Source organism: Mesorhizobium onobrychidis (assembly GCF_024707545.1).
In the GTDB taxonomy this organism is placed as follows: domain Bacteria; phylum Pseudomonadota; class Alphaproteobacteria; order Rhizobiales; family Rhizobiaceae; genus Mesorhizobium; species Mesorhizobium onobrychidis.
Window position 1 is genome coordinate 3545124 of record NZ_CP062229.1, and the last position, 113339, is coordinate 3658462.

General features: G+C 62.3%; 101 protein-coding genes, 1 tRNA gene, 1 pseudogene and 1 riboswitch (1 of these 104 only partly in view). Of the genes and pseudogenes, 62 read left to right on the forward strand and 41 right to left on the reverse strand.

The window, feature by feature from the left end; all coding sequences use genetic code 11:
* Window positions 1-196 precede the first annotated feature (196 nt).
* The 24 genes from IHQ72_RS17625 to IHQ72_RS17740 all read left to right on the forward strand — a co-directional run bounded on the left by IHQ72_RS17625 (window position 197) and on the right by IHQ72_RS17740 (window position 25757).
* A complete protein-coding gene (locus tag IHQ72_RS17625) occupies window positions 197-562 on the forward strand; it encodes an NADH-quinone oxidoreductase subunit A (protein WP_023798850.1) in 366 nt (121 codons plus the stop codon).
* The gene (locus IHQ72_RS17630; RefSeq protein WP_258123603.1) at window positions 553-1134 is read left to right on the forward strand and encodes a NuoB/complex I 20 kDa subunit family protein; all 582 of its coding nucleotides are present in this window, start codon (window positions 553-555) and stop codon (window positions 1132-1134) included. The genes IHQ72_RS17625 and IHQ72_RS17630 overlap by 10 nt, the downstream gene beginning before the upstream one ends.
* Before the next feature lie 5 nt (window positions 1135-1139).
* A complete protein-coding gene (locus IHQ72_RS17635) occupies window positions 1140-1742 on the forward strand; it encodes an NADH-quinone oxidoreductase subunit C (RefSeq protein ID WP_374120372.1) in 603 nt (200 codons plus the stop codon).
* A gap of 9 nt (window positions 1743-1751) precedes the next feature.
* A complete protein-coding gene (locus IHQ72_RS17640) occupies window positions 1752-2942 on the forward strand; it encodes an NADH-quinone oxidoreductase subunit D (RefSeq protein ID WP_258123604.1) in 1191 nt (396 codons plus the stop codon).
* A gap of 439 nt (window positions 2943-3381) precedes the next feature.
* Entirely contained in the window at window positions 3382-4707 is a 1326-nt protein-coding gene (locus tag IHQ72_RS17645) for an NADH-quinone oxidoreductase subunit E (protein WP_258123605.1), read from the forward strand.
* A 10-nt stretch (window positions 4708-4717) separates the two neighbouring features.
* The gene (nuoF, locus tag IHQ72_RS17650) at window positions 4718-6022 is read left to right on the forward strand and encodes an NADH-quinone oxidoreductase subunit NuoF (protein ID WP_258123606.1); all 1305 of its coding nucleotides are present in this window, start codon (window positions 4718-4720) and stop codon (window positions 6020-6022) included.
* Window positions 6023-6150: 128 nt separating this feature from the next.
* The gene (locus IHQ72_RS17655) at window positions 6151-6840 is read left to right on the forward strand and encodes a helix-hairpin-helix domain-containing protein (protein WP_258123607.1); all 690 of its coding nucleotides are present in this window, start codon (window positions 6151-6153) and stop codon (window positions 6838-6840) included.
* 74 nt (window positions 6841-6914) lie between these two features.
* A complete protein-coding gene (gene nuoG, locus IHQ72_RS17660; protein ID WP_258123608.1) occupies window positions 6915-8996 on the forward strand; it encodes an NADH-quinone oxidoreductase subunit NuoG in 2082 nt (693 codons plus the stop codon).
* Window positions 8997-8998: 2 nt separating this feature from the next.
* Window positions 8999-10042, forward strand: a complete 1044-nt coding sequence (gene nuoH / locus IHQ72_RS17665; RefSeq protein WP_258123609.1) for an NADH-quinone oxidoreductase subunit NuoH — start codon at window positions 8999-9001, stop codon at window positions 10040-10042.
* A complete protein-coding gene (gene nuoI / locus IHQ72_RS17670; RefSeq protein WP_023798861.1) occupies window positions 10042-10533 on the forward strand; it encodes an NADH-quinone oxidoreductase subunit NuoI in 492 nt (163 codons plus the stop codon). Before nuoH ends, nuoI begins: the two co-directional genes overlap by 1 nt.
* Window positions 10534-10657: 124 nt before the next feature.
* Window positions 10658-11278, forward strand: coding sequence for an NADH-quinone oxidoreductase subunit J (locus tag IHQ72_RS17675; RefSeq protein WP_077383427.1), 621 nt, complete (start codon window positions 10658-10660; stop codon window positions 11276-11278).
* A 1-nt stretch (window position 11279) separates the two neighbouring features.
* Window positions 11280-11588 carry an NADH-quinone oxidoreductase subunit NuoK gene (gene nuoK, locus IHQ72_RS17680; protein ID WP_077383429.1) on the forward strand — a complete coding sequence of 103 codons (309 nt, stop codon included), beginning with the start codon at window positions 11280-11282 and terminating at the stop codon, window positions 11586-11588.
* 11 nt (window positions 11589-11599) lie between these two features.
* Complete coding sequence (gene nuoL / locus IHQ72_RS17685; RefSeq protein ID WP_258123610.1) at window positions 11600-13573, forward strand: NADH-quinone oxidoreductase subunit L; 1974 nt, start codon at window positions 11600-11602, stop codon at window positions 13571-13573.
* A complete protein-coding gene (locus IHQ72_RS17690) occupies window positions 13573-15078 on the forward strand; it encodes an NADH-quinone oxidoreductase subunit M (protein WP_258123611.1) in 1506 nt (501 codons plus the stop codon). Before nuoL ends, IHQ72_RS17690 begins: the two co-directional genes overlap by 1 nt.
* Window positions 15079-15096: 18 nt before the next feature.
* On the forward strand, window positions 15097-16533 hold the full coding sequence (gene nuoN / locus IHQ72_RS17695) for an NADH-quinone oxidoreductase subunit NuoN (RefSeq protein ID WP_258123612.1): 1437 nt from the start codon (window positions 15097-15099) through the stop codon (window positions 16531-16533).
* 4 nt (window positions 16534-16537) lie between these two features.
* On the forward strand, window positions 16538-17374 hold the full coding sequence (locus tag IHQ72_RS17700; RefSeq protein ID WP_258123613.1) for a biotin--[acetyl-CoA-carboxylase] ligase: 837 nt from the start codon (window positions 16538-16540) through the stop codon (window positions 17372-17374).
* A 50-nt stretch (window positions 17375-17424) separates the two neighbouring features.
* Window positions 17425-19095, forward strand: coding sequence for a ribonuclease J (locus IHQ72_RS17705; RefSeq protein WP_258123614.1), 1671 nt, complete (start codon window positions 17425-17427; stop codon window positions 19093-19095).
* Between the two features lie 97 nt (window positions 19096-19192).
* On the forward strand, window positions 19193-19597 hold the full coding sequence (gene mce, locus IHQ72_RS17710; RefSeq protein WP_095494636.1) for a methylmalonyl-CoA epimerase: 405 nt from the start codon (window positions 19193-19195) through the stop codon (window positions 19595-19597).
* Window positions 19594-19878 (forward strand): DUF1467 family protein, encoded by a 285-nt coding sequence (locus IHQ72_RS17715; protein ID WP_258123615.1) that lies wholly within the window; start codon window positions 19594-19596, stop codon window positions 19876-19878. The genes mce and IHQ72_RS17715 overlap by 4 nt, the downstream gene beginning before the upstream one ends.
* A 525-nt stretch (window positions 19879-20403) precedes the next feature.
* Entirely contained in the window at window positions 20404-21732 is a 1329-nt protein-coding gene (proS, locus tag IHQ72_RS17720) for a proline--tRNA ligase (RefSeq protein WP_258123616.1), read from the forward strand.
* Window positions 21729-23015, forward strand: a complete 1287-nt coding sequence (locus tag IHQ72_RS17725; protein ID WP_258123617.1) for a lipoprotein-releasing ABC transporter permease subunit — start codon at window positions 21729-21731, stop codon at window positions 23013-23015. The genes proS and IHQ72_RS17725 overlap by 4 nt, the downstream gene beginning before the upstream one ends.
* Window positions 23012-23695: an ABC transporter ATP-binding protein gene (locus IHQ72_RS17730; protein ID WP_174654574.1), complete on the forward strand. Its 684-nt coding sequence runs from the start codon at window positions 23012-23014 to the stop codon at window positions 23693-23695. The genes IHQ72_RS17725 and IHQ72_RS17730 overlap by 4 nt, the downstream gene beginning before the upstream one ends.
* A gap of 238 nt (window positions 23696-23933) precedes the next feature.
* Window positions 23934-24680 carry an SDR family oxidoreductase gene (locus tag IHQ72_RS17735; protein ID WP_258123619.1) on the forward strand — a complete coding sequence of 249 codons (747 nt, stop codon included), beginning with the start codon at window positions 23934-23936 and terminating at the stop codon, window positions 24678-24680.
* Window positions 24681-24722: 42 nt separating this feature from the next.
* Window positions 24723-25757 (forward strand): RNA polymerase subunit sigma-70, encoded by a 1035-nt coding sequence (locus tag IHQ72_RS17740; RefSeq protein WP_258123620.1) that lies wholly within the window; start codon window positions 24723-24725, stop codon window positions 25755-25757.
* A gap of 368 nt (window positions 25758-26125) precedes the next feature.
* Here IHQ72_RS17740 and lipB read toward each other — a convergent pair whose 3' ends face one another.
* Window positions 26126-26869, reverse strand: a complete 744-nt coding sequence (gene lipB / locus IHQ72_RS17745; protein WP_258123621.1) for a lipoyl(octanoyl) transferase LipB — start codon at window positions 26867-26869, stop codon at window positions 26126-26128.
* Window positions 26870-27151: 282 nt separating this feature from the next.
* On the opposite strand from lipB, the gene IHQ72_RS17750 reads away from it, so the two are divergent.
* Window positions 27152-27236, forward strand: a tRNA-Leu gene (locus IHQ72_RS17750).
* A 277-nt stretch (window positions 27237-27513) separates the two neighbouring features.
* Here the strand turns inward: IHQ72_RS17750 and IHQ72_RS17755 are convergent.
* The gene (locus IHQ72_RS17755; protein ID WP_258123623.1) at window positions 27514-28443 is read right to left on the reverse strand and encodes a dihydrodipicolinate synthase family protein; all 930 of its coding nucleotides are present in this window, start codon (window positions 28441-28443) and stop codon (window positions 27514-27516) included.
* Window positions 28444-28653: 210 nt separating this feature from the next.
* Here IHQ72_RS17755 and IHQ72_RS17760 point away from each other — a divergent pair, with 210 nt between their 5' ends.
* A complete protein-coding gene (locus IHQ72_RS17760; protein ID WP_258123624.1) occupies window positions 28654-29622 on the forward strand; it encodes a phosphatase PAP2 family protein in 969 nt (322 codons plus the stop codon).
* Between the two features lie 332 nt (window positions 29623-29954).
* Entirely contained in the window at window positions 29955-31667 is a 1713-nt protein-coding gene (locus tag IHQ72_RS17765) for a GH32 C-terminal domain-containing protein (protein WP_258123625.1), read from the forward strand.
* 22 nt (window positions 31668-31689) lie between these two features.
* On the opposite strand, the gene IHQ72_RS17770 is transcribed toward IHQ72_RS17765, so the two are convergent.
* Both IHQ72_RS17770 and IHQ72_RS17775 read right to left on the reverse strand, forming a co-directional pair.
* Window positions 31690-32460 carry an HAD-IIB family hydrolase gene (locus IHQ72_RS17770; protein WP_309508921.1) on the reverse strand — a complete coding sequence of 257 codons (771 nt, stop codon included), beginning with the start codon at window positions 32458-32460 and terminating at the stop codon, window positions 31690-31692.
* Window positions 32442-33779 carry a glycosyltransferase gene (locus tag IHQ72_RS17775; RefSeq protein WP_258123627.1) on the reverse strand — a complete coding sequence of 446 codons (1338 nt, stop codon included), beginning with the start codon at window positions 33777-33779 and terminating at the stop codon, window positions 32442-32444. The genes IHQ72_RS17770 and IHQ72_RS17775 overlap by 19 nt, the downstream gene beginning before the upstream one ends.
* A gap of 554 nt (window positions 33780-34333) precedes the next feature.
* Between IHQ72_RS17775 and mgtE the strand changes: the two genes are divergently transcribed.
* Window positions 34334-35752, forward strand: a complete 1419-nt coding sequence (gene mgtE, locus IHQ72_RS17780) for a magnesium transporter (protein ID WP_258123628.1) — start codon at window positions 34334-34336, stop codon at window positions 35750-35752.
* 139 nt (window positions 35753-35891) lie between these two features.
* Window positions 35892-36278 (forward strand): MerR family transcriptional regulator, encoded by a 387-nt coding sequence (locus IHQ72_RS17785; RefSeq protein WP_023685221.1) that lies wholly within the window; start codon window positions 35892-35894, stop codon window positions 36276-36278.
* Between the two features lie 87 nt (window positions 36279-36365).
* On the opposite strand, the gene IHQ72_RS17790 is transcribed toward IHQ72_RS17785, so the two are convergent.
* Together IHQ72_RS17790 and IHQ72_RS17795 are read right to left on the reverse strand one after the other, a co-directional pair.
* Window positions 36366-36872, reverse strand: coding sequence for a methyltransferase family protein (locus tag IHQ72_RS17790; protein WP_258123630.1), 507 nt, complete (start codon window positions 36870-36872; stop codon window positions 36366-36368).
* The gene (locus IHQ72_RS17795; RefSeq protein WP_258123631.1) at window positions 36869-37861 is read right to left on the reverse strand and encodes an acetyltransferase domain-containing protein; all 993 of its coding nucleotides are present in this window, start codon (window positions 37859-37861) and stop codon (window positions 36869-36871) included. The genes IHQ72_RS17790 and IHQ72_RS17795 overlap by 4 nt, the downstream gene beginning before the upstream one ends.
* Window positions 37862-38151: 290 nt before the next feature.
* A riboswitch (cobalamin riboswitch) is annotated at window positions 38152-38348 on the forward strand.
* Window positions 38349-38385: 37 nt separating this feature from the next.
* Here IHQ72_RS17795 and IHQ72_RS17800 point away from each other — a divergent pair.
* Genes IHQ72_RS17800 through cobO form a run of 4 tightly spaced genes read left to right on the forward strand, consistent with a single transcriptional unit; the run spans window position 38386 to window position 40493 of the window.
* Complete coding sequence (locus tag IHQ72_RS17800; RefSeq protein ID WP_095494621.1) at window positions 38386-38565, forward strand: CbtB domain-containing protein; 180 nt, start codon at window positions 38386-38388, stop codon at window positions 38563-38565.
* A gap of 15 nt (window positions 38566-38580) precedes the next feature.
* Complete coding sequence (locus IHQ72_RS17805; RefSeq protein ID WP_258123632.1) at window positions 38581-39357, forward strand: CbtA family protein; 777 nt, start codon at window positions 38581-38583, stop codon at window positions 39355-39357.
* Window positions 39358-39379: 22 nt separating this feature from the next.
* The gene (gene cobU, locus IHQ72_RS17810; RefSeq protein WP_258123869.1) at window positions 39380-39877 is read left to right on the forward strand and encodes a bifunctional adenosylcobinamide kinase/adenosylcobinamide-phosphate guanylyltransferase; all 498 of its coding nucleotides are present in this window, start codon (window positions 39380-39382) and stop codon (window positions 39875-39877) included.
* Window position 39878: 1 nt separating this feature from the next.
* Window positions 39879-40493 carry a cob(I)yrinic acid a,c-diamide adenosyltransferase gene (gene cobO, locus IHQ72_RS17815; protein WP_258123633.1) on the forward strand — a complete coding sequence of 205 codons (615 nt, stop codon included), beginning with the start codon at window positions 39879-39881 and terminating at the stop codon, window positions 40491-40493.
* A 364-nt stretch (window positions 40494-40857) separates the two neighbouring features.
* On the opposite strand, the gene cbiB is transcribed toward cobO, so the two are convergent.
* A complete protein-coding gene (gene cbiB, locus IHQ72_RS17820; protein WP_258123634.1) occupies window positions 40858-41826 on the reverse strand; it encodes an adenosylcobinamide-phosphate synthase CbiB in 969 nt (322 codons plus the stop codon).
* On the opposite strand from cbiB, the gene cobD reads away from it, so the two are divergent.
* The 3 genes from cobD to IHQ72_RS17835 all read left to right on the forward strand — a co-directional run bounded on the left by cobD (window position 41825) and on the right by IHQ72_RS17835 (window position 44656).
* Window positions 41825-42880: a threonine-phosphate decarboxylase CobD gene (gene cobD, locus IHQ72_RS17825; RefSeq protein WP_258123635.1), complete on the forward strand. Its 1056-nt coding sequence runs from the start codon at window positions 41825-41827 to the stop codon at window positions 42878-42880. The genes cbiB and cobD overlap by 2 nt on opposite strands.
* Entirely contained in the window at window positions 42877-43380 is a 504-nt protein-coding gene (locus IHQ72_RS17830) for a tyrosine phosphatase family protein (protein WP_123151839.1), read from the forward strand. Before cobD ends, IHQ72_RS17830 begins: the two co-directional genes overlap by 4 nt.
* Window positions 43381-43582: 202 nt before the next feature.
* Complete coding sequence (locus tag IHQ72_RS17835) at window positions 43583-44656, forward strand: serine hydrolase domain-containing protein (RefSeq protein WP_258123636.1); 1074 nt, start codon at window positions 43583-43585, stop codon at window positions 44654-44656.
* 165 nt (window positions 44657-44821) lie between these two features.
* Here IHQ72_RS17835 and IHQ72_RS17840 read toward each other — a convergent pair whose 3' ends face one another.
* Window positions 44822-45625 (reverse strand): creatininase family protein, encoded by an 804-nt coding sequence (locus IHQ72_RS17840; protein ID WP_258123637.1) that lies wholly within the window; start codon window positions 45623-45625, stop codon window positions 44822-44824.
* 201 nt (window positions 45626-45826) lie between these two features.
* Entirely contained in the window at window positions 45827-46231 is a 405-nt protein-coding gene (locus IHQ72_RS17845) for a RidA family protein (RefSeq protein ID WP_258123638.1), read from the reverse strand.
* A gap of 253 nt (window positions 46232-46484) precedes the next feature.
* On the opposite strand from IHQ72_RS17845, the gene IHQ72_RS17850 reads away from it, so the two are divergent.
* Genes IHQ72_RS17850 through IHQ72_RS17880 form a run of 7 tightly spaced genes read left to right on the forward strand, consistent with a single transcriptional unit; the run spans window position 46485 to window position 52969 of the window.
* Complete coding sequence (locus tag IHQ72_RS17850; protein ID WP_258123639.1) at window positions 46485-47489, forward strand: ABC transporter substrate-binding protein; 1005 nt, start codon at window positions 46485-46487, stop codon at window positions 47487-47489.
* 9 nt (window positions 47490-47498) lie between these two features.
* The gene (locus tag IHQ72_RS17855; RefSeq protein WP_258123640.1) at window positions 47499-48329 is read left to right on the forward strand and encodes an ABC transporter ATP-binding protein; all 831 of its coding nucleotides are present in this window, start codon (window positions 47499-47501) and stop codon (window positions 48327-48329) included.
* The gene (locus IHQ72_RS17860) at window positions 48316-49167 is read left to right on the forward strand and encodes an ABC transporter permease (protein ID WP_258123641.1); all 852 of its coding nucleotides are present in this window, start codon (window positions 48316-48318) and stop codon (window positions 49165-49167) included. The genes IHQ72_RS17855 and IHQ72_RS17860 overlap by 14 nt, the downstream gene beginning before the upstream one ends.
* A 1-nt stretch (window position 49168) precedes the next feature.
* The gene (locus IHQ72_RS17865; protein ID WP_258123642.1) at window positions 49169-50476 is read left to right on the forward strand and encodes a cytosine deaminase; all 1308 of its coding nucleotides are present in this window, start codon (window positions 49169-49171) and stop codon (window positions 50474-50476) included.
* Window positions 50473-51873, forward strand: coding sequence for an FAD-binding oxidoreductase (locus IHQ72_RS17870; protein WP_374120373.1), 1401 nt, complete (start codon window positions 50473-50475; stop codon window positions 51871-51873). The genes IHQ72_RS17865 and IHQ72_RS17870 overlap by 4 nt, the downstream gene beginning before the upstream one ends.
* Entirely contained in the window at window positions 51873-52454 is a 582-nt protein-coding gene (locus IHQ72_RS17875) for an NAD(P)H-dependent oxidoreductase (RefSeq protein ID WP_258123643.1), read from the forward strand. The genes IHQ72_RS17870 and IHQ72_RS17875 overlap by 1 nt, the downstream gene beginning before the upstream one ends.
* Window positions 52454-52969: an NAD(P)H-dependent oxidoreductase gene (locus IHQ72_RS17880; RefSeq protein WP_258123645.1), complete on the forward strand. Its 516-nt coding sequence runs from the start codon at window positions 52454-52456 to the stop codon at window positions 52967-52969. The genes IHQ72_RS17875 and IHQ72_RS17880 overlap by 1 nt, the downstream gene beginning before the upstream one ends.
* 298 nt (window positions 52970-53267) lie before the next feature.
* On the opposite strand, the gene IHQ72_RS17885 is transcribed toward IHQ72_RS17880, so the two are convergent.
* The 6 genes from IHQ72_RS17885 to IHQ72_RS17910 form a co-directional block, all read right to left on the reverse strand.
* Window positions 53268-54572, reverse strand: coding sequence for an IS4 family transposase (locus IHQ72_RS17885; RefSeq protein WP_258117880.1), 1305 nt, complete (start codon window positions 54570-54572; stop codon window positions 53268-53270).
* Between the two features lie 204 nt (window positions 54573-54776).
* Complete coding sequence (locus tag IHQ72_RS17890) at window positions 54777-57236, reverse strand: GcvT family protein (RefSeq protein ID WP_258123646.1); 2460 nt, start codon at window positions 57234-57236, stop codon at window positions 54777-54779.
* Entirely contained in the window at window positions 57233-58414 is a 1182-nt protein-coding gene (locus IHQ72_RS17895; protein ID WP_258123647.1) for a pyridoxal phosphate-dependent aminotransferase, read from the reverse strand. The genes IHQ72_RS17890 and IHQ72_RS17895 overlap by 4 nt, the downstream gene beginning before the upstream one ends.
* Window positions 58414-59313, reverse strand: a complete 900-nt coding sequence (locus IHQ72_RS17900; RefSeq protein ID WP_258123648.1) for a homocysteine S-methyltransferase family protein — start codon at window positions 59311-59313, stop codon at window positions 58414-58416. The genes IHQ72_RS17895 and IHQ72_RS17900 overlap by 1 nt, the downstream gene beginning before the upstream one ends.
* Window positions 59310-61763 carry a GcvT family protein gene (locus IHQ72_RS17905; RefSeq protein WP_258123649.1) on the reverse strand — a complete coding sequence of 818 codons (2454 nt, stop codon included), beginning with the start codon at window positions 61761-61763 and terminating at the stop codon, window positions 59310-59312. The genes IHQ72_RS17900 and IHQ72_RS17905 overlap by 4 nt, the downstream gene beginning before the upstream one ends.
* Before the next feature lie 16 nt (window positions 61764-61779).
* Window positions 61780-62373 (reverse strand): helix-turn-helix domain-containing protein, encoded by a 594-nt coding sequence (locus tag IHQ72_RS17910; RefSeq protein ID WP_258123650.1) that lies wholly within the window; start codon window positions 62371-62373, stop codon window positions 61780-61782.
* Window positions 62374-62682: 309 nt separating this feature from the next.
* Here IHQ72_RS17910 and IHQ72_RS17915 point away from each other — a divergent pair, with 309 nt between their 5' ends.
* Window positions 62683-63384, forward strand: a complete 702-nt coding sequence (locus IHQ72_RS17915; RefSeq protein ID WP_258123871.1) for a nitroreductase — start codon at window positions 62683-62685, stop codon at window positions 63382-63384.
* Between the two features lie 37 nt (window positions 63385-63421).
* Here the strand turns inward: IHQ72_RS17915 and IHQ72_RS17920 are convergent, their stop codons facing one another.
* Genes IHQ72_RS17920 through IHQ72_RS17935 form a run of 4 tightly spaced genes read right to left on the reverse strand, consistent with a single transcriptional unit; the run spans window position 63422 to window position 68565 of the window.
* Window positions 63422-64009, reverse strand: a complete 588-nt coding sequence (locus IHQ72_RS17920; RefSeq protein ID WP_258123651.1) for a sarcosine oxidase subunit gamma — start codon at window positions 64007-64009, stop codon at window positions 63422-63424.
* Entirely contained in the window at window positions 64002-67004 is a 3003-nt protein-coding gene (locus tag IHQ72_RS17925; RefSeq protein WP_258123652.1) for a sarcosine oxidase subunit alpha, read from the reverse strand. Before IHQ72_RS17925 ends, IHQ72_RS17920 begins: the two co-directional genes overlap by 8 nt.
* A complete protein-coding gene (locus tag IHQ72_RS17930; protein WP_123151824.1) occupies window positions 67001-67297 on the reverse strand; it encodes a sarcosine oxidase subunit delta in 297 nt (98 codons plus the stop codon). Before IHQ72_RS17930 ends, IHQ72_RS17925 begins: the two co-directional genes overlap by 4 nt.
* Window positions 67298-67305: 8 nt before the next feature.
* The gene (locus IHQ72_RS17935) at window positions 67306-68565 is read right to left on the reverse strand and encodes a sarcosine oxidase subunit beta (RefSeq protein ID WP_095494599.1); all 1260 of its coding nucleotides are present in this window, start codon (window positions 68563-68565) and stop codon (window positions 67306-67308) included.
* 218 nt (window positions 68566-68783) lie between these two features.
* On the opposite strand from IHQ72_RS17935, the gene IHQ72_RS17940 reads away from it, so the two are divergent.
* The 5 genes from IHQ72_RS17940 (at window position 68784) to IHQ72_RS17960 (ending at window position 75923) form a co-directional block, all read left to right on the forward strand.
* Window positions 68784-71273, forward strand: a complete 2490-nt coding sequence (locus IHQ72_RS17940; protein WP_258123653.1) for a mechanosensitive ion channel family protein — start codon at window positions 68784-68786, stop codon at window positions 71271-71273.
* A gap of 293 nt (window positions 71274-71566) precedes the next feature.
* Window positions 71567-71830, forward strand: coding sequence for a hypothetical protein (locus IHQ72_RS17945; protein ID WP_023798910.1), 264 nt, complete (start codon window positions 71567-71569; stop codon window positions 71828-71830).
* A gap of 130 nt (window positions 71831-71960) precedes the next feature.
* Complete coding sequence (locus IHQ72_RS17950) at window positions 71961-72104, forward strand: hypothetical protein (RefSeq protein WP_309508948.1); 144 nt, start codon at window positions 71961-71963, stop codon at window positions 72102-72104.
* Between the two features lie 280 nt (window positions 72105-72384).
* Window positions 72385-74946: a GcvT family protein gene (locus tag IHQ72_RS17955; protein ID WP_258123654.1), complete on the forward strand. Its 2562-nt coding sequence runs from the start codon at window positions 72385-72387 to the stop codon at window positions 74944-74946.
* 128 nt (window positions 74947-75074) lie between these two features.
* Complete coding sequence (locus tag IHQ72_RS17960; protein ID WP_258123655.1) at window positions 75075-75923, forward strand: DUF1194 domain-containing protein; 849 nt, start codon at window positions 75075-75077, stop codon at window positions 75921-75923.
* Between the two features lie 50 nt (window positions 75924-75973).
* Here IHQ72_RS17960 and IHQ72_RS17965 read toward each other — a convergent pair whose 3' ends face one another.
* The gene (locus tag IHQ72_RS17965; protein WP_258123656.1) at window positions 75974-76975 is read right to left on the reverse strand and encodes a GlxA family transcriptional regulator; all 1002 of its coding nucleotides are present in this window, start codon (window positions 76973-76975) and stop codon (window positions 75974-75976) included.
* Window positions 76976-77200: 225 nt separating this feature from the next.
* Here IHQ72_RS17965 and IHQ72_RS17970 point away from each other — a divergent pair, with 225 nt between their 5' ends.
* Window positions 77201-77563, forward strand: a complete 363-nt coding sequence (locus tag IHQ72_RS17970) for a hypothetical protein (protein WP_258124100.1) — start codon at window positions 77201-77203, stop codon at window positions 77561-77563.
* Between the two features lie 159 nt (window positions 77564-77722).
* Here IHQ72_RS17970 and IHQ72_RS17975 read toward each other — a convergent pair whose 3' ends face one another.
* Window positions 77723-77911 carry a hypothetical protein gene (locus tag IHQ72_RS17975; RefSeq protein WP_029351950.1) on the reverse strand — a complete coding sequence of 63 codons (189 nt, stop codon included), beginning with the start codon at window positions 77909-77911 and terminating at the stop codon, window positions 77723-77725.
* 222 nt (window positions 77912-78133) lie between these two features.
* Between IHQ72_RS17975 and IHQ72_RS17980 the strand changes: the two genes are divergently transcribed.
* Complete coding sequence (locus IHQ72_RS17980) at window positions 78134-79033, forward strand: LysR substrate-binding domain-containing protein (protein ID WP_029351948.1); 900 nt, start codon at window positions 78134-78136, stop codon at window positions 79031-79033.
* Between the two features lie 267 nt (window positions 79034-79300).
* Here IHQ72_RS17980 and IHQ72_RS17985 read toward each other — a convergent pair whose 3' ends face one another.
* The 10 genes from IHQ72_RS17985 to IHQ72_RS18030 all read right to left on the reverse strand — a co-directional run bounded on the left by IHQ72_RS17985 (window position 79301) and on the right by IHQ72_RS18030 (window position 88044).
* Window positions 79301-80281 carry an alpha/beta hydrolase gene (locus tag IHQ72_RS17985; protein ID WP_258123657.1) on the reverse strand — a complete coding sequence of 327 codons (981 nt, stop codon included), beginning with the start codon at window positions 80279-80281 and terminating at the stop codon, window positions 79301-79303.
* Window positions 80282-80543: 262 nt separating this feature from the next.
* Complete coding sequence (locus tag IHQ72_RS17990) at window positions 80544-80729, reverse strand: hypothetical protein (protein WP_258123658.1); 186 nt, start codon at window positions 80727-80729, stop codon at window positions 80544-80546.
* Between the two features lie 191 nt (window positions 80730-80920).
* Window positions 80921-83050, reverse strand: a complete 2130-nt coding sequence (locus tag IHQ72_RS17995) for an ASKHA domain-containing protein (RefSeq protein WP_258123872.1) — start codon at window positions 83048-83050, stop codon at window positions 80921-80923.
* Window positions 83001-83975 carry a methyltetrahydrofolate cobalamin methyltransferase gene (locus IHQ72_RS18000; RefSeq protein WP_077383680.1) on the reverse strand — a complete coding sequence of 325 codons (975 nt, stop codon included), beginning with the start codon at window positions 83973-83975 and terminating at the stop codon, window positions 83001-83003. The genes IHQ72_RS17995 and IHQ72_RS18000 overlap by 50 nt, the downstream gene beginning before the upstream one ends.
* A 79-nt stretch (window positions 83976-84054) precedes the next feature.
* Window positions 84055-85146, reverse strand: coding sequence for a methylenetetrahydrofolate reductase (locus IHQ72_RS18005; protein WP_258123659.1), 1092 nt, complete (start codon window positions 85144-85146; stop codon window positions 84055-84057).
* Entirely contained in the window at window positions 85143-85742 is a 600-nt protein-coding gene (locus IHQ72_RS18010) for a methylenetetrahydrofolate reductase C-terminal domain-containing protein (RefSeq protein ID WP_258123660.1), read from the reverse strand. Before IHQ72_RS18010 ends, IHQ72_RS18005 begins: the two co-directional genes overlap by 4 nt.
* Complete coding sequence (locus IHQ72_RS18015) at window positions 85735-86037, reverse strand: virulence factor (RefSeq protein WP_258123661.1); 303 nt, start codon at window positions 86035-86037, stop codon at window positions 85735-85737. The genes IHQ72_RS18010 and IHQ72_RS18015 overlap by 8 nt, the downstream gene beginning before the upstream one ends.
* A gap of 241 nt (window positions 86038-86278) precedes the next feature.
* Window positions 86279-86977: a fatty acid desaturase gene (locus tag IHQ72_RS18020; protein WP_258123662.1), complete on the reverse strand. Its 699-nt coding sequence runs from the start codon at window positions 86975-86977 to the stop codon at window positions 86279-86281.
* 20 nt (window positions 86978-86997) lie between these two features.
* A complete protein-coding gene (locus tag IHQ72_RS18025; protein ID WP_258123663.1) occupies window positions 86998-87189 on the reverse strand; it encodes a hypothetical protein in 192 nt (63 codons plus the stop codon).
* 282 nt (window positions 87190-87471) lie between these two features.
* A complete protein-coding gene (locus tag IHQ72_RS18030) occupies window positions 87472-88044 on the reverse strand; it encodes a DUF4893 domain-containing protein (RefSeq protein WP_258123664.1) in 573 nt (190 codons plus the stop codon).
* A gap of 123 nt (window positions 88045-88167) precedes the next feature.
* Here IHQ72_RS18030 and IHQ72_RS18035 point away from each other — a divergent pair, with 123 nt between their 5' ends.
* Entirely contained in the window at window positions 88168-89091 is a 924-nt protein-coding gene (locus IHQ72_RS18035) for an NAD-dependent epimerase/dehydratase family protein (RefSeq protein ID WP_258123665.1), read from the forward strand.
* An 8-nt stretch (window positions 89092-89099) separates the two neighbouring features.
* Here IHQ72_RS18035 and IHQ72_RS18040 read toward each other — a convergent pair whose 3' ends face one another.
* Window positions 89100-89729 (reverse strand): DUF1638 domain-containing protein, encoded by a 630-nt coding sequence (locus IHQ72_RS18040; protein WP_258123666.1) that lies wholly within the window; start codon window positions 89727-89729, stop codon window positions 89100-89102.
* 64 nt (window positions 89730-89793) lie between these two features.
* Here IHQ72_RS18040 and IHQ72_RS18045 point away from each other — a divergent pair, with 64 nt between their 5' ends.
* Together IHQ72_RS18045 and IHQ72_RS18050 are read left to right on the forward strand one after the other, a co-directional pair.
* Window positions 89794-89934 (forward strand): EncA/B family entericidin, encoded by a 141-nt coding sequence (locus tag IHQ72_RS18045; protein ID WP_258123667.1) that lies wholly within the window; start codon window positions 89794-89796, stop codon window positions 89932-89934.
* A gap of 273 nt (window positions 89935-90207) precedes the next feature.
* Complete coding sequence (locus tag IHQ72_RS18050; protein WP_258123668.1) at window positions 90208-90423, forward strand: hypothetical protein; 216 nt, start codon at window positions 90208-90210, stop codon at window positions 90421-90423.
* A 313-nt stretch (window positions 90424-90736) separates the two neighbouring features.
* Here IHQ72_RS18050 and IHQ72_RS18055 read toward each other — a convergent pair whose 3' ends face one another.
* The 4 genes from IHQ72_RS18055 to IHQ72_RS18075 form a co-directional block, all read right to left on the reverse strand.
* Window positions 90737-91816 carry an IS630 family transposase gene (locus IHQ72_RS18055; RefSeq protein WP_258116586.1) on the reverse strand — a complete coding sequence of 360 codons (1080 nt, stop codon included), beginning with the start codon at window positions 91814-91816 and terminating at the stop codon, window positions 90737-90739.
* A gap of 683 nt (window positions 91817-92499) precedes the next feature.
* Entirely contained in the window at window positions 92500-92694 is a 195-nt protein-coding gene (locus IHQ72_RS18060) for a hypothetical protein (RefSeq protein WP_258123669.1), read from the reverse strand.
* A 1796-nt stretch (window positions 92695-94490) separates the two neighbouring features.
* A complete protein-coding gene (locus IHQ72_RS18070; protein WP_258123670.1) occupies window positions 94491-94829 on the reverse strand; it encodes a hypothetical protein in 339 nt (112 codons plus the stop codon).
* 518 nt (window positions 94830-95347) lie between these two features.
* Window positions 95348-96046: a cobalamin B12-binding domain-containing protein gene (locus IHQ72_RS18075; protein WP_095494578.1), complete on the reverse strand. Its 699-nt coding sequence runs from the start codon at window positions 96044-96046 to the stop codon at window positions 95348-95350.
* A gap of 270 nt (window positions 96047-96316) precedes the next feature.
* Here IHQ72_RS18075 and IHQ72_RS18080 point away from each other — a divergent pair, with 270 nt between their 5' ends.
* The 6 genes and pseudogenes from IHQ72_RS18080 to IHQ72_RS18105 all read left to right on the forward strand — a co-directional run bounded on the left by IHQ72_RS18080 (window position 96317) and on the right by IHQ72_RS18105 (window position 103478).
* Complete coding sequence (locus tag IHQ72_RS18080; RefSeq protein WP_095494577.1) at window positions 96317-97891, forward strand: trimethylamine methyltransferase family protein; 1575 nt, start codon at window positions 96317-96319, stop codon at window positions 97889-97891.
* A gap of 107 nt (window positions 97892-97998) precedes the next feature.
* On the forward strand, window positions 97999-98670 hold the full coding sequence (locus tag IHQ72_RS18085; RefSeq protein WP_258123671.1) for a hypothetical protein: 672 nt from the start codon (window positions 97999-98001) through the stop codon (window positions 98668-98670).
* 103 nt (window positions 98671-98773) lie between these two features.
* Window positions 98774-99505: pseudogene (locus IHQ72_RS18090) on the forward strand (dienelactone hydrolase family protein).
* A gap of 118 nt (window positions 99506-99623) precedes the next feature.
* Window positions 99624-100673: a hypothetical protein gene (locus IHQ72_RS18095; protein WP_258123672.1), complete on the forward strand. Its 1050-nt coding sequence runs from the start codon at window positions 99624-99626 to the stop codon at window positions 100671-100673.
* Between the two features lie 94 nt (window positions 100674-100767).
* Window positions 100768-101328 carry an RNA polymerase sigma factor gene (locus IHQ72_RS18100; RefSeq protein ID WP_258123873.1) on the forward strand — a complete coding sequence of 187 codons (561 nt, stop codon included), beginning with the start codon at window positions 100768-100770 and terminating at the stop codon, window positions 101326-101328.
* Window positions 101329-101330: 2 nt separating this feature from the next.
* Window positions 101331-103478: a VWA domain-containing protein gene (locus IHQ72_RS18105; protein WP_258123673.1), complete on the forward strand. Its 2148-nt coding sequence runs from the start codon at window positions 101331-101333 to the stop codon at window positions 103476-103478.
* Window positions 103479-103590: 112 nt separating this feature from the next.
* Here the strand turns inward: IHQ72_RS18105 and bmt are convergent, their stop codons facing one another.
* Window positions 103591-104607 carry a betaine--homocysteine S-methyltransferase gene (gene bmt, locus IHQ72_RS18110; protein WP_258123674.1) on the reverse strand — a complete coding sequence of 339 codons (1017 nt, stop codon included), beginning with the start codon at window positions 104605-104607 and terminating at the stop codon, window positions 103591-103593.
* Window positions 104608-104696: 89 nt separating this feature from the next.
* Complete coding sequence (locus IHQ72_RS18115) at window positions 104697-105539, reverse strand: helix-turn-helix domain-containing protein (protein WP_192355830.1); 843 nt, start codon at window positions 105537-105539, stop codon at window positions 104697-104699.
* A 237-nt stretch (window positions 105540-105776) separates the two neighbouring features.
* Here IHQ72_RS18115 and IHQ72_RS18120 point away from each other — a divergent pair, with 237 nt between their 5' ends.
* Entirely contained in the window at window positions 105777-106778 is a 1002-nt protein-coding gene (locus IHQ72_RS18120; RefSeq protein WP_374120376.1) for a fatty acid desaturase, read from the forward strand.
* A gap of 83 nt (window positions 106779-106861) precedes the next feature.
* Window positions 106862-107662 carry a phosphate/phosphite/phosphonate ABC transporter substrate-binding protein gene (locus tag IHQ72_RS18125; protein WP_258123676.1) on the forward strand — a complete coding sequence of 267 codons (801 nt, stop codon included), beginning with the start codon at window positions 106862-106864 and terminating at the stop codon, window positions 107660-107662.
* A 6-nt stretch (window positions 107663-107668) separates the two neighbouring features.
* Here the strand turns inward: IHQ72_RS18125 and IHQ72_RS18130 are convergent, their stop codons facing one another.
* The 3 genes from IHQ72_RS18130 to IHQ72_RS18140 form a co-directional block, all read right to left on the reverse strand.
* Window positions 107669-108988, reverse strand: a complete 1320-nt coding sequence (locus tag IHQ72_RS18130) for a M24 family metallopeptidase (RefSeq protein WP_258123874.1) — start codon at window positions 108986-108988, stop codon at window positions 107669-107671.
* 25 nt (window positions 108989-109013) lie between these two features.
* Window positions 109014-110735, reverse strand: a complete 1722-nt coding sequence (locus IHQ72_RS18135) for an ArnT family glycosyltransferase (protein ID WP_258123677.1) — start codon at window positions 110733-110735, stop codon at window positions 109014-109016.
* A 66-nt stretch (window positions 110736-110801) separates the two neighbouring features.
* A protein-coding gene (locus tag IHQ72_RS18140; protein ID WP_258123678.1) for a GcvT family protein crosses the window boundary here: on the reverse strand, window positions 110802-113339 show its 3' portion. The gene runs 36 nt beyond the window's last position; only the last 2538 of its 2574 coding nucleotides appear in the window; its start codon lies off the right edge, out of view — the gene reads right to left on this strand; its stop codon occupies window positions 110802-110804.

Genomic DNA, 113339 nt, shown 5'->3' on the forward strand with positions numbered 1-113339 from the left:
CAGTTTATCCCGATATGCCGCCCAGCACCGTGTTTTGAGCAAGGTTTGACTTGCTTCGCCGAAAGCGCTGCGCTAACCCTCGCCGCGTTGCAGCATAGAGCCCCCTAAAACGGTTCAGTGGTTAAACTGTCACGCTTCCGCAAGTGGGTTCGGTGCTGTAATCAGAGTGGATTGGCCGCCAACGGAAAGCCGCAGCATGAACGCATTGTTGAGTTCGTACCTGCCCATCGTCCTGTTCATCGGCGTGGCGCTGGTCGTCGGCCTGGCGCTACTTGCCGCACCCTTCCTGGTGGCCTACCGCAACCCAGATCCGGAAAAGCTTTCCGCCTATGAGTGCGGCTTCAACTCGTTCGACGACGCCCGCATGAAGTTCGATATCCGCTTCTACCTGGTGTCGATCCTGTTCATCATCTTCGATCTGGAGGTGGCCTTCCTGTTTCCGTGGGCAGTGTCTTTCAGCCAGATCGGCATGCTCGGCTTCTGGTCGATGATGGTGTTTTTGGCGGTGCTGACCATCGGATTTGCCTATGAATGGAAGAAAGGAGCGCTGGAATGGGATTGAGCGACAATTCCGGCACGCTCGTCGCGCCGAAGCCAAAAGCCATTCTCGACCCCAGCACCGGAAAGCCGGTGGGGGCGAATGATCCTTTCTTCCTCGAGATCAACAACGAGCTTGCCGACAAGGGTTTTCTCGTCACCTCAACCGAGGCGCTGATCACCTGGGCCCGCAGCGGCTCGCTGATGTTCATGACTTTCGGTCTCGCCTGCTGCGCGGTCGAAATGATCCACACCTCGATGCCGCGCTATGACTCGGAGAGGTTCGGTGTTGCTCCTCGCGCGTCTCCGCGCCAGTCCGACATCATGATCGTCGCCGGTACGCTGACCAACAAGATGGCGCCGGCGCTGCGCAAGGTCTACGACCAGATGCCGGAGCCGCGCTACGTCATCTCGATGGGCTCCTGCGCCAATGGCGGCGGCTACTATCACTATTCCTATTCGGTGGTGCGCGGCTGCGATCGCGTCGTGCCCGTCGACATCTATGTGCCCGGCTGTCCGCCGAGTGCGGAAGCGCTGCTCTACGGCATCCTTCTGTTGCAAAAGAAGATCCGCCGCACCGGCACGATCGAGCGGTGAGCGGGATGATGAGCCTGAATGAACTCTCGACCTATCTCGGCGAGAAGCTGAGCGGCCGGATCGGCGAGGCGGTGTTTGCCTATAGCGAACTCACCATCTCGGTCGAGCCGCACGATCTGATCGAGGTGGTGACCTTCCTGCGCGACGATAAAAATTGCCAGTTCATCTCGATCATCGACGTGTGCGGCGCCGATTACCCGTCGCGGGCCAAGCGCTTCGATGTCGTCTATCATCTGCTGTCGCCGAAGCAGAATATTCGCATCCGCATCAAGGTCCAGGCCGACGAGGAAACGGTGGTGCCGTCGATCACCGGCGTTTATCTCGGCGCCGACTGGTTCGAACGCGAAACCTACGATCTCTATGGAGTGCTGTTTTCGGGCCATCCCGACCTGCGGCGGATTCTGACTGATTATGGCTTCGAGGGTCATCCGCTGCGCAAGGATTTCCCGCTGACCGGTTTCGTCGAGGTGCGCTACGACGACGAGGCCAAGCGGGTCATCTACGAGCCGGTGGAGCTCAAGCAGGAATTCCGCAATTTCGATTTTCTCAGCCCTTGGGAGGGGACGGATTACGTCCTTCCAGGCGACGAAAAAGCCAAGACGAATTGAGACGCCAAAATGGCTGAAACTTCCGTCCGCAACTTCAATATCAACTTTGGGCCTCAGCACCCTGCTGCCCATGGTGTTTTGCGGTTGGTTCTAGAACTCGATGGCGAAGTCGTCGATCGCGTCGATCCGCATATCGGGCTGTTGCATCGCGGCACCGAAAAGCTGATCGAAGCCAAAACCTATCTGCAAGCCGTGCCCTATCTCGACCGGCTCGACTATTGCGCGCCGATGAACCAGGAGCATGCCTTTGCGCTGGCCGCAGAGCGGCTGCTCGGCATCGAGGTGCCGAAGCGGGGCCAGCTGATCCGCGTGCTCTATTGCGAGATCGGCCGCATCATGTCGCACATCCTCAATGTGACGACGCAGGCGATGGATGTCGGAGCGCTGACGCCGCCTCTCTGGGGTTTTGTCGAGCGCGAAAAACTGATGGTGTTCTACGAGCGGGCCAGCGGATCGCGCATGCATGCGGCCTATTTCCGGCCCGGCGGCGTCCATCAGGACCTGCCGCAGCAGCTGGTCGAGGATATCGGCAACTGGATCGACCCGTTCCTGAAATCGCTCGACGACCTCGACGCACTGCTGACCGGCAACCGCATCTTCAAGCAGCGCAATGTTGACATCGGTACCGTCTCCCTGGCCGACGCCTGGGCCTGGGGCTTTTCGGGCGTCATGGTGCGCGGCTCCGGCGTCGCCTGGGACCTCCGCAAATCGCAGCCTTATGAATGCTATGCCGAGATGGATTTCGACATTCCGATCGGCAAGAACGGCGACTGCTTCGACCGTTACCTCGTGCGCATGGAAGAGATGCGCCAGTCGGCGAAAATCATGCGCCAGTGCGTCGACCTGCTGCTTGGCAAGGAAGGCAGCGGGCCGGTGTCAAACCTCGACGGCAAGGTGGTGCCGCCGAAGCGCGCGGCGATGAAGCGCTCGATGGAAGCGCTGATCCATCACTTCAAGCTCTACACCGAAGGCTACCGCGTGCCGGCGGGCGAGGTCTATGCGGCGGTCGAAGCGCCGAAGGGCGAGTTCGGCGTCTATCTCGTCTCGGACGGGACCAACAAGCCCTACCGCTGCAAGCTGCGCGCGCCGGGCTTCGCGCATCTACAAGCCATGGACTTTTTGTGCCGTGGCCACATGCTGGCCGACGTCACCGCCGTTCTCGGCTCCCTCGATATTGTGTTTGGTGAGGTCGATCGGTGATTCGCCTTCTGAGCCCAACGTTAATCTTCATTGCTGTCGCAATGCACCCTGCATATGCATTCGAGTGCGGGGCGTCTATCGTTGCTTCCGACCTTGTGAAGCAGCACTTCAAGCTGAGCTACGTCACGCTTGGCATGCAAGAAAGTGCGACAGCTGAATCTGCCGATGTCGATGCTTTCTATTTTAAGAGAGATACGTGCGAGTGTAGCGTCGCAGCGCCGGATGGCGCGAGTTTCTCTAAGGCGGAAGTATCAGCAGCCGCTTCCGGCAAAGCAGGGCTCGTGCGGCTAGTCGCTCGATTGACTGGCAAGTCCGGCGTTTGCCCGCCTGTCATGACAAATTCGCCGACTTTCCACTGTTTCGACGGTACGGCGAAACTTTGTAAGGAGGCTGCAGCAAGATGACGAACCTATACGTGTTTGGTGAGGTCGATCGCTAGATGTCAGTCCGCCGTCTCGCAGAAGCCAGCCTCCAGCCAGCCGCCTTCGCCTTCAACCGGGCGAATGCGGCAGCGGCGAAGCAATGGATCAAGAAGTATCCCAAGGGCCGCGAGCAGTCGGCGATCATCCCCTTGCTGATGCTGGCGCAGGAGCAGGAAGGCTGGGTGACCAAGGCGGCGATCGAGACGATCTCCGACATGCTCGGCATGCCCTACATCAGGGGGCTCGAAGTCGCGACCTTCTACACCCAGTACCAGCTCAATCCGGTCGGCACCCGCGCGCATATCCAGGTCTGCGGCACCACGCCCTGCATGCTGCGCGGCTCGGAAGCGCTGATGGATGTATGCCGCTCGAAGATCCATCACGACCAGTTCCACACCAACGACAAGGGCACGCTGTCGTGGGAAGAGGTGGAATGCCTCGGCGCCTGCGTCAATGCGCCGATGGTGATGATTTTCAAGGACACGTTCGAGGACCTGACGCCGGAGCGGCTTGCCGAGATCATCGATCTCTATGACGCCGGCAAGGGCGCCTCGGTGAAGCCGGGGCCGCAGAACGGCCGCATCACCTCCGAGCCGATCACCGGCCTGACGACACTGAAGAGCGAAAAGGCGATCCTGAAGACGACCCGCGACAGGGAAGCCAAGGCAGCCGCCAAGGCCGCCAGGGAGGCAGCACCAGCGGCAATTGTCGCGACGCCGGCGGCTCCGGCCGTACAGGCACCTGCTGCCCCCGTTGCGCCGTCGAAAGCCAGCAAGCCGAAGACCGATGCGCCCGAAACCAGCCCGGCGCTGGAGACGCCTTCTCCGGCAAAGGTCGCACCAGAGACGGAAAAGGCGGCGAGCGTCAGAGCACCGCGGCATTCGGCCGCCAATGCCAACAAGGCCGCGCCGGAAGTCGAAAAGGTTTTGAAACAGCGCAGCGGTCCCATCACAAAGGCTGAACCAGCGGCCGCTTTCAAGGCGCCGGAAGCCAAGGGCACGCAGCTCGGCGCTGCCGGTAAGACGGCCGCCGCGAAGACGACCAATGCCAAGCCTTCGCTCGAGGACAAGAACCGTCCGGCCGGCATCGCAAGGCCGGCACTGGTCGACGATCTCAAGCTGATCTCGGGGGTCGGCCCGAGAACCGAAGGCGTCCTGCATTCGCTTGGCATTTTCACTTATGCGCAAGTCGCGTCCTGGAAGAAGGCCGAGCGCGAGTGGGTCGACGGCTATCTCAGCTTCCACGGCCGCATCGAGCGCGAAGACTGGGTCAAGCAGGCCAAGGCGCTCGCCAAGGGCGGGATCGCCGAATATATCCGCGTCTTCGGCAAGAAGCCGGTCTGAGGAACGAACAATGCTTCAGGACAGAGACCGCATCTTCAACAACATCTACGGCCGCTTCGACAAGTCGCTGGCCGGCGCGATGGCGCGCGGCGCCTGGGACAACACGCCCGGCATCATCGCCAAGGGGCGCGACTGGATCGTCAACGAGATGAAGGCTTCAGGCTTGCGCGGCCGCGGCGGCGCCGGCTTCCCGACCGGGCTGAAATGGTCGTTCATGCCCAAGCAGAGCGACGGCCGGCCGAGCTATCTGGTCGTCAATGCCGACGAATCCGAGCCCGGCACCTGCAAGGACCGCGACATATTGCGCCACGACCCGCACACGCTGGTCGAGGGCTGCCTGATCGCCGGCTTCGCCATGGGCGCGGTCGCCGCCTACATCTATGTGCGCGGAGAATTCATCCGCGAGCGCGAGGCGCTGCAGCGCGCCATCGACGAGGCCTATGAGGCCAAGCTGATCGGCAAGAACAACACGTCCGGCTATGATTTCGACATCTACATGCACCATGGCGCTGGCGCCTATATCTGCGGCGAGGAAACGGCGCTGCTCGAAAGCCTCGAAGGCAAGAAGGGCCAGCCGCGGCTGAAGCCGCCATTTCCGGCCAATGTCGGCCTCTATGGCTGCCCGACGACGGTCAACAATGTCGAGTCGATCGCTGTTGCGCCGACCATTTTGCGCCGCGGCGCTGCCTGGTTCTCGTCCATCGGCCGGCCCAACAATGTCGGCACCAAGCTGTTCTGCATCTCCGGCCACGTCAACAATCCGTGCACCGTCGAAGAAGCGATGTCGATCCCGTTCCGCGAACTGATCGAGACGCATTGCGGCGGCATTCGCGGCGGCTGGGACAATCTGCTGGCGGTCATTCCGGGCGGCGCTTCGGTGCCGCTGGTGCCGGCGGAGCAGATCATCGACGCACCGATGGATTTCGATGCGCTGCGCGACCTGAAATCGGGCCTCGGCACGGCGGCTGTCATCGTCATGGACAAATCGACCGACATCGTGAAGGCGATTGCCCGGCTTTCCTACTTCTACAAGCACGAGAGCTGCGGCCAGTGCACGCCGTGCCGCGAAGGCACCGGCTGGATGTGGCGGGTGATGGAGCGGCTGGTGCGTGGCGAGGCGCAGAAGCGTGAGATCGACATGCTGCTCGACGTGACCAAACAGGTCGAAGGCCACACGATCTGCGCGCTTGGCGACGCTGCGGCATGGCCGATCCAGGGCCTGATCCGGCATTTCCGCGGCGAGGTGGAGCGGCGTATCGACGAGTTTTCGCGCAATGCGCACCGGGCGGAGCCGGTGATGGTGGCTGCGGAATAGAGACGAATTCGAAATACGGGCGAGTGCCCGATTGGAATGCGGGCGAGTGCCCGATTTGAAATACGGGCAAACGCCCGATTTGAGGAAACAGGCCGAGGCATACGGAAGAAACGACCAGGAGACCACCTATGTCGCTGCATTCGAGACCCGATTATTTGATGCCAGATTTGGACCCGTTCGAGAAGATGAACCAGGACCTGACCAGGCTGATGCCGAAGGAGATGGCCAGCGCCGTCAATCTTCTGGCGCACCCTGTCGCGGGTGCGGCAGCGATGTCGGCGCTCGGTATCGGGCTTGCCAATCATGCCTTTGGGGTGTGGATGGGCGTGCTCTCGGGCGCCGCCGAGGCCTCGCAGCGGCTCTTCCAGCCGATGGTCGACGATTTCGATGCCAGGATCGAACGCTTTTCGGAAACAGGGACAAGCTCCTCGACCAAGGCGCGGGCGGCGACGAAAACCTTGATCGCCGAGGCGAAGTCCTTCGCCAGGGACGTGAATGACATAGCGGCGAACAGCATGGATGATGCACCGAGCGTGGTGGATGCGGCTGCCGCCCCGGCCGGGTTGATGCCCGAGGATTTCAAGCAGCCCAAGGCCATGGATCGCCCGGAAAATCCGGCCGACCTCAAGGCGATATCGGGCATCGGGCCGAAGCTGGAAGAGGTGCTGAACGGCTTGGGCATCTGGACTTACGGCCAAATCGCGGCATGGACGCCGGAAGAGATCGCCTGGGTCGACGATTATCTGTCGTTCAAGGGCCGCATCGGTCGTGACGACTGGCTTGGCCAGGCGGCGGTGCTGGCCGCGGCCAAACGTTGAATTCAATGCCGGGCGCGGTTTCGGCTGCGCCCGGAAAGAAAGATTGCGGAATGTCCGCAGGGGTTTGAGACGAAATGGCAAAGCTCAAGGTCGACGGGAAAGAGATTACTGTACCCGACCACTACACGCTGCTGCAGGCAGCCGAGGACGCCGGCGCGGAAGTGCCGCGCTTCTGCTTCCATGAGCGTCTGTCGATCGCCGGCAATTGCCGCATGTGCTTGATCGAGGTGAAGGGCGGGCCGCCCAAGCCGCAGGCGTCCTGCGCCATGGGCGTGCGCGACCTGCGCCCCGGACCGAATGGCGAAACGCCGGAAATCTTCACCAACACGCCGATGGTCAAGAAGGCCCGGGAAGGCGTGATGGAATTCCTGCTGATCAACCATCCGCTGGACTGCCCGATCTGCGACCAGGGCGGCGAGTGCGACCTACAGGACCAGGCGATGGCGTTCGGCGTCGATTCCTCGCGCTATCACGAGAACAAGCGGGCGGTCGAAGACAAGTATATCGGGCCGCTGGTCAAGACGATCATGAACCGCTGCATCCATTGCACGCGCTGCGTCCGCTTCACCACCGAAATCGCCGGCATTTCAGAGCTCGGCCTGATCGGCCGCGGCGAGGACGCCGAGATCACCACCTATCTCGAAAGCGCGATGACCTCGGAACTGCAGGGTAACGTCATCGACCTTTGCCCGGTCGGTGCGCTGACCTCCAAACCCTACGCCTTCCAGGCGCGGCCGTGGGAACTGACCAAGACCGAATCCATCGACGTGATGGACGCCGTTGGCTCGGCGATCCGCGTCGATAGCCGGGGCCGCGAGGTAATGCGCATCCTGCCGCGTACCAACGAGGCGGTGAACGAGGAGTGGATTTCCGATAAGACCCGCTTCATCTGGGACGGCTTGCGCACCCAGCGCCTCGACCGGCCATACGTCCGCAAGAACGGCAAGCTGGCCCCGGCAAGCTGGGCCGAGGCTTTCTCCGCGATCAAGGAAGCGGTGTCGAGTAGCGCACCCGACAAGATCGGCGCCATATCAGGCGATCTTGCCGCCGTCGAGGAGATCTATGCGCTGAAGCTGCTGATGGCGTCGCTCGGCTCGAAGAACACCGACTGCCGTCAGGATGGCGCCGCGCTCGATCCATCGCTCGGCCGGGCAAGCTATATCTTCAACCCGACCATCGAGGGGATCGAGCAGGCCGACGCGGTGCTGATCATCGGCGCCAATCCGCGCTTCGAGGCGTCCTTGCTCAACGCCCGCATCCGCAAGCGCTGGCGGGTCGGCAACCTGCCGGTCGGCGTCATCGGTGATGTCGGCGATACGCGCTATGACTATGAGCAGCTCGGCGCCGGAACGGAATCGCTGAAGGATCTGGCTGACGGCAATGGCAAGTTCTTCCAGGTGCTGAAGAAGGCGACGCATCCGCTTGTTATCGTCGGTCAGGGCGCGCTGTCGCGCTCCGACGGCGCGGCCGTGCTCGGCCAGGCGGCGAAGCTTAGCCTGGCCGTCAATGCCGCGAGAGCCGACTGGAACGGCTTTGCCGTGCTGCACACTGCGGCCGGGCGTGTCGGCGGTCTCGATGTCGGCTTCGTGCCGGGCGAGGGCGGCAAGAACGTCGCCGGCATGCTGGGCGACATGGACGTGCTGTTCCTGCTCGGCGCCGATGAGATCGACATGGCCAAGACCGGCGGCGCCTTCGTCGTCTATATCGGCACGCATGGCGACCACGGCGCGCACCGCGCCGACGTCATCCTGCCGGGCGCCGCCTATACCGAAAAGTCGGGCACCTACGTCAACACCGAGGGCCGCGTGCAGCAGACCAACCGTGCCGGCTTCGCGCCGGGCGATGCGCGCGAGGACTGGGCGATCCTGCGGGCGCTGTCGGATGTGCTGGGCAAGAAGCTGTCGTTCGATTCACTGCCGCAGCTTCGCGCAAAACTCTTTGGCGAATACCCGCATCTTGCCCGCATCGACCAGGTCGCGGCCGGCAACGCTGACGATGTCGCCAGGCTGGCGAAGCTCGGCGGGCGGCTTAACAAGGGCACCTTCACCTCGCCGGTCAAGGATTTCTACCTGACCAACCCGATCGCGCGGGCTTCCGCGGTGATGGCGGAATGCTCGGCGCTGGCGAAAAACGGCTTCAGGCAGGCGGCGGAATAAGCATGGACACCTTCTTCTCCTTTTACGTGCTGCCGGCGCTGCTCATCGTGCTGAAGTCAGTCGTGCTGATCGTCGTGCTGTTGATCTTCGTCGCCTACATCCTGTACGCGGATCGCAAGATCTGGGCAGCGGTGCAATTGCGCCGCGGCCCCAATGTGGTCGGCCCATGGGGCACGCTGCAGGCTTTCGCCGACCTTCTGAAGTTCGTGTTCAAGGAGCCGGTGATTCCGTCCGGCGCCAACAAGGGCGTTTTTCTGCTGGCGCCGCTGGTTTCGGCGGTGCTGGCGATCTCGGCCTGGGCGGTGATCCCGGTCAATGAGGGCTGGGCGATCGCCAACGTCAATGTCGGCATCCTTTATGTCTTCGCCATCTCCTCGCTCGAGGTCTATGGCGTAATCATGGGCGGCTGGGCGTCCAACTCGAAATATCCGTTCCTCGGCGCGCTGCGCTCGGCGGCGCAAATGGTGTCCTACGAAGTCTCGATCGGTTTCGTCATCGTCACCGTGCTGCTTTGCGTCGGCTCGCTCAACCTCTCCGACATCGTGCTGTCGCAGCAGGATGGGCTGGGCACGCGGGTTGGCCTGCCCAACACCTTCCTCGACTGGCATTGGCTGTCGCTGTTCCCGATGTTCGTCATCTTCTTCATCTCGGCGCTGGCCGAGACGAACCGCCCGCCTTTCGACCTTGTGGAAGCCGAATCGGAACTCGTCGCCGGCCATATGGTCGAGTATTCGTCGACGCCGTTCCTGCTGTTCTTCCTCGGCGAATATGTCGCCATCGTGCTGATGTGCGCGCTGGCCACCATCCTGTTCCTCGGCGGCTGGCTGCCGCCCTTCGACTTCGCTCCCTTCACCTGGGTGCCGGGCCTGATCTGGTTCGTCCTCAAGGTCTGCCTGGTGTTCTTCATGATCTCGATGGTGAAGGCCTTCGTGCCGCGCTACCGCTACGACCAGTTGATGCGGCTCGGCTGGAAGGTCTTCCTGCCGATCTCGCTGGCGATGGTGGTGATTGTCGCCGCGTTCCTCAAGATCACGGGGTTTGCGTGATGTCTGCTCTAGCCCAAGCCGCAAAATCGCTGCTCCTGCAGGACTTCGTCAGCGCTTTCTTCCTGTCGATGCGCCAGTTCTTCGCGCCGAAGGAAACGATCAACTATCCGCACGAGAAGGGGCCGACCAGCCCGCGCTTTCGCGGCGAGCATGCACTGCGCCGCTATCCGAACGGCGAGGAACGCTGCATCGCCTGCAAACTGTGCGAGGCGATCTGCCCGGCGCAGGCCATCACCATCGAGGCCGGCCCGCGCCGCAACGACGGCACGCGCCGCACCGTGCGCTACGATATCGATATGGTGAAGTGCATCTATTGCGGCTTCTGCCAGGAGGCCTGCCCGGTCGACGCCATCGTCGAGGGGCCGAATTTCGAGTTCGCGACCGAGACGCGCGAGGAACTTTATTACGACAAGGACAAGCTGCTGGCCAATGGCGACCGCTGGGAGCGCGAACTGGCGCGCAACATCTCGCTGGATGCGCCGTACCGCTGACATTTGACGCATGGACGAGGCGAAGGGCCTCGTTTAAGGAACACACGGCTTCGGCACCGGAGGCGGAACGAAGCACACAACGGACAGTGCGAAAGCCGGTCCGACAGGAACCCCGGGGGAACCCATGCTGAATGGACTAGAGGCGGCCTTTTTCTACCTCTTCGCCTTTTTCGCGGTGGCGTCGGCGTTCATGGTCATTTCGGCGCGCAATCCCGTGCATTCGGTGCTGTTCCTGATCCTGACCTTCTTCAATGCCGCCGGCCTGTTCATGCTGACCGGCGCCGAGTTCCTGGCGATGATCCTGCTCGTCGTCTATGTCGGCGCGGTCATGGTGCTGTTCCTGTTCGTCGTCATGATGCTCGACGTCGATTTCGCCGAAATGAAGGAAGGCGCCCTGCAATATGCGCCGATCGGCGCGCTGGTCGGGCTGATCCTGGCGGCTGAGCTGATCATCGTGCTCGGCGGCTATACGTTCGCGCCGCAACTGGCGGCGACGGTTTCGAAGCCCATTCCGGACCTTGCCGCGCGCTCGAACACCGCAGCACTCGGCGACATCCTCTATACCGACTACCTCTACTATTTCCAGATTGCGGGCCTTGTGCTGCTGGTCGCCATGATCGGCGCCATCGTGCTGACGCTGCGCCACAAGCCGGGCATTAAGCGGCAGTCAATCGCCGCCCAGGTCGGCCGCACGCCGGCAACGGGAATGGAAATCCGCAAGGTCAAGACGGGCGAAGGAATCTGAGATGGTTGTCGGCATCGCACACTATCTGACCGTATCGGCGATCCTGTTCACGCTCGGCGTGTTCGGCATTTTCCTGAACCGCAGGAACATCATCGTCATCCTGATGTCGATCGAGCTGATCCTGCTCGCGGTCAACATCAATTTCGTCGCCTTCTCGGCAGCACTCGGCGATCTCGTCGGACAGGTGTTCGCGATGTTCGTGCTGACGGTCGCAGCGGCTGAAGCGGCGATCGGCCTCGCCATTCTCGTCGTCTTCTTCCGCAACCGCGGTTCGATCGCGGTCGAAGACGTGAACATGATGAAGGGTTGACGGAAACCACCATGTATCAGGCCATCGTCTTCCTTCCGCTGCTCGGCTTCCTGATCGTCGGCCTGTTCGGCACGTCGCTCGGTGCCAAGGCGTCCGAATACATCACCTCCGGCTTCCTGGTGATATCAGCCGTGCTGTCGTGGGTCGCCTTCTTCGCCGTCGGCTTCGGCGAAGGCGAGGTGTTCACCGTGCCGGTGCTGCGCTGGATCCAGTCGGGCGGGTTAGAGGCCGCTTGGGCGCTGCGCATCGATACGCTGACGGTGGTGATGCTGGTCGTGGTCAACACGGTGTCGTCGCTGGTCCACATCTACTCGATCGGCTACATGCATCACGACCCGGACCGGCCGCGTTTCTTCGCCTATCTGTCATTGTTCACCTTTGCCATGCTGATGCTGGTGACGGCCGACAACCTCGTGCAGATGTACTTCGGCTGGGAAGGCGTCGGCCTCGCCTCCTATCTCTTGATCGGCTTCTGGTACAAGAAGCCATCGGCCAATGCCGCCGCGATCAAGGCCTTCGTCGTCAACCGTGTCGGCGATTTCGGCTTCGCGCTCGGCATCTTCGGTGTGTTCGTGCTGTTCGGCTCGGTCAATCTCGGCACCATCTTTGCCAATGCGGCGACGTTCATTCCGGCTGAAGGCGCGCCGCAAGGTGCGGCCGTATTGACCTTCCTCGGCTATGCGCTCGACAAGCAGTCGGCGATGACCGTCGTCTGCCTGCTGTTGTTCATGGGCGCCATGGGCAAGTCGGCACAGGTGCCGCTGCACACTTGGCTGCCGGATGCCATGGAAGGCCCGACGCCAGTCTCGGCGCTCATCCATGCCGCCACCATGGTGACGGCCGGCGTGTTCATGCTGGCGCGGCTGTCGCCGCTGTTCGAACTGTCACATTCGGCGCTGATCGTGGTCACCTTCATCGGTGCCTTTACCGCATTCTTCGCGGCGACCGTCGGCCTCGTCCAGAACGACATCAAGCGCGTCATCGCCTATTCGACCTGCTCGCAGCTCGGCTACATGTTCGTGGCGCTCGGCGTCGGCGCCTATGGCGCGGCGATCTTCCATCTGTTCACGCATGCCTTCTTCAAGGCGCTGCTGTTCCTCGGCTCGGGCTCGGTGATCCACGCCGTCTCCGACGAGCAGGACATGCGCAAGATGGGTGGCCTGCGGACGCTCATTCCAAAGACCTACTGGATGATGGTGATCGGCACGCTGGCGCTGACCGGCGTCGGAATTCCAGTGACGGTCATCGGCACCGCCGGCTTCTTCTCCAAGGACGCGATCATCGAAAGCGCCTTTGCCGCGCACAATCCGGTCGCCGGCCTTGCCTTCGTGCTGTTGGTCGTCGCCGCCTGCTTCACCAGCTTCTATTCCTGGCGGCTGATCTTCATGACCTTCCACGGCAAGCCGCGGGCGAGCCACGAGGTGATGCACCATGTCCATGAATCGCCGCCAGTCATGCTGGTGCCGCTGTTCATCCTGGCGGCGGGCTCGCTGTTCGCCGGCGTGATCTTCCATGGCGCTTTCATCGGCGAGGGCTATGCCGAGTTCTGGAAGGCGTCGCTGTTCACGCTGCCGGAAAACCACATCCTGCACGACATCCACGAAGTGCCGTTGTGGGTGAAGCTGGCGCCGTTCATCGCCATGCTGATCGGCTTTGCGATTGCCTGGCAATTCTACATTCGCGCGCCGGAAATGCCGAAGAACCTGGCGGCGCAGCATCGCGGGCTCTACGCCTTCCTGCTCAACAAGTGGTATTTCGACGAACTCTACGACCTCCTGTTCGTGCGGCCGGCAAAACGCCTCGGCCACTTCCTGTGGAAGACCGGTGACGGCACCGTCATCGATGGGCTCGGTCCGGACGGCGTTTCGGCGCGCGTCGTCGACGTCACCAACCGGGTCGTCAAGCTGCAGACCGGCTACCTCTATCACTACGCCTTCGCCATGCTGATCGGCGTTGCCGCACTCGTCACCTGGATGATGCTCTGATGACCGCCTGGCCGATCCTCTCGCTGGTCACCTTCCTGCCGCTGGTTGGTGTGCTGTTCATTCTGCTGATCAATGACGACAGCGAGAATGCTCGCCGCAATATCCGCGCCATCGCGTTGTGGACGACGAGCATCACCTTCATCATCTCGCTGTTCATCTGGACCGGCTTCGACAATTCGGAGCCTGGCTTCCAGTTCGTCGAGAAGTTTGCCTGGCTTGATTCCGGCATCTCCTACCATATGGGCGTCGACGGCATCTCCATGCTGTTCGTCATCCTGACCACCTTCCTGATGCCGCTCTGCATCCTGGCTTCGTGGGAAGCGATCGAAAAGCGCGTCAAGGCCTACATGATCGCCTTCCTGTTGCTGGAGACGCTGATGATCGGCGTCTTCTGCGCGCTCGACATCGTGCTGTTCTACGTCTTCTTCGAAGCCGGCCTGATCCCGATGTTCATCATCATCGGCGTGTGGGGCGGCAAGCGGCGCGTCTACGCCTCGTTCAAGTTCTTCCTCTATACGCTGGCCGGCTCGGTGCTGATGCTGCTCGCCATCATGGCGATGTTCTTCCAGTCCGGCACCACCGACATCCCGACGCTTCTGACGCACAACTTCCCGGCCACCATGCAGACTTGGCTATGGCTCGCCTTCTTCGCCTCCTTTGCCGTGAAGATGCCGATGTGGCCGGTGCACACCTGGCTGCCGGACGCCCATGTCGAGGCGCCGACGGCCGGTTCGGTGATCCTGGCCGCGATCCTGCTCAAGATGGGCGGATATGGGTTCCTGCGCTTCTCGCTGCCGATGTTTCCGATCGCCTCGGAGATGTTTGCGCCGCTGGTCTTCGCGCTGTCCGTCGTCGCCATCATCTACACCTCGCTGGTGGCGCTGATGCAGGAGGACATGAAGAAGTTGATCGCCTATTCGTCGGTCGCCCATATGGGCTTCGTCACCATGGGCATCTTCGCGATGAACCAGGAAGGCGTCCAGGGGGCGATCTTCCAGATGCTGTCGCACGGCCTGGTCTCCGGCGCGCTGTTCCTCTGCGTCGGCGTCATCTACGACCGCATGCACACGCGCGACATCGACGCCTATGGCGGGCTGGTCAACAACATGCCGAAATACGCCACCGTGTTCATGATCTTCACCATGGCCAATGTCGGCCTGCCAGGCACCAGCGGCTTCGTCGGCGAGTTCCTGACCATGCTCGGCGTGTTCCGGGTCAACACCTGGGTGGCGTTCTTCGCCGCCACCGGCGTCATCCTGTCGGCGGCCTATGCGCTCTGGCTCTATCGCCGGGTGATCTTCGGCGCGCTGACCAAGGACAGCCTGAAAGGCCTGCTCGACCTGTCGGCGCGCGAGAAGGTGATCATCTATCCGCTGGCCGCGCTGGTCATCTTCTTCGGCGTCTACCCGGCGCCGGTCTTCGACGCGACGGCCGAATCGGTCAAGGCGCTCGTTACCAATGTCACCGCATCCATCGACACCGCGCAGACCGCAGCGGCGAACTGACTGAGAGGTTTGCGAACCATGACGCCGGACCTTCTCTCCAGCCTGTCGCTGTCGACACCAGAGCTGATCCTCGCAGTCGGCGCCCTGGCGCTGCTGATGCTCGGCGCCTATTCGCGCGCCAACACCACCACCACGGTGAGCGGCCTTGCCGTCGCCTTCCTGGTGGTTGCTGGCGTCTGGACGATCGTTTCCACCGGGCAGGGCAACGCTTACGGCGAAGCCTTCGTCCAGGATCCCTTCGCCCGTTTCATGAAGGTGCTGGCGCTGACCGGGTCGGCGGTGACGCTGGTCATGTCGATGCGCTTCGCCAAGGCGGAGCATTTCGATAAGTTCGAATATCCGGTGCTGATCCTGCTGTGCACGCTCGGCATGATGCTGATGATCTCGGCCAACGGCATGATCGGGCTTTATCTCGGCCTCGAACTGCAGTCGTTGGCGATCTATGTGCTGGCGGCGATCAACCGGGACAATCTGCGCTCGACCGAGGCGGGTTTGAAATATTTTGTCCTCGGCGCGCTGTCGTCGGGCATGCTGCTTTACGGCATCAGTCTCGTCTACGGCTACACCGGCAACACCGGGTTCCAGGAAATCGCCACGGCGCTGGGCGGCGGCGAGCGGCAGCTTGGACTCGTCTTCGGCCTGGTCTTTGTGCTGGCCGGTCTCGCCTTCAAGATATCGGCGGTGCCGTTCCACATGTGGACGCCCGACGTCTATGAAGGCGCGCCGACGCCGGTGACGGCCTTCCTCGCTGCGGCGCCGAAAATGGCGGCGATGGCGCTGATCGTGCGCGTCACCATGGGCGCGTTCAAGCCGATCGCCGCCGACTGGCAGCAGATCATCGTCTTCATCTCGATCGCCTCGATGGTGCTCGGCGCCTTCGCGGCTATCGGTCAGACCAACATCAAGCGGCTGATGGCCTATTCCTCCATCGGCCATATGGGCTACGCGCTGGTCGGCCTCGCCGCCAACAGCCAGGCCGGCGTGCGCGGCGTTGCTATCTACATGCTGATCTATCTGGTGATGACGCTCGGCACCTTCGCCTTCATCCTCGCCATGCGGCGCAAGGAGGGCAATGTCGAGCAGATCAGCGATCTCGCCGGCCTGTCGTCGACCAATCCGATCATGGCGACGATCCTGACCATCCTGATGTTCTCGCTGGCCGGCATCCCGCCGCTCGCCGGCTTCTGGGGGAAGTGGTACGTGTTCCTCGCCGCCATCAACGCCAACCTCTACGCGCTGGCGATCATCGGCGTGCTGGCCTCGGTGGTGGGCGCCTATTATTATCTGCGCATCATCAAGATCATGTGGTTCGACGAACCGGTCGGCGGCTTCGTGCCGATGGCGACCGAGCTTCGCGTCGTGCTCGGCGTCTGCGGCGCCTTCGTGCTGTTCTACGTGCTGATCGGCGGGCCGATCGGCACCTATGCCGAAGCCGCCGCCAAGACATTTTTCTGACGGGATGGCATTTCGGCTGGCTCCAACGGCGGCCTCGGAAGGGTTCCGGCTCGAGGCACACGACACGGTCGGCTCCACCAATGCGCTGGCGCTGGACCATGCGCGGGCGGGGGATCCGGGCAAGCTCTGGGTCGTTTCAAAAAAACAGGAAAGCGGGCGTGGCCGGCGAGGCCGGGTCTGGGCGACGCCCGAGGGCAATCTGGCGGCGACGCTGCTGGTCGTCACCAATGCCGAACTTCGCTTGGCCGCGACGCTCGGCTTCGTCGCCGGCCTGGCGCTGGCCGATGCGCTCGACGCCGTCGTGCCGAAGGGCCGGATCGCAATCGGCCTCGACGGCGGCAGCGATGGAAGAAACCGTTTCGAGCTGAAATGGCCAAACGATGTGCTCGCCTCCGGCGCCAAGCTAGCTGGCATCCTGCTGGAATCGGCGATACTCGAAGGCGATCGCTTCGCGGTGGCGGTGGGCATCGGTGTCAATGTTGTGGCTTATCCTGAGGATTTGCCTTATCCGGCGACATCGCTCAGCGCGCTGGGCGCTGCTTGCGATGCCGAGACGTTGTTTCTGGCGCTGTCGGATGCCTGGAGCGAGAATGCGCGGCTGTGGAATGATGGGCGCGGGCTTTCCGCCGTCAGGCGGCGCTGGCTGGCGCGCGCGGCAGGGCTTGGCGGGCAGGTTGCTGTCAGAATTGACGGTAATGTGGTGCGCGGCACGTTCGAGACCATTGACGAGGACTGCCGTTTCGTGATCCGCGACGATAAGGGTTCGGTTCTGACGATCGCCGCCGGCGATGTGCATTTCGGTGCAGTCGCGTCGGCCCAGTTTTTGACGGGTCAGGTTTGACAGGCCCCGTTTGGAAGGGCTTGGCTTGACCGGCCAGGAAAGGAAAGATCATGGCGACAGCGGAAAACGCCGAACTTGTCTTCGTGCCGCTCGGCGGCGTCGGCGAGATCGGCATGAACTTCGCCCTCTATGGCTACGGCCCGGCCAATGCGCGCGAATGGATCGTCGTCGATGTCGGTGTCACCTTTCCCGATGCCAGCCTGCCTGGCGTCGACCTGGTGCTGCCCGACACGCGCTTCATCGAGGAGAATATCGCCAACCTGCGCGGCATCGTCATCACGCACGCGCATGAGGACCATTACGGCGCGCTGCTCGACACATGGCCGAAGCTCAAGGCGCCGGTCTGGATGACGCCGTTCGGCGCCGGATTGCTGGAAGCCAAGCGGCAGGGCGAGCAGGGTGCACCGAAAATCCCGGTGACGATCTACCGCGCCGGCGAAAAATTCAGCGTCGGCCCGTTCGAGATCGAGGCCATCCCGGTCGCGCATTCGATCCCCGAACCGATGTCGCTGGCGATCACCTCGCCGGCCGGCACCGTCATCCACACCGGCGACTGGAAGATCGATCCGGCGCCGACGATCGGGCCGATGACCGACGAGGCCCGCTTCCGCGCCTATGGCGACAAGGGCGTGCTGGCGCTGATCTGCGATTCCACAAATGCGCTGCGGGAAGGGGAGTCGCCGTCGGAAGTGGCGGTGGGCGAGGGCCTCAAGGGCGTCATCCAGAGCGCCAAGGGCCGTGTCGCGGTCACCACTTTTTCCTCCAATGTCGGGCGCATCGTCTCCATCGCCAAGGCGGCACGCGATGCCGGCCGCCAGTGCCTGGTGCTCGGCCGCTCGCTGAAGCGCGTCATCGATGTTGCCGGCGAGCTCGGCTATATGGATGGGCTGCCCGAATTCATCGCCGAGGAGGACTTTGGCTTCATCCCGCGCGAAAACCTCGTCATCATCTGCACCGGCAGCCAGGGCGAGCCGCTTGCGGCCTTGGCAAAACTGTCGCGCGAGGAGATGAAATCGGTGTCGCTGACGGCAGGCGACACGGTGGTGTTTTCCTCGCGCACCATTCCCGGCAACGAGAAGGGCATCCTCGAGATCAAGAACCGCCTGATCGATCTCGGCATCAAGATCATCGAGGACGGCGATGCGCTGGTGCATGTCTCCGGCCATCCGCGCCGCAGCGAGTTGCGCAAGATGTATCAATGGGTGCGCCCGCAGATCGGCGTACCGGTGCATGGCGAGGCGGCGCATCTGGTGGCGCAGGGCTCGCTGATGTCGGTGTCGGGCATCGGCCAGGTGGCGCAGGTGCGCGACGGCGACATGCTGCGGCTCTACCCCGGTGCGGCGACGATCATCGACCAGGTGCCGTTCGGCCGCATCTACAAGGACGGCAGGCTGATCGGCACTGACCAGGCGATGGGCATTCGCGACCGGCGCAAGCTGTCCTTTGCCGGCCATGTCGCGGTCAATGTCGTGCTCGACGACAAATATGAGCTCGCCGGCGATCCCGATCTGGTCGCGATCGGCGTCGCCGAGGCCGACGCCCGCGGCGAGAGCCTGGAAGACCTGATGATCGATGCGGCAATCGGCGCCGTGGACTCCATCCCGCGTCAGCGCCGAAGAGATCTCGACCTCGTGCAGGAGGCAGTGCGCCGCGCCGTCCGCGGCGCCGCCAATGAAGCCTGGGGCAAGAAGCCGCTGGTGACGGTGTTCGTCACAAGGTAAGGGAATAGGGGAGTAGGGCAGTACGGCAGTAGGGGGAGAAAGTAGTTTTTCCCTACTCCCATGCTGCCCTATTGCCTTACTGCCCTGAGGAAAACCTATGCTCGGACGCCTGAACCATGTCGCGCTTGCCGTGCCGGATCTGGCCGCGGCGACAGCGGCCTATCGCGATACGCTCGGCGCTCGGGTGAGCGCGCCACAGGCGCTGCCGGAGCATGGCGTGACGGTGGTGTTCGTCGATGTCGGCAACACCAAGATCGAATTGCTGGAGCCGCTCGGCGAGGATTCGCCGATCGCGGCATTCCTCGAGAAGAACCCCTCGGGGGGCATGCATCATGTCTGCTACGAGGTCGACGACATTCTTGCCGCGCGTGATCACCTCAAGGCCAGCGGCGCCCGCGTCCTTGGCGACGCCGATCCGAAGATCGGCGCGCATGGCAAGCCGGTGCTGTTCCTGCATCCCAAGGATTTCTTCGGCACGCTGGTCGAACTGGAGCAAGCATGAGCTGGGTTTCGTTTCTCGCCCTGTTCTTCATCACATGGTGGGTAGTGCTGTTCGCCATCCTGCCGTTCAGTCTGAGGACGCAGGACGAGGATGACGACGTGACGCTGGGCACGGTACCCAGCGCGCCGCGCGGACCGCATATGCTGCGCGCCGTGCTGCGGACTACGATCGTCACGATGGTTCTTCTTGGCATCTTCTATGGCATTACGAGGGGGCTCGGCCTCGGCATCGACGACATCCCGCATATCGTACCGGATTTCAGCCAGAGACCCGAAAATTAGACCGCCGGGACGGCTGGCCACATCTTGCATGCGAGCACCAATCCGGTTCCGAACCCGCTGTGCTGACGCTAGGTAAAGTGGTTTATCAATTTGTCGTGCTAACCAAATGATTGCACAAAAAAAATGCAAGGCACGAGGCCTTGCAATTTAAACGCGTCCGATCTGTTTCCGGTGTCCGGCGGCAGCGAATAACCGCGCCTAGATCGCATCCTCCCAAGACTTTGACCGCGTAGGAGGGCAGATTTCTTTCCGCCCTCTCGGTTATCGGGGCACATTAGACCAAGGCGGGTGAAAATGTCACGCAGAATTTTGCCTGGAAATAAGCAATCTCGTGCTGCAGTGCACAATAGTATGGCAGGCGTTGCTTGCGAAACGACCAGCAAGGCGGATGAGGCACTGCGGACCCTTTGCGGCGTCCCGAGGGGCGGGTTTCCATTCCGTCATGAAATGGCTATGAAGCCGGGGCAAGCAAGCCTGCGCTGCGCCGATTCCGGTGCGGCAATCCTCTCTCTCACGGACCAGTCCATGCGTTTGTCGCGCTATTTCCTGCCTATCCTCAAAGAAAATCCGCGCGAGGCCGAAATCGTCTCGCACCGGCTGATGCTGCGCGCCGGCATGATCCGCCAGCAGGGGCAAGGCAGTTTTTCGTGGCTGCCGCTCGGCAAAAGGGTGCTGGACAAGGTCTGCCGCATCATTCGCGAGGAGCAGGACCGCGCCGGCGCGCTCGAGATCCTGATGCCGACCATCCAGTCCGCCGAGCTGTGGCGCGAAAGCGGCCGCTATGACGACTACGGCAAGGAGATGCTGCGCATCAAGGACCGGCAAGACCGGGACATGCTCTATGGACCGACCAACGAGGAGGTGGTCACCGAGATTTTCCGCGCCTATGTGAAGTCCTATAAGGATCTGCCGCTCAATCTCTATCACATCCAGTGGAAATTCCGCGACGAGGTGCGGCCGCGCTTCGGCGTCATGCGTTCGCGCGAGTTCCTGATGAAGGACGCCTATTCCTTCGATCTCGATTTCGAAGGCGCCAAGGCGGCCTATAACAGGATGTTCGTGTCCTATCTCAGGACGTTCACGCGCATGGGGCTGCAGGCAATCCCGATGCGTGCCGACACCGGGCCGATCGGCGGCGACCTCAGCCACGAATTCATCATCCTGGCCGACACCGGCGAGAGCCAGGTCTATTGCCATCGCGATTACCTCGCGCTTGATGTGCCGGGGGCGGACACCGACTTCTCCAACGATGCCGAGATCGGCGACATCGTCAAGGAATGGACGACGCCCTATGCCGCGACTGACGAGATGCACGACGAGGCGGCGTGGGAGAAGGTTGCGACGAGCGACCGGGTCTCGGCCCGCGGCATCGAGGTCGGCCACATCTTCCATTTCGGCGACAAATATTCGAAACCGATGGGCGCCAAGGTGACCGGGCCCGACGGCAAGGATCATTTTGTTTCCGGGGGTTCCTACGGCATCGGCCCGACGCGGCTAGTCGCGGCGATCATCGAGGCTAGCCATGACGACAACGGCATCATCTGGCCGGAGGCGGTGGCGCCTTTCGACATCGGCCTGATCAACATGAAAGCCGGCGACGCCGACTGCGACCGCGTCTGCGACGAACTCCATGCGGCGTTTGTCGCCGTCGGCAAGGACGTGCTCTACGACGACACCGACCAGCGGCCAGGCGGCAAGTTCGCCACCGCCGACCTGATCGGCCTGCCGTGGCAAGTGATCGTCGGGCCGCGCGGCGTGGCGGCCGGCGAGGTCGAGATCAAGAATCGTAGGACCGGCGAGCGTGAGACGCTGCCGATCGAGGAGGTGAAGAAACGCTTCGGTTTTGCCACATGAGCGAAGCGGCAGCAGCGAAACCCCCGGCCGCCGGACCTTTTTCCGTGTTCGAACGCATGGTCGCGTGGCGTTATCTGCGCTCGCGCCGCAAGGAGACGGTGATCTCCGTCATCGCCTCGATCTCCTTCCTCGGCATCATGCTGGGCGTCGCCACGCTGATCGTCGTGATGGCTGTCATGAACGGGTTTCGCGCCGAGCTCCTAACGCGCATCCTCGGCGTCAACGGCCATCTGATCGTGCAGCCGCTCGACATGCCGCTGGAGGACTATGCGCAGGTTGCCGGCCGCATCAACGGCGTGCCCGGCGTCCAATACGCCATTCCGCTGATCGACGGGCAGGTCCTGGCGCAAGGCAATATCGGCGGCGGATCAGGGGCGCTGGTGCGCGGCATACGCGGCGAAGATCTGGGCAAGATTTCAATCGTCGCCAGCAATATCAAGCAGGGCTCGATCGCCGGCTTCGACACAGGCGAGGGCGTCGCCATCGGCAGCCGCATGGCCGACAATCTCGGTCTTGTGCTCGGCGACACCATCACGCTTATCGCGCCCGACGGCGATGTGACGCCGCTCGGCACGACACCGCGCATGAAAGGCTATCCGGTCACGGCGATCTTCGAGGTCGGCATGTCAGAATATGACAGCTCCATCGTCTACATGCCGTTTTCGGAAGCGCAGCTCTATTTCAACATGGATGGCCGGGCTCAGGCGATCGAGATCTATGTCGACAATCCCGACAATGTCGATGCGCTGAAGCCGAAGGTCGAGGAGGCGTCGCAGCGGCCGATCACCATGGTCGACTGGCGAGAACGCAACAGGACTTTCTTCGATGCGCTGCAAGTGGAGCGCAATGTCATGTTCATGATCCTGACGCTGATCGTGCTGGTGGCGGCGCTCAACATCATTTCGGGCCTGATCATGCTGGTAAAGGACAAGGGCCACGACATCGCCATCCTGCGCACCATGGGCGCCACCCGGGGCGCGATCCTGCGCATATTCCTGATGACGGGCGCGGCGATTGGCGTAGTAGGCACCATCGCCGGGGTGCTGCTCGGCGTCGTAATCTGCCTGAACGTCGAGCGAATCCGCCAGTTCTTCTCCTGGCTGGCCGGCGAGAGGCTGTTCAATCCCGAGCTCTATTTCCTGAGCCAGCTGCCTGCCCGCATGGACGCCAGCGAGACGATCTCGGTGATCCTGATGGCGCTGGTGCTGTCGTTCCTGGCGACGCTGTTTCCGGCATGGCGCGCGGCCAGGCTCGATCCGGTCGAAGCGCTGAGGTACGAATGATGGCCGAGGCCATTATCGAGCTGAAGAGCGTCGAGCGGCACTATGTGCAGGGGCCGCGCAAGCTCACCATTCTCAACGGCGCCGATTTTTCGCTGAAGCGCGGCGAGATCGTGGCGCTGGTGGCGCCTTCGGGCACCGGCAAATCGACGCTGTTGCACACCGCCGGACTGCTGGAGCGGCCGGACGCCGGCGATGTCATTCTGGCCGGCCGCGCCTGCGGGCGGCTTTCCGACGACGAGCGCACGGCGATCCGGCGCAACGATGTCGGCTTCGTCTATCAGTTCCATCACCTGCTGCCGGAGTTCACGGCGCTGGAAAACATCATGATGCCGCAGCTGATAAAAGGCCTGACGCGCAAGGAGGCTGCCGAGCGGTCGGCGCAACTGCTCGACTACATGCAGATCGGCAAGCGCGCGCAGCACCGCCCCTCCGAACTGTCCGGCGGCGAGCAGCAGCGCGTCGCCATCGCGCGCGCCGTCGCCAATGCGCCGCTGGTGCTGCTTGCCGACGAGCCGACCGGCAACCTCGACCCGGTCACCGCCTCCTATGTGTTCGAGGCATTGGGAGCGCTGGTCCGGCAATCGGGGCTGGCGGCGCTGATCGCTACCCACAATCACGAGCTTGCCTCGCGCATGGACCGTCGCGTCACGCTGGCCGACGGCAAGGTTGTTCCGCTTTAGGGAGCTCGCACAGCGCTCCCCTTGTCGACGGCTTCGCTGCGGTCGCAAATGTGCGCCGCGCTGGCGGCAGGCCTGACGCGTCGCTGTCCGCTGCCCGTGCCCGACCGGGCTTAGCGCAGGCCCTGCCGATCGCCGTAGAAGATTTCTGACGTCGCACCGATGATTTCCGCCCGTCTGTGTTGTCCTGATCAATGGGCGCGCCTGGATGGTCCAGCGGCCCGGATAGCGAGGTGACCCCATGGGATCGTTACAAGGTCGGAATGTCGTCGTCGTTGGAGGGAGCCGTGGTGTCGGCCGCTCAATCGTAGAAGCCGCCTTCTGCGAGAGAGCGACGGTCATGGCTGTCGCCCGCGGCGAGCCGGGGCTGGCGCAATTTGCCTGGGAAGCTTCGGGCGTGAAGACGTTCGCGGTCGATGCAACCGTGGAGTCCGCCCCTGACGAGGTCTTCGCCGCGCTGGAGCCGGACGTCCTGGTGATCTGCGCGGGTGCCCTTGCCCCCTCCGCGCCCCTACATGAACAGAACTGGAAGGCGTTCTCCGCAAACTGGGAAACGGACGTCAAGGTATCGTTCCTGTTTTGCAAGGCCGCGCTCCGACGTCCGCTCAAACCGGGCGCCCGGATTGTTCTGATCTCCAGTGGCGCAGCGTTGACCGGGGGGCCACCGAATTCCGGCGGCTATGCCGGCGCAAAACGCATGCAGATGTTCCTGGCCCATCATAGCCAGAAGGAATCCGATCGGCTGGGCCTGGACCTGCGCTTCGTGGCGCTTGCGCCTATGCGCATCATGCCAGGGACCGGCGTGGGCAACGCCGGCATCGAGAGCATTTCGGCCTATATGGGGATCCGGCCCGCGGAGTTCATCGCCGGTTTGACCGACATGCAGACGCCAGCCGACGTGGGACGGGCGGTGGTGGCACTCGCCACCCAACAATTGCAAGGGTGTTCCTTCGCAGTGAGCGGGAGCGGGCTTGCGCCGGCGGGCTGAGGCGCGCGTAATGCAAACCGGACTCAAAATTGCCGGATCCGCATGACAGACGCCCAGGCACCTCTCAAGCCGATACGCCAGCCGGGCCAGCCGATCCTCGATCGGCTGGCCTTCGAGCAGTTCACGGTGGCCCATCGCCGGGAGCTCAAGCTCCATTGCTATCGCATGATGGGTTCGCTGCACGAGGCGGACGACCTCGTCCAGGACACGTTTCTGCGCGCCTGGCGTGCAAGGTCGGAGTTCGACGGGCGGGGTTCGATTCGCGGTTGGCTCTACACGATCGCGACCAACTCCTGCCTCAACGCCCTCAAGGCCAGGTCGAGGACGCGTCGCATTCTCCAGCAGCCCGGACGGCCGGCCTCCCACGGGCGCGCCACAGACGGGCCTGCAGCCGAGGTCACCTGGTTGGAGCCTTACCCGGATGCGGAGCTGCCAGGGCTCACTGATGGTGAGCCGGGTCCGGAAGCGCGGTACGAGACCCGCGAAGCCGTCCAGCTCGCCTTCGTCGCCGCGATCCAGGACCTGCCACCCAGGCAGCGCGCCGCCCTGCTGCTTTCCGACGTGCTGGGATGGTCGGCTGTCGAGACGGCGGGATTGCTGGGTGGATCGACAGCATCGATCAACAGCGCATTGCAGCGGGCCCGCGCAACCCTCGCGGCGCGATATCCTGAGGGACGTCCCATGCAGCGATCGAAGCCCGGCCGGGAAGAAGGCCTGCTGCTCGAACGTTACATGCAGGCCTGGCAGGCCGCCAATCTCGACAGCCTGATCGAGCTGCTGCGGGAGGACGCGACCTATCGCATGCCGCCCTGGCCGGAATGGTACCAAGGACGCGCAGCGATCCGCGGTTTCCTCGAGACCATCTGGGGTAACTTTGCGGGCTTCCGCACCATGGCAACCGGTGCCAATGCCCAGCCGGCAGTCGGTGTCTATTCCCGCAGCCACAATGACCCTGCGTGGCGAGCCCATTCCCTGCATGTGATCGAGCCCGCTGACGGCGGAATCGCGGCTCTGACGATCTATGTGCCGCCGCTCGGCCCGAAATTGTTTCCCGCCTTCGGCCTGCCGCCGGCCTAGCGTCTATATATGTTTAGAAGGCCTGGACTTCACATTCCCCAACGGGCCGACCGCGAGCCGCATTTTCCGGTCAGCGCGAGAACGGCGGCTCTCAACCTTTCCTTAACCCTGCCGAACTGAGCGCCCGGAATTTCGCGGCGCGCTCGGATTGCGGTCGTTGACATTCGAACAAAATTAGAACAAAATACGAACATACTGAAAACAGGAGAGCGTTATGACCGGTCTTGTTCAGGATGTCGTGTCACTGGTGTGCATGAGCACGTTTCTCATTTCCATGGCGATCTGGATCGGAGCGATGTGAGGCAGCGCGGCCCGTTCTTCACGGGGTGAGGGGCAGCGTCGGAGCTCGGTGGTTCAGCGCCGCTTTGTCAGCCGGCCCTGCGGGCCGTTTCGACAAGCAAAGGTGCCGCCGGTCCGAAGACATCCTCGAAGGCGGATTTCAGCGCGAGATCGAGGTCGGCCATCCCCAGGGGAAGGCCGAGGTCGACGAGACTGGTGACGCCGTAATCCTGCACGCCGCACGGCACGATGCCGCTGAAATGGCCGAGATCGGGCTCGACATTGATGGCGATGCCGTGAAAACTCACCCAGCGCCTCAGCCTGATGCCGATGGCGGCGATCTTGTCCTCGGCGAGCGATCCGTCGGGCAGGGCGGGGCGATCCGGCCGCACCACCCAGACGCCGACGCGGTCCTCGCGCCGTTCGCCGCGCACGTTGAAGGCGGCGAGGGTGCCGATGATCCATTGTTCAAGGGCCGCGACGAAAGCACGGACATCCTCGCGCCGCCGCTTCAGGTCGAGCATCACATAAGCGACCCGCTGGCCTGGCCCATGATAGGTGTATTCGCCGCCGCGCCCGGCCGCGAACACTGGGAAACGGTCCGGCTCGATCAGGTCCTCGATGCGGGCGCTGGTGCCGGCGGTGTAGAGCGGCGGGTGCTCGACCAGCCAGACCATCTCGCCGGCGGCGCCGCTTCGGATCGCTTCGGCACGCGTCTCCATCACGGCAAGCGCATCCGGATAGGCGGTGAGGCCGGGTTCGATCCGCCATTCGACCGGCGCCGAACCGGGCAGGGGCAGGAACGACGTGGCGATCTGGCTGCGTTCTGTCATGGTGTGTCTCGTCTAATGCGCGCCGCGTTTGAAGGGAACCGTGGGCGCGCTTTAGATTTTTGTTTTATGCATGTCGTTGTCCCAAAACCGCTGCGCACTTTTGGGCGACATGCATTAGCCTCACATATGGCGGCAATCGGCTGAAACGTCCAGTTCCGAGCGCGTTCCAACCCTTTGCAGGCTTATGGCGAATGCCGGGCAATTATTGCGCGACGCGCCCTTGTTTCGCCGGAAACGATTTGCTACACGCCGCGAGCCGGTTCGTTCCGGCTCCTACCACGTGCGGTCGTGGCGGAATTGGTAGACGCGCAGCGTTGAGGTCGCTGTGGGGCAACCCGTGGAAGTTCGAGTCTTCTCGACCGCACCAGTTTTTTCCAATAAACTATTATTTTTATTGCGCAATTTTTGTTTCACTGCGGCTCTTCCTGGAACTGTTTACGCAAACTGAAACACTGCGCGAACCTGCGGCTGGTTGGGCGCGGAATGCCGCGCACTAACCGCGTGGTTTGACCCCATCAAATGCCAGCTGCTTCAAAGACCGAACCGTGCCGCGAAGCGGACCATTGGGAAAGCGCGCTTTTCACGCAAGCGCTCACGCGGCTATCTATTGATGTGATTGCGCGGCAAATAGCCCGCTAGTTGCGTTATCTTGAGGCTTGTTTGCGGACACGACTTTCCAGCCGCGAAAGCAGGTAGTCGACCTCTTGTCTGGCCACCGCCGACAACGCACTGCCCGGCTTGCGCTGGGCGTCGGATGCGATGGCGCCGCGCTTCATCATCACATATTTGCGTACCGCAAGTCCCACACCGGGTTGCTGCTCATAGCGCAGATAGGGCAGGTGGGCGTCGAAAAGATCGTGCGCCTTGTCGCGCTCGCCGGCAGCAGACAGTTTCACCACGTCGACCAGCATATCGGGGAAGGCATAGCCGGTCATCGCGCCGTCGGCACCGCGCTCCATCTCGAAGTCGAGGAAGAGGCCGCCATTGCCGGTGAGGATGGACAGCGGCCGCAGCGAGCCGTCCTTCTGGAAGCCGCGCAGCGCGCTGATCTTCTCCAGGCCCGGCCAGTCCTCGTGCTTGAGCATGAAGCAGGCAGGGTTGTCGGTGACGATGCGGCGGATGACGGCCGGCGTCATGACGACCGAGAGGGTCAGCGGATAGTCCTGCAGCACGAAAGCAACATCCTCGCCGACCGCTTCGGATGCGTTGCGGAAATAGGTAACGATCTGGTCGTCGGTGCGCAGCGCCGGCGGCGGCGCAATCATCACGCCCTGCGCGCCAACCTCCATCGAGGCGCGCGCAAGGCTGCGCATGGCGGCGAAGCCAGGGGCGGAGACGCCGACGATGACCGGCAGCTTAGTGCGCGTCACGATACGCTTGACGATCTCGAGCGATTCGCCGGCGTCGAGCTTCGGGGCCTCGCCCATGATGCCGAGGATTGTCATTCCATCGACGCCGCAGCGCTCGTAAAAATCGACCATCGAATCAAGTGATTTCCAGTCGATCTTGCCATCCGCCTCGAACGGCGTCGGGGCAATGGTGTAGACACCTTTGGTGTCGGGACCGATGGCCATGAGATCCTCCTAAATTCAGCTTTTAGCATAGCGCGGGACCGACGGTCCGATCCAACCGGCGGTTGGTCCGGACGGGCGCGAAGTAACCGCATGGTAAGCTTGCTTCGCTATCACATAGACAATGCCACCGATGGCGTATTTGAATCTTGGTAAATTAGTATGTCCTTAACTATAGGGGTGGGGGAATACAGTCCATCGACGAGATGGTCATTGCGCCTTGCTTTCTTTGTAACAATCTACGTGGCATGCGCGTCTGCACTAAGTCCACAGTCTTTCTTCCACCTAATCCTGGTTTACGCCCAGAAGTTCGCCGCCGGTATTCCGATCTTGTTTGTTGCTGGTGTCTGTTCCGCTGCGCTTATTTATGGTCGAGGAAAACCAACTCGCTACGCCGTAGATTTGGTCCGAGCGCGCTGGCGTGGCTGTTTGCTGGTGCTCCTGTTCTTCTTCGCCAGCTTGACCGCGTTCTCTACCTACAAGATGGCCATCCCGTCCGTCGTTCCATTCTATGCGGACAACTGGTTAGCCGATCTGGATGAATGGCTGCACGGGACAGCGCCGTGGGAACTCACGCACAAGCTCGACAGCAACACGTGGTCGATCGTCGTCTTCAACAGCTATGAGGTCATTTGGTTTTTCCAATGGTTCGGCACCATGCTTTTCGTGTCTCTCTGGTCGAACAAGATTGGCCGCATCCGCTACCTCTGGGCAGCCGCGCTGACGTTATCCATCCTCGGCACCATCTTGGCCTTGGCGCTGGCGTCGGTCGGACCGATCTACTACCACCAGTTTGTTGGTGAGGACCGCTTCAGCGGACTCAAGGTCGCCATGGACGGTCTCGACTATAGCCACATGGTGCGCGAGCCCGCTGCATATCTGCTGACGGCTTACCAGAGCGGCCGGCCAGACCTTGGCGGTGGCATCTCGGCCATGCCAAGCATGCACGTCGCCTTTGCCACACTGAATGCCTATCTGCTTTCTTCCCTCAATCTCTGGCTCGGTATTCTCGGTTGGATGTTCGCAGCCCTGATAATGTACGGTTCGGTATATACCGGATGGCACTACGCAGTTGACGGCTACGTCTCCATTATCGTGGTGTCGGTGATCTGGTGGGTGACCGGACGCCAGCCAGCGCAGATCGAGACACAGTTTGCGATACGCCAACCCATAGAAGGTTAGGTGCCTGGCAATGTCAGCCAGGGGCAACAGCGCTGGTTAACTGGGCGTCGCCCTCTGCATAAGGGACGACAAATCCGCGAGGTCGAAACTCGCGGAAAGAGAAGTCTTGCGCTGTCGGACAATGCAATCATGCTCTCCGGGCTATCATCCTTCTTCGGCCGCGAGATCAGGCGCGATCCGCGCAGCGATTGAAATCAAGAACTGTCGATCTGGGGAATGACTTTGCCAAAGTGAAAATCCAGCTTTAACCTTCTGCAACGCATTTCGAGGTTGAGAACCCGGTTTTGATACTCGATCTGCCTGGGAAAGCCGCACGAAACGGAGCCATCTTTATGAGTGACATCCAGGTGAGGATTGCGGGACGAGACACCATTCGAAGCCTGCATGCCGAGCTGCCTGTCAACGCCACCTTCCATATCTGGCTTAAGGCGACCAAGCCGGACGTTCCGGGCTCGCTGTCTTTTTCCAATGTCCGTGGCAAGTTCGGCGAGGTGAGCGTTACGAACGCCGAAGAGTATGAATTCAGAATTTTTCACGTCTTCGGCGGCGGCAGTGTCGAACTGGACTACGACACGGATCAAACCTCGGTATCGGTTGCCTACTGGTTCGCATTGGCCGACGTGCTGGAGACAGGTATTACAGTTCTCCACACCAATCCGGGAAATGCCCCGCCGAAGATCCCTGACAGCTATCATTTTCGCCCGCCGTTCGGCTGGATGAACGATCCAAACGGATTTGGCCGGTTTGGAGGTCGCCCACATCTCTTCTATCAGCATTACTCCCATGGACTTCGGTGGAACACGATGCATTGGGGCCACGCCGTATCTTCCGATTATTTGCGGTGGCGTCACATGCCTATCTTCCTGTTCCCATCGGAAGATCTTACCGCAAGGCCCGACAAACGGGGTGGTGCATATTCCGGCTCAGCCGTCTCGCTTGCCGATGGCCCGGGCATTCGCGTCTTTTTTACCGAGCAGGTACAGGACCGTATCCCGGAACAGCAAATCCAACTCACGGCCACTTCCAGCGACCTTATAATGGCGGGAAATGCGGACGTCATCCTGCCCTACCGCCCACTCGACGAGGGACTGACAGCGGATTTTCGCGACCCATACGTCTTCAGGGGGCCGGACGGCCTTTGGAAAATGCTGCTGGGCAGCCAGAGCGATGAAGGCGGCGTTGTCCTGCTCTACGAAACCCATGACCATACGGCCGCCACCGGCTGGACATATATCGGCAAGCTTCTGGTCGAGAAACACTATCGGACGACGGCGATCGAATGTCCCTGTCTGCTGCCGCTTGACGGGCCTGCGACCGATCCCGCGACGCGCTGGGTTCTAATTCTCGGGCTGATGAATAGTGAGGACCAGTCCACCCGGCGCAAGAACCTGACAATGGCCATTGTCGGCTGGTTCGATGGTCAGACCTTTGCCAAGGAATTCGAACAGGAACTGGACTTCGGGACGGATAATTACGCCTTCCAGGCCTTCGTCGACGGTGATGCCATTGTCGGTATAGGATGGCTTGCCAACTGGGCCGATACCGGACCGGCGATCGATTTCCCCACCGCCATGACCTTGCCTCGCAATATCCACCTGTCTGCAGGCGAGTTGCATACCCCGCCCATCGGAGCAGCCGAGAGCCTGCGGAGCCATATTCTAGACCGGACACGCCTCGCAGCCGGAGAACAGGTAAGCTTTATCAATGGCGCCGTCGAAATCCTGTTCGAGCTCGAAGAGCCGGGTGCCCATTTCCACCTGAAGCTGCATCATCCAAGTGTTCGCCTCGAGGTTGTTGTCGACGACGAGGGACTTGCCATTCGTCACGGAGACGATGCAGCGGAATCTCCTCACTACATTGCCAAGGGAGCCCGTCCAAAACGGCTGCGGATATTCCTCGACTACGGATCGATCGAAGTTTTCGCGGATCGCGGTCGTTGGGCTGGCACGAAGCGGATCAGCGGTTTTGAGCCTATACAATCGGCACGTCTCATCGCTGAAACGGGTGCCATTCTACACGCGACGGTATGGGCGCTCAAACCGTGACAAGGAGATCAATATTTCCGGCTCAGGATTGAGCGTCCGCAAACACCGACCAATGAGCGAGGCCTTCGACGACGCCAAGGGCGAACTTTTTCTTCGCGCTGTAAATCAGCGGGTTGTCCCGCGCCATGTCAAGCAGTTCGGGAAGGGCATTGGCAACGACAATCCCACGCGCACCCGGCAGGTCGAACATACTGCGATCGTTGTTGGTATCGCCGGCGACCACCACCTCATCCAGACCGATGCCGAGTTCATTGCAGAGCCAGGCCAGCGCCTGCCCCTTGTCTGCTGAACGCGGCAGGATGTCGAGATCGCGTCCACTCGAATAAATCATCGTCACTGACAGGCCGGCCTCGGCCAGAGCGCGCTCGATGCTGGCAAGGGCTTCCGGACTTGCGTCGTGCAGGTACCAACTCGATTTGAAGGCGTGTTGATAGCCGTCGGGTTGGCGGACGGTGTCTTCGAGCGATCCGAGCACCGCATCGACCTTTTCAAGAGACCAGCCTTCCGAAAACCTCTGGGTAAAATGCCCGAGGCGCGAGGTGTGCCGCGGACCGGCGAGCATCGTGCCGACACCCCCGATCACGTAGTCCGGCGCTGGCAGGCCGACTTTGTCGACGAAGTTCAAAATGTCGTCGGCCAGACGACCGCTGTTGTAGACGAGAACCGGCCGGTGCTCGGGGTCGAGCGCTTCCCATTTGGAACGGAAGCGTGATGTCGCCGGCGCATCGCCTGCCAGGGTCCCGTCGAGGTCACTCGATAGAAGCGCGATCGGTTTCAATCGCCGTCGTTCCACGGCTCGTCCCAATCATGGTCGTCGACCGCCTTCAGCACCGGACGTCCTTCGACAAGGCTGACAAGCTGCTGCGCGATACCTGTCCAGGTGAACAGGCTGCGCGCCTTGTGCGCACCCATGCGGCCCAGTCGGCCGTAGAGGCGCTGGTGCTTCATAGGCTTGACGATCGTGATGCCGAGGTCTTCCTTGTCGAACGGATCGCCAAAAAGCGCGTGCCGGCCATAGCTGATCCCGCGATAGAGGCCGCCATGGATCGTAACCACGGTCGGCGTCCCGCAGGCCATCGCCTCGATCGCGGTCATGCCGAACGGCTCGTAGCGACTCGACAGGACGAACATGTCTGCCGCCCGATAAGTGTCGGCCAGATCCTCGTCGGCAACATAGCCTGAGAAGACGACACGATCCTGCAAGCCTAGCTGTTCAACCTGTTCCTTGAGCTGGTTCAGGATCTTCTGCTCCTGCTCGTCCATGTTCTCGCCGCCGACAGCGAGCCTCAGGACCGCATCCGGCACACGCGGCGCCACAACGGAAAACGCATCGATCAGCAGGTCGTAGCCCTTGTTGGTGGCGAGCCGGCCGAGCGCCAGGATCGTTCGCCCCTCGAAGCCGAGCCGATGGCGGATCAACCGGCGAGACGCCTCGCTGACGGGGAAGAACCGGTTGTCGTCGTAACCGGGCGGGATCATGTGCACGCGGTCGCGCTCGAGACTGTAGTCCTCGACCAGCATATCCACCTGCGGCGGCGTTGTTGCGATCACCATGGCGCAGCTTCGAAAGATGATCGTCTCGTGCTTTATGCGCTCGGTGAAATTGAACTCGGCCTCGAATGTATCGGCCTTGTCCGGGTAGTCCGTCTTCATCTGGCGCTGCTTCCATATGCCGAGCGAATGCGGCGTATGGATGTGCGGGATCGTGAGCGCTTCCGACAGTCGCTGCCCCGCCACGCCCGCATCCCAGTAATGACTGTTGATGAAGTCGTAGGAGAGGTTTTCCCTGCGAATCAGGCGCAGCGCGTTTTCACACCATTCCAGAAGGTGGCGGTGAAGATATTCCTTCGGAATAAAATCGGGTCCGCCACAGGCGACACGCAGAACGCGAACCCCGTCTGCCACCTCATCGACAGGAGGCTGGTCTTCAAATCGCCGCGTCCAGATATCGACGGCATAGCCCAACTGGGCCAGCTTTTTGGCAAGTTCCAGGACGTAGACCACCTGTCCGCCGGTATCAGCCGCGCCGAGTGGTGGGTTGGCAGCTACGTAGCCGTGGGTTGAAATGAGTGCAATTCGAGGTTTCGCCGCATCCGAGTTGACGTCCGGCATCTGTATCCTTCTCTACGATTCTGCACGCCCACAGTCGAAAGCGTGCGCCAATTCATAACTATAAGGATTCCACCCCGCATCCGCAAATTCCGAGCACGCGCTCAGGTCAACGCATTTGACGTGATGGTAAGGCAAACCGGCTCTGTCGCATATTTCGGTCACCGAGTTGCCTGGAATCGACGTTCGACGGTTCTTCGAGGATTTACGGTATCCAACGGCTGCCATTTCGATCAGTCTGTCATCCCTTGCGCCCGTTGGTCTCTGACCTCATGGGCTGAGCCTTCGCGTCCTTGAGGAGAGGGCCGAGTGCGGCATCATCGTCTGTCCGGCGATCCGGTTGCACCAGCCTTCGCTCCGCGGCGGGGAAGGGTGCATTTCGTTTGATATTCCCGCGCGTTGCGCCATAGAGAGGCTGACTCTCAGGTCGAATCGTGCCGCCGCTCTATCTTTGTGTTTGAGCATCGGATTTTTCCCAAAACCGGTTTCCACTTCTGGGTCCAATGTTCTAGACGTGACAGGCACCTTTTCCGGAATTCTGATGGCGGGAGGCGCAGGTGGAAGGCCAGGACGAACAGACGACCGGCGCCAGGGCCGCTGAGGGCAGCCATGCCGACATTTACGGCGAGGACGGCGCCATTCTGTCGTCGTTCCTTGCCCAGATCGGCGCCGCGATCGCCGACCGCGACACGCTGACGCTGAAGCGTGAAGTCGACGACCTGCACCAATCGGAACTCGGCGATCTGCTCGAGGCGCTTCATCCCGAACAGCGCCGCGCGCTGGTCGAACTGTTGGGCGTCGACTTCGATTTTTCCGCGCTGACCGAGGTCGACGAGGCGATCCGCCGCGACATCGTCGACAGCCTGCCCAACGCACAGATTGCCCAGGGGGTGCAGGACCTCGATTCCGACGACGCGGTCTACATTCTCGAGGATCTCGAAAAGGAAGACCAGGACGAGATCCTGTCGCAACTGCCCTTCACCGAGCGGATCAGGCTGCGCCGCTCGCTCGACTATCCCGAAGAGACGGCCGGCCGCCGCATGCAGACGGAGTTCGTCGCGGTGCCGCCGTTCTGGACGATCGGCCAGACCATCGACTACATGCGCGAGGACCAGAACCTTCCCGACCGCTTCAGCCAGATTTTCGTCATCGATCCAAGCTTCAAGCTGCTCGGCGCCATCGACCTCGACCAGATCCTGCGCACCAAGCGTTCGGTCAAGGTCGAAGAGGTCATGCATGAGACCAGGCACGCCATTCCGGCCACGATGGACCAGGAAGAGGCGGCGCGCGAATTCGAACAATACGACCTTCTCTCCGCCGCCGTCGTCGACGAGAACGAGCGGCTGGTCGGCGTGCTGACCATCGACGACGTGGTCGACGTCATCCAGCAGGAGGCCGAGGAGGATCTGCTGCGCATGGGTGGTGTCGGCGACGAAGAACTGTCCGACAGCATCCTTTCGACCTCGCGCTCGCGGGTTCCGTGGCTGCTCGTCAATCTGTTGACGGCTTTCCTGGCGGCGTCGGTGATCGGCCTGTTCGACCGCACGATCGAGCACATCGTGGCGCTGGCCGTGCTGATGCCGATCGTGGCGGGCATGGGCGGCAATGCCGGCTCGCAGACCATGACAGTCACGGTGCGGGCGCTGGCGACGAGGGACCTCGACATCTACAATGCCGGCCGCATCATCCGTCGCGAGATGGGGGTGGGCTCCATCAACGGCATCATCTTCGCCATCCTGATCGGCATCGTCGCGGCTGCCTGGTTCCGCGATCCCAACCTGGGCGGCATCATCGCAGCGGCGATGATCATCAACATGTTCGTGGCCGCACTGGCCGGCATCCTGATCCCGCTGCTGCTCGACCGGTTGAAGATCGACCCGGCCGTGGCTTCTGCGGTTTTCGTCACGACGGTCACCGACGTCGTCGGCTTCTTTGCCTTTCTCGGCCTCGCCACATGGTGGTTCGGCGTGCGCTGAGCGATACCCTCTCAATTGACTTTTACGTAAATGCCATGCGAGATTTTCGAACTGCCTGTCGGCCGATTCTGACACGCGTCTGGACGATAGCGAGGCCGCATGGTTGAACTCGCAGCGCGGCCGGGCATTTGGAGTGATGATGCGGGAATATTATTCGATCACCGAACTGACCCGCGAATTCGATGTTTCGACGCGGACGCTGCGCTTCTACGAGGACGAAGGACTGGTGCAGCCGGTTCGGCGCGGCCGCACGCGGCTGTTTCGCCCGTCGGACCGGCATCTCATCCGCCAGATCATGCGCGGCAAAAGGCTCGGCTTTTCGATCAACGAAATCCGCGAAATCATCCAGATGTACAAGGAGCCGCCCGGGGAGGTCGGTCAACTCAACCTGATGATCAAGCGCATCGAGGAAAAGCGCGAGGATCTGCGCCAGAAGCGCCGCGATCTCGAAGAGACCTTGGCCGAACTCGACCAGGCCGAGGAATCCTGCGTCGAGCGATTGGTGGAACTCGGCGTCAACACCTGAGCGGCCTTTTTGATAATTCTACTCTGGCGGCCAGCTAGCGTGGTTTTCTGCCAGAGCGAATTCTTAAAAAAGACCTCGCCGCACGCCTCAAATCCAGCGCCGCACCTTTTTCGCGTAATCCCGGTATTTCTTGCCGAATTTCGCTGCCAGAACTTTTTCCTCGCCCTCGATAGCCATCTTCTGCGTTGCGAAGGCGGCGATGATCGCCAGCGGCAGGAACCATACGATCCCGGAGATAAGGGCGACGCCGATCAGCAGCAGCGTGTTGGCCAGATATATCGGGTTGCGGCTGACGGCGAAGGGGCCAGATGTGACCAGGTGATCTGGTACGGCGTTTGGGTGGAGCGTCGTCTTTGCCTGGATCATGGTGCGGATCGCCGTGAACCAGAGTGTGACGACGCCGAACAATGCCACCCAGCCGGCGGCGAACAGGATGTCGCCCAAAAGGCCGCCGATCCATGGCAGCGGATAGAGCAAGCCAAGCGCGACGCTGACGGCGATGGCCGCGACATAGATCAGCGGCGGCCAGGGTATAACCCCCGGTTTCGGCTGCCCCGGTTTCTGTTGCCCAGATTTCTGTTGATGGTCGGTCATTGTGCTCCTCCCTCCATCAAAGTGCTGTCGGCTTTGGCAGTGCAGGCGCCGGCGAGCTCGTCGAGATGTGCCTTCCATTCCGCAGCCTGGTCGTTGCGGTAGAGCCGATCAAGCGTGGCCTCGCCCTCGAGTGTATCGAGCATGCACACACAATAGCTGGAGCAGAACTCCGTGTCGCGCGATTGCTCGCACGAAGTCTGGCATTCTTTCAGGAAGGTGACCTGCCTGGTCTCGACCGGTGCCGGCATGACTTGCGAAAAAAGCCAGATCGATCCGATCAGCACCGGCTGGTGGATCAGATAGAAGGCGAGGCTGTGCCGGCCGATAAAGACCAGCGGATTTGTCCAGCGGCCGGGCGTCAGGCCCGCCAACCGCGCCAGCAGGCCGGAAGCGGAGGCGAGTTTTGCCGTCGCGATGCCCGTAAGCACGGCGCCGAACCATGGAAACAGCGGGACATAATCGTTGGAGCGCGGATTGGTTGCCGACAGGCCGACCCACCACAGGGCCGGATGATCGAAGATCTCGGACCTGAGGTAGAGCGGTGCGGTGATGACGAAAGCCGCGACAACCAGCGTCAGCAGCGCCGGCAGCCGCAGGAACGTGAGGCCGAGCAGGCTGGCGAGCGCGATCTCGTGCAGGATGCCGAAGAAGATGAAACTGTCGGGCGTGGCAAGCCTTGTGGCGGCCGATATGGCGAGCGCCGCCCCGGCGACCATGGCGAAGCGTTTCCAGAAGCCGCTCCAGCGGATCTGTTTGCCATGGGCAAGGAACAGGCTGACGCCGACCAGGAACAGGAAGGTCGAAGCGATGCAGCGCGCGTAGAATTTCCACCAGCCGAAGGCGGTCAGGCCGGGATCGGTGTAGCCGAAGAATTCGAGATCCCAGGTGAAATGGTAGCTCGCCATGGCTAGCAAGGCGAAGCCGCGTGCGACGTCGATGGAGATGATGCGCTTGGATCGGTCCTGAACGGCCGGCGTAGGAATGCTCATGATCTCGCAATCTGATTCAGCACTGCAAGACGACTATCATGGTTGCCCCGGACAAAAGAAGGCGGGCTATCGCCGGTACCGCCCCAAGGTTCGCTTTTAGCCCCGTTGAACCTCTGGATCGCAGCACTCCACGGCCGTGACCTTGGAGCGTTGAAGCGTTGAAGCGTTGAAGCGTTGAAGCGTTGAAGCGTTGAAGCAATCAGATCGTCTCATTGGAAGGCTGAAGCCAAGTGGCGCTTTCGCGCTGGTAGCTGGCGGAATTTGGTTTGCCGGGCGCAGCGATTCTGCCTATAGTCGCAGCCGTCGTCGGTTCCGTTTTGGAACCAAGAGGGAATGCGGTGAGGGCGAATTTTTTGCCCAATGCCGTGGCTGCCCCCGCAACTGTGTGCGGTAGTCCTCTCCATGTGCCACTGAAGAGTTTCTTCGGGAAGGTGGGGAAGGGCGCTGATCCGCGAGCCAGGAGACCTGCCGGCGACAGGAGAACTGACTTCTATGCCCTCGGGTGGAGGGCGAAAGGACAAGACATGAATACCGCTTCCGTCTCGCTCGGCGCTTCCGTCTCCTCGCAGTCGCGCTTCGTGCAGCTGGCGCTTGCTGCATTTCTCGGCATTTTCGTCATGGGCTTTGTCGGCTTCTCGCATATCGATGCGGTCCACAATGCCGCCCACGACTATCGCCATTCGATGGCGTTTCCCTGCCACTGACGAGGGGCTGACATCATGACACTGTTTCGCAACGTCGTGTTCATCGCGGCGATCGCAGGGCTTGTGGCTGGCGTCGTTCTCGCCTGCATGCAGGCCTTTGCCACCGTGCCGCTCATCCTCAAGGCGGAAGTCTACGAACAGGCCGGCGGTGGTCACACGCATGACCATACCGCGGCGCCCGCCGCGAACGCCACGGACGCCAATGCAATGAGCAGCGCCGAACCGGCCGAAGCTGCCGCTCCGGCTGCGGAAGACGAAGGCTGGGCGCCGGCCGACGGTTTTGAACGATTCGCCTTCAATGTCGTTGCCAACGTCGTCACCGGCATCGGCTTTGCGCTGATCCTGGTCGCCGCTTCGGAGTTCGCCGGCGGCATCGGCAATTGGCGTCAGGGCCTGTACTGGGGCCTTGCCGGCTTTGCGGTGTTCACGCTGGCTCCGAACCTCGGCCTGCCGCCCGAACTCCCGGCTATGCCGGCGGCCGATCTCACCCAGCGCCAGATATGGTGGACGGCGACGGTGGTGGCGACCGCGGCCGGTCTCGGGCTGCTCGCATTTCGCAAATCGCTGCCGCTGGCGCTGCTTGCCGTGGCGTTGATCGTGGCGCCGCATATCGTCGGCGCGCCGCAGCCCGACAGTTTCGAATCGCCGATCCCGGAAGGCCTGCACCACCAGTTCGTGGTGGCGGTGACGCTGACCAATCTGGTGTTCTGGCTGGTGCTCGGCGCCGTCGTCGGCGCGGTGCGCGGCCGCTTGACCGGCACCGCGACCGGCCTGCGCGACAGCTTTGCCTGATCCCGTTGCTCCCGGCGGGAGGCTGACCCTGGTCATCGGCGGTGCGCGCTCCGGCAAGAGCGCGTATGCCGAAAGATTGGTGACGGCCTGTCCGGCGCCGTGGGCCTATATCGCCACGGCGCAAGCCTATGATGACGAGATGCGCGAACGCATCGCGCTGCATCGGTCGCGGCGCGACGAGGGCTGGACGACCATCGACGCGCCGCTCGATCTCGTCGGCGCGATCGAGGCGCTGCCTGACGGCCGGCCCGTCCTGATCGACTGCCTGACGCTGTGGCTGACCAACCATATGCTGGCCGAACATGACATTGAGGCCGAATGCCGATGGCTGGCGGATGTGCTGTCGCGGCCGCGAGGGCCGTGGTTCGTGGTTTCCAACGAGGTTGGCCAGGGCATCGTGCCCGACAATGCGCTGGCTCGCCGGTTTCGCGATGCCGCCGGCCGGCTCCACCAGCAGGTCGCGGCCGTCGCCGGCACAGTGCTGCTGATGGTGGCGGGACTGCCGCTCAAGGTGAAATGAGATGACCGATATCGACGACCGGGACGAGGAACGCCACCGCGCCAAGATGGCCAAGCGCAAGGCGGTGCAGGACGCAGAGGTCGCGGCAAAGACGGTCGAGAAGGGGCTGCTGATCGTCAACACCGGGCCCGGCAAGGGCAAAACCACTGCCGCCTTCGGGCTGGCGCTGAGGATGCTCGGCTACGGCAGGCGCGTCGGCGTCGTCCAGTTCATTAAGGGCAAATGGCACACCGGCGAGAAGGATGCTTTTGCCGCCTTCGGCGACCGGGTCGTCTGGCACACAATGGGCGAGGGCTTCACCTGGGAAACGCAGGATCTGAAGCGCGACATCGCTGCCGCCGAAGCTGCCTGGGTCAAGGTGCTCGAATTGATGGCCGATCCTTCGATCAGCCTTCTGGTGCTCGACGAGCTGAACATCGCACTGCGCTACGATTATCTTGATCTCGACAAAGTGGTGGCGGCGCTGAAAGGGCGCCGCGAAAACCTGCATGTTGTCGTCACCGGCCGCAACGCCAAGCCGGCGCTGGTCGATGCCGCCGATCTTGTCACCGAGATGGGCGTGACCAAGCATCACTTTTCCGCCGGCGTGAAGGCACAGCTAGGCATAGAGTTCTGAACATTCCGAAGGAGGCGTCATCGGCGAAGCGGCCGATCTCCTCCTTGCAGGGAGATGCCCGGCAGGGCAGAAGGGGTGCTGTCCCTCGAAGCCTCAAGACGTGGGTTCCTCGCCCACCGCGGAGCGGGGGAGAGGTGGCCGCCAAGCGGCCGGAGAGGGGGCTTGTCGTAGAGCGCGGTTCCCCCTCTCCGTCTCGGCTTACCAACCTCCAAGGCTGAAGGCTTCCAATTTTGTTCTTGCTTTGTGCCGGCAGTTATGCTATTGAAATGAATATGCTGCTGATTTGCCCCAGCGACCCGCCTCCGAGGCGGGTTTTTTGTTTCAGCCGATGTCGACCGGCCGCGTTGCAGGTCTGGACTGGACGTCACGCAGCGATGACGATCACCGACAGCAAGCCGAACAGCGCGATCAGCAGAAAATCGGCAACCCGGTAGAGTTTCAGCGCCTGTCGGATATCGGCGCTCTCGGCATCGCGGTGGCCGCCTTCGCCCATGAACGCATCGTCGACCATGACGCCGTCATAGGAGCGCGGCCCGGCTAGCGCCAGGCCGAGCGCGCCGGCCATCGCGGCCTCAGGCCAGCCGGCGTTGGGCGAGCGGTGTTTCTTCGCGTCGCGCAGCACTGTGCGCCAGGCGTTACCGGCATCGGCGCCTTTGACGAGGAAGGCGGCCAGCACGATGAGCAGTGCGGTCAGTCGCGACGCCGGCAGGTTGATCAGATCGTCGAAGCGCGCCGCCGCCCGGCCGAAGGCCTCGTGGCGCGGCGTGCGGTGGCCGATCATCGAATCGGCGGTGTTGGCGGCCTTGTAGGCGACGCCGCCGGCCAGCCCGCCGACGCCGATCCAGAAGACAGGCGCGACGACGCCGTCGGAAAAATTCTCGGCCAGGCTTTCGATCGCCGCGCGGCAGACGCCGGCTCTGTCGAGCTTTTCCGGATCGCGGCCGACGATCCGTGAGACGGCAGCACGGCCGATTTTGAGTCCGCCATTGTCGAGCCCGTCGGCCACCTGCTCGACATGCTCGGCCAGGCTCTTCTGCGACAGCAGCGATGTCGCCAGAATTGCCGTGAGGACCAGTCCGGCTGGAATGCCCGAAAGCACAGTTTCAACCGCGAAAGCGATGGTGGCCGGCACCAGCACGATGATCAGCAGTGCATCAATGCCGCGCCGACGACGGACGGCGTCGGAATCAGTGGCGCGGTTGAGCCTGCGGTCGAGAAAGGATATCAGCCTGCCGAACCAGGTGACGGGATGGCCGATGGCGCCAAGCAGCCAGCCCGGGTAGCCGACAGCGAATTCAACAACCAGTGACAGGAAAGCGATCAGGATCGACATGAAGTCTCTTGATGGAGCGGCGGCAGTGTTGGATCACGGCGGAAGCCTTGGCCGGGCGATGGCGCTTTTTCCCAATGCGTCGCAGCCCTTTGTCGACCTCTCGACCGGTATCAATCCGCACTCCTACCCGTTTTTTGAGTTGCCCGCCACCGCTCTGTCAAGATTGCCGGAAGCCGCGCGGGTCCGTGATCTGGCCGACGTTGCGGCAAGCGCCTACGGCGCGCCATCGGCAGCGAATGTGGTGGCCGCGCCGGGCACGCAGATCCTGTTGCCGCGCGTCGCCTCGCTGGCGAGCCCCGGCAAGGCGCTGGTGCTCGGGCCGACCTATGCCGAACATCAGCGGGCGGCGGCGATCGTCGGTCATGCGGTGATGGAGGTCGACGATTTCGAGGCCATGGCAGGAGCCGACCTCGCCATCGTCGTCAACCCCAACAATCCGGACGGGCGCGTCATCGCACGCAAGAGGCTGCTTGAGCTTGCCGGAAAATTGCGCGCCAGAGGCGGTCTGCTGGTCGTCGACGAGGCGTTCATGGATGTCGGCCCGCGCGCGGAAAGCCTGGCCGGCGATGTCGGCCAGGGTGGCGTTGTCGTGCTGCGGTCCTTCGGCAAGTTCTTTGGTCTTGCCGGCCTGCGGCTTGGCTTTGCACTGGCCGACGCGCTGACGGTCGAACGGCTGGAGGCGCAGTTCGGGCCGTGGGCGGTTGCCGGACCGGCGCTCGAATATGGGATCCGCGCGCTTGCCGACAGCGGCTGGCAGGCCGAAATGCGGCGCCGTCTGGCAGAGGATGCCGCGCGGGTCGATGCGCTGTTCGGCCGCTTCGGCGTTGCTGTTGCCGGCGGCACCACGCTGTTCCGCTATATCAGGCTGTCGGACGCCGCCGGTCTGTTTTCGGTGCTTGGCGAGCGCGGCATCCTGCTTCGCCATTTCTCCGACCGTCCGCATGTGCTGCGCGCCGGGCTGCCGGGCGGCGACGCGGAATGGCAGCGGCTCGAATCGGCTCTTGCCGACTGGGCGCAACAGCGCGACGATGACGCAAAGGAGATCAAACAATGATCCATGTCTGTTCGCTGTCGAAAATCGAGGAAACAGTCGCGAAGACCGGCGCCGAGTGGCTGCTTTCTCTGCTGGCCGCCGGTACCGAAGTGACGCGCCCGGCCTCGATCTCCCGGGAAAACCATCTGCATCTGGTCATGCACGACATTGCCGTGGCGCAAGAGGGCATGACCATGCCGGGCGAGGAGCATGTCCGCAACCTGCTCGATTTCGCGCGCCGATGGGATCGTGCAAGGCCGCTGGTCGTGCATTGCTATGCCGGCATCAGCCGGTCGACCGCCTCGGCCTACATCATTGCGGCAGCACTGGCGCCGAAGCGCGACGAGGTCGAATTGGCTGAGACTTTGCGCGCGCTGTCGCCCTCGGCAACACCTAATCCGCGATTGATTTCGGTGGCCGACACGCTGCTTGATCGCAACGGCCGGATGATCGAAGCGATCCAGGCGATCGGGCGCGGCGCGGATGCTTTCGAAGGCACGCCGTTCGAATTGAGAATCTGAGCCTAAAAACAAATTTCAGGAAAAGTGCGTAGGAGTTCTAGGACGCGGCCAAAGGGGGCGAATGATGATCGGGAGAATTTTGGCCATCTTTGTTAGCGTGGTCTGCGCGACAGGCAGCGCCACGGCCGCGTCCATGCCGGCTCTCAAGTCGATCGACCTGGCAGCGCTCCAAGCCACCGTCGAAGGTTTGGCCAAGGAACTTATGCTGCCCGGTGCCATGGTTTTGCTCACGACTCCGCGGGGCAACCTCGTCTTCGGCTACGGTACGACTGAACTGGGTGCCACGAACCCGCCGCGCGCCGATACCCACTTCCGTGCGGCCTCGAACACCAAGACGATGACCGCCGCTGTCATCGTGCAACTGGTGCAGGAAGGGAAACTGAGCTTCGCTGATCCGATCTCGAAATACGTCCAGGGCGTTCCCAACGGCGACGAGATCACCATTCGGCAGCTCATAACAATGCGGAGCGGCCTCCCTAACTTCACCAATGCGCCGGAACTTGCCGAAAGCCTGGACAAGGAACCTTACAGGGTATGGACCGCTGACGAAGTACTCGGCATGGCGTTCAAACGGCCGCCGGACTTCGCGCCGGGTGCCGAATTCGAGTACAACAACACCAACTACTATCTGCTCGGCCTTGTTGCCGAGAAGATCGACGGCAAGCCGCTCTCGACCATCTTCCGGGACCGTCTGTTCGGGCCGCTCGGCATGAAGAACACGGCGTTGCCGCCGGCCACGTCGAACGACATCCCCGAGCCATACTCAAACGGCTACCTCTACGGCAGTACCTCGTACGCCCTGGCTGATTCGCCCTATCCGGACGACCTCCAGGCTGCGGCCAGGGCGGGAACGCTCAAACCCAACGACGATACATGGCAGAATCCGTCCGCCTATTTTGCGGCTGGCGGAGTCATCTCCACCGCGGATGACCTCGCGACCTGGATGCGCGCGCTGGTCGGGGGCAAGCTCTTCAATGCCGACTTCCAGCGGCAGTGGCTAGCAAGCCCTGAGGCGCCGGAGCCGGGCGAACCTGCCATGCAAAAATACGGCTATGGCATCCTCACGCTGACCTTCGGGCCTAACGAAATCTACTATCACGAAGGCGAGATGCCCGGTTACCAGTCCTTCATGGGCTACGATCCGGCTAATGACGTCACCCTGGTCATATGGACCAACCTGACTCTCGCGCTCGACGGCCAGGCGACCGCCAACACCTTGATGGTGAAGATACTGGACGAAATCTACACGGTGTCGCCGCTTAAAGAGGTGAAGTGAGGACCCTCGCGCGCGAATGGAATCGCCCCTCGTGAGCGAGGCCTGAGCTGTTGGGATCAAACACCTAGAGCGGTTCATCGTTTCACGGAAACGATGAACCGCTCTAACTCTTTGTTTGACGCAATTCCGGACGGAAAACCGTTTCACACTTTTCCTGGAATTGCTCTAGGTCAGCCAGTCGGCGAGCTTGGCCTTTCTCACATCTCTGATCAGGCTGATGAAACCGTCGGCCTGATGGTTGGCGGTAAGCCTGCCCTTTTCGGCCGTTGCAATGCTGGCATCGCCGACCACGCCGTTCGGGTTGAGGTCGGTGGCGATCCAGGCGAAGGCGTGCGTTCCCGTATGGCGCAGCAGCGAGAATTCCTTTTCGGCGTGGGCGACGTTGGACACGAAATTGTCGGCCTTTGCCATGTCGACCAGATCCGGCCGGAAATGCAGCATCAGCGAGGTCTCGACATCGCCGCCATGGATGCCTTGGCGATCCTCAAGCTCGGTATACATGCCGGCCGGCCGGCCAAAGCGCTGCCAACTCGTCTTCACCGCCAGCATCTTTGCCCGCACGCGCAATTCTCGCGTGATGATGCCCATGATCTCCTCGTTACCGCCATGCGAGTTGACGACGATCAGTTTCCTGACGCCGGCCCGCGCAATCGACAGGCCAAGCTCGGTCCAGGCCTCGATCAAGGTCGCCGCCGGCAAAGTGAGCGTTCCCGGTGCATGCAGATGCTCGTTCGACTTGCCCACCGCCTGGACCGGCAGGATGCGGATGTCGAGATCGCCGGGCAGGCGAGCGATCACCGTTTCGAGCATGCCGTTCATGATCGAGGTGTCGGTCGAAACCGGCAGATGCGGCCCGTGCTGTTCGATCGCCGCCACCGGCAGGACGGCGATCGTCGCCTCCGGATCGACGGTGGCGTATTCGGTGGTCCGGTAATCGCCCCACCACACGCGTTTTTTTGTTCCGGCCATTTTGAACCTCGAAGAGACTGAATACGCGTCTGCGCTGCCCCTCACCCTTGCCCTCTCCCCGTAAAGGACGGGGAGAGGGGATCGCCAGTGTTGCGGCCAGCCTCTTCTCCCCATCACTACACGCGGAGAAGGTGCCGGCAGGCGGATGAGGGGCAGCACCAGCATTTGTCGTGTAACTTGAGATCGCTGGCCTGTCGATTCTCAGCCTTCGGCCAGCGCTCCTTGCCCTGCCGCGATGACCTCAATCTCGACCTTGAATTCCGGCCGGGCGAAACCGGACACGATCATCAGCGTCGAAGCCGGCGCCGGGCTGGTGAACAACCGGTCGCGGACGTCCATATAGGGCCGCAGGAAGGCGTGGTCGGTGACATAGGCGTTGATGCGGACGATGTCGGAGAGTCCAAGTCCGGCCTCGCCGAGAATCGCGGCGATGTTCTGAAAACAGAGTTCGGCCTGCGCGCCGGCATCCTCCGGGATCTGATCGTCCGGAGTGATGGCGACCTGGCCCGAACACAGCACCAGCCTCTTGCCGGGAGGCACCTCGACGCCATGGCTGTAGCGGGCGAAGGGCGGCTTGATCGACTTCGGCGTGAGGAATTTGAACACGACAATCTCCAGTCTGCCGCCAGCTTAAAGCCGGATTGGCGGCCCCTTCAAGATGCAGTGCATGTTATCAGGGCGATTGTGGACAGGCGTTCAAAAAATAGGCACGATGCCTTCGGTACAGCATGACCGTCCGGCCTTCGCGCACCACCGTTGCGCAGGCGGGCGGTCTCGGCGATGGCATGTGTCTTGCTTCTTGAATCGATGGTGTCGAGCCCGGTGCGTGGCGCGCCGGAGCCAACAGAGGGTGGTGTGGATGGACGGAAAACTTAAGATTTCGGTGGGCGCGATCGTGCTGCTTGCCGCAAGCACGCTGAGCGCGGCAGCAAATGAAAAAGTCACGTTCGGCACCAACTGGCTCGCCCAGGCCGAGCACGGCGGCTACTATCAGGCGGCCGCTGATGGCACCTATGCCGCTTGCGGGCTTGACGTAACGATCATGCAAGGTGGCCCGCAGGTCAGCGGTCGGCCGCTGCTGCTCGCCGGCAAGATCGACTTCTACATGGGCGGCAACATGCTGCAGGCCTTCGACGCCGTTCAGCAGGAGATTCCGCTGCGCGTGGTCGCCGCCTCCTTCCAGAAAGAGCCGCAGGTGATCATGGCCCATCCAGGTCAGGGGCTCGACAGATGGGAAGATTTGAAGAACGCGGACCAGTACATCATCGCTGACGAAGGTGCACAGAGCTTCTTCCAATGGATGGTAACGGAATTCGGCTTCGATCCGGCCAAGCGCGTGCCCTACACTTTCAATCCCGCACCTTTCATCGCCAATCCAAAATCGATCCAGCAAGGCTACGTGACCTCAGAGCCCTATGCCGTCGCCAAGGAAGGCGGCTTCCAGCCCAATTTGTTCCTGCTCGCCGACTACGGCTTCGACACCTATGCGACGACGATCGAGACCATGCAGGCCACGATCGACAAGCGGCCGGAAGTGGTTCAGTGCTTCGTCGATGGCTCGGCCAAGGGCTGGTACAATTATCTCTACGGCGACAACACTGCCGCCAACGCCGCGATCAAGAAGGACAACCCCGACATCAGCGACGAGCAGATCGCGTTTTCGATCGAGCAGATGAAGAAATTCGGCATCGTCGATTCCGGCGATACGGAAAAACTCGGCATTGGTGCGATGACAGACGCGCGCATCCAGAGCTTCTACGACAAGATGGTCAAGGCCAAGGTCGTGCCGGCCGGCGTCGACATCAAGAAGTCCTACACGCTGGCCTTCGTCAACAAAGGCGTCGGGATCGACCTGAAGAAATAGCACCCGGGCATGATGCAGGAGAAAGTGGCGCAAGCGCCGGCAAGCGCATCGGGCAAAGGTCCGATGCTGCTGGCGCTGCGTGGCGTCGGCAAGGTCTTTTCCAACGGCGTGACAGCGCTCAGCGACGTCGACCTGACGATCCGGGAAGGCGACTTCCTCAGCCTTCTCGGCCCGTCCGGCTGCGGCAAGTCGACGGCCTTGCGTCTCATTGCGGGTCTTGCGACGCCGACATCTGGTCTGCTCGACTGGCGCGGCAGCAGCTCTGTCGACCGCTCGAATATAGGCTTCGTGTTCCAGGAGCCGACGCTGCTGCCCTGGGCCGATATCTTCGACAATGTCTGGCTGCCGCTGCGGCTGAAGGGCGTGTCGCGGGCCAAGGCTGCGCCTGTCGTGATGGAGATGCTGGCGCGGGTCCACCTGACCGGATTCGAAAATGCCGTGCCGCGCGAGCTGTCCGGCGGCATGAAGATGCGCGTCTCGATCGCCCGCGCCATGGTGACCAAGCCGCGCGTGCTTTTGATGGACGAGCCGTTCGCGGCATTGGACGAGATCACCCGCTTCAAGCTCAACAATGATCTTCTTGAACTGTGGCAGGACGAGCGTTTTACCGTCGTCTTCGTGACCCACAGCGTCTTCGAAAGCGTTTTCCTCTCCAACCGCGTCGTCGTCATGGCGGCCCGACCGGGCCGGGTATTCAAAGAACTCGTCATCGAGGCGCCCTACCCACGCAACGAAGCCTTCCGCACTTCGCCCGACTATGCCGCGCTCTGCCGAAAGGCGTCCGATGTGCTGATCGGCGCCATCAACTCAACTGCCGGACCGCATCATGACGGCCATTGATCATCCTGCCGTAACCCTGGATCCCGAGGAGGCGCGTCGCGTGCGCCAGGAGCGGCTCGAGCGGATTGGCCGATGGGTGCTGCCGCTGGCGATCATGATCCTGGCGATCTGGCTGTGGGACCGCATCTGCGTCTGGAATGGCATCCCGAAATATATCCTGCCGCGCCCCGGCGTGGTGTTGCAAACGCTGTTTGACGATGCCGGGCTGCTGTTCTCCTCGCTGCTGGTGACGCTCAGGGTCACCTTCCTCAGTCTGCTTCTGGCCGTCATCGGCGGGGTCGGGCTGGCGGTGCTGTTTGCGCAATCGAAATGGGTCGAGATGTCGTTCTTCCCGTTTGCCATCGTCCTGCAGGTGACGCCGATCGTCGCGATCTTCCCGCTGATCAATATCTATGTCGACAACCAGACGGCGAAGCTCCTGCTGTGTGCCTGGATCGTCGCCTTTTTCCCGATCCTGTCCAACACCACGCTTGGCCTCAACTCCGTCGACCGCAACCTGCGCGACATGTTCAAGCTCAACGGCGCAACCCGCTGGCAGCAATTGCGCTACCTGCGCCTGCCGGCAGCGATGCCGTATTTCCTCGGCGGGCTGAAGATCGCCGGCGGCCTGTCGCTGATAGGCGCGGTGGTGGCGGAGTTCGTCGCCGGGGCCACCGGCCAGTCGTCGGGGCTTGCCTCGCGCATCATCGAGGCCGGCTACCGGCTCAACGCACCGCGACTGTTCGCGGCGCTGATCCTGATCTCGTTCACCGGCATTCTGATCTTCCTGGTGCTGTCGCTGATCTCGCACCTGATCCTGCGACGCTGGCACGAGAGCGCGCTGAAGCAGGAGCGATGAAATGTTGGAGATACCGGCCTCTGGTCCTTATCATCTCACCAACGCCTGGCTTCATGCGTCCCTGACGCCGGGACTCTCCGCTGCTTATGACAGCGATGGGTTTGCGCTCGCCGACATCGCCGTCGCCGACGGCAGGATTTCCAGCATTATCGCGCATCGCCAGTCCAATACACTGGCAGACGCCGTCGACCTCGGCGGACGCATCGTCATGCCGTGTTTCGTCGACTGCCACACGCACATCGACAAAGGCCATATCTGGCCTCGAAAACCCAATCCGGACGGCACATTCATGGGCGCGCTGAACGCCACCGGCGCCGACCGTGCTGCACGCTGGAGCGCCGAGGACGTCGCCCGCCGCATGGATTTTTCGCTGCGTTGCGCCTACGCGCACGGCACCAGGGCACTGCGCACCCATCTCGACAGCGTCGCGCCGCAGGAAGAGATCTCCTGGCCGGTGTTCGAGACGATACGGGAGAAATGGCGTGGCCGCATCGAACTGCAGGCGGCCTGCCTGCTCGGCATCGAAGGCGTGCGCGACAAGAAATGGTTCGAGAGACTGGCCAAACGCGTCGCTGCGGCCAAGGGTGTGCTCGGCGTCGTCACCTATATGCTGCCGGACCTGGAAGAGCTTCTCGACCACGTGTTCGCGCAGGCAATCAAGCATGGCCTCGACCTCGATTTCCACGCCGACGAGACCGATGATATCTCGGCGACCTCGCTGAAGAAGATCGCCGAGGCGGCCCTGTGGAACGGTTTTGAGGGAAACATCCTTGTCGGCCATTGCTGCTCGCTGGCACGCCAGCCCGATCTCGACGTGCTCGACACGCTGGACAAGGTGGCGAAGGCGGGGCTTGCCGTGGTGTCGCTGCCGATGTGCAATCTCTATCTGCAGGACCGGCGCGGCGACAAGACCACGCCGCGCTGGCGCGGGGTAACGCTGCTGCAAGAGATGAAGGCGCGCGGCATTCCTGTGGCCGTCGCCTCGGACAACACCCGAGACCCGTTCTACGCCTATGGCGATCTCGATATGCTGGAGGTCTACCGCATGGCGACGCGCATCCTGCATTTCGATCACCCGGTTGGCGACTGGCCGCAAGCGGTGACTTCGACACCAGCCCAGATGATGCGGCTCGATGGCTTCGGCACGCTCGCCGCCGGCGGTGCTGCTGACTTCGTCGTCTTTAGGGGACGGAACTGGACGGAATTGCTGTCGCGGCCCGAATCGGATCGCATCGTGGTACGCGAGGGTCGCGCCATCGAACGCCGCTTGCCCGATTATGCCGAACTCGATGATCTGATGGTGGAATGATGGACCTGGCTGCCCTGAAACGCGATCTCGACGGCCTGAAGATCGACGATCATCCGGCGATCGTCCAGCAGAAGAGCCGCGACTTCTACTGGTACAGTCCGGTGCTGAAGCAACAGCTCGATCATGTCACCGGCGACATGATCGCGACGCCGAAGACGGAAGACGAGGTGATCCGAGTGCTTGCCGCATGCCACCGGCATGGCATTCCGGTGACGCCGCGCGGCAGCGGCACCGGCAATTACGGGCAGGCGATGCCTTTGTCCGGCGGCGTCGTGCTCAATCTCGCAGAGATGAACGCAGTCAAGACGATTGCGCCCGGTCGCGTCGTCACCGGACCGGGCGCTGTTCTGGCCGACATCGACAGGGCGACGCGCGCGCATTCCGGCCAGGAGCTGCGGATGTCGCCATCGACCTACAACACGGCGAGCATAGGCGGCTTTGTTGCCGGCGGCTCGGGCGGCGTCGGCTCGATCTGCTGGGGTGGGCTACGCGACCTCGGCAATGTCATCCGGCTCAGGACCGTGACGATGGAGGCGGAGCCTCGCACCATGGAGCTTAGCGGCGAGGAGGTGCTGAAGGTGATGCATGCCTACGGCACCAATGGCGTCATCACCGAGGTCGAGATGCCGCTGACCGCTGCTTATGACTGGATCGATGTCATCGTCGGCTTCGACGATTTCATGGATGCAGCCGGCTTCGGCAACGATCTCGCCATCCATGATGGCATTCTGGCGAAACTGATCACGCCGATCGCCGCTCCGATCCCCTATGACTATTTCAAGCGGCATCAAAGGTTCTTCCGACGCGAGCAAAGCATCGTGGTCTGCATGATTGCGCCGCATGCAATGGACGCCTTTGTCGCCCTCACGGCGCGCAGCAAGGGCGAGATCGTCTTCCGCGCCGACAAGGAGGCCGATCTCAAGGGCCTGCCGCCGGCCTATGAGCTGACCTGGAACCACACGACGCTGCGCGCCATCAGAGTCGACCCGACGATTACATATCTGCAGACCCGCTACCCGTCGCCGGATCATCTCGCTCACGTCAAGGCGATGATCGACCGCTTCGGCGACGAAGTGCCGACGCATCTCGAATTCATCCGCTTCGACGGCGCGATCGGCGTCGCCGGGCTGCCGTTGGTGCGCTTCACAACGGCCGAGCGGCTCGACGAGATCATCCGCATCCATGAAGACAATGGCTGCTGGGTCTTCAATCCGCACCGCTACACGCTGGAAGAGGGCGGTATGAAGCAGACGGACGAGGTGCAGCTGGCCTTCAAGCGCGAGACCGATCCGCAAGGGTTGCTCAATCCGGGCAAGATGATCGCCTGGGAAAACCCGGACTACGACTATCGCTCGGGCAAGTCGTTCCTGTTCAAGGGGTTGCAGAAGGCGGGCTGATGAAAATCCTCGTCCTCTACGCCCATCCGGTCGAGACCAGCTTCAATGCCGATCTGCACCGGATGATCGTTGAGCGGCTGACGGCAGCCGGTCACGCCGTCGACGATTGCGATCTCTATGCCGAGAATTTCGATCCGCGGCTGACGCGGGCCGAGCGGCTCGGTTATCACGACGAACGCGGCGCCGGTGATCCGGCGGCGCTCTATGTCGAGCGCCTGCTGCGGACCGACGCGCTGGTGCTGTCGTTTCCGGTGTGGAACTTCGGCTATCCGGCCATATTGAAAGGCTTTTTCGACCGCGTCTTCCTGCCCGGCGTGTCGTTCAAACTGGCCAATGGCAAGGTGCAGCCGTCGCTGCACAACATCCGCAAGCTGGCGGCGGTCACCACCTATGGCGGCAGCCGGCTCCACGCCATGCTGATGGGCGACCCGCCGCGCAGGCTGGTTAACCGCGTGCTGCGCGCCACGGTCAAGCCAGGTGCCTCCGTGTCCTATCTCGCGCTTTATTCGATGAACCTGTCGACCGATGAAACGCGGAAGAGATTCACGGCGAAGGTCGCCGCCAGCATGGATGCCTTCTGATGCGGGTTCTGGTGGTTTACTGCCATCCTGTGCCCGAAAGCTTTTGCGCCGCGATCCGGGATAGTGCCATCGAGGTGCTGAAGGCGAGGGGCTGGGAGGTGCGGCTGCTCGACCTCTATGCGGAAAATTTCGATCCGGTCATGGGCTGCGGCGGGCGACGCTGCTACAATGAACACGCCCCGCAGGATCCGGCGCTGAAACCGCACATCGACCACCTCAATTGGGCCCAGGCAATCCTCTTCATCTATCCGACATGGTGGTATGGGCTGCCGGCAATGCTGAAGGGCTGGCTAGACCGGGTCTGGGCAACCGACGTCGCCTTCCGGCTACCGGTGGGCAAGGGGCGGATTCAGTCGCTGGTGAGGCATGTGACGAAGATCGGGGTGATCACGACCTGCGGCGCACCGACCTGGTGGAGCGTCGTCGTCGGCCAGCCGGGACGCAAGACAATCCTGCGCGCATGCGGGCGCTCTGCGCCACCCGCTGCAGGACGTTCTTCCTGGCGCACTACCTGATGGACTCATCGACACCGAAGACGAGGGCGGCGTTTCTGGAGAAAGCGCGAACGAAGCTGGATCGGTTTTGAGCCGGCGGAAATTTCCTTCTCCCCTTGTGGGAGAAGGTGGATCGGCGCGCAGCGCCGAGACGGATGAGGGGTGCTGGAAGAAACGAGGCTATGGGAAAGTCAACCGTTTCGAGGCGCTTAGCTTTTCGGCGCAGCGATCCGTCCAACACCCCTCATCCGACCTCGCTTCGCGAGGCCACCTTCTCCCACAAGGGGCTAGCGTGCGCACACATCTGATTTGGCGGGGATTAGTTTGGATTTGCAAGAGCGAAGCCCTCGGCGATGGCGTGGAAGCGTTTGAGGCCGTTGCTGAAGGTGACGGGACCTGGCGGCCGCTCCTTTGCGTAGCCGTTCCACCCTCCCAGCCGGGCGATGCACCAAGCGGCCCAGGCGAGCGTGTGTTGCGGATGCGGGTTGTTCTGCTTTTGGGTCTTGCCTTCGAGCCTGGCAATCAGCGCCTCCAGCACGGTGATCTCGGCGGGGCTGAAGAGGCGTGCAGCCTTGAAGGCCTGGCCGGCGGCATCGCGCCCGTGCACGAGTTGCATGACCCTGGTGGCGACGATCAGCGCGGTCGCGGCCAGCCGTTCGAGTGCCTCACCATCGGCAAGCAGGCTTTCCTCCAGATCGATGGCCTGCGACTTCACGGTTCGGAACAGCTGTTCGACGGTCCAGCGCAACCGGTAGAGATCGACCATGCGGCAAGCGTCGGCGAGCGTTTTGACCGCGTGAGTGGTCAACAGCCGCCAGATCACCGCTTCCTTGGGCGAAGGCGGATCGATCTCGCGCACTTCGACCATGTTGAGCGTGATCTCGCGCGGATCGCGACAGTCGGCACCAAGGCGCGGCTGGCGCAAGGCGACCGCGGCGAAGCGAACGGCCAGTTGCACCTTGCGCGCCGGTCGGCCGGGACGCGCCTGCAGTTCGAAGGCGGTCCGGCCGGCTTCCGGCGTTTTGGCGATCTCGCCGAACAGACGGCCGCCCTGCTCACCCAGAGCCCGGTCGCGCACGGCGCGGATGAGCACATGCGTGCGCTCGTCAGGCAGCCTTGCCAGCACTTCGTAGATGTCGGCCTCGCGGTCGCCGATCACGGTAGCCAGCGGCGTGTCGGTCAGCGCCTGGCGGGCCGCCTTGGCGGTGGCGATCCATTTGTAGCTTTCCTTGGCTTCGATCGGCAGGGCTTGGTAGTCGTGCGCCTTCTGCCCCCGGCGCCGCCAGATCGTGGCAGCCGCAAGCCCCAGCACCGAGCCGTCGGCGGCATCCACGGCCAGCGCCGGGTGGACGAACAGCCCGACATCCTTGCCGTTGCCGACATGCCCGAGGCCGCGCTTGCGCGAGGCCTTGGCCTCATAGTTGATCTCGCTGCTGTCCTCAATGATCAGCACATGGCGGCCGGCCGCCGCCTCGCCCGTTCGCGCCGCCGCCGTGCGCACGATCTCCGGCACCGTCACTTGGGGATTGCGAAACAGCCGCGTGAACGCAATCTGTTCCGCCCGCGTATCGGCCAGCCTGCGCAGGCCCGCGCTGACGCGCGTGCACATGCGCTCCAGCACCATGCTCCCCTTTTTTGCAGGCGCAGGTCGCCGAAGTATCCAAGCAGCAAAGCCATCGTCGAAATCTCCCGAATCAACAATGGCAGCTACAGAATCACACATGATTCCAACCCCACAAGCCAAACCTGCTACCCGACCAAACTCCCTTGACACCTCTCCGAAGCAGATGTGTGCGCACGCTAGCCCACAAGGGGAGAAGGAAAAAGGTTACATCCGCACCCGTTCCGCCTTCGGATCATACATCGGCTTCAGCGACGCCTCGGCGGCGAAGCGTTCCCCGGCGATTTCGATCTCGTAGGGCGACGACAGCACATCCGCCTCACTCTCGCCCTGGCACGGCACGTAGCCGAGCCCGATAGCGCCGCCGAGATGATGGCCGTAATTTCCCGAGGTGACCGGACCGATGATCTTGCCGTCGCGCAGGATCGCTTCATTATGGAAGAGCAATGGCTCAGGGTCTTTCAGACGGAACTGGACCAGCCGTCGGTTCAATCCGGCTTCCTTCTTCCTCAGCACGGCATCGCGGCCAAGAAAATCGCCCTTGACGGTCTTCACTGCGAAGCCGAGGCCTGCCTCCAGCACATTGTCCTCGTCGGTGATGTCGTGACCGAAATGCCGGAAGGCCCTTTCGATACGGCAGGAATCCAGCGTGTGGAGACCGCAGAGTTTTAAGCCGACATCGGCGCCGACCTCCGCGATTGCCTCGAAGACATGGGCGGCCTGGTCGGTCGAGACATAAAGCTCCCAGCCGAGCTCGCCGACATAGGTGACACGGTGGGCGCGGGCCAGGCCCATGCCGATTTCTATCTCCTGAAACGTTCCGAACGGATTGCTTTCGTTGGAGAAATCGTTCGGGCTCAGCTTTTGAATCAGCTTCCTCGAATCCGGGCCCATTAGGCAGAGCACGGCTTCGGCAGCGGTCACATCGGTGATGACGACGAATTCATCAGCGAGGTGCTTGCGCAGCCACGCGAGATCACGCTGCAGCGTCGCGCCGGGCACGACCAGGAAGTAAGCCGTTTCCGATAGCCGCGAGACGGTAAGGTCGCTCTCGATGCCGCCGCGCCGGTTGAGCATCTGGGTGTAGACGATCTTGCCCGGGGCCACGTCCATGTCGTTGGCGCAAAGCCTCTGCAGGAAGGTGCAGGCATCTCGGCCTTCGACGCGGATCTTGCCGAACGAGGTCATGTCAAACAGGCCGACGCCGTTCCTGATCGCCAGATGTTCGTCGCGCTGGTTGTCGAACCAGTTCTGCCGTTTCCATGAATAGCGGTATTCGCGCTCCTGGCCGGGCCTAGCGAACCAGTTGGCGCGCTCCCAGCCGGCGACTTCGCCGAACACCGCGCCGCGCGCCTTCAGATGTTCGTGGAGAGGGGAGCGCCTCAGGTTCCGCGAGGTCGCCATCTGGCGGTACGGGAAATGGTCGGCGTAGAGCAGGCCGAGCGTCTCGGAGACGCGCTCCTTCAGGTAACGGCGGTTCTTCTGGAACGGCTGGGCGCGGCGGATATCGACTTCCCACAGGTCGAAGGGCGCTTCGCCGTCATTGATCCATTGCGCCAGGGCCATGCCGGCGCCGCCGGAGGAGACGATGCCGATCGAGTTGTAGCCGGTCGCCATCCAGTAGCCGGAAAGCTCCGGGGCCTCGCCAAGATAGTAGCGGTCGTCAGGGGTAAAACTCTCGGGACCGTTGAAGAAAGTGTGGATGCCGGCGCTGGCCAGCATCGGCATGCGGTTGACCCCCATTTCGAGGATCGGCTCGAAATGCTCGAAATCCTCCGGCAACTGGTCGAAGCAGAAATCGCCAGGAATGCCGTCCATGCCCCAGGGCTTGGCCACCGGCTCGAAGGCGCCGAGCATCATCTTGCCGGCATCTTCCTTGTAGTAGGCGCATTCGTCCGGCACGCGCAGCACCGGCAGGCGGGTCAGGCCGGGGATCGGCTCGGTGACGAGATAAAAATGCTCGCAGGCATGCAGCGGAATGGTGACGCCGTTCTGGCGGCCGAGCTCGCGCGCCCACATGCCGGCGCAGTTGACGACGACATCGGCTTCGATCATGCCTTGCTCGTCGCCTTGCGTCCAGGAAACGCCGGTAACGCGGCTATCCCTGGTATGGACCTTGGTGACCTTCACGTTCTCGACGATCGTCGCACCGCGCTGGCGCGCACCCTTGGCCAGCGCCATGGCGATGTTGGCCGGGTCACACTGGCCGTCGAGCGGCAGGTGGACTGCGCCGACCACGTCGGAAATGTTGAGATGCGGGTACATCTCCTTGACTTCATCAGGCGAAATTTCGCGCACGTCGACGTCGAACGCGCGGGCGAGAGACGCCTGCCTATAAATCTCGTGCTTGCGCTCCTCGGTCAGCGCTACGGTGATCGAACCGACCTGCCGCATGCCGGTGCCGACATCGGTCTCGGCTTCCAGCTTGACGTAGAGATCGGCCGAATATTTCGCCAGCCGCGTCATGTTCTGCGAACCGCGCAGCTGGCCGATCAGGCCGGCGGCGTGCCATGTCGTGCCCGATGTCAGCTGCTTGCGTTCGAGCAGCACGATATCGGTCCAGCCGAGCTTGGCCAGATGGTAGGCGACCGAACAGCCTGAAACACCGCCGCCGATGATGACGGCCCTTGCCTTTGTCGGGATGGTTTTCTGGGGCAGGGCGCTCATGCAGCCTCACGGCGATAGTTGGAAGCAAAGCGGCGCAGGCGAAGGGCTGCTTCCAAAAGCACCGCCTCGGGCTGGCAGAGGCTGACGCGAATATGGCCGGCGGCGGCCTGGCCGAAGCTCGAGCCGGGCATTACGCCAACCCTTTCCTTGTCGAGGAGAGCCCAGGCGAATTTCTCGTCGTCCGGCTCGAGAGCTGATATGTCGAGCATGACATACATGCCGCCTTCGGAGCCGCGCACGGTGACGTTGTTCATGCCGCGCATGGCATCGAGGACGACGGTGCGCCTTGCGGCGTAGCGTTCGGCGATCTCCTTGACGCCGTAGCCATTTTCCAGCGCCTCGGCGCAAGCGAGGCTGATGAAGGCCGGCAGGCCGTAGGTCGTCACCAGATTGAGGCTGGTCAGCAGCGAGATCATCTCTTCGGGCCCGGTCAGCCAGCCCATGCGCCAGCCGGTCATGCCATGACTCTTTGACATGGAATTGATGACCAGCGTGCGTTCCGCCATTCCGGGCAGCGAGCGCGGCGAGATGTGTTCGCCGCCGCCCAGCGTCCAATAGACCTCGTCCGACAGCAGCCAGAGGTCATGTTCCCGGCAGATCTGCGCCAGCTCTTCCAGCCGCTGGCGCGAATAGACAGCACCCGTCGGGTTGTTCGGCGTGTTGATGAGGATGGCGCGCGTGTTCGGCCGAAGCGCGGCGCGAATGTCGGCTTCTCGCGGCTGAAAACCATCCTCGGCGGGTGTCTCGACCACGGTGAAATCGGCGCCCGCGGCACTGAACGTGTTGGGATAGGTCGCGTAATAGGGCGCGACCACGATGGCATGGTCGCCCTGGTCGAGAACGGCTTGTACCGCGGCGTAAAGCGCTGCCTGCCCGCCCGGCGTGGCGACGACCTGGTCGGGGTTGGTCGCTATGCCGGTGCAGAGGGTCGAGGCCGCCGCCATTGCCTTGCGCAGGCGTGGAATGCCGGGAAGCGGGGTGTAATGGTGGTTGCTGGCGCGAACCGCCGTGACGCAGGCTTCGATCGTCTGCGCCGGCGTATCGAAATCATGGTCGCCGATCGACAGCATGATGATGTCCTCGCCGGCCTCCCTGCGTGTCCAGGCGGCGAAATGGACCTCCCAGCCATCCTTGCCGGAAGGCACGATGCCGCAAATGCGCGATGATGGTCTGGGCATTATGCTACCCCCGAAAATTCGTAGCCGGCCTGTTCGAGCCGGTCGCGCAGGGCGGCGATATGGGGCGGTCCGACTTCGCAGCAGCCGCCAACAATGTCGGCGCCGGCCTCGACCCAGCCGACCGCCTGGCCGGCATAGGCATCCGGATCGAGGTCGTGGCGGGCGTGCAGCACTTCCACTGTGCCGCCATGCTTGAGCGCCTCAATCGAGGTGAAGCCGTTGGCATAGGCGCCGACCGGGCCGCCGAGACCGATCAGTTCGGGCAGCGCTGCAGCGATCGCTTCGGGCCGGCAGCAATTGATCAGTCTAGCTGCGACCGGCAGGCCGTCGAGAGCGCCCGACGCCGCCGCAATGGCTTCGCCGCTGCGCAGCCGTGGTGCGCCGTGATCGGCGAGCGTCCACGACACCCACACCGGCTTGCCGCTTTCCGACGCCGCGGTGACAGCCGCGCGCGCCTCCTCGGCCGAGGCCATGGTCTCGCACAGGAACAGATCGACGCCGTCAGCCTGCTCGGCAACGATGCGGCGGTAGATGTCGAGCGTATCCTGAAAGGATATCGTCAGTGCCGGCGCGTAGCTGCCGAACAGGGGCGACAGGCAGCCGGCGATCGCCGCGTCGCCGGCCTGGTCGCGAGCTTGCCTTGCCAGCTCGATGCCGCGTTTCTGCAGCGGCTTGAACAGCTCTTCCGCGCCCTCGCGCGCCAGCCGCTCGGGCGTTGCGGAATAGGTGTTGATGGTGATGACGCGGGCGCCGGCCCGGATGAACTCCGCATGCAGGTCGCGCACCAGATCCGGTTCGTCGATCAGCACCCTGGCCGACCATAGCGGGGTGGGTTCGGAGCTGCTGCGGCGCACCAGTTCCTGGCCCATGCCGCCATCGGTGAGAATGACAGTCTTCATGCGCGCAACCTCTCGTTCTTCGGATCCCACAGCGGTTCGTCCTTCTGCACGACCGCCTTGAAGCGCTCGCCGAAGATCTCGACCTCGACCGCGGTTCCCGGCTCAGTGAGGTCGGCGCGCAGCATGCCGAGCGCGATCGATTTGTCGATGCGATGACCCCAGCCGCCGGACGTCGTCTCGCCGACGATCCGGCCGTCATGCCACAGCGTCGACATGGTGGGCGCGTCGCAGTCGCCGGGGTTTTCGATGACCAGCGTGACAAAGCGCTTCTTCACGCCCTGCTGCTTCTCGTTGAGCAGAGCCGCCTTGCCGCGGAAGTCGGGCTTGTCCCATTTGACGAAACGCTCCAACCCGCCCTGCAGGATCGAATAGTCGGTCGACAGGTCGCCCTTCCAGGCGCGATAGCCCTTTTCGAGCCGCAGCGAATCCAGCGCGTACATGCCGAACGGCTTCAAGCCATGCTTCTGCCCGGCCGCCCAGACGGCGTCGAAGACGGCGGCGGCGTCGTTGACCTTGGTGTGGATTTCCCAACCGAGTTCGCCGGCGAAGGACACACGCACCAGCCTTGCCCAACGGCCGGCGATTGTCGTCTCCTGGTGCGTCAGCCAGGGCAGGGCAAGGTCGGCGGTGCAGACATCGGCGAGGATTTTTCGCGCATTGGGACCGGCGAGGATCTGCGTGGCGTATTCCTCGGTCCGGTCGACCAGCTTGAATGAAGCGTCCTTCGGCATGCGCGATTTCAGCCACTCGAAATCATGCCACTGCGCCACGGCGGCGGTGATCAGCGTCATCAAATTCTCGTCGTGGCGCGCCACCGACATTTCGGTGACGATGCGGCCCTTGTCGTCGGCAAAATAGACGAGGCCGATGCGGCCGGGTTTCGGCACCAGCCCGGTAACCTGTTGGCTCAACCATTCGGCAGCACCCGGACCGTCGAGATTGAAGCGGGAAAAACCAGGCAGGTCCAAAATGCCGGCGGCGTCGCGCACGGCGAGGCACTCTTCGCGGACGCGATGCTGCCAGGGCCCGTCGCGGCGGAAGGTCAGCGTCGCGGCTTCCGAGACGTCGTCGCCGGCTTGTGCGTACCAGGTGGCGCGCTCCCAGCCACTATAGGCGTCGAAGCAGGCGCCGATTGCCTTGATGCGATCGTGGATCGGCGACAGTTTGCGGTCGCGCCCAGCCGGCCAGGCATGGCGCGGAAACTGGATGGCGTATTCGTTGCCGTAGATCTCCATGCCCTTGGCGACGCAATAGTCCGGCGCGGCGGCGAATGAAGTGAAGCGGCGCGGATCGCAGAACCACATGTCCCATTCGGTCTGGCCCCCAGTCACCCATTCGGCCAGCACCTTGCCGGCGCCGCCACCCTGGGCGATGCCGAAGGTGAAGACGCAGGCCTCGAAGGCGTTCGGCACGCCGGGCATCGGGCCGATCAGCGGGTTGCCGTCCGGCGCGTAGGGGATCGGGCCGTTGATGACCTTGGACAGTCCGGCGGTGCCGAGAATCGGCACGCGGGCAACGGCATCGGCCAGATAGTCCTCCAGCCGGTCGAGATCGTCGGGGAACAGCTGGAACGAAAAATCATCAGGCATCGGGTCATTGTGGCCGACCCAATGCGCACGGCAATTGCGCTCATACGGGCCGAGATTCATGCCGTTCTTTTCCTGGCGCAGATAATAGGAGGTGTCGACGTCGCGCAGCAGCGGCAGTTTCTTGCCTTGCTCTTTCGACCACGCGGCCAGTTCGGGGATTTCCTCGAACAGGATATATTGATGGCTCATCACCATCATCGGCACGTCGCGGCCGAACATCTTGCCGACTTCGGCCGCACGGTAGCCGGCGGCGTTGACGACGATCTCGCAGCGAATCTCGCCCTGCGCGGTCTCGACCACCCACTCGTCCTTCTCGCGGCGCACGCCGGTGACTGGACAGAAGCGAATGATCTTCGCACCCATGTCGCGGGCGCCCTTGGCCAGCGCCTGGGTCAGCTGCGCCGGGTCGATGTCGCCGTCGCTCGGATCGTAGAGCGCGCCCTTCAGCTCATGCGTTTCGATGAACGGGTAGCGGCGCTTGATCTCGTCGAGCCCGACCACATCGATGTCCATGCCCTGATAGCGGCCCATGCCCTTGGCGCGCTGGAACTCCTGCATGCGCTCGGCCGTATGGGCCAGCCTGAGCGAGCCGGTGACGTGGTAGTTCATGGGATAGCCGACCGCGTCGGCCAGCCCGCGATAGAGCTCCGTCGAATAGCGCTGCATGTTCATCAGCGACCATGACGAGGAGAAGGTCGGCACGTTGCCGGCCGCATGCCAGGTCGAGCCGGAGGTGAGCTCGTTCTTTTCCAGGAGCAAGCAGTCGGTCCAGCCCGCCTTGGCGAGATGATAGAGCGAGGAGGCGCCGACAACACCGCCTCCGATGATCACCACACGTGCCGTGGTCGGAAAACCGGCCATATTCTTCTCCAAACCTTCAATAAACAGGTGGCGAAACCACCCAGATGACTACCGCTGGCTCCGCTCCAGGATTGCGCCAGCGGAACGGCTTGCCGTCGAAGCGAAAGGAGTCGCCTTCGCCAAGCTTGTGCCAGACGCCTGATATCTCGATGTCGAAGCTGCCGGAAGCGACATATCCGGCTTCCTCCGTCGGTCGGCGCGCTTCGGTCTTCAGTTCAGCACCCGGCGCGAAGACCGAACGCAGCATCTCGAAGCTACCGCCGAGATCGGGCGACAGAAGCTCCTCCACCAGGCCGGAATCGCTTGTGCCAAGCGTGCGGCGGCTGCCGGCGCGCACGACCACGCCGCGCTCGTTCTCGACGGGCACGTCGTGACTGAAGAACAGACTGACCGGCACGCCGAACAATTCTGCGAAGGCGCGCAGATCGCTAAGCGATGGTATCGACAGGCCGCGCTCGACCTGACTGACCCAGCCGACGGAGCGGCCGACCTTCAGTCCCGTCTCGGCAAGCGTCAGCCCGCGCGCCCTGCGCAGCGCCCTGATATCGCCGGCCAGCAGCCGTTCGCGGTTTTCCTGCTCCGATCTGATGGCGGTTGAGGGCAAAGCCATTTCTCTTGATGAAAAATTTCACTCGGTGAAAAATTCCCCTGGTGAAAAATTCGGGGCAAATTTCATGAGAGGTCAAGTTCGTGAAAAAATCAATAGAATTTTCATGAGGCCACAAGATTTGCTTGCGCCATTTTGGCGGTTCAGGCAAAGGCTCGGCCACGAACGGCGAGTGAGGGCGCCCGGTCGAGGCCTACGATAGAGTGCCACGCGTCAAATTGGACCCGCAATGGTGCTCTCTCATTTTCTGGACGGCGCATGATCCTTTCCGGAATCGATTCCGGTTTCCGGGTCACGCGCAAAGGGACGCCCATGCTGGAAAACAGGACTAAGATTACAGATGATGCGATCGTAGACGAGGCGATCACGTCGCGCCGTTCGGTGCGGGCCTTTCTGCCCGACATGGTCGACGATGAGACGATCCGCGCCATTCTCGCCGTTGCCGCGCGCGCGCCTTCGGGCACCAACATGCAGCCCTGGCGGGTCTACGTCACCAAGGGCGAGGTCAAGCAGCGGATCACCGATGCCATCCTCAATTCCGGCATCCGCGCCGAAAAGGCCGAGTGGGATGAATATCGCTACTACCCGGACCAGTTCTTCGAACCCTATCTCACCCGGCGGCGGGCGAACGGCTTCGGCCTCTACAGCGTGCTCGGCATCGGTCGGCGTGAGGTCGACAGGATGCGCGCGCAGCACGACCGCAACTTCGTCTTCTTCGACGCGCCGGTCGGCATGATCTTCACCGTCGACCGGCGGCTGAACAAGGGGTCGTGGATCGATTACGGCATGTTCCTGCAGAACATCATGGTGGCGGCACGGGGCAGGGGCCTGCACACCTGCCCGCAGGCCGCCTTTGCACCCTATCACAAGCAGATCAGGCCGGTGCTCAACATTCCCGACGAGGAGATCGTCGTCTGCGGCATGGCGCTCGGCCATGAGGACACGTCCAAGCCCGAAAACGAGTTCCGCACCGACCGCGCGCCGCTGGAAGAGTGGGTGACGTTCGCCAAATGAGGTGGCGCCAAGTGAGGTGACGACGCGCCGCCTCGGTCTACTGCACTTCGTAGCCGACTTCCTCGCTCGCGTGGCAGAGCGCCTTCCAGAATGAGCGCGCAAACGACCGGAATACATAAATGTCGAACTGGTCGGCGCCGGTGCGCTGGATCTGGGCGAAGACGTCATGATGCATGGTCGAGCGGCCGGCGCCGACCGGGAAGGCCGGCAGCGCGAAGTCGATGGCGAAGAATTTCGCCAGCACCCATTCGGCCTTCGGTCCGGCGATGCGGATCGCGGTGCGGCCGTGCGACAGGTCGGTCACCGTGCCTATCGCCGGGGTGACGATATTGGCAAAGGCCGGTGCCAGGCCCTCGGCCTCGTCGACCACGGTGAATTTTCCCGGCGCAAAACCAAACACCGACCTCACGCCATCGGTGCTGCCGGCGCCGGCGCCATCGGGCAGCGCAAGGCCGGTAACGGTGCGGATGCCTGATATCAACTTCTTCTCCTGGCCCGGCCAGGCAGCGAGCTGCAGGATCGATCTCGGCCTGGTTTCGGAGAGGATGACATCGATGCCGTGTTCGAAATCGCCATGCGAGCCGGTGCGCAGCTCCAGCTCAAGTGGTGATTGGCGCTCAACCATGCATGCGGCTCCCGTCCGGATCAAAGAAGTGGTTGGAGACGATCTCGACCGGGCCGAACCGGTTGCGCAGGGGATCGGAGATATGGGCGCGCGCGCCGCGCCGTGCCTTGCCATCCTTGACCAAAGCGAGCGCGATGTACTTGCCGAGCGCCGGCGAATAACAGCAAGCGGTGATGTGGCCGATGGAATCGTGCGGATTGGCTTCGTCAAGCGCCTCGACGATGTGCGCGCCGCCGTTGAGCGGCTGGTTGTCCAGCGAAATCAGGCCGACGAGTTCCAGACGTCCGGGCGCGATCAGCCCCTCGCGATCCATCATCGCCGAGCCGATGAAGGGCTTCTTCTTGGACAGCATCCAGTCGAGATGCAGGTCGCGCGCCGTGGTGCGGCCGTCGATCTCGGCGCCGGTGACGTGGCCTTTCTCGATGCGCATCGTGCCCAGCGCCTCAAGCCCGTAAGTCACCAGTCCGAACGGCTTGCCGGCTTCGATCAACGCTTCCCAGACATGGGTGCCGTACCCGGCGCCGGAGTAAACTTCGAAGGCCATTTCGCCGGAGAAGGAAAGCCGGCAGATCATCACCGGCACGCCCGATATCTTGCCGTGCACGATGCCCATGAAAGGCAGTGCGGCGTTGTCGACGGCAGTGCCGGTGACGCAAGCAGCAAGAATGGCTCGCGCCTTTGGCCCGCCGATCGCCGCCCCCGCCCATTCGTCGGTCACCGAAGTGACATGGACCTTCAGCTCCGGCCAGATGACGTCGAGGAAATACTCCAGATGCTGCATCACCTTGCCGGCATTGGCGGTGGTGGTGGTCATCAAGAAATCCTGTTCGCCGAGCCGCCACGTCGTGCCGTCGTCGAAGGCGAGGCCGTCCTCGCGCAGCATCAGCCCGTAGCGGGCCTTGCCGACGGCCAGCGTCGAGAACATGTTGGTGTAGACCCGGTCGAGGAATTCCGCCGCGTCCGGACCCTGCACGGCGATCTTGCCCAGCGTCGAGACATCGACGATGCCGGCGCTTTCGCGCGTCGCCCTGGCTTCGCGCACATAGGCCTGCTCGATCGTTTCGCCTGAAAGCCCGTAGATCATCGGGCGATACCAGAGGCCGGCCGAATACATGGTCGCGCCGTCGGCGACGTGCCAGTCATGCATCGGCGTCAGCCGCTCGGGTTTCAGGTCGCCGAACCGCTCGGCGGCCAACGAGCCGATCGACACCGCCGAAAAGGGTGGGCGAAAGCGTGTCGTGCCGACTTCGGGGATCGGCTTGCCCAACGCCTCGGCCATGATGGCGAGGCCGGGTATGTTGGAGCTCTTGCCCTGGTCGGTCGCCATGCCGAGCGTGGTGTAACGCTTCAGATGCTCGACCGAGATGAAGCCTTCGCGATGCGCCAGCCGCACATCCTCCGCGGTCACGTCGTGCTGGAAATCGACGAAGCTTTTTCCATCAGCCCTGATCTCGAACACCGGCGCCGGATCGGGATCGCCGGGTGCGGCTTCGACGACTGGCAGGGCCGCTGGCGTACCCGTTCCACCCGCCGCGGAAAGGCCGGCGGCGCGGCCTTCGGCGATTGCCTCAGCGGTGGAAAAGCTGCCGGTGAAGGCGCCGGCGCCAATCCATGTTGGCCATCTCGGCGTCGGCTTCGGCGGCAGGAAGGCCTGCCGGGCGGCATTCCATTCCGCCTTGGCGCCCGCCTGGCTGGCCAGATGGATGGTTGGCGACCAGCCTCCCGACATCAGCAGGCAGTCGGCTTGAATGCTGCGCGCGTCGCCGGCAAGCGCGCCGTTGATCATGTCGAAGCGCTGCACCTTGATGCCGGACAGCGCCTTGCCGCCTTCGGTGGCGACCACGGCGTGAGCGGAAAAGCTCTTGGCCTCCGCTTCATCGGCGAGCTCGCGCATCTCGCTCGAAAGCTCCGGCCGCACATCGACGATGGCGACGATCGACGCACCGGCCTTCTTCAGCGCAAGGGCGGAGCGATAGGCGCTGTCGTTGTTGGTGAAGAGCGCGATCCTGTTGCCCGGCAGCACGCCGTACTCGTTGGCGTAGCGCTCGGCGGCATGCGCCAGCATCACACCCGGCCGGTCGTTGCCTGGAAACACTAGCGGCCGCTCGAAGGAGCCGGTGGCCAGCACCACCGACTTGGCGCGAATGGTCCAATAGCGATGGCGCGGTTCGCCCTTGCCGGGCCTCTCCTTATGGTCGGTGACCCGTTCAAGCGCGGCGAGCACGTTGCCGTCGTAATAGCCCCAGACCGTGGTGCGCGGCAGCAGGCGGACATTGTCATAGCCTTCGAGCTGGCCGGCGGCTCGCGCTGCCCAGTCCGCCCCGGGCATCCTGTCGATCGTCTCGCCCGACCAGTTGGCCGAGCCGCCGAAACGCGGCTCGAGCTCGCTGAGGATGACACGCGCGCCCTGATCGGCGGCTGCCCTGGCGGCCATCAGCCCGGCCGGACCGGAGCCGACCACCAGCACATCGCAGAAAGCGTTCATGCGCTCATAACGCGCCGTGTCTGCAGCGGTCCCGGCACGGCCGAGACCGGCGGCGCGGCGGATGAAATGCTCGCAGAACATCCAGAAACGCGTGCTCTTCAGCGGGCCGATGGCGGGTCCCATGAAGGTCTTGTAATAGAAGCCGGCGGACAGAAGCTTGCCGCCGAGCTGGTTGACGGCGCTGACATCCCAGGCCAGCGATGGAAAGCGGTTCTGGCTGACAGCGGTCAGCCCGTCATAGATCTCGACCATGGTTGCGGCGATGTTGGGCTCGCGAACCTCGTCCCGCAACACCGTCACCAGGGCGTTCGGCTCCTCGACGCCTGATGTCAGAACGCCGCGCGGGCGGTGATATTTGAACGAGCGCCCGAACACGGTGACACCGTTGGCCAGCAGCGCTGAGGCAAGCGTGTCGCCGGCATGGCCGGTGTAGGGCGCGCCGTCGAAGGTGAACCGGATGGTTCGCAGCCGGTCGATCCGGCCACCGGAATCGGTGCGGCGCGGGCTCATGACTTGCCCTCCGTCTTGTGCCGCGCAACGGATTTGTGGTCGCCGCGCGCGAAGGCGACGCTGGAGATCTCGTGTGTCAGCGTGTTGCGAACGACCCTGAGATGGGCGCGGCAGCCGCCGGAATGCTGCCAGATCTCGTTGTGGTCACCCGCCGGATTCAACCGGTCGTAGACATAGGCGTTCCAGGCATCGAGGTCCTGCGAGGCAGGTTGAGGGCGCTCACGGTTGCCGTCACCCTGATAGGTGAACTCGATGACGTCGCGCGGGCCGCAATAGGGGCAGGTAATCAGCATGGAAATTCCTAATGCAGCCGCGGCGTGGCGCCCTGGCCCTTGTCGTCGATCACCAGGCCGCGATGGAAGCGATCCAGCGTGAAGGGCGCATTGATGTCGTGCGGTTCATCCTTGGCGATGGTCCAGGCAAAGCACCAGCCGGAGGCGGGCGTCGCCTTGAAGCCGCCGTAGCACCAGCCGCAGTTGAGATACATGCCCGGAAGCGGGCCGATGGTGATGATCGGCGAGCCGTCCATCGACATGTCGCAGACGCCGCCCCAGGAGCGTAGCATGCGAACGCGGGCGAGACCCGGAAACAGCGCCAGCATCTCGCTCATCACCTCATCGACAACAGGCAAACTGCCGCGCTGGGCGTAGCTGTTGTAGCCGTCGAGATCGCCGCCATAGACAAGGCCGCCCTTGTCCGACTGCGACATGTAGAAATGGCCCATGCCGAAAGTCAGGACCGTATTGATGAACGGCTTCAGCGATTCCGTCACGAAGGCCTGCAGCACATGGCTCTCGATCGGCATCGTATCGATGCCGGCGAGCCGCATGACTTGCCCTGTGCTGCCGGCCACCGCGACCGCCACCTTCCTGGCGCGGATCTCTCCGCGCGACGTCGAGACGCCTGATATGCGGTCGCCGTCGCGCAGGAAGCCGGTGACCTCGCAATTCTCGATGATGTCGACACCGCGACGGTCGGCGCCGCGCGCATAGCCCCAGGCGACGGCATCGTGGCGGGCGGTGCCGGCGCGCCGCTGCATCAGGCCGCCGACGATTGGGAAGCGCGCCGTGGCGGAGACGTCCAGCGCCGGCACCAGGCGTGCGATCTCGGCCGTGGTCATCAGTTCGGCGTCGACGCCGAGATGGCGCATGGCGTTGCCTCGGCGGGCAAAATCGTCGAGCTGGGCGGGTGTGTGCGCGAGGTTGAGGCAGCCGCGCTGCGAGAACATGACGTTGTAGTTGAGGTCGTGCGAGAGGTTCTCCCACAGCTTCATCGAATGTTCGTAGAAGCGCGTGTTGGCCGGCAGCAGATAGTTGGAGCGCACGGCCGTCGTGTTGCGGCCGACATTGCCGGAGCCGAGCCAGCCCTTTTCCAGCACCGCGACATTGGTGATGCCGTGCTCCTTGGCCAGATAATAGGCGGTCGACAGGCCATGGCCGCCGCCGCCGATGACGATCACGTCGTAGGACGCCTTCGGGTCCGGCTTGCGCCAGGCCGGTTTCCAGTCCTTGTTGCCGGTCAGCGCGTTTTTGAGAAGCGAGAAGGCCGAATATTCCGCCATTCTTTTTGTTATCCGTTCTGGCTTTTTGTCATCCGTTTTGGGCGATGCGGCACACTATAGAGCAGGCCGCTGCCGCAAAGCCAATATTGCGCCATCGCTTTTCGACTGGCCGACGCCGAGATCGACGAGCAGAGCGGGACGGCTTGCTCCCTGGTATGAGCGGCTTTATCAAGGACTAGCTTTAGAACGCCTTGCCGCCTGTGAGTCGCCAAACGATCATGCTTTTCCGACTGCTCCGCTTCGTTCTGGTCCTCGCGATCGTAGCCTCGACGCCGCTGTCGCTTGATGCGGTGGCGCAGGGGCTTGACCAGGCTGCCTCCGGGGTGGTCGCCGACCAGCAGAAAATCCTGCAGGACCTGACGACGAGGACCGACAATCTCGAAAAGAAAATCCAGGAGGACGGTGACGACGACGCCAGCCTTGTCGATATCCGCCTGCAGCTGGAGGAAATGTCGCGAGGTGCGCTGAACAGCGCGCTTGCCTTCCGCCCGCGCCTTTCGGAGATCAACGCAAGGCTCGATCAGCTTGGGGCGCCGCCGGCTGCGGGCCAGCCGCCCGAACCCGACATCGTGACCAGCGAACGCCAGGCGCTGGCGTCCGAAAAGGCCGAGATCAATGCTGTCATCGCCGCGGCGCAAAACCTGTCGATCCGCATCAGCGGCCTCATCGCCAAGATCGCCAATATGCGCAGCGAGCTGTTTCGCAATCTGCTCACCAAGCGCTACGTGCTGTCCGACGCTCTGAGCCCTGAGGTCATTTCCGATGCGAACGGTGAATTTACCGGCTTCTACAAGGCGGTGTCATCGTGGCTGACCTTCGCCTTCAAGTTCAAGTTCCAGGCCGTGCTGGCCGCGACCTTGACGGCACTTTCCCTGGCGGCGGTACTTTTTGTCGGTGGGCGGCGCCTGTTCGGGCGTGTCTTCGAAGCTGACCCGTCCGTCGAAGATCCCTCCTATCTCAGCCGGCTGTCGGTGGCGTTCTGGTCGACATTGCTGCCGACGCTGGCTGTTGGCGTCTTCCTGGTCTCGACCGTGTTCTTTTTCAACTACTACAACGTGTTGCGCGGCGACATTGGCGTTTTCCTGAATGCGCTGGTTGCGGTCATCGCGGTGGTGTTCTGCGTCAACCGGCTGACCAATGCGGCGTTGGAACCGCGGCTGCCGAACTGGCGGCTGATACCCGTTGAATCGGGTCCGGCCCGCTGGCTGGTGCGGCTGACGACCGCCATGGCGGTGGTGATCGGCGTCAACAATTTCCTGTCGGTCGTCAACGACAAGATGGGCTCGCCGCTGTCGCTGACCATCGCCAGAAGTTTTGTCGCCACCATCATCGTCGGCGTCATCCTGATCCTGATGGGGCTGCTGAAACCGTTCAAGGCCGCCGACGGAAGCTGGCGTCCCTGGCCGGCGTGGCTGCGCTACACGGCCGTCGCGCTCGGCGTTTTCACCATCGCCACGGCGCTGCTCGGCTATATCGGCCTCGCCATCTTCGTTTCGCTGCAGGTCGTGGTCACCGGAACCATTCTGGTCACCGCCTATATCGGCATCCTGTCGGCGCGGGCGATCAGCGAGGAAGGCGGCTTTGCCAACACGTCGATCGGGCGCTGGCTATCGACCAATTCCAGCTATGAGGAGTCCGCGCTCGATCAGCTCGGCCTGGTCGTCAGCGTCGCCATCAACCTGATGATCGTGCTGGTGTTCCTGCCGCTGATCCTGTTGATGTGGGGCTTCCAGCCCGGCGACATCGAGGCCTGGGGCTATAAGCTGGCGACGGGCCTCACCATCGGCTCGGTGACGATCTCTGTGACCGGCATCCTGACCGGCATCATTATCTTCATTATCGGCTATTTCCTGACGCGCTGGTTCCAGGGCTGGCTCGACGGCTCGGTGATGGCGCGCGGCAAGGTCGATACCGGCGTGCGGAACTCGATCCGGCTGGCGGTCGGCTATGCCGGCGTGGCGCTCGCAGCACTCGTCGGCGTCTCGGCGGCGGGGATCGATCTCTCCAACCTGGCGCTTGTCGCCGGCGCCCTGTCCCTCGGTATCGGCTTTGGCCTGCAGAATGTCGTCTCCAACTTCGTCTCCGGCCTGATCCTTTTGGCCGAGCGGCCGTTCAAGGTCGGCGACTGGATCGTCGCCGGTGACATCAGCGGCACGGTCAAGAAGATCAGCGTGCGCGCCACCGAGATCGAGACGTTTCAGCGCCAGTCGGTGATCCTGCCCAATTCAAACCTGATCAACAATGCCGTCGGCAATTGGACGCACCGCAACAAGCTCGGTCGCATCGACATCAAGGTCGGCATCGCCTACGGCAGCGACGTCAAGCAGGCCCATGCTGTCCTTTTGGAGATTGCGCGCAGCCATCCGCTGGTGCTGAAAAATCCGGAACCCTTCGTGCTGTTCACCAATTTCGGGCCGGCCGCTCTCGAATTCGAAATCCGCGTGTTCCTGGCCGACGTGATGAACGGCAACATCGTGCAGAACGACATCCGGTTTGCCGTCCTCGATGAGTTCGCCGATCAGCATATCGAAATTCCATCGGCGCCGCGCGCCGTCGTCGAGACTAAGAAGCATGAGGCGTGGCCGATCGATGACGACAAGATCGAAGTCGATTTCGCCGAGCAGGAGCGCGCGGCGGCTGAAGCCGCGGCCGAGACGAAACGCCTGGCTAGATCCGGGCGCAAGACCCGCAAGCCGGATCCCGATTAGGGTATATTGATATTCAGGTGATGCCGGCCTGCGAACGGCGGTTTCCTGCGCTTTCCGGTACTCACGGACCCAAATGTCCGCTCCGTTCCGGTTCTCGGAACCCACCCTTCTCGGCTCGGCCTGACCTAAATCTCAACATACCCTCAAGTCAGGCTTTCGACGCAGCGAAAGCAATTGCGGCATGAATGCGGCATTCAGTTGCCGTTCAGCTTGCATCTCATATAAGCTCACATGCAAAGGGCGAGAATGCCTTGCGAAATGCAACAGAGGCGGTGGAAACACCGATACTGCAAATGTGGAAGTCTCTCGTCGCCGCCATCGCTTTTCTCGCCGTGGGCGGTTCAGCCTTCGCCGCCAGCGCGACCAACAAGGACGCCGAGACCCGCACACTCGTCGTGACCGAAGGCGGTGGCAAGACGGAGCTGGCGCTGGCCGCCGGCGAAACCGCGGAATTCTGCCCGACCGGCTGTTTCGTTACCATGCCGAATGGCGACCTCGAGGCGCTGACGGGTTCGGAAACGATCGAAATCTCAGGCGGCGTCGCCCGTATCAAGTAACCGCGTCAAAAAACATTGACGACTTGTTTTTCGAAGGCCGGGCAAATGCCCGGCCTTTTATGGTTTCGGATCATCGAAACTTAACGATTCCCGCTCCGCCGGCGTCCTGTTTACGGCATTGGTGCTCGGGGTGCTGGCCCACGACACCCGCATCTACTTTCCCAATCTGATCCCGCCGTTCCTGCTGCTCGCCGGTCCCTTCAAGGCGCTGTGGGCGAGCATCAAAGGGCATCGCGCCGCAGTGTTGCACGTCGTTCCAAAAAATGGATCATGAGTTCCGCCTCCAGCCTGGCGCGCATCATTTTCCCTTGAAGCAGCTGATCTCTCAACACCAGTGCCACGCGTCCTTTTGGACGCGCACAGGACGCCGTAGAGATTTTTCTGCGCATGATCCCAGCGCAAATCGGTTCCGATTTTTCGGGGTCATGCGCCGGGGTCGCGCCGCACCTGCAGCGTGTCGCAAACAGGCGGTAGCACGATGGCCGTCGCCTGCATATTGTGCGCCGATCAAGCGGGCGCGGGCGCCCGCAGCAGCACTTTTGGAGTCGCGGGCAATGGCAGGGTTTCCGGAAAAGGCGAAGGTCGTCATCGTCGGGCTGGGCGGCATTGTCGGTGCATCGGTCGCCCACCACCTGATCGAGCGCGGATGGGACGACATCGTCGGCATCGACAAATCGGGCATCCCTACCGATATCGGCTCGACGGCGCACGCCTCCGACTTCTGCTACACGACCAGCCATGATTTCCTGTCCTGCTGGACGACGCTCTACTCCATCGATTTCTACGAAAAGATGGGCCATTACGCCCGCATCGGCGGCCTTGAAGTCGCCCGCGTTGGCGACGACGCCCGCATGGACGAGATCAAGCGCAAGATCGCCTCGGCAAAGGCTTTCGGCACGCGTGCCCGCCTGATCGAACCGGCCGAGATCAAGCAGAAGTTCCCGCTGATCGAAGAAGAGATGGTGCAGGGCGGCCTCTGGGATCCCGATGCCGGTCTTGTCATCCCGCGCTCGCAAACGGTCGCCGGTAAGCTGGTCGACCAGGCGGAAGGCTCCGGCAAGCTCAAATCCTTCGCGAACACGCCGGCCAAGTCGCTTATCGTCGAGAATGGTCGCATCAAGGGCGTGGTGACCGATCGCGGCACAATCGAAGCCGACTACGTGATTGTTTGCGCGGGTATCTGGGGCCGGTTGATCGCGGAAATGGTGGGCGAGGACCTGCCGGTCATGCCGATCGACCATCCGCTCACCTTCTTCGGGCCGTATACCGAGTTCGCCGGCACCGGCAAGGAGATCGGCTGGCCGCTGCTGCGCGACCAGGGCAACTCGGCTTACATGCGCGACACCGGCGATCCCAAGACCGCCGAAGGCGGGCAGATCGAGTGGGGCTACTACGAAGAGACCAATCCGCGCCTTTGCCATCCGCGCGACCTTCTGGAGAAGAACCAGGCCCGTCTTTCGCCCTCGCAGCGCGACCTCGACATGGAACAGATCCTCGCCCCGCTCGAGCGGGCCATGGAACTGACGCCGATCCTGGGCGAACTAGGCTACAATGAGAGCCATTCCTTCAACGGGCTTCTGCAGGTGACGGCAGACGGCGGCCCCTCCATGGGCGAGAGCCAGAAGGTGCGGGGCCTCTGGTATGCCGTCGCGATCTGGGTCAAGGACGGCCCCGGCATGGGCAAGCTCATTGCCGACTGGATGACGGACGGCCGGACGTCGATTGACCATCACGCCATCGACTATTCGCGCTTCTATCCGCACCAGACGCAAGAGCAGTTCATCTGGGACCGCTGCACCGAAACGGCGATGAAGGTCTACAATCCGGCGGTCCATCCGCGCGAGCCCTTCTCCAAGGCCCGCGACGTGCGCCGCTCGCCTTTCTGGGAGCGCGAGAAGGAACTCGGCGGTTATTTCATGGAGCTGGGCGGCTGGGAGCGCGCTCATGGCTATGCCGCCAACGAGCACCTGCTCGAAAAATACGGCAACCGGGTGCCGGTGCGCGAAAACGAGTGGGACAACCGCCATTTCTGGCGCGTCTCCAATGCCGAGCATCTCGCCATGAGCGAGGATTGCGGCATCGTGAACCTGTCGCATTTCGCCATGTACGATGTGGAAGGCCCGGATCATGTCGCGCTGATGGAATGGCTGTGCGCGGCCAAGATCGGCGGCGACGGCAATATCGGCAAAGGCATCTACACCCATTTCCTCGACGATCACGGCATGGTGCGCGCCGACCTGACGGTCATCCGCATGGCCGACCGCTGCCGGGTCATCGACGGCGCAGATGCCGGCCCGCGCGACTTCCACTACATGCGGCGGACGGCAGAAGACAAAGGGTTCGACGTCACCATCACGGACGTGACAGAAAAGTATGTGACCGTCGGCATCTGGGGCCCGAACGCCCGGGCAACATTGAGCAAGGTCGTGGAAGGCCCGGATGGCCTGACGCCGGAGAATTTCCCCTTTGCGGCGATCAAGCCTGTCAGGATCGCCGGCAAGGACGTGACCGCTTTCCGCATCTCCTATGTCGGCGAGCAGGGCTGGGAACTGCACATGCGATACGAAGACGGCCTGGCCGTATGGGACGCGTTGCGCTCGACCGGCGTGATGGCTTTTGGCGTCGAGACCTATGCCAACAGCCGCCGCATGGAGAAGAGCCTGCGCCTGCAGAACGCGGATCTTTTAACCGAGTACAATCTGCTGGAGGCCGATCTTGCCCGCCCGAAGGTCAAGGAGGCCGATTTCAGCGGCAAGGCAAAGCATCTGGAATATCGCGCCCGCGCGCATCAGCAGGCTATGCTTTGCACGCTTGTCATGACGGATAATGTCGATTCCAGGGGCGTTGCCCGTTATCCGGTCGGCACGATGCCGGTGATGGACCCGCAAACGGGCGAGACGCTGGTCGACGAACTCGGCCGCCGGTCTTTCACGACGTCGATCGCCTACGGCCCCACCATCGGCAAGAACATTGCCCTCGCCTATCTGCCCTGGGCGTATTGCCAGGAGGGCCGCAAGCTGACTGTCGAATATTTCGGCGAGAAATACCCGGTCGAAGTGGCCGCCGTCGGCTACCGACCGCTCTACGATCCGGAGAACCTCAATCCACGCAGCTAAGCGTTGATTGTCTACCGGTCCTCCCGCAGGAGGGTAAGGGGCGGACTCGCAAAAATGTGAACTCAAAGACTTAGCTCGGCGCTGGGCTTTTCTCTTTGCCGGCAGGCGATTCTCGCTTACCTTACGGCATGTCTGCTTTTCCCCATGCAAGACATCTCCTCTCTGCTGCCGCCGCGCTGGCGCTGGTGCCTTGGCTGACGCCGGAATCCCGCGCCGCCGAGCCTGTCGACATCGAGCTGGTTCTTGCCGTCGACGTTTCGCTTTCGATGTCGCCGGCCGAACTCGAAATCCAGCGTCGCGGCTATGTCGCGGCGCTGACGCACGACACGGTGCTGCAGGCCATCGCCGATGGCGCCTATGGCAAGATTGCCGTCACCTATGTCGAATGGGCCGGCATGACCTGGCAGCATGTCATCGTGCCGTGGACGGTAATCGCCAATCGTACTGACGCCGAGCGGGTGGTCGAACAGCTCTCCGCTCATGCGCCCAACAGCGCCCGGCGCACCTCGATTTCCGGTGCCTTGCAATTCGGCAGCGATCTCTTCGCCGAAAGCGGCTTTCAGGGCGTCAAGCGCGTCATCGACATTTCAGGCGATGGCCCCAACAATCAAGGTGCTCCCGTCGACGTCACCCGTGACGGGCTGGTCAAGCAAGGCATCACTATCAACGGCCTGCCGCTGATGACCCGGAGCGGCTTCACCAGTGTCTACGACGTCAATTATCTCGACCGCTACTACACCGACTGCGTCATCGGTGGGCCCGGCGCATTCATGATCCCGGTCAATGAGTGGACGCAGTTTCCTGAAGCGATCCGCCGCAAGCTGGTGCTCGAGCTTGCCGGGCCTGCGTCACCGCAATGGGCGGCGGACGAAGCGGCGCATCCGCCGGTGGTGCTGGCGCAAGACAAGCCGGCCACCGACTGTCAGGTCGGCGAGAAAATGTGGCGCGACCGAAGCTGGATGTTCGACAGCCGCTAGAACTGGCGAGCATTCCCCGCCGGCGCCCACACATTCAAGATGTTGCTTGTTTACGCGACCAGCAATTGCTTGCGGTCGACGCGCTCCTGCTGCGGCGAGCGCGCATAGAGCTCGCGGTAGCATTTGGAGAAATGCGAAGCGGAGACGAAGCCGCAAGCGACCGCCACTTCGACCACCGGCATCGATGATTGGATCAGCAAGTGCCGGGCCCGGTCGAGGCGGATTTCCAGATAGTAGCGGGCAGGGGATCGTCCCATCTCGGTGCGGAACAGGCGCTCGATCTGACGGCGCGACAGGTCGACGTGATCGGCGATCTCGATCAGCGACAGCGGCTCGGACAGGTTTGCTTCCATCAATTCGATGATGGTCAGCACCTTCGAGTTCTGTACGCCAAGGCGTGCGCGCAGCGGCAGGCGCTGGCGATCGGTCGGGCTGCGTACGCGGTCAGTCAAAACCTGCTCGCAGACCCGGTTGACGAGGCTCTCGTCGAAATCGTCGCCGATCAGCTTCAGCATCATGTCGAGCGCCGCGGTGCCGCCGGCGCAGGTGTAGATGTTCTGGTCGATCTCGAAGAGGTCGGCAAAGACATTGGCCTTCGGGAACGCTTCGGAAAAGCCCGGCAGGTTCTCCCAATGAATGGCGCAGCGCTTGTTGGACAACAGGCCAGCGGCGGCCAGTATATGTGCGCCAGTGCACAGGCCGCCGATGGCGACGCCGCGGTTGTATTCCTCGCGCAGCCAGGCGAAGGCCGATCTGTTCTGGTAGCGCTCGACATTGATGCCGCTGCAGACGACCGCCATGTTCGGCCGTTCGGGGCCGGACATCTTCTTGCGTTCGTCCTCCAGCGAGGTGTTGACGGCGCATTCGACGCCGTTCGAAGCGCGCACCGGCTTGCCGTCGATGCTGGCGAGCCGCCAGCGGTAGGCCTCGTAGCCGAGCATCCGGTTGGCCGAGCGCAACGGATCGAGCGCCGTCGCAAAGGCGATCATGGTGAAATCGGGGACCAGGAAGAATACAAACGATCGCCTGACCGGATGATTTACGACGTTCACTGGGTAGCCCTCACGCTGCAATGGCGCGAACAGGATGTCGCGATCAGCATAGCGACATCAGGAAAAACCTTTCCTGTCAATTGGCTAGGCGGCGACAGACAGACTTTATTTGCGACATGGGTCGCAAATGGGCAATCGCTATGCGTTGACGGTCCCAATATGCCGCCGGTTTGAGTGGTCGGCACATGACAAAACACGCCGCCTCGGCAAAACCGAAGCGGCGCTGTGATCAACTTCGAAGCAGCAGCAGGTAGCGCCGCTTGCGAGCTTGTCAGATCAGGCGACGAAGCCGAGGCGCGCGGCGGCCACGGCGCCGGTCTGGCCAGGCATAGTGTTGGCAAGGCGCTGGCGCTCGAGCGCGGTGGTCAGGTTCATTTCACGGCGAGCGAAAAGGCGAGCAAAAAGCTTCATTGTCATCTCCATTTGGTTGCTCAGACGGGTCGCCTTCGCTTGATGGAGTGGGGCAGCTCGTTTGCTGGCGCTGATATAGGCTTACGTGAGGGGAAACTAAATCGCAAAAGCGAAGCACTTGTTATGAAAAGCGACATGGAATGCGACAAATTTGGGCATCGTGCCCAAGATTTATGATCACTTACAAGGCGTTAGTTCGAAATATGGGCTGCTATGCGGCTTGTTCATATGCGCCATGCAGTGGCAACATGGCTCCAAAAAAACATTTGATTGCAAACAAAAAGGCCTGCCGGGCAGCGTCTGCGCGGCAGGCCTTCAGCTTTGAATACACACGATCTATTTTGCTCCACCAGCCCAGGATCCAACGCCATAGCGAGTGCCGGTCTTGGTGTCGGCGGCTTCAGGCCAGCCGATATCCTTCTGCAGTTCGATCGGCAAAGAGCGGATGGCGCGTTCGGTCTGGTAGCGGGCGCGGGCCGCGCTGAATTCGGTCGCGATGCGGCCGATGGATGACAGGATGGACATTTTCATTCTCCTTTACGTTGAGCCGGGAGTTTGCCGGTCGCTCCGCATACGAAGCGCTACTTCAGGTTTGTTTCAGCTTCGATTGCAGATCCGTGTCGGGGTCGTTTCAAGGCCGCTTTCGATACGTCTGCCTTCGATGGAGTTGACTATCCCACCAAAGTGATGTTCAATCAAACGAAATGGAATGATAGTTTGCATCAGAAAAATTGAAGGGTACTTTCCATGAACGCCCCACTCAATCATCCGTTGCCGCTGCTCGATCTCGACGTCTTGCGCACCTTCGTGGCGATCGCCGAGACCGGCAGTTTCACCACCGCGGCCAATGCCGTCTTTCGCACGCCGTCGGCTGTTTCCATGCAGATCAAGAAGCTGGAGGACATTCTTGGACGTTCAGTGTTCGCGCGCGACGCGCGCTCGGTGACGCTGACCACGGATGGCGAGATGCTGCTCGGCTACGCCCGCCGGCTGTTGTCGATCAACCGCGAGGTGGTGTCGAAGTTCATCATCCCCGACATTGTCGGGGTGGTGCGGCTCGGCTCGCCGGACGATTATGGGGAGCGCGTGCTGCCGCATGTCTTGAAGCGTTTTGCGCAGTCGCATCCCTCTATCGCCGTCGACGTCACCATCGACCAGAGCAGCAATCTGCGCCGGCGCATGGACGACCGGGCGCTCGATATCACGCTGCTCACCAATTCCTACAAGACCAGCGCGCTCGGCGCCGAAGTGCTGCTCACCGAACCGATCGTTTGGGCCGGCGCCAAGGGCGGCTGTGCACATCTGCGTGAGCCGCTGCCGGTCTCCTTGTGGGAAGAGGGCTGCGCCTGGCGGGCCGGGGCGCTCGAGGCGCTCGGCCGTGAGGGCCGCAACTACCGTGTCGCCTATATGAGCGCGCACACGGCCGGCCAGCGCGCCGCGATCATGTCCGACCTCGCGGTGGCGCCGCTGCCGAAATCGTTCCTTGGCAGCGACATGGTTGAGCTTTGCCCGAAGGACGGCATGCCGGATATCGGCACCTACAATCTGGCCATGGTCGTGGCGCCGGACGCCAGCGCACCGGTGAAGGCCGTCGCCGACCATATCCGCGCGACCTTCGAAGTGTTCAGGGAAACCGGCAAGTTCTGATGAGCCTTGCGGTGAGCCGCGTTTCAGTGCTCAGCGATCTTATTGCGTTCGGGAAGCGATTGATCTTCTGGCTGCAATCGTGAGCGACGTGGGTTGGTCCGAGACGCCAGTAGTCATCCTAACTGCTGATCATATCTTGAGCGTGCTCCGGCGATTCCAGGCAGGAGAACTCACCGCTGCTGATGTGGAGGCATGGGCGGACCTGATCGAATGCAGGGAAGACATCGATTATCAGTCAGAACGAGACGAAGAAATATTGGAGGCGATCTATGTGCTGGCCAATCCGGTCTTGAATGGCTCGCTTGACGAAGCCTTGGCTGACCAGGTGATGGCCTCGCTCTCGACCTGATCAGAGGCTATTTCGCTGCCCAAAAACGCCACGATACTGTCTCGCGCGCGCCGCGCCTCTGGCATGTCGATCAGCGGCCAGACATGGAACATGCCTTGCTCGTAGACGACCTCCACCTCGACGCCGGCGGCACGCGCCTTGTGCGCGAAGATCAGATTGTCGGGGCTTAGCAGGTCGTGCGAGCCGGTCAGAAGCAGCGTTTTCGGCAGCACCGACAAGTCGCCGTAAAGCGGGCTGATGCGCCAGTCGCTGCGTTCGATGCCGGCGCTGTAAAGCCGGATCGCCTCCAGCCCACCCGGAATGCCCAGCCACGGATCGTTGCGTTCAGCCTCGAACACTTCAGGGTTGGCGAGTGACATGTCGAGGCCTGGCGAAATCAGCACATGGCGCGACGGCAGGGGCAGGGCGTCTTCCGCCGCCATCATGGTCAGCACCACGGCCATGTTGCCGCCGGCGGAATCGCCCATGAAGACGATGTCCTGTGCTTCCGTCTCGTCGAGCATCTGGCGGTAGACCTTGCCGACCATGCCGAACATGGCGTGGAAATCATGTTCGGGCGCAATGGGATAGATCGGCACGGTGATGGCGAAGCCCAGCCGGTTGGCCATATCGGCGATCAGTCCCCAGTGATAGGACGTGATTTGAAAGACATAGGCGCCGCCATGCAGGTAAAGGATCCGCTTTCGCTCGCCGGTCTTTGGCGCGATCTCGTAGACGGGAAAGCCGTCCACGCTGCGCGTCGTGACCTCGAAACGCGATCGCAGCGATGCGGGCGGCTGATGGTTCTCCGTCTTGCGCGCATAGGCGATCCAGCGCTGCAGGTTTTCCGGGCTGGAAAAGGCCTGCTTGCGGCTATGCCTGAGGACAAAGGACACGACGTGGCTTTTGAGGCTGGGCATGCGGACACACGGACTTCGGCTGAGCCGACTAAGAGAACCCCCGCTATCGAAGATCGTGCCTTCGCCCAGAATGTCAAGATTTGCGCGGCCTCAACACGGCGGTGTGATCCGGCTGGCAATCAAGGCCAGCATCTGGTCGTGACTCGCCGCAATGCTCAGCGCCGGGGCAGCAGTGCGGCGCGCAGCCGACGGTCGCTTGCTGCCGGAGCCGCATGACGGCTCCGGCGCTTGGCCAGCAGCTTGCATTTGTCGGCGAAGGTCATCAGCGCGCCGAACCCAGAAGCAGGGCCGAGAAGGTGACCTGCGGATCGTTGCGCGGCGACACGGGCCAGCCGATGTCCCTCTGAATTTCGGGCGGCAGGCTGTTCAGGGCCCGGACGGACTTGTTCCTTTTGTGTGCATGCTTGATGGCCATACCATAGCGGCCGAGGCTTTCGAACATCGACATCTTCATCTCCCTTGGAGTGCTGCGGCGGCTGAAAGTTATTTCCTGCCTGCCGTTCGATGCCGGTTAAATGCGCCGCGCATGTATCTGGTGGATTTCACGAAAAACAGCGCCTTGTTTCAGTCTGGGCTGATCCGGAAACATTTGCATGCAAACGAGAATGAGGGCGACGTGCAGCTTTTTGCAGCGGGAGGCTACCCTCGGCCGCGCCGTGCCGCGTGGCCTTCGCGTGAACGCCGCCGCGGGGCGGCATCGCCGGCAATGCCGTCTTCGCTGACGGTCTTGCGCGGCGGCAGTTTCACCGCCGCCGACAGTTTCGGAAACGGGTCGACCTTGTTCGGCAGCGCCATGGCATAGACGAAATGCTCCTGGAATTTCGACTCCAGCGCAGTCTCGATCTTCTCGATCCGGCTCACCGTTTCCTCGATCTCGCGGCGATAGCCGCGATTGAGCAGCGCCATGCGCGCACCGGCACCGGCGGCGTTGCCGACGGCCGAGACCTTGTCGAGGTCGCAGTCCGGGATCAGTCCCAGCACCATGGCATATTTCGGATCGATGAAGGAGCCGAAGGCGCCGGCGAAATGGATGCGGTCGACATGATCGGTGTGCTGCTTTTCCATCAACAGCTTGGTGCCGGCATAAAGCGCGGCCTTGGCGAGCTGGATGGCGCGCACGTCGGTCTGGGTAATGGTGATCCTGGGCTCGCCTTCCTTCAGCACGTAGGAGAAGGTGCGGCCATTGGCGGTGACGCGCGGCGAGCGAGCGGAGAGCCCACCGTCGACGACGCCGTCCTCGGAGATGATGCCGGCCAGATACATCTCGGCGACCACCTCGATGATGCCGGAGCCGCAGATGCCGGTGACGCCGGTCGCCTGCACGCTATCGAGGAAGCCGGGTTCGTCGGACCAGAGTTCCGAGCCGATGACGCGGTATTTCGGCTCCAGCGTGTCGGGATCGATGCGGACGCGCTCGATGGCGCCGGGCGCGGCGCGCTGGCCGCCCGAGATTTCCGCGCCCTCAAACGCCGGACCGGTGGGCGAGGAGGCCGCCACCACCCGCTGGCGATTGCCGAGCACGATCTCGGCGTTGGTGCCGACATCGACGATGAGCATCATCTCGTCCTGGCGGTGTGGGCCTTCCGACAGCGTCACCGCTGCCGCATCGGCGCCGACATGGCCGGCGATGCAAGGCAGCATATAGAGCCTGGCGCCCTGGTTGAGCTTCAGGCCAATATCCAACGCCTTGATATGCACCGCGCCCGAGACGGCGAGCGCGAAGGGCGCGCCGCCGAGTTCGGTCGGGTCGATGCCGAGGAATAGATGGTGCATGATCGGATTGCCGACAAAGACGGAATCCAGAATGTCGTTGCGCTGGACATTGCCTTCCGCGCAGACCTTGTCGACGAGACCGGAGATCGCCTCGCGCACCGCGACGGTCATGCCCTCGCGGCCATCCGGGTTCATCATCACATAGGAGACGCGGCTCATCAGATCCTCGCCGAAGCGGATCTGCGGGTTGGATGTGCCCGACGAGGCGGCGACGCGGCCGGACAGCAGTGACACCAGATGCATGGCAATGGTGGTCGAGCCGATATCGCAGGCTAGCCCGTAGGCTTCGTTCTTGAGACCGGGCCACAAAGCGATGACCCGCGCGGTCTCGCTTTCGGCATCCTTGTGGATGGCGGCGGTCGCTGTCCAGTTGCCCTTGCGCAAGATGCCTTGCACCTGCGGCAACAGATGGAAATCGAAATCGAGGCTCTTGAGGCCCCAGTCCTTCATCAGCGCGATCTTCAGGCGATCGAGATCGCCTGAAGGATTGTGCATGTCGGGCTCTTCGATCTCGACATAGCACATGTGGATTGCCGAATCGCGGGCGATGACCCTGGTGTCGGCGTCCTTGCGGATGGTCTGCGCGTTGATGACGGTGTCCTGCGGCACGTCGACGACGAGATCGCCGAGGATCTGCGCCGAGCAGGACAGGCGGCGCCGTTCGGGAAGGCCGCGCACGCGTTCGTAGCGCTCTTCCTTGGCGCCTTTGGGCGAGATGTGGTCGTTGGAAGAGACGATCTTATGCTTGGCGAAATTGCCTTCCTGCACCTCGACCTGGCAGCGCCCGCAAGTGGCGCGTCCGCCGCACACGCTCTCGACATAGACGCCGAGCTGGCGTGCGGCATCGAGCACCGGCGTGCCGACCGGAAACCGCCCGCGCTTGCCGGACGGCATGAACAGCACGAGCGGATCGGTGATGTTGGCAGGAGAGTTCACGGTTGCGCGCTTATCCTCGGGCCATACGGGCTTCACGGCCACCGCGCCGGCGGCCGCCATTGCCATTGCCTTCGCCCGGCGCATTGACTTGTGTGGGCGCCGCGATCGCCTGGCCGCCTTCGGCCGGCTTGTAGTCCTTGTAGGTCCTGATCCAGTTGGTGCAGTTCTCGTCGGTGCCGTTCAGCACATTGGCGCCGCGCACCGCTTCCATCTCCTGCGGCCGCACCGGATTCATGATCGCCGAGGTCATGCCGGCGCCGATCACCATAGGGATAAACGCGGCGTTGATGCCATGGCGGTGCGGCAGGCCGAACGAGATGTTTGACAGGCCGCAGGTGGTGTTGACCTTGAGCTCTTCACGCAGCCGGCGCAGCAGTGCGAACACCTGGCGCCCGGCGTCGCCCAGCGCGCCGATCGGCATGACCAGCGGATCGACGACCACGTCATGCGCCGGAATGCCGAAATCGGCACAGCGCTCGACGATCTTCTTGGCGACGGCGAAGCGCACGTCCGGATCCATCGAAATGCCTGTCTCGTCGTTGGAGATGGCAACCACCGGAACATTGTATTTCTTGACCAGCGGCAGGATGGCTTCGAGTTTTTCTTCCTCGCCGGTGACGGAGTTGACCAGTGGCCGGCCCTTGGCGACCTTGAGCGCCGCCTCGATCGCCGCGGTCACCGAACTGTCGATCGACAGCGGCAGGTCGACTAGGCCCTGCACGATCTCCAGCGTCTGCACCAGCAGGCCGGGTTCGGTCTCGTTCGGGTTGACCGAGGTGACGCCGGCATTGACGTCGAGCATGGTCGCGCCGCAGGCAGCCTGTTCCAGCGCGTCCCTGATGACGGTATCGAAATTGCCCGCGATCATCTCGGCGGCGAGCTTCTTGCGCCCGGTCGGATTGATGCGTTCGCCGATCACGCAGAAGGGCTGGTCGAAGCCGATGATGATTTCTCGTGTCGCCGAGGCGACGATCGTCCGGGTCATGAAATCTCTCCCTCGTGATATAAAGACTTCTTTATATCGTTTCTGATTTCTATCAAGCGAATGGTTGCCGTCCGCGCCATTAATGCGCGGTCTTGACCATGTCGACCTGCGTTTCGGTGATCTCGTCGTGCAATATGTGGTCGAGCCGGTCGGCGACGAGCTGGTCGTCGCGGCGGATTTCGCGTTTCCAGGGCTGGCGGCCCTTCAGCACGCCCGATTCATCGACGATCTCGGCGACGTATTCCTCCTGGCGATAGGCCATCACATGGACGCCGGAGACGCCGGGAATTTCCTTCACCTCGTTGATGATGTCGATGCAGAGCTGCTTGCCTTCCTTCTTCTGGTCCTGGGCGCCTTCCAGCCGTTTGACGATCGAATCGGGGATATGAATGCCCGGCACGTTGGAGCGGATCCATTTGGCCGTCTTGGCCGAGGCCAGCGGCCCGACGCCGCACAGGATGAAACATTTTTCGGTAAAACCAAGATCGCGGACCCGCTGCATGTAGGTGCGGAACATCGGCACGTCGAAACAGTACTGGCTCTGCACGAACTGCGCGCCGGCGGCGATCTTCTTGCCCAGCCGGTAGGGGCGGAAATCGATCGGCGGCGCGAAAGGGTTGATCGCCGCGCCGAGGAAAAGCTGCGGCGGCGTCGTCAGCTTGCGGCCGGACAGGAACTTGCCTTTGTCGCGCATGATGCGGCAGGTTTCCAGAAGCGACATGCAGTCGAGATCGAACACCGGCTTGGCGCCGGGCTGATCGCCGGCCTGCACGCCGTCGCCGGTCAGGCACAGCATGTTGGCGACGCCCATCGCCGCGCCGCCCAGTACGTCGCCCTGGATGGCGATGCGGTTCCTGTCGCGGCAGGCGATCTGCATGATCGGGGCATAACCCATGCGGGTCAGCAGCGCACAGATGCCGACCGACGACATGTGGCAGTTGGCGCCCGACGCGTCGACGGCGTTGATGGCGTCGACCCAGCCGTCGAAGATCTTGGCGCGGTTGTAGACATCTTCCGGATCGGCGCTGTCGGGCGGGTTGAGCTCGGTCGTCACTGCGAACTCGCCGCGTCTCAGGACGCGCTCCAGCCGGCCGCGCGAGGTGTGGCCGGGCAGGGGGTCGAGCGGCAGATGGATGCCGGCCGGGTTCTCGTCGAGCTGGCGGCCGATCATGCCGATGCCCCGGTGTTCGGAGCGTTGCGCGCGGCTTCGCGAGCGGCGGCGGCCTGTGCGGTCACCCGCAGCCATGCCGAGGTCTCGCGCAGCGACTGGTCGACCGGCTTCTGCACGTCGAGGATCTTGTCGCCATGCACCATGTTTCGCGAACCTTCCCAGGCCTTGACCCAGACGCACGGCATATCAGGCTCGACTTCGCAATTGCCGTTGGCGCGCACACCGCCGCAAGGGCCATTGCGCAATTGCTTGGGGCAATTCATCGGGCACGACATGCCGGTAGAAGAAAGGATGCACTGGCCGCACATGCGGCAGTCGAACATAAAACCCTTGACGCGTTTTTCGACGAATTTGATCGGACCTTCGACGCGGCCGTAACCGATGCCCTTCCACAGCGGATGGAGGAGCAAAAACATGTCGGAGAACCTGGCGTAGAACCATTCGAGCAGTCGCGAGTGGCGGACGGACCACAGCCTGACAGCGAAGGAGCGCTGCACGCGCCGCTGCGGCGACACGTCGGCCGGCTTGTAGTCGGATTTCGGCGCTGCCTTCTTGACCAGAGTGGCCTGGGTAATCGCCCGGGTCGTTTCAGACATCTTCTTTTCCGCCCGCCTTGACCAGAGCGACCAGCCGCTCGCGGTCGTATTTCGCGTCGATGTCCTGAAAGGCCTTTTCAGCCTCGCCTTCAAGATCGTCGCTGACCGGCTCGGGGTCGGCCTTGCGCCATTCGGCCAGGTAGTCGTCGGTGCCGCCGGCGCCGGTGCGCATCGCGCACATGTCGATCGCCTCGGTAAAGCGCAGCGGCAGTTCGCGCTTGGCGTTCTGCCGGCCTTTCTTGACGATGACCTGGGCGGGGATGTCGCGCCAGTAGACGACGATCAGATCGGCCATGAATTCCTGCTCCCGTAGAGGGCCGTGCGTCCAATCGGATGCACAAAGGACGCTCTACCACTTTGACTCAGCTGCATCGTGCTTTCCGGAGATCGATCTTCGGGCCGATGCAGTGGTTCCGAGCATTGCCGGAAGCGCTGTTGGGCTGCTTGTTATGGGACGACGCGCGCGCATTCAAAAGCGACGCAATTGGAGGCCGCAAGGGAAAGATGAAAGTTTTCGGTATTTGGCTTGGTATGGATCAGCCGGCGCGACGATCGAAGCTGCCGACAAGCTTCCTGTGGAAGCGGATATAGCCTCGCTCGGTCGTGCGCAGATGTTCGGCGACAATCTGGTGGAAACGCGGCAGGCGGTGAAAGGGAACGGCCGGATAGGAATGGTGCTCGGAGTGATAAGGCATGTTCCACGCCACGAAGCGTACCAGCCGTGTGGTAAAGGTGGTGCGGGTGTTTTCGAGCATGTTGGCGACATGCGGGCAGAGCGCGTGCTCGGCCAACAGATAGGCCCGCAAAAACGGCTGGCCGACGAGCACCGGTACAATCCAGCCCCACAGCAGCAGCGCCGACTGCACGGCCAGGGAGGCCGCCAGCAGCACCGCATAGGCGATCAGAAACCAACGTGCTTCCGAAATCACCTTGTCGCGGCCCTTGTCAGGTACGAAGCCGTCGCGGTTGCGGCCGGCCGCGTTGACGACGATCACGCGCGCCATGCCGCTCCAATAGGAGATCCCGGAGAGATAGCGCAGGTACTGGGCTATGGTCTCCGGTTTCGGAGCCATCAGTTCGGGATCATTGTCCGGATCGTGCGTGTGGCGGTGGTGCGCGAAATGGAAATAGCGGAACCATGCCGGCGGTAGCAGGATCAGGAAGCCGGTCACGGTGGCGATGGCGCGATTGAGCCACGGCGTCCTGAATGCCGTTTCGTGGATTGTCTCGTGCAACAGCGTGAAGAAAAAGACGATCAGGATCCCAGCGGCAGCATGAGAACCGGCCAGAACGGAATGCGGGCGGCGATCAGCACACCCAGCCCGACAACCAGCCCGCCATGGACGGTCAGCCGGACAATACCGGGCCTGTCCAGTTTAACGGTGAGGTCGCGACGATCCTCGGCCGAAAGGCTGGCGATGATGGTGCGGTGGTCGATTTCGCTCATGGGGCCAAGCTTATCGCCGGGGCGCTGTCCGGTAAATCGGTGCTCGTTACCAGACGCCGGTTTTTACGCCGGTCCAGAAATAGAACCAGATCGTCGGATGACCACTGTTTCGAGGGCAGGCCCGGGATATGATGTGGCAAGCTTGCCGGCTGCGCATCCCTGACCGCCTCGATGCTATCGCGTGAGAATGCCGCCTGCCGCAGCGCGTAGCTTGAAATCGTATCGCCTGCCTCAGGCTTGCCGCGCACTGCCGCAGCACGCCGCAAGCTAGGGATCGCGGGCTCAGCGCTTGAATTCAAGGATGTCGAGCTTCGATTCGTAATAGGGCGCCGGGAACTCGATGCGCCATTCGTTGGCGCTGTTGCGAAAGGTATAGCCGACCTGATCGCTTTGCGGGCCGCCGCCATAGGGTTTTGCAGGATCGTCGTTGACGGAAAGGGAGCCGAGATAGATCGAGCGCTTTTCGCCGTCGTCGAAGAAACGCCCCTTGGTGCGCTGCGAACCGGTGATTTTTTCCAGCATCCAGCCCGAACCGTCGTCGCTCACCTTGCACTTGAACCAGCCATAGATGACGAGCGGGCTCAGCCCGCCGGCCTTGATGGTACGGCACTGCCAGTTGCCGGTCAGGTCCTTGTCGGAAAACGAGACCAACGGCTTTGCCAGCAGGGCGTCGAGCTCCTCGACATCGGCGGCGTCGCCAGCCCTGGCTTCGTCAAGGGCTGCCTTGCGCGTCTCGTCATATTTGTCGAGCCGCACCTTGTCGGCGGGCGTGATCAGCTTCTGCACCTCGCCATCGGCGAGCGCGGGCAGAGCGAAGCAGACAACGCCTGCGGCAATCAGGAGGCGAGCGATCATCGGTGCGTTTCCTGGTCGAAAGCTGGAACAGCCTGTTTTCTCGTTTGGCATACAACTTACCCGTTCGCGGTGACCTGTCATCCGTGCTTAACAGCGATCAGCTTAAAAATCGTGGTTTCGCCGATGCGGATCTTGCTTACGGGATCGTCAGGCTGGCTGGGCAGCGCGCTAGCCCCGCGCCTGCGGGCTCTTGGCCATTGCGTCATCGGCCTCGATCCCGCCCCGTCGGCGCAAACGCAGGTGATCGGCTCGGTCGCCGACCGTGATCTGGTCATGCGGACGGTCAGGGAAAACCGCATCGAGGCGATCATCCACAGCGGCGCGCTGCACAAGCCTGACATCGAACACCAACGTAATGAGGATTTCATCGAGACGAATGTGCGCGGCACGCTCAACCTGCTCGACGCGGCAGTGGTATCAGGCGTTCAGCGCTTCATCTTCACGTCGACGACCTCGCTGATGATCTCGAAAGCCATACGCGCCGGCTTGACCGGCGGTGCGCGCAATGCCGCCTGGCTGACGGAAGACATGTCGCCCGAGCCGCGCAACATCTACGGCGTCACCAAGCTTTCGGCCGAACATCTTTGCCGCCTCTTTCACATCCAGTCCGGCCTGCCGGTGATCGTGCTGCGCACCGCCCGGTTCTTTCCCGAGGCAGACGACATGGCGCATGCGACCGAGCAGTCGGACGCCAACACCAAGGCCAATGAGCTGTTGTTCCGCCGGCTGACCGTGGAAGATGCCGCCGAGGCCCATGTCGCGGCGCTGGAGAAGGCGCCACAACTGGGCTTCGACATCTTCATCATCTCGGCGCCAACGCCGTTCCGGCCTGATGATTGCGAGGCATTGATCGCTGACGCGCCGCCCGTCGTCGCCCGCTATTTTCCGGAATTTCCGGCGCTCTATGCGCGAAAGAGTTGGACGATGTTTTCCTCGATCGACCGTGTCTACGACGCCTCGCGGGCGCGGGACAGGCTGGGCTTCGTCTGCAAGACGAGCTTTGCCGCTGTGCTCGCCGGACTTGCAGCGGAAGATGGCGCCGCCTGATCGAACGGTCAGCCGTGTGCCGCGGCGTTGGCCAGCTCCGTCGTCAGGTCGCCATAGCCGGTCGAGCGGCGCTCATAGGCGAGGCCGAGCATTTTCGCGGCCTTCTCGGCGACCTTGTCGAGTTCCGGGTCGTCGGTCTGGGCGATATAGACCAGCTTCTCGTAATTGCCGAAATAGTCCTTGATCAGCTCGGGATGCCTGTCGAGGCCGAGCGGCTTCATGAAGAAGGCGTCGAACTGCCGGCATAGGAAATCGGTCATGTAGAACGACATCATGTCGTCGTCGGCGACCTTCGCATAGGCGTCCATGCCCTGGTAGAAGGCAAAGCAGTGCGGACCGGCCATGCGCTCGACGCCATGCTTCTCGCAGACGCGGTCAAGCAGGCCGCCGGTGCCGCAATCGGCGTAGCCGACGAAGATGTTTCTATAGCCGTCCGCCTTGGCCTTCTCGATTGCCTTGTCCATGGCCGGCGCGATGCGGTCCGGGTAGAAATGGAACTCCGCCGGCAGGCAGGTCAGGTCGAGATGGTCGAGCCCCAGCTGCTCCTTTACGGCCAGAACTTCGCGCGCAATCATCCCGCAGGCGATGACAAGCAGCCTGTCGCCTTGATCGGGTTGTAGCTTTCGCGCAATGCTCATGGAACCAGTCTAACCGATTTTCGTTGCTGTCCCACGAATCTATCTGTTCAGGGAGATACCATTCATGAAAGCGCTACGCATTGCACCGATCGCCATTCTCGCTTGCGCCCTGGCACTTTCGGCCTGCGCCAACACCGTCCGTGGCGTCGGCAGGGACGTCAAATCGACAGCCAACGCGGTTGAGGACACGGTCGAGAACCCCTGATCCGCAGTCTCGCCAAAGCGCATTGCTCTCAAGATAGTTCAAGCGATGCGCATTAAGTCATTGTAACATCTGGGAACAAGAAAGTCGTGCTGCAAGGCGCGGATCGGTTTATGGTCCATGCCGAATTCGCCCAGATGAGGCCGAAGCGCGGACGTCGTGTCCGCCTATTGCAATTATTTTCGTTGGGGCGGGCACGAAAAGTTGACTTTTCGAGCGGGGGATATGCCGTTAATCTTTTCTGGTACCCTCAACAACGAAGCTAGGAGCCATAGGATGAAGACCGCTCTCTTAGTTGTCGCCGCTTTGGGCCTTTCGGTGTCCGGCGCCGCAGCGGAATGTGTTGGCCACAACAAAACGACGGCTTCCGTAGATCAGCAAACCAAATTGGCAGGCGTAGATCAGCAAACCAAAGTCGCGAGTGTCGCGAATACGCCGACAACTGCCGACACGCCGATCCTGAAAAAGGAAGAGGCAAAAGAGTCAGAATAGGCGCTTCAACCCGCCCGAACGCTCCGAGCGAGGCTTGCCGCGCTCAACTTCCCGTCCAAAGTTTCACCGGGTATGTTCGCTGCGGGGCGCTGTTGCTTGTCGATGTCAAGACATGCCAGCGTCGCGCGCCGCCTCGGCCTAGCATAGCATTACTTATGCTTCAGTTTCCTCCCTGGTCTGCCATCCCCCAGCCGCGCGGGCGGAATATCTAAATATCCTGCGATCGCCATCCCAACGGCTATTCCCATAAGCCCATTGCAACGCCGTGACGAGGAAGCAGCAACAGGTGGTGCTGGCGTGGTGGCTATGGCACCTAGTGTTGTGACTCTAACACTCGACGCCCTCGTGCGACCTTTTCAAGGATGTCAGCAGCCTTGGCGGCCCAGATGAAGGGTTTGGGGTCGGCATTGTGATGCTCCAGGTAGGCCTCGATCGCGATCGTCAGGTCGGTCACGCTGCGGAAGACGCCGCGGCGGATGGCGTCGTCGGTGATGAGCCCGAAGAAGCGCTCGACCTGGTTCAGCCAGGAGCCAGAGGTCGGGGTGAAGTGGAGGCGGAAGCGCTTATGCCGGGCAAGCCAGGCTTTGACCTTGGGATGCTTGTGGGTGGCGTAGTTGTCGACCACCAAATCCAGGGCGAAGTGCTTGGGCGTGTTGCGATCGATCGTGCGCAGGAAGCGCAGGAACTCCTGGTGGCGGTGTCGCGGCATGCATTCGCCGATGACCTTGCCGGTGGCCACGTCGAGGGCGGCAAACAGTGTCGTGGTGCCGTTGCGCTTGTAGTCATGGGTCATCGTGCCGGCCCGCCCCTTCTTGATGGGCAGCCCCGGCTGCGTGCGGTCGAGCGCCTGGATTTGGCTCTTCTCGTCGACGCAAAGCACCAGGGCTTTGTCCGGCGGGTTGAGATAAAGGCCGACGACGTCCTGGACCTTCTCGACGAACGCCTTGTCATTGGACAGCTTGAATTTTTTGATCAGATGCGGCTTCAGCCCGTGCGCTGCCCAGATGCGCTGCACGCTCGACGGGCTGAGCCCCACCACCTTGGCGAGCTTGCGCACCGACCAATGGGTGCTCGCCGGCGGCTTCTGATGCAGCGTCATATCCACCACACGCTTGATCACCTCGGCCGAAAGCGGCGGCTTGCGGCTCGGCCGGCTGGCATCCCGCTTCAGCCCCTCAATGCCGCACGCAACGTAACGATCACGCCAGCGATAGGCGGTTCGCTTGGTTTTGCCGGTCGCCCGTACAATCGCGGTGACGCCGTCGCCGTCCGCCCACATCAGCACGATCCGCGCCCGCCAAACCCATTTCTGTGGCGAGTTGCGGTCCGCCACCCAACCTTCCAGCGTCGCCCGATCCTCAGGAGACAACCGGATGCCCGATTCAGTTGACATGCCCTCTGACTCGCACATCAGAGAGCTAAAGGGAATCCTTTCGTTAGAGACGGAACACTAGGGTGGTGGCAAATGAACGTTTGCAGTGCGCCTAGGGAGATCCGCCTTTGAGGGCGATCAGGCCGATCAGGATTGCGCTTGCCGCAGCAATCGACGCCCACCAAGTCGCATTGCGCGAAGGTCGCCAGTGTCGGCGGTGTCTAGCGCGCTTTCGCCACTGGCCAGACCGATTATCGTAGCGCGATTTTTCCACTCCTCCCACTCCCAGAGTCAGCAATGCGTTTGTTGCCGATTGGAGTCCAGACGCGCGCCCAAGGGTCGGCTTTAGGCGGCGCGCGCCAAGCCAACGGCTATTCCCAAGGCGATCGGCCCGCGCATGGCGGGAGTGCAGGTTTTATCCTCACCGATCGAAACCGACTTCATCACAATGAACGGCGACAATCTCAAAGAGTCAGGGCATGACCGGCGCATCGGAATTCTGCTGGATCGAATAGATGTGTTGGCTGGGAAATAGCACAGTTAGGCGCTCCGCGAAGGTAATCGCTGAGGCTGAGCGCGCCGAACGCGCCGCAAAGACGGCAAGATTGAAATCCCTTCGCATGGCAACTCAGAGTGACTTGAATGTTTCGTTTCCGGAGGAGCTCGATTGCTCGCTCCTCGTCGCGGCACTGATTCAAGGCGAATCATCGGGTCAGCCTTTCAACCGTCTCAATGATGGCTTTGGCAAGGGCTTCGCCTTCATGGACAGGCTCGGAACCGAATAGCAACAAAACTGCTTCCTCGCTTGGAAGCAAGCCGGGCCGGCAGGTCTGTTCAATAGCCATGCGAACAAGTTTGAGGGCGGCCCAGGCGCTGCGGATGTTCTGTTGGACTTCCATGCTAGCCCACCATGTCACGCAGCGGCTTCCTGCGCTCCTGCGGCCGGTATTTCTCCACCCGCCTGACCTTATCCAAACCCACCGTAACCAGCGATCCAAGGTCGATCGTCACCTTGCCGGCCCCCTCGTCTATGCGCGTAATCTCGCCAGAAAGCTCAATATGCTGGCCGCGCTTGACCTTTGTAGAATCGCGGATGGAGTGCGGGAATCCGTAGGAGGGGATGGAGACGCTTGCGCGGTCCCTCGCTTACCCGCCTTCGCACTGTGGCTGTGATCGCCACCACGTCAAGAGGTTGCTGATATACGAGACAACGCGCTTCGCTCTAGCGGGAACGGCCCAGCGGCTTGGTTGCGAGGGGGACTGGCAGCTGGAGGCCGCTGGGCCTTGACCAGCTAGCTAAGAGGAGGCGCTGTGCTGGCTGACCAAAAACTTACGCTCAAGGCAACGGAATAGCATCATTCGAACGAACGCTGTTCGTCAGCATGTTCCTGATGCTGGACATCCGAAGGGCGCTCAATCTGCTCAAGGCAGGCCAGCGGACTATGAGGAGCCGCATTTTGCCCCCATGTCGAGAGGCTGGCGGAACCTATTGTTCGGTCGGCAGCGGCTCGTGGTGGGGGAGATGATGATGCAGCACCTCGGCAAGGTTCCGCTTGTCGAACGTTTGGCCACAAACGGGGCAGAACTCGAGGTAGCCTTCCTCGTCGTTGGCAGGCGTCCCGTGGCGCTTGCCCTTGACGCTGGTTGCGGGGTTGTTGATTCGATCTCGTCTCACGTTTGGTCGCTACCGTGCGTTTGATAGACGGCCCGACAGCCAATCGGGGGGGCGACAAGCTGGCCGCCGGGCCTAACCAGCGGGCAATTGGGTCCGTTCGCCGGTTGGGCCGAACTATAGGCATTTCATGCAACATTTCTAATTTAGTAAAATGGTCATGATCCGTTCCCTTAGTCATCAAACCGGATGAGCCTAGAGTCAATTTGGTGCCTAACGGGAGGAAGAATGACCGGCATCCCGCCTCCGTTTTGCGGTGCTGATCAAGCGGAACATTAGGAGTTTCTAACTGTTGTCTGGGAGCAGTGGACCTATCCCCCCGCTTAGCTCCCGCTGCAGATCGGGCCGCAGCCAGATCGGCCCGCGCTCAGAGGAGGAGCGCGGGCTTCTCCTTGTCAGTGCGATGCAGATAAGGGGTGGCCGGCGCCGCTTTGGGGGGCGTTGGGGTAGAGTGCCTTGTAGGGCGCCGGCCGGGCGGCGTTGGGGTCCGCCCCACGAATAAGCTAACACAGGTTAGGACCGTGGGTATGGCGTGATCGCGGAAGTACCGTGCTTCCAATAGCTAGCCGGCCAGTGCCATGACGACGGCAATGCCTATGCCGATCGAGAAAATTCAGTGGCGATTAGGCGCGGGGCCGACGGCACCGGGCCAGTCCCTACGGGGAATTCGTTAAAAAGCTCAGGCCGAAGCGCGGACGTTGTGTCCGCCTTTTATCGTTGTTTTTATTGCCTGAATCTCGATTATGTTGCCAGATGTTGCATTCTAGCCAAGGATCGCGGCCACGCCAGAGGCGAGTTCCTCGGCATCGTCGCCGCGCGGAAATAGATGCGCGTATGTGCCAGCCGTGATCGCAACGGACGCGTGCCCCATGCGCTCCTGGTGGATGAGCGTGGCTTGCCGGTGGAATGGATTGGAAAGGCGCCAGATATTGAGACGGCAGTTTATGCTGCCGAGTGCATGGGACCGGGCTACGTGGCAGGCACTTGGGCATACTGCGTCGCCTGACCGCCTCGCACCGCAACCTAGAAACCTCGCTTCGGCGGGGTTTTTCGTTGAGGGAAGCGTTGCGGAGAAACTGAAGGGTAATGCGCCAGTTCCTTAGAAGGACCAGCCTCGGCTGCCAGTTCTGAAGAAGACGACGGTAGGCCAACCTCACCGAGCCACTCGTCGTAGTGATGGTTTAAGGCGAACAACAACTCGTCTGGCTTGTTGATACCGCTTTGGAATAACTCGATAATTTGACGGCCAAGACGCCTCCTGGCCGGATCGCCAACTGCTATCCCGGCCTGATGGCAATAATCGTCGACCACCGCGGCAAGCATTGAAAGCTGCGCTGGATCCGTTGCGCGGTTGAAGGTCATATCGCTTCTCCCTTTGTTTGGGCGAAAGCGTGGTGATCTCTTCCAATCGACGGCTTGCCGTTAATGTGCGGGCGACTTCCGTTATATAGTGTGTCGGTTTGGTACATACGAGTCGCAGCGTCAACCTAACGCAACGTCAGGTTGCGGCAACCGCGAATGATGGTCAATGCACAGGAAACGAACCTAAACGCGTGGCGCTTGAACACTGCGCCGGTTCCCGAAGGACACAATTCGTCATTACCGCCGTGATCCCGATTCACCATAGTCTCAAGTCGGGCGCGGCGGTGAACCGTTTTCGGCAACACCGATGCCGGCGGCTCAGGCAACATCTGCCGCGTCCACCAGCCCGCCTCGCGCGGGCTTTTTGGTTTTGTGTTGCGTCTGTGTTGCATGGACTGAATTGCAACACGTTGCAAAGCGCGGAAATGCGCGGAATATGTTGCAACGTGTTGCGCTAAGCCTGGTAAACCGATCTGAGTCTAAGTATTTGAAATTGTTGCATGAAATCGTTAAAAAGCTCAGGCCGAAGCGCGGACGTTGTGCTTGCGCTTCATGAAGTCCTTGGCGGTCTCGACCGCCACCGCCGCGTCGCGGCAATAGGCGTCGGCGCCGACTGCCTTGCCGAACTCCTCGTTGAGCGGCGCGCCGCCGACCAGCACGACATAGTCGTCGCGGATGCCCTTTTCCTTCATCGTATCGATGACCACCTTCATGTAGGGCATGGTCGTCGTCAGCAGCGCCGACATGCCGATGATGTCGGGCTGGTGCTGCTCGATGGCGTCGAGATATTTTTCCACCGCATTGTTGATGCCGAGGTCGATGACGTCGAAGCCGGCGCCCTCCATCATCATGCCGACAAGGTTCTTGCCGATGTCGTGGATGTCGCCCTTGACGGTGCCGATCACCATCTTGCCCTGCTTTGGCGCGCCGGTGGCGACGAGCAGCGGACGCAGGATGAACATGCCCGCCTTCATCGCGTTGGCCGACAACAGCACTTCCGGCACGAACAGGATGCCGTCGCGAAAGTCCTCGCCGACGATGCGCATGCCTTCGACCAGCGCCTCGGTCAGCACCTTGTAAGGCGCCCAGCCGCGCTCGAGAAGGATGTTGGTGCCTTCCTCGATCTCTTCCTTCAGCCCGTCATAAAGATCGTCGTGCATCTGCTGCACGAGCTCGTCGTCGGAAAGCTCGGAAAGGATGATCTCGTCGTCGGCCATTTTTAATCCAGCTCCTTGCCGCACGGATACAGTTGCGGGGCCTCAAATATCACGTCAATACCTAACCCGCTACAGGCTTGCGTCCATAGCTGATTTGCGACTTCCCGCAAAAGGAAAGCGACTGCAAATCTATTGGAATTCTTGTCGATTTTGCGACAGGCGTTGGCGCTGGCGGGCCGTTTCGAATAGGGTGCATGACTACGATCCGGCCAGAAGCCGCGATATGCGGCCGTAACAATTGCGCCAGAACAAAGTCAGGGAAGAACGATCATGAGTGAGAACGCGCCGGTCGACCAGGAAGCGTCAAACGCGCGGCGCGGACGCGCCGCCAGCGGTGGCGCCGCTGCCCGGCGGGCGGCGCGCTCGGGTGGCGGCCCCGGCACCCAGCTCACCTACATCAAGCGCAAGATCAACGTCTATGAGGTGCTGGACGAGGAAGGGCTGGCGCTGATCGAGAAGAACACTGACACGGTGCTCGAGGAGATCGGCATCATCTTTCGCGACGACGCCGAGGCGCTGCAACTCTGGAAAGAAGCCGGCGCCGACGTCAAGGGCGAGCGCGTGCATTTCCCGAAGGGGCTCTGCCGCTCACTTTTGAAAACCGCGCCGTCCGTCTATACCCAGCATGCCCGCAATGCAGAACGTTCGGTGCAGATCGGCGGCAACGCCACGGTCTTCGCGCCGGTCTACGGCCCGCCCTTCGTGCGCGACCTCGATGGCGTCAGGCGCTATGCGACGATCGAGGATTTCCAGAATTTCGTGAAGCTCGCCTATATGGCGCCGTCGATCCACCATTCGGGCGGCACGGTGTGCGAGCCGGTCGACGTGCCGGTCAACAAGCGCCATCTCGACATGATCTACAGCCACATCAAATATTCGGACAAGCCGTTTATGGGCTCGGTCACCGCGCCGGAGCGCGCCGAAGACACGGTTGCGATGGCCAAGATCGTGTTCGGCGACGATTTCGTCGAGAACAACACGGTGCTGACCAGCCTGATCAACGCCAACTCGCCGATGGTGTTCGACGAGACCATGCTGGGCGCGCTGAAAGTCTATTCGCGCCACAACCAGGCCTGTATCGTCACGCCGTTCATTCTCGCCGGCGCAATGAGCCCGGTGACGGTCGCCGGCACGCTGACCCAGGTCCTGGCCGAAGTGCTGGCCGGCGCGTCGTTCACGCAGCTGATCCGGCCGGGCGCGCCGGTGCTGTTCGGCACCTTCGCCTCGTCGATTTCGATGCAGTCGGGCGCGCCGACCTTCGGCACGCCGGAGCCGTCGCTCGTCTCTTATGGTGCGGCGCAACTCGCCCGCCGGCTTGGCCTGCCGTTCCGCACCGGCGGCTCGCTGTGTGCTTCGAAGATACCGGACGCGCAGGCGGCTTATGAGAGCGCCAACACACTGAACTCGACGATCCTCGCCGGCACCAACTTCGTGCTGCACTCGGCCGGCTGGCTCGAGGGCGGGCTCGCCTCCTGCTACGAAAAATTCATGATGGACATCGACCAGCTCGGCATGACGCAGAAGTTCTCGGAAGGCGTCGACCTGTCGGAGAACGGCCAGGCGATGGATGCCATTCGCCAGGTCGGTCCGGGCAGCCACTATCTCGGCTGTGATCACACCCAGGCCAATTTTCAGACCGCCTTCTACCGTTCCAATATTGCCGACAACAATTCCTACGAGCAGTGGCTGGCCGAGGGCGAAAAAACCGCACCGCAGCGCGCCAACGAACTCGCTCGCCGCTGGTTGGAAAGCTACGAGGCGCCGCATCTCGATCAGGGCATCGACGATGGGCTGAAGGAGTTCATCGCCAGGAAGAAGGCATCGATGGCCGACGCCTTCACCTGAAAGGAGCCCGAGTCAGGCGGGGCTAAAGTCGCCAACATCATCCACAAGGAAGTCTGGCGGAGCGCCTTCTCCGATCCGGACAGGAAGGGATGATCCTTGAGCGCAGCATGATCGAAGATATAGCGGCAGCGCTTTCCACTCACGGCTTCATCCTGCGCGGCGGCTTCAATTTCGCAACCAGTGACCCGCCTCCGTCTGGCCCGTCCGGCGCTGCCGCCAGATCCGTGCTGCTGGTGGGGCAGGCGGGCGCTGCACCTTGGCCGCATTTCCTGCGCTGGCGGGAGAGTCAATTGCAGACCGTTGCCAATCCGCTCGATACATGGTCTCGCGAAGTGATCGGCGCGGTGGCGAACGACTTCGGCGCGCGTCCCGTGTCACCATCCGACAAGCCATATCTGCCGTTCCAGCAATGGGCGGTGCGGGCGGAGGGCTTGCGGCCGTCGCCGCTCGGCATCCTCATGCATCCGCAATTCGGGCTCTGGCACGCCTATCGCGGCGCGCTGCTGTTCGAGGACGAGATTGAGCTTCCGGAACCTCGCGACGTGATTCACCTTTGCGATGCATGTGTCGACAAACCGTGCCTGAAATCCTGTCCGGTCGACGCCTATTCTGCGGATGGTTTCGCGCATGAAACTTGTCTGGCGCATGTGCGTGGGCAAAGCGGCGCGCCGTGCCGAACCGGCGGCTGCCTCGACCGCAACGCCTGTCCCTACGGCACGGCCTATCGCTATCCGCCAGAGGTTCAGGCCTTTCACATGGCCGCGTTCGCGGGTCTGTAGCACCGCCAAATGCCGCACGAATCTTGAATGAGGCTGCCTCATTACGACTTGCCCTGTTGGCCTGCGCGGATATGTATCGCACGTCAAATCAAAGGAGTGGGTGATGGCGAAGCGGGACATTCAGATCAAAACCAGCGACGGCTTGGCAAAAGCCGGGCTGTTCCGCTCGGCGGCCCCGGCCAAGGCCGCTATCATCCTCTATATGGACGCTTTTGGCCCTCGGCCGGCGCTCGACCAAATGGCGGAACGGCTTGCAGGCGGCAATTACGCGGTATTGGTCCCGGACCTTTTCTACCGCAACAGGCCCTATGGCCCTTTCGAGGCCAAGACCGCCTTCAGCGACGAGAACCGCAAAGCTGTCATCACGGATCTCCTCAGCGGCACGACGCAGGACATGACCATCCGCGACAGCGGCGCTTTCCTCGATCCGCTCGATGCCGAAGGGCCTGACCGGACCGGTCGGCACCGTCGGCTATTGCATGGGCGGAGCGCGGGCGCTGAACGCCGCCGCGACCTATCCCGACCGCATCGTTGCCGCGGCCAGTTTCCATGGCGGCAATCTGGCGAGCGATGCCGCCGACAGCCCGCACGGGAAGCTGCGTGGATCAAGGCGCGGGTCTATGTCGGCACTGCGGGTGTTGATAGAAGTTTTCCGCGGGAGCAGGCTGCGCGCCTGGCCGAAGCGCTGCGCGCGGCTGAAGTCGACCATGTCATCGAGAACTATGCCGGCATGGCGCATGGCTGGTGCATGCAGGACCACAGCGCCTTCGATGCGGCCGATGCCGAGCGCCACTGGAAACGATTGGCGACGCTATTCGCGGAAACGCTGGGCTAGGCTCGCCGGAGCCGGCGACATAGTCTTGAAACATAGCTCCTGAATACCGGCGGCAGTCGTTTGATCAGGGGGCATGATGCGGGTTTCTCTCAGGAGCAAGATTCTAGGCTTTTGCCTGTTGACCAGCGCGATGGTCCTGCCAGCCTTTGCCGATCAAGCAAAATGTTCCTGCCGGAACCTGCGCAGCGTTCAGGAAGAACTGAAGAACGCCGAGTATGAGGCGGTGTTCTTCGCCGATATGGCGGCGAAGCTCAAGGCAGTCGAGGATCCGCTGATCGAGGCGCACAAGAACCCGATCCATCCCGATTCAGATGTTAACATCCAGGACCGATCGTCCAGGGCGCGCGCCGACATCATGCGCACGTTCAAGCTTCCTCACAACCCGGCCCACGGCTACTCGGGGCCTTTGACCGTGGACATGAAGTTTGGCAGCTGCGAGCAGAAGCCGGCCGATCTCGAGGCACTGCGCGCCGGCTCGCAGTGCAAGGAGATCGCCGACATCACGCTGGCTCACGAGGCCGCGCACCGGGAGAGATGCGCAAGGGAAACCGCTGCGGTCTATTGGGACAGGTTGCCCAGTCAGATCGCCGCCGAAGAAGCCGAACGTTATCGGGCGCAGGCCAACGCCATGCGGGCGCAACTCAAGCGCATCGTGGACGAGGGGACAGTCATCGTGGAAGCGAAGATGGAGCCCCGCGTCAAGGGCCCCCAGTTCGATGTCACCTATTCCTATGTGATGCCGTCCATCGAGATGGAGGGCAAGAGCTCGCCTGGGTCGGATAGTTGGACAGTGAACGGAAAGGGCAAACAATCAGGCAAGATCAAAAACATGAAGATTGGCGGCATGACCTGCAAATCGAGCGGGCAGCTCAACGACGACATCGACATGGCTTTGGATACGGATGGCTTCGTTATGAACCTCAAGAGCAAGTCGACAGGCCGACCCGGCGACATAAAGGTTCGCTGCAGGGGCGGTTACGGCATGTCGATGCGTCCTCAAGGCGAAGTCGGCAGCGGCGAGGTGTTTGCAGCGGAACGCTTCGAGAGCGAGGCGGACATCACGCAAGATGTCAGCACGATGCCGTTTGCCAAGATCGTGACACAGGGCGGCATGTCGGTCAGCGGCAACCACACGGTCACCGTGCGCCTGGTCTGTCCCGGAGAGTGAGGAGCACCCATGGTTGGTGTTCTCGAAGGCGGTTTGTCTTTTTCTTTCCACCACCCCAAGGAATTGCCATTAGCCTTCGTCCAACAGGCAAATGATGGCGCTGATGCTGGATGAAAGCGAAGCCTCCGACGCCGAACTGATCGGGCGGGCGAAGGGTGGAGACAGGAGGGCTTTCGGCAAATTGCTCGAAAGACACTATGATTTCGTCTATCGCGCCGCCTATCGCTGGTGCGGGAAAAAGGCCGACGCCGAGGATATCACCCAGGAAGTCTGCGTCCGGCTCGGCCGGGCGATCCGCGACTATCATGGCAGCGGCGCCTTCACCACCTGGCTCTACACCATGACGCTGAATGCGGCACGCGACATGATGCGCAAGACCGTCCGCGAGACGGTCAAGACCGAAGCCTACGGCGCTTATGAGCTGATCGCGGGAGAAAGCCCGAACGAACCCGAAGATCCGGCCGAGGCGCTTTGGGCGGCGGTGCGTATGCTGCCGGGCAAGCAGCGCGACGCAGTGCTGCTCGTCTATGGCGAAGGGCTGAGCCACGCAGCCACCGCCGAGGCGATGGGCATCTCGGAGACGACGGTTTCTTGGCACATCCATGAAGCGAAGAAACGGCTGGAGACGCTCATGCGTTCAGCCGGGGAAGTGTGATCATGGTCGACGACCACGAACTCAACAGGCTGCGCGACATCGCAGCACCGGCACCGGGCACCGAGGCGAAGGCGCGTGCTTTCGAGGCCGCTATGCGGGCTTACGACCTGGACGAAAAAACTTCACCTGCCGCCCAAGGATCGGCGAAAGGGCTTCGTCTCACAGAGCGAGCACAAAAGCTCTGGAGCGAAATCATGCAAAAGAAACTCTTCGCCACCCCGGCCATTGCCGGGCTCGTCGCCCTGCCGATCGCCGGATACGCTACGATCTACATGCTGCAGGAGCAGCCGTTCCCTTCCGGTGGAGACGAGAAGATCACCGAAACGCTGGCCGATAAACCAGCGGCTAAAGCGCCGGCAACGGCGAGGCCGCTCACCGTAGCCGAGGCCGACAAGCGGAAGAAAGCCGATGCCGACGCCGAAAGCCGCGACGCAGCCGAGGCGCTTGCGCCGGCATCGCCGCCGAAGCCAGAATCGGCTGCTGCCGGCGGCCTGGCGCAGCAGGACGCTCTGGCCCGCAATGTGGCGCCCGAGCCGGCACCTGCGCCGAAAGGTGAGTTCGCACAGGATGGTGGAGCTGCGCCGTCTGGCAGAGTGATGATGTCTATATCTCCTCCGAAAGTCGACGGAGCCACGCAGGCTGGCCGCATGCAGGGCGCTGAATCCAAGTTGATGGCTCAGCCTTCGACCGCACCGGCTGACCAGATGCCGCTGCCGGAGCAAAACCGCGACCGCATCGAGGATTTCAAGAGCAATCCGGTGCGTGCCGCGCTCGAAGACCCGGTCTCGACCTTCTCGATCGATGTCGATACTGCCTCCTATTCCTTCGTGCGGCGTTCGCTCAGGGAAGGTGTTGTGCCGCAGGCCGACACGGTCCGCGTCGAGGAGATGATCAACTACTTCCCCTATGACTGGAAAGGTCCGGACGTTGCCTCGACGCCGTTCAACTCGACCGTCAGCGTCATGCCGACGCCGTGGAACGAGCACACCAGGCTGATGCATGTCGCCATCAAAGGTTTCGACGCGAAGCCGGCCGAGCAGCCCAAGGCCAATCTGGTCTTCCTGATCGACGTGTCGGGCTCGATGAACGAGCAGGATAAATTGCCGCTCTTGCAGTCCGCCTTCCGGCTTCTGGTCAACAAATTGAAGCCCGACGACACGGTTTCGATCGTCACCTATGCGGGCGATGCCGGCACTGTCCTGGAGCCGACGAAGGTTTCGGAGAAGGACAAGATTCTCAATGCCATCGACACGTTGGCGCCCGGCGGCAGCACGGCCGGCGAGGCGGGTATCAGGCAAGCCTACAGGCTGGCGCAGAAATCCTTTGTCAACGACGGGATCAATCGCGTGATGCTCGCCACGGACGGCGACTTCAATGTCGGCCAGACCGACGACGACGATCTGAAGCGATTGATCGAGAAGGAGCGTAAGACCGGCGTGTTCCTGTCGGTGTTCGGTTTCGGTCGCGGCAATCTGAACGATCAGATGATGCAGACCATCGCCCAGAACGGCAACGGCACCGCTGCCTATATCGACACTTTGGCCGAGGCGGAGAAGGTGCTGGTCGAGGATGCGTCCTCGACGCTGTTCACCATCGCCAAGGACGTGAAGATCCAGGTCGAGTTCAATCCGCAAAAAGTCTCGGAATACCGGCTGATCGGCTACGAGACCCGCGCCTTGAACCGCGAGGATTTCAACAACGACCGCGTCGATGCCGGCGAGATCGGCTCCGGCCATTCGGTCACTGCGATCTACGAGATCACGCCGAAAGGCAACGGCGGCGAGCAAATCGATCCGCTGCGCTACGGCCAGGCTGCAGTGAACAATGGCGGCGTCGCCAATGCCGACGAATATGCGTTCGTGAAGATCCGCTACAAGTTGCCGAATGAGGATGCCTCGAAGCTGATCACCACGCCGGTGACATCGGCCAATGAAGTGGCTGATTTCGACCAGGCCAGCACCGACCAGCGTTTCTCCGTTGCCGTCGCGGCCTTCGGCCAGAAGCTGCGCGACGAGGATGCGACCGCGAAGTTCGGCTACGACAAGATCATGGAGATTGCCACTGCCGCCCGGGGAGCCGACCCGTTTGGCTACCGGTCCGAGTTCCTCTCGCTGGTGCGCCTTGCCTCGGCGCTCGGCGGTAACCGGTAATGGTGATGACGGCCGGTTTTCTTCAGATGGGATCGTTCTGAGTAGGGAAACCGACGCACGACGGGTGAGGGTAGGCCGGCGAGGAAAACCTTGCCGGCCTTTTTCAACATTGTCAGGCGCGGCTGCGCCGGCGCTCGCGGCGGGCTTCGCTGGTCTCGGCGGTGTTGACTGTCGCCTGCTTGTTGCGCATCGGCCCGATGCGCTCGACGATTTTCTCAACGGTCGGGCGATTCGACCTGGTGTGCGCGTCGAGTGCCTTGCGCATGGCGGCGAGGTGGGCGAACGAGGTGCCGCAGCAACCGCCGACGATTTTGGCGCCGGCATCGACGGCCAGCCTGACATAGTCGGCCATCAGTTCGGGCGTGCCGGAATAATGGATTTCTGCGCCGCGAAATTCCGGAATGCCGCAATTGCCCTTGACGATCACCGTCGCCTCCGGCTTCGCCTCGGTCATGTCGAGCAGCGAGGCGAGGATGTCGGAGGCGCCGACACCGCAATTGGCGCCGACCCCGAGCGGCGCCTGCGGCAGCCCATCGGCGACGCCGTGGATGTCCTTCGGCAACAGCCCCATCATGGTGCGGCCGGCGGTGTCGAAGGAGCCGGTATAGGTATAGGGCAGGCCGACGCGGATCGCGGCTTCGGCTGCGGCGCGGATTTCGTCCGGCGCCGACATGGTCTCGATCCAGGCGACTTCGGCGCCGCCGGCCTTCAGGCCCTCGATCTGTTCGGCAAAGGCCTCGACCGCCTCGTCATAGGTCATGGCGCCGAGCGGCACCAGCAACTCGCCGGTCGGGCCGACCGAGCCCGCCACGATGACCTTGCGGCCTGCTTTATCGGCGACAGCGCGGGCGATCTCGGCGGCGCGCTTGTTCAGCGCATGCACGCGGTCCTGCGCATGGTGCAGCTTCAGCCGGTGGCGGGTGCCGCCGAAGGAGTTGGTGAGAATGATGTCGGCGCCGGCATCGACGAAGTTCTGGTGCAGGCTGGTGATGGTGTCGGGAGCCGTCTCGTTCAGCAACTCTGGAGCCTCGCCGGCCTCGAGTCCCATGGCGAATAGATTGGTACCGGTGGCGCCATCGGCAAGCAGAACGCCCTTTTCGGCAAGCAGCGCGTCAATTGGATTGGTCATTGGAAATACGCCTTCCGGGAATTCTTTGTCGAGATAAGGATATAAAGAAATCTTTATATGGCGTCAATGTCGGCGCGGTAAACAAGCCGTCAAAATCGCATCTCCGCCAGCCTTTGCGTAAAGCTGGCCGCCTCATGCGCGTTGATGTCGGCGGCGCGGATCAGATTGTCGAAATGGCTGGTCAGCGTGCGGACCGGCTGGGTCGCGTTCAGCACCAGATACATGTCGCCGACATAGATGGCGGCACGATAGGGACCGAATATGGTGTAGGGGATCGAATAGCGCATGCGCCCGTCATAGAGAAACAGGCGGAAGGTGGGATAAAGGTCGTCGAGCAGCGTCGCCATGTGAAGAAGCTGCTGGTGGCGGTCGGCCTCAGGGAAACGGTCCCAGACGCCCAGTCCGCGCGCAAAGATCTCCAGCGTGTGGCGCGGCATGCAGACTTCCATGTCGGTTTCCGGCCGCCGGTTGTAGTCGATGCGGTACTGCGTCTCACCGGCCTGCGCCTCGCGGCTCTTGTTGGCAATACCAGCCTCGTAGTCGACAAGCGCCTCGGTGCGCAGAAGGTCGGGAATGCCGGCCGGCACGTAACGGATTTTCGTGCCCGCAGCCTCGGCATGCCATTTGGCCAGCAGCGTGCGGTCGAAGCCGTCGGCCGCTTCCTCGATCTCCAGGCTTTCGCGGATTTCACCGGTGACGCCTTCGTCCTGGCTGAGGCCAAGCAGCCAGTCGAGCGACACCTTGAATTCGGCGGCGATGTTGAGCAGCGTTTCGGCGCGGGGGAGGCGTGTCGAGGCGCCGGACAGCAACTGCGAAAGCGCCGAGCGGTCGATGCCCACTGCCGTCGCGAAGGCGGACTGGTTCAAGTCGGATCGTGTCAGGAGCATTTTCAGGCGCTCCCGAAAGATCGTCGACAGGTCGCGTTTGTCCATATCGTCATTCCGGCCATTGGAAGGAAAAAATTTCGCCGAATTCGCCAAACCGGCACATCGGGCGTAAATGAATCCGCCAGCTCGTTTACAATTAATAACATATGCGGCTGAAAATGCGCAATCGCAACATTTTGTGCGCTTTGTCTCGTTGCAGCATCTCAATGCTCCTGACACAATGTTGTCAGGAATCAAAACGGTTCCGGCGACTGGAAGGGCAGTGGTCGATCCATGACGAGCATGAATAACAGACGACGCAATGCACCGGCCATCGAATGGCCGACCGTGTTTCTCGCGTTCTTCTGTTACGGCACCTGGCTCGCAGCCGGCCTGTTCCTGTGGCCGTCCTATCCGCTGCTGGCGCTCGTCGTTCTGGCCTTGATGGCTGCGCTGCAATCCTCGCTGGCGCACGAAGTCCTGCACGGCCATCCGACCCGCAATGCGCAGCTCAACGAAGCTTTCGTCTTCCTGCCGATCGGTCTCGTCTGGCCGTTCCGTCGGTTCAAGACCATCCATCTGCGCCACCATGCCGACGAACGGCTGACCGATCCGCTTGACGATCCTGAAAGCTACTACAAGGCGCTGTGGCACCATGACGAATTGCCGCCGGCGATGAAGTTCCTGCTGAAAATCAACAACACCATGATCGGCCGCCTTATTCTCGGCCCGTGGCTGTCGTGCACCGGCTTCTTCATCGACGATGCCAAGCAGATGCATGCCGGCGACAAGGTGATCCGCAAAGCATGGCTGCTGCACGCCATTGGTCTCGCCGTGGTGCTGCCAGTCGTGCAGTTCGGCTTCGGCATCCCGCTGTGGCTCTACGTGCTGGTGCCGGTGTGGCTCGGCCAGTCGCTGATCTCGATCCGTACCTTCGCCGAGCATCAGTGGTCGGAGCATCCGGAAGGCCGCACGGTGATCGTCGAGCGTTCGCCGCTGTCGTTGCTGTTCCTCAACAACAATCTGCATTTCGTCCATCACAAGAGCCCGTCGGTGGCTTGGTACCGGCTGCCGAAGTTGTTTCGCGAGCGCCGTGACGAGTGGCTACGGATGAACAATGGCTACGCCTATCCAAACTATTTCGCGCTGCTCAAAGCTTATGCGTTCAAGGCGAAGGAGCCGATCGTACACCCGGTGCTGCGGCGCACGCCGGAACCGGGCCGGGCGTTCAAGCCGCGCGTCAGGGCACGCAGCCTCAATGGGCTTGGCAGTGCGCCGGTGCCCGCGGAGCCGCCGAAAGAATGAATTTTGCGGCATCGCCGGCGGCGATGCCCAGGTGCGCGTCAATGGTCTCGTCAGTTTCTCAGCGTAACGATCAAAATCCCGGCATGAGCGATTTCGTTGCCGCCTTGCCGATGTATGACTGGCCCGAAATGCGGATCGAGGTCGATGCCCAATGGGCACGGCTGCGTGATGCCTTCCGGCAAAAAGGCATCGACGCGCCGCAGACCATCGCTCGCGTCAATGCCGATCTGTGGCCTGTAGACGGCGGCATCCGTGACGCCGCCGGAAAGGTCATCGCGCCCGATCCGGCGACGCTGCCGCCGGACGAACTGGATTTTCACGGGCTCTGGCTGCATCCGGCGCTGCTGTTCGCACAGACCTGCTGGGGGCCGATGGAAGCCGGCCTGTCGGAGCATGTCCAGGTGATCGGCCAGCCCAATTACGATGCCTACGAGGGCGGGCAGGGCGAACTCTATTCGAGCGCCATCGTGATGCGCGCGGACGGCTCGCCGTCTGTTCGAGCACCTGATGACGGCAGCCCTCTTGTTCCTCTCGACCTGCTGCGCAGCATGCGCTTCACCTTCAACCACTCCGATTCGATGTCGGGCTTCGTCGCGCTGACGCGTGACCTGGACGCGCTGGGTGAAAGCCTGGACATCTTCTCTGAGCGCAGCGAAAGCGGTGGCCACCGCGCCTCGATCGTCGCGATTGCCGAGGGCAAGGCCGATGTCGCGGCCATCGACTGCCAGAGCTGGGCGCTGGCGCGGCGCTTCGAGCCCGCAGCGCAAAAGATGGTGGTCGTCGGTTGGACAAGGCGGCGCAAGGGCCTGCCGTTCATCACCGCCAGGACGACACCGAAAAAGATTGTGCTGGCGGCGCGCGAGGCTGTCGCGGCGCTCGCATAAAAACAATCAGCCGCCGAGCAGCCGCTCGTCGAGCGGATAGGTCGAAAGCTGCTCGTTGCCGGTTTCGGTGATCAGGATCTGCTCTTCGATCTTGACACCCTCGTGACCGCCAAGCCGGCCGACATAGCTTTCGACGCAAAGCACCATGCCTGACACGAGCACGCCGTCGGGCGTGTCTTCAGTCCAGTCGATCGCATGCGGCAGCGTCGGGTATTCGTCGGCCAGGCCGACGCCGTGATAGAGCACGCCGTAGCGCGTCGGGAAACAATCTCCGGGCGGCACCGCCGAGCGTTCGACAAGGTCGCGGAAGGACATGCCCGGCTGCATCAGGCGGGTGTTGTGGGCGATCTGGTCGGCGGCGATGCGAAACAGGTCGCGTTGCTCGTTGGACGGCTCGGTGTCGCCGCAGAGCCAGGTGCGCGACAGGTCGGCGCAGAAACCATAAGGGCCGATCAGGTCGGTATCGAAAGCGACGAGATCGCCGGCTTCGATCGTTCTCGACGAGCATTCCTGGAACCACGGATTGGTGCGCGGGCCTGACGTCAAGAGCCGGGTTTCGACCCATTCGCCGCCACGCGCAATGTTGCCGCGGTGGAGTTCGGCCCACAATTCGTTTTCGGAAATGCCTGGCCGCAATGCTGCTTCCATCTCGCCCATCGCCGCCTGGCAAGCGACGATCGACCGGCGCATGGCCAGGATTTCGTCGGGCGATTTGATCAGACGTGCATTTTCCATCAGCGCTTCGCCATTGCCGATCGAGATGCCGAGGCGGGCGAGTTCTTCGACGCCTTCGGGATTGATGTGATCGACGGCGATGCGGCTGATACCGCCGCCATGCTCCCTCACCAGATCGGCGATGCCGGCCGCCCAGCGGCGGACTTTTTGCTCGGTCAGTTCGCCGCTGTAGAGATACATCCACGACACTGCCGGCCGCACCTCGTCGACGACGCCAGAGTGGTCGGAAAGGTGCTCGCAGGAAAAATAGTCGAACAGCACCACCGGGCCTTCGGTGGCAACGAAACAATGTCTTGTCGGATTGTGCGCGACCCAGAGCTGCATGTTGGTCGAGTCGGTCGCATAGCGGATGTTGATCGGATCGTAGAGCAGGGCTCCCGCATAGCCGCGGCGCTTCAGCTCGGCGCGAATGCGGTCGAGCCGGTACTGACGCATGGCGGGCAGGTCGGGAGCAGCAATGCCGGCGGCGTGCCACTCGGCTTCCGCCAGTGCGCCATAGCCAAGCACATGCTGGTTGAGCTCAGCGGCCTTCTGCCGCGACTTCAGGCGCAACGCATCGATGGAGCCCGCTTCGTCCGGCTCGAACGGCATGATCCTGCGGTGACGAGGGGGCCGATCAGTCGGGTTCCTGTCCACCCTCGGCTCCTTTGCTAACGCCTTCCTCGGGCGCTGTGGCTTTTTCCGCAGCCATTCTCTTCAATTTCATATATGCGCCGGGCCGGGCAGACTTGTCGATGCTAGGCAATAGCGGAACCATGATTTGCCTTGGTTGGCCGTCCGGCTCATAGCCGGCCTTTTTGAGCTGCTCCAAAATGACCGGCCGCGGATCGTCGCGGTCAAGCCAGACGAGTACGGCCGGCTCTTGCACCAGCCTGTCGAAATTCGGCACTTCCTGGTCAAGCGCCACCAATTTTTCGTCGACCAACCGCAGATTTCCGACCCATGCACCGTCGGATATTGCGGTTTTCACCGGCCCGTCGGCACTCAGCTGGCGATAGAGGGCCGGGTAATCCACCCGGATCATCCGCGAGAGACCACTGGTCCCGTTTATCTGGAAGTACCAAGTGGCGGGCGCGAGCAGAACGGCGATGATCGCTCCGGCCGCGATCACCAGGAGCTGTGCGTCCCTGCCGCGTGGTGAGAGCCGTTCCATATAGGCGGCCATCGCCAGCGGCAAGATGACCAGGACCGGCACCAGCCAACGGGCCTTGACCTCGGTCACGCTGGTGGCCAGCACAAATATCGCCAGCATGGCCAAGCCGAGCGCCAAGGTACGCCACAAGAGAACTTCCCTGGCCGGAGCTTTGGGGCGACGCTCGGAGAAACGAAACCCCGTCAGCGCGAAAGCCAGCGCGCAAACGAGCACCGGCAAGACAGCGAAATTGAAGGTCCCCATGATAAACTTGCCGGCGCCGGTGGCCGCGGCCGTCATGCGCCCCTGCTGTAGGTCTATTCCGAACTTCTCGCCTCTCGCCAGCAAATCGGCAGGATGCATAAGGCTCCAATATGTGGTTGGCGCCAGCACCAATATCGCGACGGCAACGCTGATTGCGAATTTCGGATCGAGGATCGCGCCGCGCAACTCGCGCAGCGACAGCACCGCCGCAACAAGGGCTAACACCAGGAATACGTCGTTGTATTTGGCAAGAATTGCCGCAGCCGTTGCCAAGCCAAACACCGCATAGGCGATCACGCTTCGCCGCTCGATCAGATTAGCCATCGCGAGCAGGAGCAGCGCGCAGAACCCGACAACGGCGACCGAATGCGACAAGGCCCGCTGCGATTCCCAGGCGATTTGCGGGATTGTGAAAAGTCCGAGCATGGCCGCCGCTGCCGTCGCTTTCGTGTAGCCGAACCGCCGCATGGCGGCGAACACACTACAGGCGGCGAGGAACAGCACGGAGTATTTGACGAGCTTTAGCGTGAAAATATTGGTGCCGAAAATTTGCGCGGCCAGCCAGTTGATCCATGTGTAGAGAGGCGGTTGCGAGCCGCCATATCCAGCCCAAAGATATGGAAGATAAATCAGCTGCTCCGCGTCATCGACGCCGACGCCAGTTCCTGCCCAAGTGGCCAGCACGGACAATATGACGGTTTGCAAGGCCAAGTAAGCGGCGACCGTGACGATCGCCGTCGGGAAGGGGCCGATCCTGCTCTCGGCAAGCCATTCGTCCCATTTTATCGAATACTTCAACGAGATCTCATCGCCCGTGCCAGTTGCCGCCGGCTCCGCTAGCATGAAGACCATGCCCCGCACAATGTGGCAGCCCTGATCGCTGCCGGAGCGGCGGGCAGGCAGGTCGAATCGCACCGTCGCTCTCTCTTTTTGTTCTAGCATCGGATTCCCCCAAAATCGGTCCCACCCCCGGGTCAGGCCCGAGGCCAGGCCTTTGGGTCCGCTGCTCTAGGTCCGCATCTTCTCGCCGCTCGGGTCGAAAGGCGGCTCGACATTGATGCGGGCCGGGCGCCGGCTTCCGAGGATTTCGATCTCGAACAGTCCGGCGCTCTCGTTCCCGGCCAAGGCCGCCGGCACATAGCCTTGCGCCATCGATTTCCGGACGTAATGGGCATAGCCGCCGGAGGTGACCCAGCCGACCACGCGCCAGTCGCCGTCGACGATGCCGCGCACGGCCGAGGCGCCTTCCGCGGCCCTGGAGCCGCGCACTTCCTTGCCTGATGTGTCGAAGCGCTGCGCGCCATAGCCGTGCGGCTTTTCCACCGTGCCAAAATCCTTGCCGCCGACCTTGGCCCAGATCGGCTCGTCGCCCATCACGTCGGCATCCGCGGCATCTACGATGAAAGAGACACGGCGCAGTTTCGGTTCTGCTGCCTGTTCCTTGGCCGCCGCTTCGCGCCCGATGAAGTCGTTCTTCTCCAGCTTGATGAAGCGATCCATAGCCCCTTCGAACGGCCCGTAGATCGGGCGCAACTCGCGGAACCAGGTCGGAAAATTCTTTTCCAGGCGCATCGAGAGCAAGGCGCGCATGCCGAAATCGACGAGGCCAAACTCTTCACCGGCATCCTTGATCGCCTTGTAGACCAGCCGTTGGTAGGCCGGCGCCATCCAGATTTCGTAGCCGAGGTCACCGGTATAGGTAATGCGATTGACCATGCAGGGCGCGCCGCCAACCGCCATCTCGCGGAAATCCATGAAGCGGAAAGCCTTGGTCGAAATATCCACGTCAACAAGCTTCTGCAGCAGATCGCGCGATCTCGGCCCGGCGATCGAGAGGCCGACAAGCGTCTGGTCGAAGCGGTGGATGCGGACGCTACCATCTCTCGGCAGGTGCTTCTCGAACCAGCGCATATGATACTTCTGCGCCGCCGACGAGCTCCAGATCATGAAGCGCTCTTCACCAGCCTTGGCGATGGTGAAGTCGCCGATCAGCCTGCCGAACTCGTTCAGCATCGGGGTCAGCACGATGCGGCCGGTCTTCGGCATGCGGTTGGTCATGAGCCGGTTGAGGAAATCCTCGGCTGCCGGCCCGGAGACTTCGTATTTGGCGAAGTTGGCGATCTCGGTGACGCCGACCTTCTCGCGGGTCGCACGCACTTCCTCGCCGATCGGGCCGAAATCGTTGGAGCGATGGAAGGAAACGATGTCCTTCGGCTCCGTGTCTTCAGGTGCGAACCAGAGCGGGGTTTCGAGCCCCCAACTATCGCCCATGACGGCGTTGTTGGCCAGCATCGTGTCATAGAGTGGCGTCGTTTGCGCCGGGCGCGCGGCCGGCAGTTCCTCGTTGGGAAAGCGGATGGAAAAGCGGCGCGAATAGTTTTCGCGCACCTTGGCATTGGTGTAGCGCAGCGTCGCCCATTCGCCGAAGCGCGCCACGTCCATGCCCCAGACGTCGAAGCCGGGATCGCCATGGACCATCCAGTTCGACAATGCCAGGCCGACGCCGCCGCCCTGCGAGAAACCGGCCATGACGGCGCAGGCGCACCAGAAATTGGTCAGGCCCTGCACCGGACCAACCAGCGGATTGCCATCCAGTGCGAAGGTGAAGGGACCGTTGATGATCTGCTTGATGCCGGCCTTCTCGATGCCGGGAAAATGCTTGAAGCCGATTTCGAGCGACGGCGCGATGCGGTCGATGTCGGGCTGCAGCAGCTCATGGCCGAAATCCCACGGCGTGTTGATCGGCGACCACGGCTTGCAGGCCTTTTCATAGGTGCCGAGCAGGATGCCGTTGCGTTCCTGGCGGGTGTAGATTTCGCCCTTGAAGTCCATCACGCCGATCATCTCGCGGCCGGTCGACTTGTTGAATTCCTCAACCTCCGGCATTGGCTCGGTCAAGAGGTACATATGCTCCATAGCCAGCAGCGGCAGCTCGACACCGACCATGCGGCCGATTTCGCGCGCCCACAGGCCGCCGCAGTTGACGACATGCTCGGCCTTCACCGTGCCTTGCTCGGTAACGACGTTCCAGGTGCCGTCGACTTCCTGCGTCAGCTCGACGACGCGGTTGCGCAGCACGATCTCGGCGCCGAGCTTCCTGGCCGCCTTGGCGTAGGCGTGGGTGGTGCCGGAAGGGTCGAGATGGCCTTCGACCGGATCCCACATGGCGCCGACGAAATTCGTCTCGTCCATCAGCGGGAACATCGCCTTGGCCTCGGACGGCGTGATCAGCTCGGTGTCCATGCCGAGATAGCGGCCCTTGGCGTGGGCAAGGCGCAGGAAGTCCATGCGCTCGGGCGTGTCGGCCATCATCACGCCGCCGGTCAGGTGCAGCGAACAAGACTGGCCGGAAAGTTCTTCGATCTCCTTGTAGAGCTGCACCGTATAGGCCTGCAGCTTGGCGACGTTGGGATCGCCGTTGAGCGTATGGAAACCGCCCGCCGCATGCCAGGACGAGCCGGAGGTGAGCTCCGAGCGCTCGATCAGCATGATGTCGGTCCAGCCGGCCTTGGCCAGATGGTAGAGCACCGAGCAGCCGACAACGCC

What these genes read in the sequence shown, in the direction of transcription:
- IHQ72_RS18030 (WP_258123664.1), bottom strand. Translation starts at nt 88,044, where the DNA reads ATGATCGCTCGCCTCCTGATTGCCGCAGGCGTTGTCTGCTTCGCTCTG.
- cbiB (WP_258123634.1), bottom strand. Translation starts at nt 41,826, where the DNA reads ATGTCGATCCTGATCGCTTTCCTGTCACTGGTTGTTGAATTCGCTGTC.
- IHQ72_RS18035 (WP_258123665.1), top strand. Translation starts at nt 88,168, where the DNA reads ATGCGGATCTTGCTTACGGGATCGTCAGGCTGGCTGGGCAGCGCGCTA.
- IHQ72_RS18005 (WP_258123659.1), bottom strand. Translation starts at nt 85,146, where the DNA reads ATGATCGGCCGCCAGCTCGACGAGAACCCGGCCGGCATCCATCTGCCG.
- IHQ72_RS17850 (WP_258123639.1), top strand. Translation starts at nt 46,485, where the DNA reads ATGGACGGAAAACTTAAGATTTCGGTGGGCGCGATCGTGCTGCTTGCC.
- IHQ72_RS17955 (WP_258123654.1), top strand. Translation starts at nt 72,385, where the DNA reads ATGGCAGGGTTTCCGGAAAAGGCGAAGGTCGTCATCGTCGGGCTGGGC.
- IHQ72_RS18100 (WP_258123873.1), top strand. Translation starts at nt 100,768, where the DNA reads ATGGCGCTGATGCTGGATGAAAGCGAAGCCTCCGACGCCGAACTGATC.
- IHQ72_RS18060 (WP_258123669.1), bottom strand. Translation starts at nt 92,694, where the DNA reads ATGGAAGTCCAACAGAACATCCGCAGCGCCTGGGCCGCCCTCAAACTT.
- IHQ72_RS17640 (WP_258123604.1), top strand. Translation starts at nt 1,752, where the DNA reads ATGGCTGAAACTTCCGTCCGCAACTTCAATATCAACTTTGGGCCTCAG.
- IHQ72_RS17920 (WP_258123651.1), bottom strand. Translation starts at nt 64,009, where the DNA reads ATGGTTGAGCGCCAATCACCACTTGAGCTGGAGCTGCGCACCGGCTCG.
- mce (WP_095494636.1), top strand. Translation starts at nt 19,193, where the DNA reads ATGCTCGGACGCCTGAACCATGTCGCGCTTGCCGTGCCGGATCTGGCC.
- IHQ72_RS18055 (WP_258116586.1), bottom strand. Translation starts at nt 91,816, where the DNA reads ATGTCAACTGAATCGGGCATCCGGTTGTCTCCTGAGGATCGGGCGACG.
- cobO (WP_258123633.1), top strand. Translation starts at nt 39,879, where the DNA reads ATGACCGATATCGACGACCGGGACGAGGAACGCCACCGCGCCAAGATG.
- IHQ72_RS17835 (WP_258123636.1), top strand. Translation starts at nt 43,583, where the DNA reads ATGCTGCCCGGTGCCATGGTTTTGCTCACGACTCCGCGGGGCAACCTC.
- bmt (WP_258123674.1), bottom strand. Translation starts at nt 104,607, where the DNA reads ATGACCAATCCAATTGACGCGCTGCTTGCCGAAAAGGGCGTTCTGCTT.
- IHQ72_RS17765 (WP_258123625.1), top strand. Translation starts at nt 29,955, where the DNA reads ATGAGTGACATCCAGGTGAGGATTGCGGGACGAGACACCATTCGAAGC.
- IHQ72_RS17785 (WP_023685221.1), top strand. Translation starts at nt 35,892, where the DNA reads ATGCGGGAATATTATTCGATCACCGAACTGACCCGCGAATTCGATGTT.
- nuoK (WP_077383429.1), top strand. Translation starts at nt 11,280, where the DNA reads ATGGTTGTCGGCATCGCACACTATCTGACCGTATCGGCGATCCTGTTC.
- IHQ72_RS17960 (WP_258123655.1), top strand. Translation starts at nt 75,075, where the DNA reads ATGTCTGCTTTTCCCCATGCAAGACATCTCCTCTCTGCTGCCGCCGCG.
- IHQ72_RS17865 (WP_258123642.1), top strand. Translation starts at nt 49,169, where the DNA reads ATGTTGGAGATACCGGCCTCTGGTCCTTATCATCTCACCAACGCCTGG.
- IHQ72_RS17980 (WP_029351948.1), top strand. Translation starts at nt 78,134, where the DNA reads ATGAACGCCCCACTCAATCATCCGTTGCCGCTGCTCGATCTCGACGTC.
- IHQ72_RS17740 (WP_258123620.1), top strand. Translation starts at nt 24,723, where the DNA reads ATGACAGACGCCCAGGCACCTCTCAAGCCGATACGCCAGCCGGGCCAG.
- IHQ72_RS17905 (WP_258123649.1), bottom strand. Translation starts at nt 61,763, where the DNA reads ATGGCCGGTTTTCCGACCACGGCACGTGTGGTGATCATCGGAGGCGGT.
- IHQ72_RS17655 (WP_258123607.1), top strand. Translation starts at nt 6,151, where the DNA reads ATGTCGCTGCATTCGAGACCCGATTATTTGATGCCAGATTTGGACCCG.
- IHQ72_RS17645 (WP_258123605.1), top strand. Translation starts at nt 3,382, where the DNA reads ATGTCAGTCCGCCGTCTCGCAGAAGCCAGCCTCCAGCCAGCCGCCTTC.
- IHQ72_RS18015 (WP_258123661.1), bottom strand. Translation starts at nt 86,037, where the DNA reads ATGGCCGATCTGATCGTCGTCTACTGGCGCGACATCCCCGCCCAGGTC.
- IHQ72_RS17855 (WP_258123640.1), top strand. Translation starts at nt 47,499, where the DNA reads ATGATGCAGGAGAAAGTGGCGCAAGCGCCGGCAAGCGCATCGGGCAAA.
- IHQ72_RS17630 (WP_258123603.1), top strand. Translation starts at nt 553, where the DNA reads ATGGGATTGAGCGACAATTCCGGCACGCTCGTCGCGCCGAAGCCAAAA.
- IHQ72_RS17805 (WP_258123632.1), top strand. Translation starts at nt 38,581, where the DNA reads ATGACACTGTTTCGCAACGTCGTGTTCATCGCGGCGATCGCAGGGCTT.
- IHQ72_RS17975 (WP_029351950.1), bottom strand. Translation starts at nt 77,911, where the DNA reads ATGTCCATCCTGTCATCCATCGGCCGCATCGCGACCGAATTCAGCGCG.
- nuoG (WP_258123608.1), top strand. Translation starts at nt 6,915, where the DNA reads ATGGCAAAGCTCAAGGTCGACGGGAAAGAGATTACTGTACCCGACCAC.
- IHQ72_RS18125 (WP_258123676.1), top strand. Translation starts at nt 106,862, where the DNA reads ATGAGCGATTTCGTTGCCGCCTTGCCGATGTATGACTGGCCCGAAATG.
- IHQ72_RS17985 (WP_258123657.1), bottom strand. Translation starts at nt 80,281, where the DNA reads ATGCCCAGCCTCAAAAGCCACGTCGTGTCCTTTGTCCTCAGGCATAGC.
- proS (WP_258123616.1), top strand. Translation starts at nt 20,404, where the DNA reads ATGCGTTTGTCGCGCTATTTCCTGCCTATCCTCAAAGAAAATCCGCGC.
- IHQ72_RS17990 (WP_258123658.1), bottom strand. Translation starts at nt 80,729, where the DNA reads ATGTCGATGTTCGAAAGCCTCGGCCGCTATGGTATGGCCATCAAGCAT.
- IHQ72_RS17910 (WP_258123650.1), bottom strand. Translation starts at nt 62,373, where the DNA reads ATGGCTTTGCCCTCAACCGCCATCAGATCGGAGCAGGAAAACCGCGAA.
- IHQ72_RS18130 (WP_258123874.1), bottom strand. Translation starts at nt 108,988, where the DNA reads ATGCCGTTCGAGCCGGACGAAGCGGGCTCCATCGATGCGTTGCGCCTG.
- IHQ72_RS17945 (WP_023798910.1), top strand. Translation starts at nt 71,567, where the DNA reads ATGTGGAAGTCTCTCGTCGCCGCCATCGCTTTTCTCGCCGTGGGCGGT.
- IHQ72_RS17675 (WP_077383427.1), top strand. Translation starts at nt 10,658, where the DNA reads ATGCTGAATGGACTAGAGGCGGCCTTTTTCTACCTCTTCGCCTTTTTC.
- IHQ72_RS17895 (WP_258123647.1), bottom strand. Translation starts at nt 58,414, where the DNA reads ATGCCCAGACCATCATCGCGCATTTGCGGCATCGTGCCTTCCGGCAAG.
- nuoF (WP_258123606.1), top strand. Translation starts at nt 4,718, where the DNA reads ATGCTTCAGGACAGAGACCGCATCTTCAACAACATCTACGGCCGCTTC.
- nuoN (WP_258123612.1), top strand. Translation starts at nt 15,097, where the DNA reads ATGACGCCGGACCTTCTCTCCAGCCTGTCGCTGTCGACACCAGAGCTG.
- lipB (WP_258123621.1), bottom strand. Translation starts at nt 26,869, where the DNA reads ATGACAGAACGCAGCCAGATCGCCACGTCGTTCCTGCCCCTGCCCGGT.
- IHQ72_RS17635 (WP_374120372.1), top strand. Translation starts at nt 1,140, where the DNA reads ATGATGAGCCTGAATGAACTCTCGACCTATCTCGGCGAGAAGCTGAGC.
- IHQ72_RS18025 (WP_258123663.1), bottom strand. Translation starts at nt 87,189, where the DNA reads ATGAGCGAAATCGACCACCGCACCATCATCGCCAGCCTTTCGGCCGAG.
- IHQ72_RS17800 (WP_095494621.1), top strand. Translation starts at nt 38,386, where the DNA reads ATGAATACCGCTTCCGTCTCGCTCGGCGCTTCCGTCTCCTCGCAGTCG.
- IHQ72_RS17890 (WP_258123646.1), bottom strand. Translation starts at nt 57,236, where the DNA reads ATGAGCGCCCTGCCCCAGAAAACCATCCCGACAAAGGCAAGGGCCGTC.
- IHQ72_RS17885 (WP_258117880.1), bottom strand. Translation starts at nt 54,572, where the DNA reads ATGGTGCTGGAGCGCATGTGCACGCGCGTCAGCGCGGGCCTGCGCAGG.
- IHQ72_RS17840 (WP_258123637.1), bottom strand. Translation starts at nt 45,625, where the DNA reads ATGGCCGGAACAAAAAAACGCGTGTGGTGGGGCGATTACCGGACCACC.
- IHQ72_RS18105 (WP_258123673.1), top strand. Translation starts at nt 101,331, where the DNA reads ATGGTCGACGACCACGAACTCAACAGGCTGCGCGACATCGCAGCACCG.
- IHQ72_RS18070 (WP_258123670.1), bottom strand. Translation starts at nt 94,829, where the DNA reads ATGACCTTCAACCGCGCAACGGATCCAGCGCAGCTTTCAATGCTTGCC.
- IHQ72_RS18010 (WP_258123660.1), bottom strand. Translation starts at nt 85,742, where the DNA reads ATGTCTGAAACGACCCGGGCGATTACCCAGGCCACTCTGGTCAAGAAG.
- IHQ72_RS17940 (WP_258123653.1), top strand. Translation starts at nt 68,784, where the DNA reads ATGCTTTTCCGACTGCTCCGCTTCGTTCTGGTCCTCGCGATCGTAGCC.
- IHQ72_RS17755 (WP_258123623.1), bottom strand. Translation starts at nt 28,443, where the DNA reads ATGGCCATCGGTCCCGACACCAAAGGTGTCTACACCATTGCCCCGACG.
- IHQ72_RS18040 (WP_258123666.1), bottom strand. Translation starts at nt 89,729, where the DNA reads ATGAGCATTGCGCGAAAGCTACAACCCGATCAAGGCGACAGGCTGCTT.
- IHQ72_RS17700 (WP_258123613.1), top strand. Translation starts at nt 16,538, where the DNA reads ATGGCATTTCGGCTGGCTCCAACGGCGGCCTCGGAAGGGTTCCGGCTC.
- IHQ72_RS17725 (WP_258123617.1), top strand. Translation starts at nt 21,729, where the DNA reads ATGAGCGAAGCGGCAGCAGCGAAACCCCCGGCCGCCGGACCTTTTTCC.
- IHQ72_RS17880 (WP_258123645.1), top strand. Translation starts at nt 52,454, where the DNA reads ATGCGGGTTCTGGTGGTTTACTGCCATCCTGTGCCCGAAAGCTTTTGC.
- IHQ72_RS18075 (WP_095494578.1), bottom strand. Translation starts at nt 96,046, where the DNA reads ATGGCCGACGACGAGATCATCCTTTCCGAGCTTTCCGACGACGAGCTC.
- IHQ72_RS17790 (WP_258123630.1), bottom strand. Translation starts at nt 36,872, where the DNA reads ATGACCGACCATCAACAGAAATCTGGGCAACAGAAACCGGGGCAGCCG.
- IHQ72_RS18135 (WP_258123677.1), bottom strand. Translation starts at nt 110,735, where the DNA reads ATGCTAGAACAAAAAGAGAGAGCGACGGTGCGATTCGACCTGCCTGCC.
- IHQ72_RS17875 (WP_258123643.1), top strand. Translation starts at nt 51,873, where the DNA reads ATGAAAATCCTCGTCCTCTACGCCCATCCGGTCGAGACCAGCTTCAAT.
- IHQ72_RS17930 (WP_123151824.1), bottom strand. Translation starts at nt 67,297, where the DNA reads ATGCTGATTACCTGCCCCTATTGCGGCCCGCGCGACGTCATCGAGTTC.
- IHQ72_RS18080 (WP_095494577.1), top strand. Translation starts at nt 96,317, where the DNA reads ATGAGTGAGAACGCGCCGGTCGACCAGGAAGCGTCAAACGCGCGGCGC.
- IHQ72_RS17715 (WP_258123615.1), top strand. Translation starts at nt 19,594, where the DNA reads ATGAGCTGGGTTTCGTTTCTCGCCCTGTTCTTCATCACATGGTGGGTA.
- IHQ72_RS17705 (WP_258123614.1), top strand. Translation starts at nt 17,425, where the DNA reads ATGGCGACAGCGGAAAACGCCGAACTTGTCTTCGTGCCGCTCGGCGGC.
- IHQ72_RS17730 (WP_174654574.1), top strand. Translation starts at nt 23,012, where the DNA reads ATGATGGCCGAGGCCATTATCGAGCTGAAGAGCGTCGAGCGGCACTAT.
- nuoL (WP_258123610.1), top strand. Translation starts at nt 11,600, where the DNA reads ATGTATCAGGCCATCGTCTTCCTTCCGCTGCTCGGCTTCCTGATCGTC.
- nuoI (WP_023798861.1), top strand. Translation starts at nt 10,042, where the DNA reads ATGTCTGCTCTAGCCCAAGCCGCAAAATCGCTGCTCCTGCAGGACTTC.
- IHQ72_RS17995 (WP_258123872.1), bottom strand. Translation starts at nt 83,050, where the DNA reads ATGGCGGCCGCCGGCGCGGTGGCCGTGAAGCCCGTATGGCCCGAGGAT.
- IHQ72_RS18000 (WP_077383680.1), bottom strand. Translation starts at nt 83,975, where the DNA reads ATGACCCGGACGATCGTCGCCTCGGCGACACGAGAAATCATCATCGGC.
- IHQ72_RS17830 (WP_123151839.1), top strand. Translation starts at nt 42,877, where the DNA reads ATGATCCATGTCTGTTCGCTGTCGAAAATCGAGGAAACAGTCGCGAAG.
- IHQ72_RS18050 (WP_258123668.1), top strand. Translation starts at nt 90,208, where the DNA reads ATGAAGACCGCTCTCTTAGTTGTCGCCGCTTTGGGCCTTTCGGTGTCC.
- IHQ72_RS17860 (WP_258123641.1), top strand. Translation starts at nt 48,316, where the DNA reads ATGACGGCCATTGATCATCCTGCCGTAACCCTGGATCCCGAGGAGGCG.
- IHQ72_RS18085 (WP_258123671.1), top strand. Translation starts at nt 97,999, where the DNA reads ATGATCGAAGATATAGCGGCAGCGCTTTCCACTCACGGCTTCATCCTG.
- IHQ72_RS17915 (WP_258123871.1), top strand. Translation starts at nt 62,683, where the DNA reads ATGCTGGAAAACAGGACTAAGATTACAGATGATGCGATCGTAGACGAG.
- IHQ72_RS17690 (WP_258123611.1), top strand. Translation starts at nt 13,573, where the DNA reads ATGACCGCCTGGCCGATCCTCTCGCTGGTCACCTTCCTGCCGCTGGTT.
- IHQ72_RS17735 (WP_258123619.1), top strand. Translation starts at nt 23,934, where the DNA reads ATGGGATCGTTACAAGGTCGGAATGTCGTCGTCGTTGGAGGGAGCCGT.
- IHQ72_RS18115 (WP_192355830.1), bottom strand. Translation starts at nt 105,539, where the DNA reads ATGGACAAACGCGACCTGTCGACGATCTTTCGGGAGCGCCTGAAAATG.
- IHQ72_RS17775 (WP_258123627.1), bottom strand. Translation starts at nt 33,779, where the DNA reads ATGCCGGACGTCAACTCGGATGCGGCGAAACCTCGAATTGCACTCATT.
- IHQ72_RS18120 (WP_374120376.1), top strand. Translation starts at nt 105,777, where the DNA reads ATGAATAACAGACGACGCAATGCACCGGCCATCGAATGGCCGACCGTG.
- cobD (WP_258123635.1), top strand. Translation starts at nt 41,825, where the DNA reads ATGAAGTCTCTTGATGGAGCGGCGGCAGTGTTGGATCACGGCGGAAGC.
- IHQ72_RS18045 (WP_258123667.1), top strand. Translation starts at nt 89,794, where the DNA reads ATGAAAGCGCTACGCATTGCACCGATCGCCATTCTCGCTTGCGCCCTG.
- IHQ72_RS17925 (WP_258123652.1), bottom strand. Translation starts at nt 67,004, where the DNA reads ATGAGCCCGCGCCGCACCGATTCCGGTGGCCGGATCGACCGGCTGCGA.
- IHQ72_RS17870 (WP_374120373.1), top strand. Translation starts at nt 50,473, where the DNA reads ATGATGGACCTGGCTGCCCTGAAACGCGATCTCGACGGCCTGAAGATC.
- IHQ72_RS17795 (WP_258123631.1), bottom strand. Translation starts at nt 37,861, where the DNA reads ATGAGCATTCCTACGCCGGCCGTTCAGGACCGATCCAAGCGCATCATC.
- IHQ72_RS17900 (WP_258123648.1), bottom strand. Translation starts at nt 59,313, where the DNA reads ATGAAGACTGTCATTCTCACCGATGGCGGCATGGGCCAGGAACTGGTG.
- nuoH (WP_258123609.1), top strand. Translation starts at nt 8,999, where the DNA reads ATGGACACCTTCTTCTCCTTTTACGTGCTGCCGGCGCTGCTCATCGTG.
- IHQ72_RS17625 (WP_023798850.1), top strand. Translation starts at nt 197, where the DNA reads ATGAACGCATTGTTGAGTTCGTACCTGCCCATCGTCCTGTTCATCGGC.
- IHQ72_RS17935 (WP_095494599.1), bottom strand. Translation starts at nt 68,565, where the DNA reads ATGGCGGAATATTCGGCCTTCTCGCTTCTCAAAAACGCGCTGACCGGC.